The sequence below is a fragment of the Mesorhizobium sp. M0938 genome (assembly GCF_040319125.1).
GTDB classification, from domain to species: domain Bacteria; phylum Pseudomonadota; class Alphaproteobacteria; order Rhizobiales; family Rhizobiaceae; genus Mesorhizobium; species Mesorhizobium robiniae.
This window is the reverse complement of record NZ_JAMYNS010000010.1, coordinates 166,511-254,939: the sequence shown is the minus strand read 5'-3', so window position 1 is coordinate 254,939 and position 88,429 is coordinate 166,511. Positions and strand designations below refer to the sequence as shown.

The window sequence follows — 88,429 nt, the reverse complement described above, 5'->3', positions numbered from 1 at the left end:
AATATATTTGTGCGCGCCCCCCGCGTTTTCCGACATCCGGGGGGGGGGGGGCCGGTTCGGCGGGGGCCAAACCCCCCTCCCCTGTCTCAACGGCCCAGGGAGGGGTTCTTTTGGGTCATCAATCGAGGAAAATCCGGCAATGACCATAATTTCAGCTGTCATCGCCTGCGGTCTGCTTTCAGTCCTTTACGCCATATGGGCGACACGTTCGGTCCTCGCGGCCGATCAGGGCAATGCACGCATGCAGGAAATTTCCGCGGCCATCCGCGAAGGTGCGCAAGCCTATCTGGCGCGTCAGTACACCACCATCGCTATCGTCGGCGTCGTGGTCCTGCTGCTCGCCTGGTGGCTGCTTTCGATCACCGCCGCCATCGGCTTCCTGATCGGCGCCATTCTGTCGGGCGCCGCCGGCTTCATCGGCATGCACGTCTCGGTGCGCGCCAATGTACGCACCGCGCAGGCGGCTTCCAACAGCCTCGCTGCCGGCCTCGAGATCGCCTTCAAGTCGGGCGCCATCACCGGCATGCTGGTCGCTGGACTGGCCCTGCTCGGCGTCTCGATCTATTACCTGATCCTCACCCACTTCATGGGTCTTCAGCCGAATGACCGCGTCGTCATCGATTCGCTGGTTTCGCTCGGCTTCGGCGCCTCGCTGATCTCGATCTTCGCTCGTCTCGGCGGCGGCATCTTCACCAAGGGCGCCGACGTCGGCGGCGATCTCGTCGGCAAGGTCGAAGCCGGCATTCCCGAAGACGATCCACGCAATCCGGCCACCATCGCCGACAATGTCGGCGACAATGTCGGCGACTGCGCCGGTATGGCCGCCGACCTGTTCGAGACCTATGCGGTGACGGTGGTCGCCACCATGGTCCTCGCCGCCATCTTCTTCGGCGGCACCGCCGTTCTCGGCGCCACGATGCTCTATCCGCTGGCCATCTGTGGCGCCTGCATCCTGACTTCGATCGTCGGCACTTTCTTCGTCAAGCTCGGCTCCAACGGCTCGATCATGGGCGCGCTCTACAAGGGCCTGATCGTCACCGGCCTGCTGTCGATCATCGGTCTCGGCGTCGCCACCTCGGTCACGCTGGGCTGGGGCGAGATCGGCACCGTCGCCGGCATGGCGATCACCGGCAGGAACCTGTTCATCTGCGGCCTGGTCGGCCTGCTGGTGACCGGCCTCATCGTGGTGATCACCGAATACTACACCGGCACCGACAAGCGCCCGGTGAACTCCATCGCCCAGGCATCGGTCACCGGTCACGGCACCAACGTCATCCAGGGCCTTGCGGTCTCGCTGGAATCGACGGCACTTCCGGCGATCGTCATCGTCGGCGGCATCATATCGACCTATCAGCTCGCCGGCCTCTACGGCACGGCGATCGCGGTCACCACGATGCTTGGCCTTGCCGGCATGATCGTTGCGCTCGACGCCTTCGGCCCGGTCACCGACAATGCCGGTGGCATTGCCGAAATGGCCGGCTTGCCCAAGGAAGTACGTCAATCCACCGATGCGCTCGACGCCGTCGGCAACACCACCAAGGCGGTCACCAAAGGTTACGCCATCGGTTCGGCTGGTCTCGGCGCGCTGGTGCTGTTCGCGGCCTACTCCAACGACTTGCAGTTCTTTGCCGCCAATGGCGACAAATATCCTTACTTCCAGGGCATGGGCGAGGTCTCCTTCGACCTCTCCAACCCTTATGTCGTCGCGGGTCTGATCTTTGGCGGCCTGATCCCGTATCTGTTCGGCGGCATCGCCATGACGGCCGTCGGACGCGCGGCGGGCGCTATAGTCGAGGAGGTGCGCAAGCAGTTCCGCGAGGATCCGGGCATCATGGCCGGCACGTCGAAGCCGAACTATGCGCGTGCGGTCGATCTTTTGACCAAGGCCGCTATACGGGAAATGATCATTCCGTCGCTGCTGCCGGTGCTGGCGCCGCTGGTCGTCTACTTCGGCGTGCTGCTGATCTCGGGCTCGAAGGCGTCCGCCTTTGCAGCGCTCGGCGCCTCGCTACTCGGCGTCATCGTCAACGGCCTGTTCGTCGCCATCTCGATGACCTCTGGCGGCGGCGCCTGGGACAATGCGAAAAAGTCGTTCGAGGACGGCTTCACCGACAAGGACGGCGTCAAGCATCTCAAGGGTTCCGAAGCGCATAAGGCCTCGGTGACCGGCGACACGGTCGGCGATCCCTACAAGGACACCGCCGGCCCGGCCGTCAACCCGGCGATCAAGATCACCAATATCGTCGCCCTGCTGCTGCTGGCCGTACTCGCGCACGGCTGACCAAACAGGACTATCGGTTCAAACAAAAACCCGCCGGAGCGATCCGGCGGGTTTTTTGTTGCCTGATTTCTTGATGCGGGCGGCGACTGGGTAGGGATCACATGCCGGGCGACGATCCACCGGGGAGGCCGGGCGCCAGCTTGCTGGCGCCGTTGATGATCTGGCTGAGGAAGTTCTGATCCTTGCCGCCGGTCGGCGTGGTCCGCGAGATGAAGTCGAACACTTTGCCGTCCTTCAAGCCGTAATTGGCGATCTGCGTCACGCGCCCGTCCTCGCCGAAATAGACGGCCAGCACCTTCTGGTCTACCAGCCTCGGCTTGTCGAAGGCGACGTAACGCTTGCGCGTCTGTGAGATGTAATAGAAGGCTTCGTTGTCGAAAGTCGCCTTCGTCGATGGGGTGCCAAGCGCCAGAAGCACCTGTTCGCGGCTCGAGCCGACCGGCACCAGGTCGATCGCCTGCTGGTCGATGACATAGCCCTGCGTCAGCGTTTCACTTGGATTGAGATCACCGATCATCTTCGACGAGTTGCAGGCTGAAAGCGCCGAAGCAACCACCAGCAGCGAGACCGCGCCAGCGGACCTGGACAAAGCGAATCTGGGCAGAAAAGTCGACTTGAATTTCAGCGCGCGCAACTACAACTCCATTAGCTGGCCGCAACTTGCGCTGGGCCGCAAAACCGGTAAACCAGCTTGCTCGCCGATGCAACAAGGCCAATTCAACAATCGGTCCCCGGGAGACCACCCTCAATGTTCCAGCGCCTTTTTGGTCGCGAACGTCACGCCAACCGCGCTATCACCGAGGCGCTTTACGCACAAATCGTGGCAGCGGCGCGGCAAACTGTGTTTTATTCCGACTGGAATGTACCGGACACACCGCTTGGCCGCTTCGAGATGCTGTCGCTGCACATGTTCCTGTTTCAGCACCGGCTGCGCGGCGAGGGCGGTGTTGGAGGCGAGGTCGCGCAAGTGCTGATCGACGAGTTCTTCATGGATGTCGAGCATTCGCTGCGGGAACTGGGCGTCGGCGACGTCGGTGTGCCGAAGCGCATGAAGAAACTGGCGAAGATGTACTACGGCCGCACCGCCGCCTATGACGATGCGCTCGAACGAAATGACCGTGATGCGCTCGCCGCGGCCCTTGCCCGCAATGTAACGCCCGATGCCGGCGCCTGGCCGCAAGCGACACATCTTGCCGACTACGTCGCCGATGTCTCTAAGCGGCTGACGGAACAGCCGACCGAATCGATTGTTTCCGGCACGGTGGCATTCCCCGTGGCCAAGACTATCTAAGAGAATAAGACTATCTAAGGAAAAGATGAAACACGCCGATTCCCAGAGCCCTGTGTCCTTTGTGGCCAATGTCGCCCGGCTGCCACAGAAGGGATTGCCTGTGGTTATCGAGGCTGACGCCGCGCAGCGCGCCGCACTGGCCGGCGAACACGAGTTGCTCTCGGTCGAGAACTACCGAGCCGAACTTCTGGTGACGCCATGGAAGCGCAACGGCGTCAAGGTCAGCGGCCGTGTCGAGGCCGATATCACCCAGGCCTGCATCGTCACCCTCGAGCCGGTCGCGGCGCATATCGACGAGGCGGTCGACGGATTGTTCCTGCCGGAGCAGTCCAAGCTCGGGCGGCAGGGTTTCGAGGGCGGCGGCGAGATCCTGCTCGATGCCGAAGGGCCGGACAGCCCGGAAACATTCTCCGGCAATACGATTGATGTCGGGGCGCTCGCCGAACAATTCTTTGGACTGGCGATCGATCCCTATCCGCGCAAGCAGGGCGTTTCGATGGAGGCTGCCGACGATGCCGGAACTGCGGAAAGCGAATTCCAGCAAAAGCTGCGTTCTCTGCTGGGAAAATCCTGAAAAGCCGACCCAATCGGAGAAAGCCGGTTGTGCGGCAGCCCAAAAACGCTATTTTCGCCGAACCTTCGCGAGCCCCAATTGCCAGCGCCAGGCGCTCGCTCAAGCAAACTGTGAGATGATTACCGCGTGATCAGGATTTCCATCGATGCCATGGGCGGCGATCACGGACCAAGCGTGGTCATCCCGGCGCTCATGACGGTCGCGACCCGGCGTCCCGACATCCGTTTCGTCATCTATGGTCGCGAGGAGGCGGTGCGCCCCGAGCTCGCAAAACTCCCCAAGCTGGCGGAAGTGAGCGAGTTCATCCACTGCGAGATAGCTGTCAGGATGGACGACAAGCCGAGCCAGGCGCTGCGTCATGGCCGCTGGAAGTCGTCGATGTGGAAAGCCGTCGAGGCGGTCAAGACAGGCACTGCCGACGCATGCATCTCGGCCGGCAACACCGGCGCGCTGATGGCGATGTCGAGGTTCTGCCTTCGCACCATGGCGACCATCGACCGCCCGGCGATCGCGGCGCTCTGGCCGACATTGCGCGGCGAAAGCGTGGTGCTGGACGTCGGCGCCACCATCGGCGCGGATGCGCATCAACTGGTTGATTTTGCCATTCTGGGCACCGGCATGGCGCGCTCGGTTTTCGGCATCGAACGGCCGAGCGTCGGTCTGCTCAATGTCGGCGTCGAGGAGATCAAGGGCCAGGAAGAGGTCAAGGAGGCGGGCCGCATGTTGCGCGAGGCCAACATGGCCTCGATGAACTACCACGGTTTCGTCGAGGGCGACGACATCGGCAAGGGCGCCGTCGACGTGGTCGTCACCGAAGGATTTGCCGGCAACATCGCGCTGAAGACAGCGGAAGGCACGGTACGGCAGATCGCCGGTTACCTGCGCGCCGCGATGGACCGCACGCTGATGGCCAGGATCGGCTATATATTCGCCAAGGGCGCCTTCGATCGCCTGCGCGAAAAGATGGATGTCGGCCGCTCCAATGGCGGTGTTTTCCTGGGGCTGAACGGCATCGTGGTGAAAAGCCATGGCGGGGCTGATTCGGACGGCTTCGCGGCGGCGATCGAGCTTGGCTACGACATGGTGCGCAACAATTTGCTCGATCGCATCGAAGCCGATCTCGACCTGTTCCACGCGCGCAATCCGCAGGCCCAGACATCTAGGAAATCCGACGTCGTTGCCGACGCAAAGGAATAGGAAAGAACCTTGATCAGATCAGTCGTGCGCGGCACGGGCGCCGCGCTGCCCCGCCGCATTATGAAGAATGCCGATTTCGAAGGCATGGTCGAGACGTCAGACGAATGGATCGCCCAGCGCACCGGAATCCGCCAGCGCCATATTGCGTCCGACGACGAGACGACGGCTTCGCTTGGCGAGGCGGCGGCGCGCGCGGCTCTCGACGATGCCGGCCTGACGCCTGATGATATCGACCTGATTGTGCTGGCGACCTCGACGCCCAACAACACCTTTCCGGCGACCGCTGTCGAGATCCAGAACCGGCTCGGCATGCATCACGGCTTCGCCTTCGACATGCAAGCGGTATGCTCGGGCTTCGTCTACGCCGTGACCACCGCCGACCTCTATATCCGCGGCGGCCTGGCAAAACGCGTGCTGGTGATCGGCTCGGAAACCTTCTCGCGCATCCTCGACTGGAGCGACCGCTCGACCTGCGTCCTGTTTGGCGACGGCGCCGGCGCCATCGTGCTGGAAGCAGGAGAGGGGATAGGCAGTATTGCCGACCATGGCGTGCTGGCGGCCAGCCTGCGCTCCGATGGTGCCCACAAGGACAAGCTGTTCGTCGACGGTGGGCCGTCGACCACCGGAACGGTCGGCTATCTCAGGATGGAAGGCCGCGAAGTGTTCAAGCACGCGGTCGGCATGATCACCGACGTCATCGAAGCCACATTCGCACAGGCCGGCATTACCGCTGAGGATCTCGACTGGTTCGTGCCGCATCAGGCCAATAAGCGAATTATCGACGCTTCCGCCAAAAAGCTCGGCATAGCAGAGCAAAAGGTCGTGGTTACGGTCGATTTGCACGGTAACACCTCGGCTGCTTCCGTGCCGCTGGCCTTGTCGGTGGCCGTCGCCGACGGCCGCATCAAGAAGGGTGACCTGGTGCTGCTCGAGGCGATGGGCGGGGGCTTCACCTGGGGCGCGGTTTTGGTTCGCTGGTAAGTGCCGAACTGACAGGTTCGGTCCTTGACCTTGCCGGATCAATTACTTAGGCTCTATCTTTGCTTGTATCGATTTATGTTTTTGAGCTGATGGGACGGTTCGCATGGGGGGAAAGACACTTACGCGCGCCGATCTTGCTGAAGCCGTTTACCGCAAGGTTGGCTTGTCGCGTACTGAATCGGCCGAGCTTGTCGAAGCGGTTCTGGACGAGATTTGCGAAGCGATCGTTCGCGGTGAGACGGTGAAATTGTCGTCGTTCGCGACGTTCCATGTCCGCTCCAAGAACGAGCGCATCGGGCGCAACCCCAAAACCGGCGAAGAAGTGCCGATCCTGCCGCGCCGTGTGATGACCTTCAAATCGTCGAATGTGCTGAAGAACCGCATCCTGCGCGCCCACCAGAACAGCAAGGCCAAGGGCGGAAAATAGCGCCTGCGCCTCAAAGCCCGGTTGAAAACGGCCGCTCCCTTTGACGCCGGGCTTGAATATTGTTTCATAAACCGCTGAAATAAGGCCCGATTCGGCAGAACAAGCTGGATCGGAATGGTTCTTTGTTGAGTGTGATCCTGCCCGAAAACCGATTCCCACTTCGGGATCATGCTCCAGCGTGAGGATTTCGCCCATGGACAAGAGCCCCGACGCTTTCCGCACTATCAGCGAGGTCGCAGAAGATCTCGACCTGCCGCAGCATGTGCTGCGATTCTGGGAAACGCGTTTCAACCAGATCAAGCCGATGAAGCGCGGCGGCGGCCGCCGCTACTACCGGCCGCAGGATGTCGAACTGATCAAGGGCATCCGCCACATGCTCTACGACCAGGGCTATACGATCAAGGGCGTGCAGAAGCTGCTGCGCGAGAACGGCAACCATTTCCTGGTCGCCATCGGCAATGGCGACATGGCCGCCGTCGAGGCGATATCGCAACGCCGGCAGGCCGATGCGGTGCCGCTGACGCCGGCTGCCCAGCCGCGCGGCGCCGATGACGAGATGCTGGTCGGCGAGCCCAAGGTGAAACCCAGCCGCCGCTTTTTCGGCCTGGGCAAGACCGACGACGAAGGGCCGGTGCAGCCGGGCACGTCGAAACTGTCACGCGACAATCGCGCTTTGCTGCAGGAGGCGCTGTTCGACCTTCTGGAATGCAAGCGCCTGCTCGATCAGGTGCGCTAGGAGCCGATCAATCGCCGGCAGACACCGGAACTGCTTCCGAAATCATGCGTTCCTCCCGGAAAGGAAGGACGCATATCATGGTATCATTTTCGACCCTCTCCGACATCGACCTTGAAAAGCAGGTCGCGGCCCTCTCCAGAGAACTGGCGGCGCTGAGGAAAGCCGTGTCCAGGCGGGGCGGCGCTTATTACGAGGACGGGCGTGACACAGCGTCGGACTATTACTCGGATCTTGCCGAGCGCTTCAGTGAGGCTCTGCCTGCGATCAGGAGGCATAGCAGGGTGATAGAAAAGACAGCCCGCGAGCACCCGGCGACAGCAGCCGCCGTCGGGCTGGTTGTGGTCGGGCTCGTCGCCAGTCTGCTCCTCAGCCGACAGCAAAAAACGTCACGAACGACATCGAGATCGGCACGCTGAGACAAAAGAACATGGCGGCCGTCTCCGGACGGCCGCCATGTTCGTTGATGACAGGCGATCAGCGGTGCCCTTGCAGTCGAGCTGCAGCACCATACACCTTGGCGTCCTTCCGGTTGGGGAGCGCCTTTTTAGCGTCCATATCGTCTTGGCGGCTCTAAAAGGTTCACGCGTCGGCTCAAAAATTGCGGCCCCTGACGCGTTCTGCGCCTGGGCCCCCGCGGTTTCGATCCTTTCAAAGCGGCTGGCGCGCCAGCGACAGTCGCCTGACAAGCGAGCGGCTCAAAAGGGTCGACGATCGCCGGTCAAAGGACCTGATCGGGATGGCGTTTCCGCGCCGAAGCGAAGGCCGAGCCGGTCCGGAATCACGATGCTGTGACGGTTCCTTTGGTGCTTGGCAAATCGTCAATGAGCGGGCATTCTCCCGGCCGTCTCAGGCAACATCATTATTTGATCAAACTCTTTCAGACCACGGAGTTGCCAATGTCCCACATAGCCAAAAAAGAACCCTTCTCCGAACTGGCGGCAATCGAAGCTGCGCCTGACCACAGCGCCCTGAGAGCTATCCGGGAAGCCAGGGGATACAGCATGGAAGAACTGTCTCTGACATGCGGCCTGGCGGTCGATGAGATTGCGGATATCGAGAACGGCAAGAATGCCGATCCCTCGAAGCTCCGGCGAATAGCGACCGCGCTTCGGCTTCCGGAAAACGCGCTGGTCAATACAGCCGCGCTGACACATCCTGTGGAAAGTCGGCCCGTCCCATAGCGGCGACGCCGGAGCATCAAACCGTACGAGTAAGCGAGTATGATTCTGGATTTGAAGTTCCTGAGTGCTGACGACATACAACAGAGCAGGAACTTCAAATCCATCGCGCCGGGCATCCGCGGGATGGCCGCCGAATTCGGTTGACCCGAACCGGGTTATCACGATACATCGCGACCGGTCCGGAGTGTAGCGCAGCCCGGTAGCGCACTTGACTGGGGGTCAAGGGGTCGTCGGTTCGAATCCGGCCACTCCGACCATTTCCAACCTTAGACTTGCCCCCAGAAATCCATCATGCCCCAGCCGCCGGTGCAGGCGCCGCCAGCTGCCGCTGGTGGCGGTATTCCAGCGCGATGGCGCCCCAGATCAGTCCGAGCAGCAGATAGACATGGCGCCAGTGGTCGATGTCGATGAAGGTGCCCAGGCCGATATTGCCGATGAAGGCGACATAGGCGCACAGAAGGTAAGGCTGCCAGGGCCTGTCGCGCAGGAGAATGCGGAAGCCCGCCGCGATCGTCCACAAGGTCAGCGCGAGGAACGACGCGAAGCCGAGCCAGCCATAGTCCATCAGCATCTTCAGCCAGATGTCGTGCGTGTCCTCGCCGAACATCGTGCCGAAGACGAGCGGGCCGATGCCGAGCGGATGCTCCAGCGCCATCTGGAAACCGATCGTGTAGCGGGCGAAACGGCCGAGGCGGGCGGTGTCGTAGCTCTGTTCCAGCTGGGCGCGGCTGGAAAACATTTCCGAAACGCCTGGCAGTTGCAGGATGACGAGTATCGCGATCACCAGCAGCGCAATCGCGGCGATGGTCATGACGACGACGCGAAGCCGGAACTTGCCACTGGCGCTCTGCAGGAACAGGGTGCCGGTGAGCAGGATCGCCGCGACGCCGAACATGCCCCAGGCGCCGCGTGAGAAGGAGAAGAAAATGCCTGCCGTGATGATCAGCAGCGGCACCGCCAGCAGCGGCATGCGTGAGACGGGCCCCGTCAGCAGGAGATAGAGCAGGTAGGTGCCAGGCAGCACCAGGAACGGCCCGAACACGTTCGGATCCTGGAAGGCGCCGGTGGCGCGGTCGTATTTGGTGAAGATCTCCGCGCCGGGGAAGGCATGGAAATAGCCTGCTATGCCAAGCAGCGAGGTCAGCACCGCCGACATCACATAGGCCAGGAAGATTACCCGGTAGAGACTGGGCTGGACTGCTGTCACCGAGGCGAAGAACACCGCGGTAAAGGCAAGGAACAACGACACCGAGATATAGAGCGGGGTGCCGGCAATGTCCGACATCTGGGTCATCGAGATCATGCCGCCGATGTTCATGATCACCAGCAGCACCAGCAGCGGCGCCGCCGCGCGCGATATGCGCAGGCCGAACAAAGCCCACACCACGATCAGCCCGGCCATATAGACGTCGTATGGGGCAGGCTCGGCAATGACGAAACCGGACAGGAAGACGCCGAGGAAAACCGCGCCCGACGCAATCAGCGCGATCAGCTTGGCGTTGATTGCGGCCGGCGGCAGGTCATGCGCGACGGCGCTCAATAGGCATTTTCCGTGTTGAGCAGCCGGATCGGTGTCAGAAACAAGATCCTCAGGTCGAACAGCAGGGACCAGTTCTCGATATAATAGAGGTCGTACTCCGTACGCATGCGGATCTTTTCGTTGGTGTCCATCTCGCCGCGCCAGCCATTGATCTGCGCCCAGCCGGTAACGCCGGGTTTGACTTTGTGGCGCGCGAAATAACCGTCGACCACCTCATTGTAGAGAAGGTTGTGCGACTGGGCGGCAATGGCATGCGGGCGCGGCCCGACCAGCGACAGCGACCCGAAAAGCGAATTGAAGAACTGCGGCAACTCGTCGATCGAGGTCTTGCGGATGAAGCGGCCGACGCGGGTAACGCGCGGGTCGTTCTTGGTCACCGTCTGCTTGGCCGTCGGGTCCGCCTTGTCCGTGTACATCGAACGGAATTTGTAGACATCGATGATCTCGTTGTTGAAGCCATGCCGCTTCTGGTGGAACAGCACTGGTCCCTTGCTGTCGAGCTTGATGGCGATCGCTGTCACCAGCATCACCGGCGAGAACACGATGATGCCGATGATCGAGAAGACGATGTCGAAGGCGCGCTTGGCGACCGAATCCCAGTCATTGATCGGCTTGTCGAAAATATCGAGCATCGGCACGGAGCCGATGTAGGAATAGGCGCGCGGCCGGAACTGCAGCGCGTTCGAATGCGCCGAGAGCCGGATGTCGACCGGCAGCACCCACAGCTTCTTCAAAAGCTGCAGGACGCGCGATTCGGCGGTCAGCGGCAGCGACACGATCAGCATGTCGATGCGGGCGATGCGGGCGAACTCGATGAGCTCGGAAACCGTGCCGAGCTTCGGGTAGCCGGCGACGATGGGCGGCGAGCGCTTGTCGCCGCGGTCATCGAAGATGCCGCAGATGCGGATGTCGTTGTAGGGCTGCTTTTCGACGGAACGGATCAGGACTTCCGCCGCCGGGCCGCCGCCGACGATGACGGCGCGGCGTTCCATGCGCCCGTCGCGCGCCCAGCGCCGGATCAGCTTCGACATCATTAGCCTGAGACCGAAGATCACGATGAAGCCGACGACGAACCATGTGCCGAAAAACAGGCGCGAATAGTCTTCCGACGTCTTCATGGCGAATGCCGTCAGCGCCATCAAGGCGAAGGTGCCGGCCCAGACCATCAGGAGACGGCCGAAATTGGCGAGCGGCCGCATCAGTGAGACGATCTGGTAGCAGTCGGTGACGTCGAACAGGACCACGGCGAGGAACGAGGCGGCGGCGATCGTCAGCGGATATTGCCAGGCGAGATGGTTGAAGAAGCCGACATAGTAGAAATAGACGCAGAGACCCGACAGGAACAGCAGCGCGAATTCGACCATGCGCAAGACGCCGCTGACCATGATCGGCGACATGGTATCGCGCCGGTATTGTGACGCGACCTGACGGGCGACGTCGTTCATCCCGCCAAGGCTATCGCCATTCGCCGGGCCGTCGAATTTGCGCACCGCGTCTATCGAAAAGCGGCGTGCGGGATCGATCTCGTTCATGGTGTATCCGCCAAGCTTCCCCCGGGTGAATAGCAAAAGAGAGCTAAGAAACCCTTGAAACAACAGGTGGCTTTGGAGAAGCTTTTGGGGCTTAACGCTTGAGCGCGGCGAAATAGGCCGTCTCGATCGCGGCGGCCATCACGTCGGCACCGAATCGTGACTTGAGGTCGGCGGTGTTAGGCATCAGGCTGCTATAGGCCTTGAGGTCGGCCAGTGCCGTGCTCATCTTGTCGCCGAGTTCGCGCGGGTCGGGCCGGATCAGAGCAGGGGAACCGGCGCCGAGGATTTCCGGGATGCCGCCGACGGCGGTGGCGATCATCGACTTGCCGGCGGCAAGCGTCTCCAGCACGATATAGGGCATGGCTTCCGCGCGCGAGGGAACGACAACCAGTTCGGCCAGCGCGAAGGCTTTGCGCGCCGGCATCGGCGGCAGGAAGCGGATATGGCCTTCGAGCCCAAGCTCCTTCACTTGCGCATGGTAGCGCGGCAGGTCGTCGCCGGCGCCGACCATCACCGCTTTCAACGGGCGGCCAAGCCGGGTTGCTGCAAGGACCAGCGCATCGATGAAGATGTCCGGTCCCTTGAGGTCGCGCATCATGCCGATATAGAGGACATCGGCCGCATCCTGCTCGGCCCGCACCGGCTCGAACTCGGCGGCGCGCAAGCCGTTGTGGACAAGGTTGTTCGGTGTGGGCGGCTCGCCGACTTTCCTGCGATAAGTCTGTCTTTCATAGTCGGAGACAAACAGAAGATAGTCGGTGAAGCGCGCCATGAACCGTTCGAGCGCGAAGAACAGCTTCCCCGCGGCGGTGGTCTCGTCATAGTGCAGAGAGCCGCCATGGGGCGAATAAAGGCGGGCTACGCGAGACCTTGATACCCGCAACAATGAGCCGAACAGGCGGGCATAGACGCCACCCTTGGCGCCGTGCCCGTGGAGCACGTCCGGCCGCAATTCCTTGATAATCTTGAAGGTGCGCCAGGCCGAGGCGAGGTCGCCTGGCCCGACATGCCGCTGCATCGGGGTGCGGTGGATGCCGAGCGCCATTCTGCCTTTCATCTGTTCGAACAGGTGTTCCTCGAAATCGCCGCCCGTCGTCGAATCGCAGACGATGCCGACCAAATGCCCGGCGGCAACCTGCGCCTCGGTCAGGTCGCGCACGTGACGAAAAATCCCTCCGACAGGTGAGCGAAAGCAGTGGACGATCCTGAGTGTGTCGGCCACGTGGTCTAGAACAGGCGTTCGCGAACGTAGACCGTGTCACCGGGCAGGAGCGGGTCGGAGGTGGCCACGCGACCGGTCATAACCTTGCCGTTGATGTCGCGGGTGATGTCGACGCTTTCCTGGTTGGCGCGGGGGCTGAAACCGCCGGCGATGGCAATCGCCTTTTGCACGGTCAGGCCGGGAACATAGGAATACTGGCCCGCGGCACCGACTTCGCCCATGACGAAGATCGGCCGGTACCGGTCTATCTCGACCGAAACGTCCGGATCGCGCAGATAGCCCTGGCGCAACTTGTCGGCGATTTCGCCTTCGAGTTGCTGCGCGGTGTGACCGCGCGCCGGTACGGCGCCGACGAGCGGGATGGACAGATAGCCCGATTGGTCGACGCTATAAACGTTGGTCAGCCCTTCCTGCTCGAACACGGTGACGCGGACCCGGTCGCCGGCGCCGAGGCGATAGGGCTGGTCGAGCATTTTATGAAAGGCGGCCGGTGCCGGCCGGTAGCTGGAGCAGCCGGCAAGCAACGACACGGCGAGCAGCGCGTGGAAGAGGGAAGCAGTGCTTTTCATGACCGGACACGTACCTTCGACTGGCCGCTGTTACGCCGCGGCAAACTTTGGGGGTCGAGGTCCGTTATCATCCCGTTAGGGTTAATGGCCGGTAAAGGTGCGCGGCGGAAGCGGCGGCTTCGGACAAAGGACGGCCGGTTTCGATGCTTTTATTGCCGCTTGCGAGTAGAACCTAACAGATGCTTACCGCGATATTAACGGCTGAGTTACCATAGTTGTTTACCGTCCATCCTGACTGATGCATGTCGCCCAAAAGTGCGCAGCGGTTTTGGGGCAACGACACGCATGAAACCAAGAGCTTAAAGCGCGTCGCATGGTTCTGTTCAAACGCGACGGCCTTTAAGTACCGGAGCAGGATGCATGTCCGTTCAATCAGCGGCCGCAGATGTCGACGTCGATCTCAGGCAGCTTTTCGCAAGCCTAGCGAGGAACTGGCTGCGCATTCTTGTCATCGCGCTTGTCATAACCGGCCTGGCGCTCGCGCTCACCTGGCTCGCCACGCCGCATTACATGGCCGAAACACGGCTTCTGATCGAAACGCGCGAATCCGTCTACACGCGCCCCGACGGCACCAATAACGACGACAGGCCAATTCTCGACGAGGAAGGCGTGACCAGCCAGGTCGAGGTCATTTCCTCTACCGACATCCTCAAGCAGGTGGCGCAGAAGCTTAATTTGTCACGGCTTCCCGAGTTCGACGAGGCGGCTGACATGCCGGTGTTGAGCCGCCTGCTCGTCGTCGCCGGCCTGAAAAGCGATCCCAGCGAGATTCCGCCGGAAGAACGCGTGCTGAAGACCATGCGCGAGAAGCTCAACGTCTATCGCGTTGAAAAGTCCCGTGTCATCGTCATTGAGTTCTCTTCGGAAAATCCCAGGCTCGCCGCCGAAATTCCGAACGCCATCGCCGACGCCTACATCTCCGTCCAGGGCAACGCCAAGACCGAATCGAATTCCGCCGCAACCGACTGGCTGGCGCCTGAGATCGCCGACCTGACGAAGCGGGTGAAGGATGCCGAGGCCAAGGTAGCAAGCTACCGTGCCCAGTCCGATCTTTTGATGGGCGGCAACAATTCGGTGCTCGCCACGCAGCAGCTTTCCGAACTGTCCAGCGAACTGTCCCGAGTGCGCGCCAATCGCGCGTCGGCAGAAGCGACCGCCGACAGCGTGCGCAGGGCGCTGCAGAATGGCGGCTCGCTGGATGCGGTGCCGGAGGTGCTGTCTTCCGAACTCATCCAGCGCCTGCGCGAGCGGCAGGTGGAGCTCAAGACCAACATCGCCGACCTCTCCACCTCCTTGCTCGACAATCATCCGCGCATCCGGGCGCTGAGGTCGCAGCTTGCCGATCTCGATCGGCAGATCCGCAACGAGGCGGAAAAGATCATGAAAGGGCTGATGACGCAGGCGCAGACCGCCCAGGCCCGTGAAAACCAGCTTGTCGCCGACGTCAACACGCTGAAGGCCGCATCGGCGCGCGCCGGCGACCAGCAGGTCGAACTGGACGCGCTGCAGCGCGAAGCGACCGCCCAGCGGCAGCTGCTCGAATCCTACCTGACCCGCTACCGGGAGGCATCCTCGCGCAAGGACAGCAATTACCTGCCGGTCGACGCCCGTGTCTTTTCGCGCGCGGTGGCGCCATCCGAGCCCTATTTCCCAAAAACCCTGCCGATCATCGGTGCGGCCTTCGTTGGTTCATTGTTGCTCATGGCGATCGTGACGCTTCTGCAAGAGCTGTTCTCGGGTCGAGCCATGCGGCCGGCCGCCGGCGCTCGATTCGAGCGGATCGAACAAGTCGCGATGCCTGTTGCCAGGCACGAACCGGCCGACATCGAAGAAGCCGACGTGGAAGGCGCCGGTATCGGAGAGGCCGGTCTCGAAGAGTTCGAGGATCGGGCGGAAACGGAGGTCGAGCCGGAAGCGGCTGCCGCGGCGCAAGCAACTGCCCCGGCAATTGGCGAGGACGTCGAGCCGGCGCGCGCCACCCTTGGCGAGGTCGACATCGACAAGGCGGTGGAGAAACTGATCTCAAGCGGTACGGCACGCGCCATATTCGTGTCGCCGGAAGGCGACGAGGCCGCCGCCTCAGCGGTGCTGGTGGCGCGTGAAATCTCCGACGCCGGCCTGCGTGTGCTCCTGCTCGACCTCACAGCGTCTGGCGCTGCCTCGCGGCCGATGCTCGACAGCGGGCTTTTCCCTGGTATCACCAATCTGCTCGCCTCCGAAGCGCAGTTCAGCGACGTGATTCATCCCGATCTCTATTCGGACTGCCACGTCATTCCCGTCGGCACTGCCGATCCGGTCCGTGCCATGCGCGCCGCCGACCGGCTGCCGATCATCATGCAGTCGCTGACCACCGCCTACGATCTGGTCGTGGTCGAATGCGGGCCCGCCGACCCACAAAGCATCAGCCGCCTTGTGGGCGAGGGCACGGAGGTCTTCCTGTCCATGTTGGAGCCGGACGATGAGGTGGCGCAGGCTGCGGTCGAGCTGATCGAGAGCGGATATCCCGACCTGACGTTGGTGACGCCCATCGGCCATGAGACGCCGGGGACGCCGGTGCCCGGACGGCGATCCGCCGCCTGAGACGGTTTGATAATTCAGGTCGAAGGTCACGGAAATTCGGCAGCGGTCAGCTGTCGTCTTCGCCCGCGGCAGGTGCTGCCTGTTTGGCCGTCTTGCGGCGCAGCGACTTGGTCAGCTTCCAGGTCGTCGGGTTGTTCTTGATGAAGGCTTTCAGGCGCGCGCCTTGCTGCAGGACAAGCGCCAGCGCGCGGCCCTTCAGCGTCAGCGGAATCAGCACCTCGAAATGCTGGCTCTCGATATCGCACCACAGCCGCTTATAGGGTTCATCGCCGACCGAGAAATCATAGACGTCGAACCCGCTCTCGCAGGCCTCCTGGATGTTGTCGAAGAACAGGAAGTCTCCGGGGCTGGTATGGGCGAGGTCGTCGTCGGCGATCGCCCCGAATTCGCAGATGAGGCGTTTTCCCGAGCGGCTCGATCCGGTGACCGCGCGAAGCTTGCCGGCAACCTCGAGCCCGTGCAGCACAAAGGACGGCTTGTCATCGGTAAGCGCTTCGACGAACAACGCGCGGAAGAAAGCACGAACCTCCGGCTCGCCGAAAACGTTGGCGATGCCCATCTTGCGGAAGCGGAACTCCTTCATCTCGAAAAACGCATCGAGCAGTCTGTTCACTTCGTTCGCTGTCCGGGCCTCGATGCGGCGATGACTGCCGACGGCCTCGAACTTGCGCATCTGCGAGCGGTGCTTCTTGCGCTTGCGCTTGCCGCTCGCGTGCGACAGCAGTGCATCGAAACCTCCCACCAAATCGACGGCCAGCGACAGGTTGGGGCTCGGATAATGTGGAAGCAAGGCAAGCGGATTGGCAATGCCGTCGAGATCGGGCAGCAGCCGTTCCAGTGCGACGACGTCGATGTCCGGTCGCGCCCTGGCGACAGCCGCCAGCATCGAGCGGATAGCCGCACCATCCGCCTTGGCCAGCCAAGACGAGTCGGCGGCAGCGAAATTGCCATTGGCATGGCGGCCGCCCATGAAACGGGCGACGCGGAACGGACCGCTGCGTGTGACTTCCAGCGCCACCGAAAAAACCGGCCGGCCGTCAGCGCTCAGCGTCGCCAAAACGCTGTCCGCTTCGGCATGTTTAGCCCAGTTCACGATCCAGGCCGGGCTCTGCGCCGGTGCGAATAGCGCCGAACGGCAGAATTCGGCATAAGCCGCAAATGCTACGCTATCGGCGACCGAAACCGACAGGCCGGCATGATCCACCGGCAACGCGCGCGGCGCCGCCTCCATTGCTTCGAGCCGATTGCCATCAAATGACGCGGTGGCGTCAATCATACCTCAATCCTTTAAGGCGTATTCACCGCGATGGGGGGCTCGCGTAGGCGCATTCCCTGCTTGGATGAACCTAGGCGCAAAAGGTGAACGAATGATCGACGGGAGCGAGGCAATCCGGAAACTGGCGCTCAACGTCGTCCGCTATACCGGTCTTGCCCCGCTGGCCAAGCCGTTTGTCGGCGGCATCGGCGCGATCCTGATGCTGCACCGGGTCACCGCCACGCCGGAAAAGCCTGATAGCGTCAACCGGCACCTCAACATCGCGCCTGAATTCCTGGATGCCGTGATCGCCGACATGAAGGCGGACGGCTATGAATTCGTCACGCTGGACGAGGCGATCGAGCGCATCAAGGCGGGCGGCAAGGGCGACCAGTTCGCGGCGATCACCGCCGACGACGCCTACCGCGACAACATGACCGAAGCGCTGCCGGTGCTGGAAAAGCACGGCGTGCCGGTCACCATCTATGTTGCGCCGGGGCTGATAAACGGCGCCGCCGATCTATGGTGGGAGGTGGTCGAGGACATCGTCAATGCGCGGGACCGGTTGATCCTGACGACACCCAACGGTGCGGTGACGATCGACTGCTCGACCCCAGCCAAGAAACTCCAGGCCTTTGCACGGCTGCAGGATTATCTGACGCTGGAGGTCCGCGAAGAGGACCAGCGCGCGGTGCTGCGCGAATTGGCGCGGTCGAACGGTATCGAATTGGACGCGCGCCAGGCCATGTTGATGAACTGGGACGAGATCCGTGCCATGGCGGGGCATCCGCTGGTGACGATCGGCGCGCATACGGTCAATCATCGCAATCTGAAGCGGCTCTCCGAAGCCGATGCGCGCCATGAGGTCGACGACGTCAGGCGCATCCTAAAGGCCGAGCTGGGCGAGGTACCGCGCCATTTCGCCTATCCCTACGGCTATGCCAGCGCCGTTGGCGACCGCGAAGTCGGTTTCGCCCGTGACTCCGGCTATGCCTCGGCAGTGACCACACGCCACGGCGTGTTGCGCGCCGAGCATTCAGGCTTCCTGCACGCGCTGCCGCGCATTTCGGTCAACGGTCGCTATCAGAGCGTTGCCCATATCCGCACGATGCTGTCGGGTGTGACGACGCCGCTGGCCAATGCCGGCAAGATGTTCGTCACCATCTAACGGTGAAAGTCTGACACTTGGTACCGGTGGACGGCCGGCTGTTCACAACTACTCTACGCGCTCAGTCCTCGGACAAGCCGGCCAGAGAACTATCCTTCCAGAAGCGACGATCACTCCGGCACGCCGGCAATACCCAGCGCCTCGACGTAGCCCTCGGCGAACTCCTTGTCCCGCCACGGGTTGATCTGCCTCTGCAGGCCGAGCGTGTAGGTCGGGAACGCCTCCATCAGCCGCCGCGCCGCCACCTGCGCTTCGTCCAGCCGATTGAGTTTGACCAGCGCCATGATCACCACCCGGTGCGAGGAGCCGTAATTCGGCATCTCGCGCAGCGCTCGTTCTCCCCAAGCCAGCGCTTCCTCGTAGCGTTCGAGCATCAGGTAGCTCATCCCGATGCCGGAGAGCGCGATACCCTTCTCAGGGTCGACCGGGCTCAGCCGCATTGCCCTGTGGAAGTGCTCGATCGCGACGAGGGGGCGGCCGGAATGGGCGTTCACCCAGCCGCTGCCCGTATAGCCCTGCGCCGAATTGGGGTTGAGGAGCAGGGACCGTTCGATTGTGTCCAGCGCCGTCTCGTAATCCCTGGCGCTATAGGCGATCACCTGCGCGGCGAAACGCAAGCTTGTCGGGTCGTCTCGCGCGTCCGCCAGCACCTCGCGGGCCATGCGCACGGCGACGCGGATATCGTCGGGCTCGTGCCAGCACTGACTCACGGACAGGCTGCGGATATAGGCACCGAGTGCCTTCGCCAGGATGAAGCCTGGATCGATGCTGAGCGCCTCGTTGGTGAGCCGGCGCACGTCGGCGAAGCCTTCGCGCGTCATGCTGTAGAAGCGCGGCAGCGCACGAAGATAGAGGTCGTAGGCGCCGACGTAGTCGGTCGGCTTCATGCGCGCTTGCTTGATCTCCTCCAGCCGGATGCTCGGCTCGACCGCACCGACGACGCTCTCGGTCACCTTGTCCTGCAGGTCGAAGATGTCGCTCACGTCGCCCTCGAAGCGGTCGGTCCAAACATGGTGCCCACTGATCGCGTCCACCAGCTGCCCGCTGATGCGCACCCGCGATCCTGCTCTGCGGATGCTGCCTTCGAGCACGTAGCGGACGCCCAACTCACGCCCGACCTGGCGCAGGTCCACCGCTCGGCCCTTGTAGGTGAAGGACGAGTTGCGGGCGATCACGAAGAAAGAGTTCACCCGGCTCAATCCCGTGATGATGTCCTCCACCAGTCCGTCGGCGAAGTATTCCTGGTCGGGGTCGCCGCTCATGTTGGTGAAAGGCAGAACCGCGATCGAGGGTTTCGCGGGCAGGGGAGGCGGTGCAGCCACCGAGGCGCTGGCGTCGGTCTCGACGCGATAGGCGCGCACAGGCCGCTCGATGTTCTTGAGGCGCAGGTCGCCGAGCGGCGTGAAGCCGCCGTCGAGCTTGCCCTGAAGGTGGTCGTAGGCGGTGCCCGAGACGATCACGGCGCCGGGATCGGCGATGCCTTCGAGACGGACGGCGATGTTGACACCGTCGCCGTAGAGGTCGCCGTCCTCCTCGCAGACCACGTCGCCGAGATTAACGCCGATGCGGAAGCGAATCCGCTCTTCCTCCGGCGTCTCCGCCTCGTGTTCTGCCAAAGCCTGCTGGATCGCCATCGCCGAGGTCACCGCGTTTACGACGCTCGCGAACTCGCACAGAATGCCGTCGCCGGTGAGCTTGACGATCCGGCCCTGATGCTCGGAGACCAGCGGTTCGAGGAGGTCCTTGCGGTATGTCTTGAGCCGCTCGAGCGTGCCGCGCTCGTCGCGCTCCATCAGGCGCGAATAGCCGACCACGTCGCAAGCCAGGATCGCTGCGAGGCGGCGCTGCGCGGTCATTGCACCGCCCGGCCAGGCGCGTGCACGCGGGCTGCCTCGCGCCCATGCCCCACCAACTTCCAGACGCCCAACGTGCATCCATTTCTCCCAGCCGCCGCCCGTCGCCGATTCAGAACGAAGAACGCAGCTTGACCTTGCCTTCACGAGATTTCGCTATCCCGCTTGCGAGGCGTGGAGCGATCCAGTCACCGCGCTAACAGCCAACCGGCGACACGCCCACGCAGCCTCTGGGGAAGCTGACATGCCGCTCCCAGAAGGCCGGAGATATTTGCTGCCCTTGGTAACCGTTTGACGCCACCGTGGCGGTGCTTTTGTCACCGCGGTGTAACAGCGAGATGCCCTACGAACGCGCGCATCGGGCATCACACCAGACGTTCGTGCTTAGAGGTGCTGAGGCGGAAAGTGGCGCCGCCGGCGCGTTCCGATCGGCGACACGGAAGGCAGAAAACCACCCTGAGCTGCCTACACGTCGGATAGCAAGCGTCAGGCTTTCACCATCTAGCAGCGGCGAGCGAGCCTCAGTTCTTCGGCCGCGGGGGCTCCAGGATCAGCCATTTGATGATGCCCATAGCCGGGAGCACCCAGAGCATGCCGCTGAGCAGGAAGAACAGGAAATGCGCCCACGGTCCTGATTCCGCCAGTTGGGCAACCGCCACGATCGATGCGACGAGCGCATAGACGATGACTAGCGCCACCAGCAGGATTGTTCCGATCAGCTTCTTCAGGCGAATGGGCATTCCGCGATCCCGTTGATCCCTATCGCTTAGGCCCAACAAAAGAGACGCGCAACCCGCAAGAAGCGGCGCGACGGCGTGCCGCGTTATCCGGTCTTGCCAGTTGGATTGCGATGGTTCACCTATCCGCGACTGCAACCAGCCGGGACAAGCCTATGGCTGCCATATCAGCTGCCGCGCCTTTCGTGGCCCGCGACCGCGACCTGCGCAACCGGGCGCTGGTGCGCGGCTGGCTCTACGTCGTGCTTCTGGTGCTGTTTGTACTGGTGCTGGTCGGCGGCGCCACTAGGCTCACCGAATCCGGCCTGTCGATCACCGAATGGAAGCCGATCCACGGCATTGTCCCGCCGCTCAATGACGCCGAATGGCAGGAGGAGTTTCAGCGCTACCAGCAGATTCCGCAATATGCCGAGCTCAACAAGGGCATGAGCATCGAAGCGTTCAAGTCGATCTTCTGGTGGGAATGGGTGCACCGGACCCTGGCGCGCGGTGTCGGCCTGGTGTTTGCCGTGCCGCTGGTGTTTTTCTGGGCGACACGCCGCATCGAGCGCGGCCTGGGGCCGAAACTATTAGGCATTCTTCTTCTCGGCGGCCTGCAGGGCGCGATCGGCTGGTGGATGGTGGCATCCGGGCTGGTTGACCGGGTCTCCGTCAGCCAGTACCGGCTGGCAACGCATCTGACGCTCGCCGCGCTGATCTTCACCGCGACCATGGTGGTGGCGCGAGGACTCGCGCCGCATTCCGGGCCCGCCGCCGATCGTTCGACGCGACGTCTGGCCGGCTTCCTGGTGCTACTGGCGCTGATCCAGATCTATCTAGGCGGGCTTGTCGCCGGGCTCGACGCCGGCCTGAGCTACAACACCTGGCCGCTGATGGACGGCAAGCTCATCCCCGGCGATCTGCTGATCTTGGAGCCGGCCTGGCGCAACTTCTTCGAGAGTCCGAAGACGGTTCAGTTCGTCCATCGGCTCGGCGCCTACGCGATGTCAGTCGCAGCACTTTGGCACTTGATCGCGACGCATCGCCGCCAGCCTGAAACGACGCATGCGCGCCGCGCAACGCTGCTGTTTCTGCTGGTGCTGGCACAGGCCTCGATCGGCATCGGCACGCTGCTGATGCACGTGCCGCTGCACATGGCACTGACGCATCAGGCATTCGCGCTTGTCCTGCTGGGTTTTGCCGCAGCGCACTGGCGCGGCACCAAGGGCGCCTATCCGCTGCCCAACCAGATCGCCGTCAGAGGCTGAGCCGCACCGTCCTGATCGCCGTAACAATGGATAATTCGCGGCCTTCCTCGATCGCGTTGCGGTCTTCATGATGCCATGACGCCGACAGGCAGCCATAGGCGATGGCGTGATCCAGAATGGCGGGCGGCGCTTGGCCGAGCGTTCTGGCGAAGATCTCGGCCATATGGGCGATCCGCAGGGGATCGCGGCAAAGATCGTCGCGGTCGAGCGGGTTGTAGAACATGTTGGCCGCATCGAAGCCGGGGTCGCCGAGAACGCCCTTGGGGTCGATCGCCAGCCAGCCGCGCGGTCCCTGCATGATGTTGTCGTGATGCAGGTCACCATGCAGCGGCAGCACGTCGGCAGGATCGGCCAACAGCCGTTCCGCGGTCGCAGCCGCTTCGACGTAGAGACTCCTTTCGCCGGCGTCGCGATCGATCTTCGCCTTCTTGAACAGGCTGGAAAACCGTGCCCGCAGCGGCTGAAGATCGGGCGGGGCAGGATGGTCGGATGGCGAGAACAGTCTTGCCATCAGTTCGGCCGCGATTGCGGTGGCGGCATTGTCTCCCTGCTCGGCGAGAACCTGTGACAGCAAGGTTTCGCCGGCATATTCGAGCAGCATGCAGTGGCCGTCGCGGCCGAGCAGCCGCACCGCGCCTTCGCCGCGCCGCCAGGCAAGGAAATGCTCGCCGCGCAGCTCGTCCTCGACGTCGTCGAAAGGTTTCAGCGCCTTGACAATCGCCAGCGATCCGTCGGCGCGAAAAACCTTCCAGATGCGGCTGCTGAAGGTTTCGGCGATCAGTTCTGGCGCCTCGACCTTCCAGTGCGTTGGAAATACCGGAGCGTCCATTCAGTGTTTGAGGCCGAGCATCAGATCCATGTTCTGCACGGCGGCACCCGAGGCGCCCTTGCCGAGATTGTCGTAGACGGCGAGCAGCAGCGCCTGGGCCCGATCGTCATTGGCGAAGACGTAGACCTTCATCCGGTTGGTGCCGTTGTAGATTTCGGGATCGATCTCCGGCATGCGCTCCAGATGCGCATAGGGCGCCACCTCGACCACGCCGCCTTCGATGGCGGCAAAATGGTCGGCAATCGCCGCATGAAGCTCGGCGCCGGTCGGCACATAGTCGAGGCCGCCGAGCTGCAGCGGCACCACCGTGATCATGCCTTGCGCGAAATTGCCGACCGCCGGCTGCATGATCGGATCATGCGACAGCTTCGCATAGGTCCTGAGCTCCGGCACATGCTTGTGCTGCAGGGTCAGCCCATAGGGCAGGAATTCCGACGCATCCTCGCCCTTGGCGACATAGTCCTCGATCATCGGCCGCCCGCCGCCCGAATAGCCCGAAATGCCATTGACGGTGATTGGAAAATCCGGCGGCAGCAGCCCGACTGCCACCAGCGGCCTGAGCGTCGCGATCGGGCCTTGCGGCCAGCAGCCCGGATTTGCGACGCGCTTTGCCCCGGCGATTGTCTTCGCCTGATCCTTATCCATTTCGGCGAAACCATATTCCCAGCCTTCGGCCACGCGATGCGCAGTCGAGGCGTCGATGACCCTGGTGGTATCGTTGGTGATCAGCGAAACGCTTTCTTTTGCGGCTGCATCCGGCAGGCACAGGATTGCGACATCTGCGGCATTGAGGAACTCGGCTCTGGCTGCCGCTTCCTTGCGGCGCGCGGCCGGAATGGAGATGATCTCCAGATCGCCGCGCTCGGCAAGCAGCGCCCTGATCTGAAGACCAGTGGTGCCGTGTTCGCCGTCGATGAAGATTTTCGGTTTCATTGCCTGCCTGAATTCCCTGTTATTTCAAACCTATATGCCGCTTGCCTGATTCAATCCGGCAGCGGCGTGATTGCCGCTGTTCAGCTCCTCGAGCCGGGCCTTTCGTTCCGCGAGGAGCCCGAGATAGTGCATGGCCACGGTCGAGCCGGCAATTGCCGTTATATCGGCGTGATCATAGGCCGGCGCAACCTCCACGATATCGGCGCCGACGATATCGACCTGATTGATCTGGCGCAGCACCGACAGGATTTTTGCCGAGGAGGGCCCGCCGGCGACCGGCGTGCCGGTGCCGGGTGCGAAGGCCGGGTCCAGGCAATCGATGTCGAAGGTGACATAGGCCTTCTTGCCGCCGGTGCGGTCGACGATGGCATAGGCGATATCGGACGCGCGCATTTCCTCGACTTCGTGGCCATACAGGATCTTGATGCCGAAGGTATCAGGCGCATGGGTGCGGATGCCGATCTGGATCGAACGGTCGGGGTCGATGATTCCCTCCTTGACCGCGCGGCCGACGAAGGAACCGTGATCGATGCGCTTGCCGTCGTCCGGCCAGGTGTCCTGGTGAGCGTCGAATTGCACCAGGGCCAGTGGGCCGTGAATGGCGGCATGCGCCTTGAGCAGCGGCCAGGTGACGAAATGGTCGCCGCCGAGCGATAGCAGGAAGGCGCCGGATTTCAGGATCTTTGCCGCCTCGCGCTCGATCGTGCCTGGCGTCTTCTGGTGATTGCCGCTGTCGAGCAGGCAATCGCCATAGTCGACCACGGCGAGATGTTCGAACAGATCGCGCGAATACGGATATTGCGGATCGTTGTCGAGGATGGTCGAGGCGCGGCGGATCGCCTGCGGCCCGAAGCGCGCACCCGGCCGGTTGGTGACGGCGGCGTCGAAGGGGATGCCCCATACCACGGCTTCCGCGCCTTTCACGTCCTTCGTGTATTTGCGTCGCATGAACGACAGCGCGCCGGCATAGGTCGGCTCGAAGGACGCGCCCGTCTTGGCCCGGGCGGTGAAGGCGTGGTCGATGTTGCTGTTCGGCATGAAGCGATCTCCTGTGCGTCGACGCGCAACCTTATTGGACATAATTCTCAGAAATGCGACCCCTTCCGGGGCCAGGGCCACTCGAGCTTGGTCACAAGTTTTTGCTTGCCAGGCAAATCCGCATGGCAGGCCCAAAAATTGTGCAGTTGAGCATTCGAGATATCGAAGAACGGCCGCTTCAACCGGTATTGACCTGACCTTCCGGCATTTGCGAAGCCGGCTTCGTTCACTGGGCTGTCACGTGCGTCGCTTAACCGGGTCTCCATCCGGCACGGAGCGATTCTCATGCGAACGACCTGGCTGAACCTTCTGCTTTCCGCCGTCTTGGCGCTCTTTACGGGCTCGGCATCGGCAGACGAAACACGCGCCAGACAGATTCTCGACCGTTTTGAACACGCCAACCAGTGGCGCGACCACGTCATGGTGGCGGCACACCGCGCCGGCAGCATGCAGGCCCGCAAGACGCTCTATGCGGAGAACTCGATTGCCGCGGTCGAGGGTTCGATCGCGCTTGGTGCCGAAATCGTCGAAGTCGACGTCAGGCGCTCGAAGGACGGCCAGTTCGTCGTCATGCATGACAGCTGGCTCGACCGCACGACGAATTGCAAGGGCGAGGTGGTCAAGCGCACGCTGGCCGAGCTCAAAACCTGCAGGCTGGTGATCGAAGGCACCGGCGCCGTCACCGATGAGCCGGTTTCGACGCTGCGCGAGATGCTGATGGCGACCAAGGACAGGATCCTCATCAACATCGACAACAAGCTCGATGTCGACAGCCTGGCAGGCATGATCGCGGTTGCGCGCGACCTGGGCATGGCCGAGCAGGTGATCGTCAAGGAAAACCTGTGGAACCCGGCCAGGATCACCACGGTCAAGGCCGCCATGGGTGCGATCGGCAGCGGTTTCCAGTTCATGCCGATTATTGCCGACGACGCGGTTCGTGACGCCGGCTTCGCTGAGAAGGTCAGCGGGATCTTTTCGCCGCGCGCGGTCGAGATGATCAACTGGCGCGCGGGGTCGGAGACGCTGACCGATACCGGCGGGCCGTTGTTCAGCCCCCGCATGCGGGCGGCGGCGATAAGGGGCGACTGGCACATCTGGGCCAACACTTACGCCATCGTCAACAAGCCGGGCGGCTTCCTTGCCGGTGGTCGCGGCGACGAGTTGGCGGTGCTCGCCAGCCTGCCGCGCGAGACCTACGGTTTCTGGGCCGAGCGCGGCGCCACCATCATCCAGACCGACGAGCCGAAAGCGGCGATCGACTGGCTGGCGGCAAACGGCTACCGCGTGCCTTACCCCGATGAGGCGCGGCCGGCGGCGGAGCCGGCCAACACGGCAAGCATCAACTAAACTGGATCGAAGCGGGCAAGAGCTGCTTGGAGTCGCCAGCCGCCGTCAGGCAGCCATTGCCACCGCGTCCAGTTCCCTCACGGCCTCTTCGGACAGATCGAGTTCGGCTGCGGCAAGGTTCTCCCTGAGATGCGCGACGGACGAGGTGCCGGGAATCAGCAGGATATTGGGCGCGCGACGGAGCAGCCAGGCGAGCGCGACCTGCATGGGCGTGGCGCCCAGGCGCTCCGCGACGCCGGATAGCGTAGACGACTGCAGCGGGTTGAAGCCGCCGAGCGGAAAGAACGGCACGTAGGCGATGCCGTCGCGGGCAAGTTCGTCGATCAAGGCATCGTCGCTTCTGTGCGCCAGATTGTATTGGTTCTGCACGCAAACGATCTCGACCATCCGCCGTGCTTCTTTTATCTGTGCAGAGGTGGCGTTGCTCAACCCGATGTGACGCACCAGACCTTTTTGCTGCAGCCCGGCTAGCGCGGCGACCTGTTGCTCGATCGACCCTTCGGCGGGTCCATGCACATCGAATATGATCCTGAGATTGACAACGTCCAGCACGTCGAGCCCGAGATTGCGCAGATTGTCGTGCACGGCCTGGGTCAGCTCCTCTGGAGAGAAGGCCGGGAGCCACGCGGCATTGGCATCGCGGCGGGCGCCGATCTTGGTGACGATGGTGAGATCGTCGGGATATGGCGCCAGCGCTTCACGGATGAGCTGATTGGTGACGTGCGGGCCGTAAAAGTCGCTGGTGTCGATGTGATTCACGCCAAGCGCAACGGCTTCGCGCAGCACGGCCAGTGCTGCGTCGTGATCTTTGGGCGGGCCGAATACGCCGGGTCCTGCGAGCTGCATGGCGCCGTAGCCGAGCCGCTTCACGGTGCGGTCGCCGAGAGTGAATGCGCCTGATTTGTCGATGCTGGACATGGTCTATCTCCGTTCAAGATAAGGCTGAGATAGGCGCTATCCGATCTCACGATAATTGGGCACACTCCGCACGGGCTGTACGGAATATCGAACAATGAAGATGGATCTCGGAGATCTGAACGCTTTCGTGGCCGTCGCGCGGGCCAAGGGTTTTCGCGATGGTGCCCGCGCCAGCGGCGGCAGTGCGTCGGGCTTGAGCGAGGCGGTGCGCCGCCTCGAGACGCAACTCGGTGTCCGGCTGCTCAACCGGACGACGCGTAGCGTCGTTCTGACCGAAGCCGGCGAAGGCTTGCTGGCGCGGCTCGGTCCGGCCTTGACGGAGGTAGAGGCGGCGCTGGATGTGGTGAACGGCTTTCGCGATAGACCGGCGGGTTCGTTGCGTCTCAACGTGCCGGTTAGCGCAGCGCGGCTGGTGTTGCCCAGCATTGTTCCGCGCTTCCTTGCCGCCTATCCCGGTATTCGGCTGGAGGTGATCGCCGAGGAGAGCTTTGTCGACGTGGTGGCAGCAGGATGCGACGCCGGCATCCGCTATGACGAGCGGCTGGAGCAGGACATGATCGCTGTGCCGATCGGACCGCGCGTACAGCGCTTCGCCGCCGCCGCCAGCCCTGCCTACCTAGATCGCCATGGCCGTCCTGAACACCCGCGCGATCTGCTCCGCCATGCTTGCCTGCGCGGCCGCTTCGCCGGCCGAACGGTACCGCCATGGGAATTCGAACGCGATGGCGAGGTGGTGCTGGTCGACCCAACCGGGCCGCTCCTCGTGACCTTGGGTGGGGCGGCTGATCTCATCGTCGATGCCGCCATCGCCGGCACCGGCATCGTCTGCCTGTTCGAGGATTGGCTTCGCCCCTACTTCGAGAGCGGTGCGCTCGAACCCGTCATCGAACCGTGGTGGCAGAGCTTCTCCGGGCCATTTCTCTACTATCCCGGCCACCGCCTGGTGCCGGCTCCACTGCGCGCGTTCATCGACTTCATCAAGGTATCGGCTGATCGGTCTTGAACTTGGGTCAGGTTAGCCAAAAGAAAAGGCCGCCCGGAGGCGGCCTTTTCGAACGTATGAAGCTGCGTAGCGCTTAGCGCTTCGAGAACTGGAACGAGCGGCGGGCCTTCGCCTTGCCGTACTTCTTGCGCTCGACGACGCGGCTGTCGCGGGTCAGGAAGCCGCCCTTCTTGAGCACGGCGCGCAGCGCCGGCTCGTAGTAGGTCAGCGCCTTGGAGATACCGTGGCGTACGGCACCGGCCTGGCCGGAAAGGCCGCCGCCGATAACCGTGGCGACGATGTCGTACTGGCCGGCGCGATTGGCGGCGATGATCGGCTGGTTGAGGATCATCTGCAGGACCGGTCGCGCGAAATATTCGGCGAACACCTTGTCGTTGACGACGATCTTGCCGGAGCCGGGCTTCACCCAGACGCGCGCAATGGCGTTCTTGCGCTTGCCGGTGGCATAGGCACGGCCCGACTTGTCGAGCTTCTGGACATGGACGGGTGCAGCCGGCTGCGTGTTGGTGTTGCCGGTGGCAGTTCCGAGTTCTGCGAGCGAGGAAAGCTCAGCCATTTTACGAAACCTTCTTGTTCTTGGCGTTCAGCTTGGCCACGTCGAGCGTGACGGGCTGCTGGGCGACATGCGGATGTTCCGTGCCTGCATAGACGCGGAGATTCTTCATCTGGCGACGGCCGAGCGGCCCACGCGGGATCATGCGTTCGACGGCCTTCTCGACGACACGCTCGGGGAAACGGCCCTCGAGCAGCTGGCGCGCGGTGCGCTCCTTGATGCCGCCGGGGTGGCCGGTGTGCCAGTAATAGACCTTGTCGGTGAATTTCTTGCCGGTGAACACCACCTTGTCGGCATTGATGACGATGACATTGTCGCCGTCGTCGACATGCGGGGTAAAGGTGGGCTTGTGTTTGCCGCGAAGATGATTGGCGATGACAGTGGCGAGACGGCCGACGACGAGACCCTCGGCGTCGATCAGCACCCACTTCTTCACCACATCCGCAGGCTTCTGCGAAAAGGTTGTCATGGATTTGTTGCTTTCGGTTCGGACCTCCCCCCATTCACGAACGAAAAGGGAAGGCGTTTCTTGTTGCTTGGATTGACGCAGGGCGCTCGCCCGCCGCCAATAACAAAACGGCGGCCTTTGGTGGGCCGCTGTCCTGCGAGGGCTTATAGGCCAGAGGAATTAGCCAGTCAAGTTGCATTTCTGGCCACTTCAGAAGGATTACATTGCTAAATCAAAAGCTTAGAGGTGAGGTACTATTATACCGCACTTGAATCCGACAATTTGACTAGCGCCGTCCCGGAATAATCGCAGCCAGCAGCAGTTTGATGCCGACAGCGATCATGATCGCACCAGCCAGGCGTTCTTGCCAGACAAGAAAACCGGCGTTGCGTGCCAGCCAGCCGCCGACCGCGCCTGAGGCCAAGGCTACAGCTCCCAGGACCACAAGGCCCGTAGCCTTCATCGTGGCCCCGAGCACGATAAATTGCATCGCCGGCGATCCTGTGGAGGAATGGACGAACTGCGGCAGTACTGCGAGCATGAAAACCAGTGCGGTAGGGTTGGTCAGGTTGCAGATCATGCCTTGCCGAAAGGCACCTGCCAAACCTCCTTCCTTGGCTGTGACGATGCTGGTTGTTTCCGCTCCCTTGCGCATGAGCAAGAACTTCGTCCCGATTGCGATTAAGTACGCCGCTCCGAGCAGTTGCAGCAGGCCATACGCGACAGGCGAGGACGTGACCAGCGATGCAAGTCCCGTCGCCAGCAGTGGAATCTGGATCACGCCTGCGAAAACGCACCCGGTCGCAGTTGCCAGTGCTGCCCGCCAACCCTGCCCGATACCGCGGCTGATCACCAGAAGCATGTCCGGCCCCGGACCGGACAGTTGGTAGCCGAGCACAGCGACCAGGAATGCCAGATAGGTGGGAAGTTCGGGCATGTTTTTGCGGGCCTGATTGGACCTGCGAACGTGTTGTCGGACATTTCGTTCCGTTAGGGTCGTTTGGAACGAGCGGAAACACGTATCCGTCCTGCAAATCAGGCCTGCAATTGAAAGCTCTTCTTCGGCGGGATCGAATAGGTTCCCGTCGCGTGCGCTACCGTGTGTCCGTCCGGTCCGGCGATGATGTCGATATCGAACACCATCAGGCTTTTGCCCAGCTTTAGGATGCGGCAATGGCCGTCGATCGGGCCGGCCTCGGCTTTGCGGACAAAGTTGATATTGAGATTGGTGGTGACCGAAAGCGCGTCCGGCCCGGCATGTGAAAGCACGCAGACATAGCCGCCTATATCGGCCAGTGTGAACAGCGACGGGCCCGACACCGTTCCGCCAGGGCGCAAATGCCGCTCGTCGGCATTCAGGCGAACCGTGCAGCCGCCGGGAAACACGTCGATCGCCTCGTAGAAGGTGAACTGATCGTTGAGCTGCGGGTAGACAGTCTCCATCAGCGCGTTGACTTGCGCTGCGGTCAGCACCGGTTTGAGATTGTTTTGGGCAGGCATAAGCGGTTTCCTGTATGTGCGTCGGCATGGCCGGCGGTTTTCAAGGCGAGGGCGCTTGGCCGAGGCTGCGCCGCCGAGAAAACACGTCCCAAGGCTGTTCTTCAATCGGCAGCGTGCTAGTTCTTTTGTTCCATGGCTGGCGAATCCGATGCCGCTGGCCGATGAAGAGGTTGGAGACCATGGCCGAAATCGTCGCCATCAAGCCGGCTGTTGCCGAAGGCCCTGTTATCGCGAGAGTGGACGGGGGCATCCTGCGCCTGACGCTCGCCAATCCGCCGGCCAATGCCCTGTCGCTGGCGGTCATGGCGGCGCTGACGGCGGAACTCGACCGCGCGAAATCAGACAGATCCGTCCGCGTCATCATTCTGGCCGCGGCCGGAAAGGTGTTCTGCGCTGGGCACGACCTTAAGGAAATGACCGCGCGCCGCGCCGACGCCGATCGTGGCAAGGCATTCTTCGAGGAGACGTTTTCCGCTTGCGCGGCACTGATGCAGGCAATCGTGCGCCATCCCAGGCCTGTGATCGCCGAGGTCGACGGTCTGGCAACGGCGGCCGGGGCGCAACTGGTGGCGAGCTGCGATCTCGCCATCGCCTCGCATGAGGCGACCTTTTGCACGCCGGGCGTCAATATCGGCCTGTTCTGCTCGACGCCGATGGTGGCGCTATCGCGCAACGTCTCGCGCAAGCACGCGATGGAAATGCTTTTGACCGGCGAATCCATCGATGCAGCGACGGCCAAGGAATTCGGTCTCATCAATCGCGTCGTGCCGCGCGAATATCTGAATCAGATTGTCACCAAATATGCGCAAACCATTGCTGCCAAATCGTCTTTGGTGGTCAAGACCGGCAAGGAAGCCTTCTACGCGCAGGCCGAGATGGGACTGGCCGAGGCCTATGCGTACACCGGCCGAGTCATGGTCGACAACATGCTGGCACGCGACGCGGAAGAAGGCATCGGCGCCTTCATCGGCAAGCGCAAGCCCGAATGGACGGACGACTAGATATGGAAGCCCGCATCTCCATCGTCACCATCGCCGTCGACGATCTCGATCGCGCCACGCGCTTCTACGAGGCGATGGGCTTGACCCGCCATGCCGGCATCACCGACGGCGTCGCCTTTTTCCAGATGGGCGGCGTCATTCTGGGCCTGTTCCCGCGCGCAAGCGCCGAAGAGGATTCGGGCATCACCTTCGGCACGGCGCCGTCGGCGATCTACCTCGCCTACAACACCCGCTCGGATGCGGAAGTCGACGACGTGCTTGCCATGGCCGAAAAGGCCGGCGGTCGTATCGTCAAGCCGGCGGGCCGCGCCTTCTGGGGCGGCTGGTATGGCTATTTCGCTGACACGGAAGGGCATGTCTGGGAAGTGGCGCACAATCCGGCTTTTCCGATTGCGGAAGACGGCAGCATCTCGCTGCCGGGCTGACCGCGTTTTCTCCGGTGGCGTATCGCAAGCAACTGACGCGGCTGAAGGCGCCCTATCTCAAGCGCATTCTGATCGAGCCCAGCCGTGTCGCAGATTGGGAAAAATATCCCTGGAATCTGCCGATCTTCCGCAGCCACGATTTCGAACTCGAATTCACCACGCCCATCACCATCATCGTCGGCGAGAACGGCACCGGCAAATCGACGCTGCTCGAGGCGATCGGCGCGCTGGCTGGATACGATGAGGCCGGCGGCGGCAAGGGCTACATGCCCATCGACCACTCCCGCGCCATCGACAAGAGCGGCGCAGCTCTCGCCGCCACGCTGCGCGGCCATTGGCTGCCGAAAGTCACCGCCGGCTGGTTCTTTCGCGCCGAATCTTTTTACTCCGTGGCGCGCTACCTCGACCAGGCGGCGCTGGATGCGGGTGAAGCGCCGCCCGATTTCCTGTCCTGGTCGCACGGCGAGGGCTTCATCCGCTTCTTCGAGGAGCGCTGCCGCAGGCAAGGCATCTACATCCTCGACGAGCCCGAAAGCGCTTTGTCGCCGACGCGTCAGATCGAGCTTCTGAAGGTACTGCGGCGGATGGATCTATCAGGTACGGCGCAAGTGATCATGGCGACGCATTCGCCGCTGCTGATGGCGTGTCCCGGCGCGCGGCTGTTCCGCATCAGCCGGTTCGGCCTCGACCCGACCGATTTCCATGACACCGATCATTTCCGCATGATGCGCAGTTTCTGCAACGATCCGGATGGTTTTCTCGCCGAAGCTCTGTATGAGGACGAGGCATGAACCACGACGCCTACGACAATGCCTATATCGCCGGCATCCTCAATTCGGTGAAGACCATCGCCATGGTCGGCGCGTCGCCAAACGACGTGCGGCCGAGCTATTTCGTACTGAAATATCTTCTCGCCAAGGGTTTTTCAGTGCTCCCGATCAATCCGGGCCATGCCGGCAAGGAAATCCTCGGCCGAACAGTCTATGCTAGGCTTGCCGATCTCCCCGAGCCCGTCGACATGGTCGACATCTTTCGCGCTTCCGCAGCGGTGCCGGGCGTCATCGACGAGGTCTTGCGGCTCGATCCCTTGCCGAGAGTCATCTGGATGCAGCTTGGCGTGCGCCACGACGAGGCGGCCGCGCGCGCCGAGGCCGCCGGCATCAAGGTGGTGATGAACCGCTGCCCCAAGATCGAATATGGCAAGCTGTCGGGCGAGATTGGCTGGACCGGCGTCAACTCCGGGGTCTTGTCGTCGAAGAAGCCGATCATGCGGTCGGGGTTCCAGAGCTTCGGCGTTCGCCCGAAGTAGAAAGGAAATTCCCTGGGCCGGTGAATTTTCTCGCGCCTGGGTCATAGATCGCGAGCCGAAGGGTATTTTCTTCTTTGCATTCACGGCTGGGCTTCGCCAAGAATGCCCGGCGATTTCTGAAAGTTTAAAAAGGGAGGTTTTCGATGACCCGTACGCCCGGTTTCAATACGCTCGCTGTCCATGCCGGCGCCAAGCCCGATCCGGCGACGGGGGCGCGGGCGACGCCAATCTACCAGACCACCTCCTATGTCTTCGACGATGCCGATCATGCCGCCTCGCTGTTCGGGCTAAAAGCCTTCGGCAACATCTATACCCGGATCATGAACCCTACCCAGGCGGTGTTGGAAGAGCGCATCGCGGCACTCGAAGGCGGGACGGCAGCGCTGGCCGTCGCGTCTGGCCATGCCGCGCAGGTGCTGGTGTTCCACAATCTGATGCAGCCCGGCGACAATTTCATCGCCGCGACAAGGCTTTATGGCGGCTCGATCAACCAGTTCGGCCACGCCTTCAAGAATTTCAACTGGCAGGTGCGCTGGGCCGACACCAACGACATCTCGACTTTCGAAAGCCAGATCGACGACAAGACCAAGGCGATCTTCATCGAGAGCCTGGCCAATCCGGGCGGCGTCTTCGTCGACATCGAGAAGATCGGCGACATCGCCCGCAAGCACGGCCTGCCGCTGATCGTCGACAACACGCTGGCCTCGCCCTATCTGGTACGGCCGATCGAGCATGGCGCCGATATTGTCGTGCATTCGCTGACCAAGTTCATCGGCGGCCACGGCAATTCGATCGGTGGCGCTATTATCGATGGCGGCACTTTCGACTGGTCGAAATCAGGCAAATATCCGATGCTGTCGGAGCCGCGCCCCGAATATGGCGGCCTCGTCCTGCATGAGACCTTCGGCAATTTCGCTTTCGCCATTGCCGCGCGCGTGCTTGGCCTGCGCGATATCGGCCCGGCGATCTCGCCCTTCAATGCGTTCCTGATCCTGACCGGGCTGGAAACCCTGCCGCTTCGCATGCAGCGTCACTGTGACAATGCAGTGAAGGTCGCCGGCTGGCTGTCCGATCACCCCAAGGTTGCCTGGGTGAATTATCCTGGCCTACCGAGCGACAAGAACAATGCCCTGCAGAAGAAATACTCGCCGCTTGGCGCCGGTGCCGTGTTCACCTTCGGCCTGAAGGGCGGCTATGCCGCGGGCATCAAATTCGTTGAAGCGCTCGAACTGTTCTCGCACCTCGCCAATGTCGGCGACACCAAGTCGCTGGTCATCCACCCGGCATCGACCACGCACCGCCAGTTGTCCGACGAGCAGAAGGTCGTGGCCGGGGCGGGACCGGACACGGTCAGACTCTCGGTCGGCATCGAGGATGTCGAAGACATCATCGCCGATCTGGAACAAGCCCTGGCCAAGGTCTGAATGGCCATGACTGCGCCGAAATTTCTCTCCGTCGATGTCGAAAGTGTCGAACCGGAACTTGGCGCGCCGGCGCCGGATCGTCTGATCTCGGGCGATCCGAAGTTCCGCACCTGGAACGTCGAGGAACGCGACGGCGGGCTCTATGCCGGCATTTGGGAGGCGACACCGGGCAGGTGGCGCATTGAATACGACGAGTGGGAGTTCTGTCACATCCTGTCCGGCGTCTCGGTGATATCAGAAGAAGGCGGCGAGGCGCGCACCGTCAAAGCCGGCGACAGTTTCGTGCTCAGGCCGGGCTTCAGGGGAAGTTGGGAAGTGCTTGAAACGACTCGCAAGGAGTATGTAATCAAGCTTTGATCACTTGCATGGCGCTTCACAAAAGCCGATCGACATCACTGTCGGAAAATCCGTATTCGGCCATCATGTCCCGGTGCCAGGGAGTTCCCAGCAAATCGCCCAGGCATGAATCGATGCGCTGGCGCAGGATCGCATTGTCTTTGGCGAGAGCGAAAGCGCCGGCGGCTGGCTGTTTTTCGGCTGCCGGAACGTCGATGACCGCAAGAGGCGCGTCGGGACGCTGAGCCAGATAGCCTCGGTGCGCCATGGCGACACTCGCATAGGCATGAACTGCACCGGACGCGACCGCGTCTGCCGCGCCTGCTTGCGTGGCGAATATCCTTATCCGCTCCGGCGGAACGCCGTTTTGCAAGGCTGTTTGATGTTGGATCTGGCCCGATATGACGGCGATCAGCGCTGTCTCATCTCCGGCGATGGATCGATAGCCTTTGAATCCACGCGGATTGCCCTTCGGGACCAGCAACCCGTCCTGCAACACCCAGATCGGTCGCGTGAAGTCGACGGATTTTTTGCGTTCGTCCGAAATGAACAGACCGGTGGTCATGTCCCACTCGCCTTTGGCCAGTCCGGGAAAGCAGTTTGGCGAATTCGGTCTCGATGGGCGAAAAGACCTCTAGCCCCAACGCTTCGCAGACCTTCTGCGCGAGCCTGACGTCGCAGCCGAAGACATCTCCGGAAGCGTCGGTGAAGCAGAAAGGAGGTTCCTGCAAAAAAGCGAATTTCATCTTTTCGGGCATGCGATCCAGCCTCGGGCCTGCTGTTTTCAAAAGTGCACGACGAGCTTTTCCAGCCCGTGGAAATGATAGCTGTCGCGGAAGCGCGGCTGTTCGACAAGATGCAGCCGCGGTAGGCGGTCGAACAGGGTTTTCAGCGACACCTGCAATTCGAGCCGGGCGAGCGGCGCGCCGATGCAGAAATGGAGGCCGGCGCCGAACGAGACGTTCTTTTGATCCGTGCGTCCGGATTTGAAGGCGGGGGGCTCGGCAAAAGCCAGCGGATCGTGATTGGCCATGCCGAGCAACAGGCCGATCGTCTCGCCCGGTCGCACGAGGATATCTGGAGCGACCTCGATCTCCTGATAGGCGTAGCGGGTGAACATGTGCAGCGGCGCGTCGAAGCGCAGGCATTCCTCGACCGTGGCTGCGGTCGCTTCCGGCGAAGTGAAGAAGCGGCGCGGGTCACCGCATCGCGCGAGGATCGAGCGCACCGCGTTGCCTGTCTGGTGAACCGTCGCCTCGTGCCCGGCGTTGAGCAGCAGGATAGCCGAGGATACCAGCTCGTCCTCGGAGAGTTTTTGGCCATCGTCCTGCGCCGAGATCAGCAGCGACAACAGATCGTCGCCAGGAGTTTTGCGGCGCTCGGCGACATAGCCGCGTAGAAAATCCGAAAAATCCCGCGCGGCGCGATTGGCCGTCTCTTCCGTTTCGCGTGTGCGGCCATGCATGTACATGGCGACCATATGATGCGACCAGTCGAGCAGTTGCGGCCCCATCTCAACCGGCACGCCGAGCATTTCGGCGATGATGGTGATCGGCAACGGCGACGCAAAGGCCGGCAGCAAGTCGACCTGGTCCGGTTCGAAACGGTCGATCAACTCGTTGGCGAGCGCCTCGACACGCGGCCTGAGACGCTCGACCTGACGCGAGACGAAGGCGCGGTTGACCAACGTTCTAAGCCTGGTGTGCACGGGCGGTTCCAGCTCCAGCATCGAATTCGCCTCGATGCCGTCGAAGGCGCTGAGATGCGTGCGGTCCTGGTCGGTCCTGCTTCTATCGGGGATGCCGGCCGGGTTCTGACGACCGAAGCGGCGGTCACGCAGCAGCCGGTTGACGTCGTCAAAGCCGCCGAAGCACCAAAAACCGAACTCTTCCCAGAAGAAGGCGTTCGTTTCGCGATGCATGAAGGCATAGGCCTCGTAAGGGTTTTGGAAAAAAGCCGGCTCATGTGGATCGAGCCGCAACTGGCGGGTAGAGGGATCGAAGGCAAGATACGCCGGCATCAATTTGGTCATGGCAGACAATTAACGCGGCTTGCCAGCTTGGTGCCAGTCCGTATGTTGCGCGCGACAGCCCAATGAGTTGAGCCAGCCGGTGCGGCTGCGGAAAGACTGACTTGATGAATGTGATCGTGGTTGGTGCAGGCATTGCGGGGCTTTCGACGGCATGGTCGCTGGTCAAGGCCGGGCACCGGGTTTCGATCGTCGAGCAGGGACCTATTCCCAATCCGCTTGCCGCCTCGGGCGACCATCACCGCATCATCCGCCGCGCTTATGGTGCAGCGGCGGGCTATGGCCGCCTTATCACCGAAGCCTATGAGGCCTGGGACGAGATGTGGGCCGATCTCGGCGAAAACCATCTCGATCCGCGCGGCTTCATCTGCATTTCGCGCGACGAGGGTGACGACGCCGAGCAGATGCGCGACGGGCTGGCGGCCGGCGATTTTCCCTTCGAGATGATCGAGCCGGGCGAGGCCGTTGCGCGCTGGCCGTTCCTCGAGAGCGGAAGTTTTCGCTACGCTTTCTTCTCGCCGGAGGGCGGCGCACTGCATTGCCGCAAGATCGCGGCGGGGCTCGCCAAATGGTTGCGGGCCAACGGCGTCAATGTCTACGAAAACAGCAAGGTGACGAAGATCGACGCCGAGGCCGGTCACATCGTGTTTGAAAGCGGCGAGACGATGCAGGCCGACCGCATCCTCGTCACATCAGGCGCTTGGGTGCTGAAACTGTTTCCGGAACTGGACGGCGAACTGAAAACCTGGCGCAACGCGCTCGCCTATGTCGAACCGCCGGCCGATCTGAAAGCGGCGTGGCAGGCTGCCCCGGTCATCCTCGATGTCGGCGGTACTGTCGACGGCTATGTTATCCCACCGTCAGGCGGCGCCGGCATGAAGTTCGGTTCTGGCCTGCACAAGGTGCCGACCAGCGACGCCGACTGGAACCGTGAGCCGGTGCTGGGCGAGGGCGAAGCGATCCGCAATCTGTTCTCGCCGCCGATCGCCCGCATCGAGGAGTATGGGGTGACCGAGGTGGTGACCTGCGCCTACACCTTCACCGCCGACAAGAAATTCCTGGCGCATGAAAAGGGCAAATGCCTTGTTGTCTCGGCCTGCTCCGGCCATGGTTACAAATTCGGCGCAGCGGTCGGCAGGCGCATAGCGGCCGCCGTCGGCGACGGTGATATCGCGGGCTTGAAGACATGGCTAAGGGCAGAGGTGGCCTGAGCTAATACCTGCAATGCTTTGGGATATGCGCCCGCCGCCAACTGGTCGAGCCTTCCTGCACCATCACGCGGCGCGCCACCCTCTGGTATGATGGCGCGATCTCAGTGATGTGCCGCCGCTCCGGTCGCACCAGCACTTCACGGGCAACGCTCTCATATTCGGCTGGGAGGACAACCCGTCGGGTGCGCTCGGGTTCGACGACGACTGTTTCGGCGACGCGCGCGTAGCGGGCCTTGCGCCAGACCTTGCACAGCACCTTACGGCCGTGGATGATGCGCCATTCCCACGCATAGCCGCCATCATCCATCTTGACCTTATGGTAGACGGTACGGGTGATAGCTGGCACGACCTCGTATGTGACGCGGGGCGGTGCGATCTGCTCGACGCGCTCAACCGTGCCATAAATCGGCGGGTCGTAGTCGACCACCTGGCCGCCGGGGCTGACCAGCACGTTTTCATAGACGGTATCGTAGACGGCCGGCCTGTTGACTTGCTCGTAGCATTCGACCGCGCGCCCACCGGCAGCCGTTTCGGACACCATACCGAAAACGGCAAGGTTGGCGATGGCCAAGGAAGCAGTTTTCCTGATCATGGCACTCCCCTGTTGAACCTTCAGTAAAGCTCAACGTTGAATTGTAGGGGAAGCCGCATCGCGGGAAAGCAGTTTCGAGATATTTCGTTAAGCGACGCGGTTAAGAAACTGCTACGCGGCCGCGCCGCCTCAAGAGCAGCAGAACGCTTCCGGCGTAGCTGCGGGCGAATCCTGTGCAGAAAGCTTGATTCGACTTAACCGGATGGCTAGGAGGGGCGGCCTTGCGCTAGGGTGAGCCGACATCCTATTTACAGGACAACGATCCAGAACCGATTCTGCCCGACTTTCTAATCCCCCGGCGCCGGAATCCCATCCTCAATAAGGGATAGTCCATGAAGAACCCCGTCGAAACCTACATGAACCTCGTTCCGATGGTGGTCGAACAGACCAATCGCGGCGAGCGGGCCTACGACATTTTCTCGCGGCTCCTGAAAGAGCGCATCATTTTCATCACCGGTCCGGTCGAGGACGGCATGGCGACGCTGGTCTGCGCGCAGCTCCTGTTCCTCGAGGCGGAGAATCCGAAGAAGGAAATCAACCTCTACATCAATTCCCCCGGTGGCGTCGTCACCTCGGGTATGGCGATCTACGACACCATGCAGTTCATCAAGCCGGCGGTGGCGACGCTGTGCATCGGCCAGGCGGCCTCGATGGGCTCGCTGCTTCTCACCGCAGGCGAGAAGGGCATGCGCTTCGCCACGCCGAACGCCCGCATCATGGTCCACCAGCCTTCCGGTGGCTTCCAGGGCCAGGCTTCCGACATCGAGCGCCACGCCCAGGACATCATCAAGCTGAAGCGTCGTCTCAACGAGGTCTATGTCAAGCACACCGGCAAGAGCTATGACGAGATTGAAAAGACGCTCGACCGTGACCACTTCATGACCGCCGACGAGGCGAAGGATTTCGGCCTCATCGACAAGGTCATTTCGTCGCGCGAGCCGGTCGAAGGTGTTGCCACATAAGCCGGGTGGCAGTTGGATGGCGGGAAAACACAGTTTTGATGCCGCTTGCGGCATTTCGGCCACAATTGGCTGTTCCCTCGACGGGAGCAATTGCCTACGTTAAGCCTATGTTGATTTTCGACGGCTTAGCTTTGTGCGGGATTGGTGCGAATCATTGCGACGTTTTCTGATATGTGTTTCGTATGGAATGCGTTGCGGGAGCCGGAACACTGGCGGCGGCGAATTCCCGCGATAGATTGAATATGCGCCCTTTCAACCAGACCATCGGCGGGCGGCTATGAAAGGACATGAAAATGAGCAAGGTCGGCAACAACGGCGGTGATTCCAAGAACACGCTCTATTGCTCGTTTTGCGGCAAAAGCCAGCACGAGGTGCGCAAGCTGATCGCCGGCCCGACGGTGTTCATCTGCGACGAATGCGTCGAGCTCTGCATGGACATCATCCGCGAGGAGAACAAGACCTCGATGGTGAAGTCGCGCGAGGGCGTGCCGACCCCGCAGGAGATCCTCAAGGTTCTCGACGATTACGTCATCGGCCAACCCTACGCCAAGCGCGTGCTGTCGGTGGCCGTCCACAACCATTACAAGCGCCTTGCGCATGCCGGCAAGAACAACGACGTCGAACTGGCGAAGTCCAACATCTTGCTGATCGGCCCGACCGGTTGCGGCAAGACGCTGCTTGCGCAGACGCTGGCCCGCATCATCGACGTGCCCTTCACCATGGCCGATGCGACGACGCTGACCGAGGCCGGCTATGTCGGCGAGGATGTCGAGAACATCATCCTGAAGCTGTTGCAGTCGGCCGACTACAATGTCGAGCGCGCCCAGCGCGGCATCGTCTACATCGACGAGATCGACAAGATCTCGCGCAAGTCGGACAATCCTTCGATCACCCGCGACGTGTCGGGCGAGGGCGTTCAGCAGGCGCTGTTGAAGATCATGGAAGGCACGGTCGCCTCCGTGCCGCCGCAGGGCGGCAGGAAGCATCCGCAGCAGGAGTTCTTGCAGGTCGACACCGCCAACATCCTGTTCATCTGCGGCGGCGCCTTCGCCGGCCTGGACAAGATCATCTCGGATCGCGGCCGCAAGACCTCGATCGGCTTCGGCGCCACCGTCGCTTCGCCCGAGGATCGCCGCACCGGCGACGTTTTCCGCCTAGTCGAGCCTGAGGATCTGTTGAAGTTTGGCCTCATTCCCGAATTCGTCGGCCGCCTGCCTGTCCTGGCGACGCTGGAGGACCTCGACGAGCCGGCGCTGATCCAGATTCTGACCGAGCCGAAGAACGCGCTGGTCAAGCAGTATCAGCGGCTGTTCGAGATGGAGAATGTCGACCTGACCTTCCATGAGAATGCGCTGTCGGCGATCGCCAAGCGCGCCATAGAGCGCAAGACCGGCGCGCGCGGCCTGCGCTCGATCATGGAAGCGATCCTGCTCGACACGATGTTCGAGCTGCCGGCGCTGGAAGGCGTGCGCGAAGTGGTTATTTCGGAAGAGGTGGTGTCCGGCAACGCCAGACCGCTCTACATCTATTCCGAGCAGAAGGAAAAGAAGGGCAACGTCAGCGCCTGACGTGAGCCGGCAATGGACTTTATTTTGAAACGGCGCCGCGAGGCGCCGTTTTGCCGTTGCGGATGTGCCAACTTGTGATGAACGGATTGTGACAGATTGGATGAATGGATTGTGACAGACCGGATGAGCGGTTTGGCCCTTGATCTTTGCCCCCCGGGCCTCCAACTAACTGAGGAAGGCCGGGGTGCCGAATTCTGTGCTGTAAAACTCCCGTCACAAACGGTGGTAGGCGGAACGATCCTCGGTCGTTAATATGAGATTCGCGGTTGGCCGATTGGCGGTCGCGACATGAAAGGTTGGACAATGGCCAAAATATCCAAGGCTCCCAGCGACGGCGTCTTCGCAGTCCTCCCACTGCGCGACATCGTGGTGTTCCCGCACATGATCGTTCCGCTCTTTGTCGGGCGTGAAAAGTCGATCAAGGCGCTGGAAGAGGTGATGGGTCAGGAAAAGCAGATCCTGCTTGCGACCCAGATGAATGCCGCCGACGACGATCCCGAGTCCGATGCCATCTTCGACATCGGCACGCTCGCCAATGTGCTGCAGTTGCTGAAGCTGCCGGACGGCACCGTCAAGGTGCTGGTCGAAGGCGCCTCGCGCGCGAAAATCGTCTCCTTCACCGACCGTCCCGACTTCCACGAGGCCCGTGCCGCAGCGCTGGTCGAACCGGAGGAGGAAGAGGTCGAGGTCGAGGCGCTGGCCCGTTCGGTCGTCACCGACTTCGAGAACTACGTCAAGCTGAACAAGAAGATCTCGCCCGAAGTGGTGGGTGCCGCCAGCCAGATCGACGACTATTCCAAGCTCGCCGATACGGTTGCCTCGCACCTTGCCATCAAAATCCCCGAGAAGCAGGAGATGCTGGCCACGCTTTCGGTCAAGGAGCGGCTGGAAAAGGCGATGGGCTTCATGGAAGCCGAAATCTCCGTCCTGCAGGTCGAGAAGCGCATCCGTTCGCGCGTCAAGCGCCAGATGGAGAAGACCCAGCGCGAATACTACCTCAACGAGCAGATGAAGGCGATCCAGAAGGAGCTCGGCGAGGGCGAGGATGGCCGCGACGAGGCCGCCGAGATCGAGGCGCGCATCAAGAAGACTAAGCTCTCCAAGGAGGCCCGCGAAAAGGCGGAAGCCGAACTGAAGAAGCTGCGGACGATGTCGCCGATGTCGGCTGAATCGACCGTCGTGCGCAACTATCTTGACTGGATCCTGTCGATACCGTGGGGCAAGAACTCCAAGGTCAAGCATGATCTGGCCTTCGCGCAGAACGTGCTCGATACCGATCATTTCGGCCTCGACAAGGTCAAGGACCGCATCGTCGAGTATCTCGCCGTACAGAGCCGCCAGAAGAAGCTGAAGGGGCCGATCTTGTGCCTCGTCGGACCTCCCGGCGTCGGCAAGACCTCGCTCGGCAAGTCGATCGCCAAGGCGACCGGCCGCGAGTTCATCCGCATGGCGCTGGGCGGCGTGCGCGACGAGGCCGAAATCCGCGGTCACCGGCGCACCTATATCGGCTCGATGCCCGGCAAGGTTATCCAGTCGATGAAGAAGGCGAAGAAGTCCAACCCGCTCTTCCTGCTCGACGAGATCGACAAGATGGGCCAGGATTTCCGCGGCGATCCGTCGTCGGCTTTGCTCGAGGTGCTCGATCCCGAGCAGAACTCGACGTTCATGGACCATTATCTCGAGGTTGAATACGACCTGTCGAGCGTGATGTTCGTGACGACGGCGAACACGTTGAACATCCCTGCGCCGTTGATGGACCGCATGGAGATCATCCGTATCGCCGGCTACACCGAGGACGAGAAGATCGAGATCGCCAAGCGCCACCTGATGCCCAAGGTGATCCGCGATCATGCGCTGCAGCCGAAGGAGTTCTCCGTCGGCGAGGACGCGATCCGCGGCATCATCCAGACCTACACTCGCGAAGCTGGCGTCCGGAGCCTGGAGCGCGAGCTGATGAAGCTCGGCCGCAAGGCAGTGACCGAGATCTTGAAGACGAAGAAGAAGACGATCACCATCACGGCGGACAATCTCGCCGATTATCTTGGTGTTCCGCGCTTCCGCTTCGGTCAGGTCGAGGCCGACGATCAGGTCGGTGTCGTCACCGGCCTCGCCTGGACGGAAGTCGGCGGCGAGCTGCTGACGATCGAAGGCGTCATGATGCCCGGCAAGGGCCGCATGACGGTGACCGGCAATCTGCGCGACGTGATGAAGGAATCGATCTCGGCGGCGGCCTCCTATGTCCGCTCGCGGGCCATCGATTTCGGCGTCGAGCCGCCGCTGTTTGACAAGCGCGACATCCACGTCCACGTGCCCGAGGGCGCAACGCCCAAGGACGGACCATCGGCGGGTGTGGCGATGGCGACGGCGATCGTCTCGGTGCTGACCGGCATCCCGGTCAGGGCCGATGTGGCGATGACCGGCGAGATCACGCTGCGCGGCAGGGTGCTGCCGATCGGTGGGCTCAAGGAAAAGCTGCTTGCAGCACTTCGCGGCGGCATCAAGAAGGTGCTGATCCCGGAAGACAACGCCAAGGATCTGGCGGAGATTCCGGACAACGTGAAGAACAATATGGAGATCGTTCCGGTCTCACGGGTCGGCGAAGTCTTGCGCCATGCGCTGGTGCGTATGCCGGAGCCGATCGAGTGGGTCGAGCCGGTCAATGCGCCGGCTGCGGTGGATGCCGGAGACGACGCCAGCAAGTCGCTGGCCCATTAGCACTTACTAAAGTTGCAATGCACAAACGGAGAGCCGGGCCTTGAGCCCGGCTTTTTCATGTGAAAAACCCCGGAATTCCGGGCTTTTTTCGATTTTTTTCACGCTTTTCGACTTGGTTGCAGGGACGCTTCTTTCTAAAGTCCGTTTCCTGCCGGATGAGTCGTACGTTTCCGGTTTTCTCATGGAAGGGAATTTTTATGAACAAGAACGAACTGGTGTCCGCTGTCGCCGATGCCGCGAGTATTTCGAAGGGTGACGCGCAGTCGGCGGTGGATGCGGTGTTTTCCGTGATCACCGGCGAGCTGAAGAAGGGCGGCGATGTCCGGCTTGTCGGCTTCGGAAATTTCACCGTGTCAAAACGCGCCGCTTCGACCGGCCGCAACCCGCAGACCGGTGCGGAAGTGAAGATTCCGGCGCGCACCGTGCCGAAGTTTTCGGCCGGCAAGGGCCTCAAGGACGCAGTAAACTAGAGGCGCCCTTTTATCATTTTCAGAAATCAGAAAAGCCGGGCATGCCCGGCTTTTCTTTTACGTGCACTTCGGTGGCTTGTCCCTGTCGCGAGATGACGGCGGACCAGGTCTATGTGGTCGGCGCATCCGCGCGCATCAGCCCTTCCTTCTTGAGATCGGCCCAGAGTGCCGATGGCAGCTTTGCGTCGAGCAGCGCCCGGTTGCTTTCGACCTCGCTCGGCCGCTGGCCGCCGGGGATCACTGAAACGACGGAAGGATGCAGCAGCGGAAATTGCAGTGCCGCCTCGATCAGGCGCACGCCGTGGCGCTTGCAGATGGCCTCGATGCGCGTGACGCGGTCGATAATATCCTGCGGCGCCTCGGAATAGTTGTAGTAGGCGCCGGGCTTCGGCCCGGTTGCCAGGATGCCGGAATTATACGGTCCGCCGAGAACGATGCCGATGCCGCGCTTCTGGCATAGCGGCAGGAAGGATTGCAGCGCCTCCTGCTCCAGCAGCGTATAGCGCCCGGCAAGCAGGAAAAGGTCGAAGTCGCCACGCTCGGCAAGTGTCTGGGCGACCGGCCATTCGTTGATGCCGCCGCCGAACGCCTTGATGATGCCCTGGTCGCGCAGGGCCAGCAGCCCGTAATAGCCCGAGCGCATGAACTCCTCGATGCGTTGGTCCGAGGCTTGCTTGCTGCCATGGGTGAAGATGTCGACGTCATGCACGAAAAGGATGTCGATGCGGTCGACGCCGAGTCGCTCCAGCGAGGCTTCGAAGGAGCGCATGACGCCATCATAGCTGTAATCGTAGACCTCCTGGCGCGACGGTGTGTCGAAGAATTTGCCGATGCCGGTGCGTTGGTCCGGCGGGCAGGCGCGCATGATGCGGCCGACCTTGCTCGACAGCACATAGTCGTCGCGCTTCTTCGAGCGCAGGAACGGATTGAGCCGCGTTTCCGACAGGCCGAGCCCGTAGAGCGGCGCGGTGTCGTAGTAGCGGCAGCCGACCTGCCAGGCGGCCTCCAGCGTGGCGTTGGCATCCTCGTCGGAGACGGCGCGATAGAGATTTCCCAGCGGCGCCGTGCCGAAGCCGAGTTCCGTGAATGCCATGCCGCCATTGCCGATGCGGTCGAAATGCCGTGTCTTCATGTCCCGTTATTTCCTCACCTACGCAATTGCCACGACACTATCACGCCTGCGGCACTTCAAAAGTACTTCGAGCCGTTGGACACGGATTTTCACGGTGATAGCATGAGCAAAAACAAGCTGTTCGGGGGAAACGTGGCCACAACGTTCAGACAGGTTTTTGATGCCGGCCAGCTGGTGGGTCTGCCATGACGAATGCCGGCACAAATCTGTTCGGGATTGCGCTGGACGAGCTTGGCAGCGTGCTGGCACGGGTCGACGAGAGCCGCGTCGACGCTGCTTGCGCCATGCTGGCCGGCGCGAACAAAGTCGTCGTTTATGGCTGCGGCCGCGAGGCGCTGCAGGTCCAGGGCTTTGCCATGCGCCTCTACCATCTCGGCCTGCCTGTGTCGGTGGTCGGCGACATGACGACGCCGCCGCTCGGCGCGGGTGACGTCTTTCTCGTCAGCTCCGGCCCGGGCGAGACCTCGACCGTTCTGACCTTAATGCAGGTCGCCCGCAAAGCCGGTGCGACCGTCCTGCTGCTGACCGCGCAAGGCGAGAGCAGCGCCGCGAGACTTGCCGACTTCGCCTTGCTCATCCCTGCTCAAACCATGGCCGACGACCAGAGACCGGAAAAGACATCCATCCTGCCGATGGGTTCGTTGTTCGAAGGCGTGCTGTTCGTTCTGTTCGAGGTGATGGTGCTGAAGCTCAGGACAATCACCGGCATATCACCCGAAGCGATGCGCGCCCGTCACACCAATATGGAATAGATCATGCGCTACGAACTGATGCTGCCGCACCAGATCCGCAAGGCCATCGCCGAGAACTGGCCGGCCGTGCTCCCTCTCGGCGTGCTCGAATACCATGGCGAGCATATGGCTGTTGGCATGGACACGCTGGCGGTCGTCAAGATGCTGGAGTTGTACGAAAAGGAGGCCGACATCGTCATCCTGCCGCCCTTCTACTATGGCGCGGCGAGCTACGCGGTGGCGCCGCCGGAGGGCAATGGCTCGGTGCAAGTCGGCGGCAATTCGTTGGCGCCATTCGGCGAAGAACTGTTCTACAGCCTGTTGCGCATCGGCTTCCGCAACATCCACGCCATCATCCAGCACCAGACCGAGAATTTTGCCGCCGGGATGCCGACCGACCTCGCCTTCAAGACCGCTGGGCGGCAGGCGATCTTCCGCTTTCTCGAAAAGGAGCGCGGCGAGGGCTGGTGGGGCTCGCAGGCGATGGCCGACTACTATGCCGGGCATGCCGCGGGTGAAAATTTCTTCAACTGGGTGCAGGTGCATCCGCTGATGCCCGCCGCAATGAACGGCCAATATCCGTTCGATCATGCCGGGATCGGCGAGACGTCGCTGATGCTGGCGCTGTGCCCCGAAGCGGTGGACGGCGGCCATTTCGCCGACAATACGGGCTGGTATACGGCGAGCGCGCCGGAAGCCTCGGCGGAACTGGGCCAAAAGGGCGTCGCGATGATCCTTGAGCATCTGCGGGCGATCCTGTCGCGTTAAAGGATGCGCCATTTCGACCGTTGCAGGGTGCAGGATGAAAGCCGTAGCGATCCTTCGCGCCCCGCTCAGTCTACTGCGATGGAGATTGGCGAAAGCGGTTGGGCGCGTAATCTCCCTTCTTGAGGGGGAGATGTCCGGCAGGACAGAGGGGGGTGCTGTCCCTCCAGCGTGGCAACTGATTGTCTACTTCACCGCGCCCGCGGTCATGCCCATGATCAGATAGCGTTCCAGCGCGATGCCGATGACGGCGAGCGGCGTGATGGCGGCGGTGGCAAGGGCTGCCATCGACCACCAGTTGATGCCTTGCGAGCCGGTCTGGCTCGCCACCATGACCGGAATGGTCTTGGCGTCGGTCGAAGTCAGCAGGGCGGCGAAAAAATACTCGTTCCAGCACAGCACCATTGCCAGGATGAAGGCGGCGACCATGCCCGGCAGCGCGATCGGCATGACGATGCGGAAGAAGGCGCCCCAGATCGACAGGCCGTCGACGAGGGCTGCTTCCTCCAGTTCGACCGGGATCGAATTGAATTGGTCGCGCATGATCCAGATGACGATCGGCAGCACCATCAGCGTGTAGAGCAGGATTAGCCCGATGCGCGTGTCGAGCATGCCGACTTCCCGGTACAGCACGAGAAAAGGCAAAGCGAGCACGACCGGCGGCAGGATCAGCTGCGACAGGAAGAAGAAGGATATGTCCTCATTCTTGAACCATGCGAAGTGATAGCGGTAGCGGGTCAGGCCGTAGGCGGCGAGGCTGCCGATGACGATGGCGAGGCTCGACGCGCCGACCGAAGTGATGACCGAATTCATGAAGCGCTTGATGAACTCGTCGCGCACCGTCGATGTCCGGAAGATCGAGTCTGGCGACAGGCCGAGCGAGCGCCAGCCCTTCCAGTCCGGCCGGAAGTCGACGAAGGGGATGAGATGGCCCTGGGTGACGTCGACGGCGGTCTTGAACGAGGTGGTTATCGTCCAGTAGATCGGGAACAGGCAGATGAAGGCCCAGAACACCAGCGCGCCATAGATGAAGACGCGGTTGGCGAAAAAGCTCGCCGGCGAGCGGATTTCGGAAGCGGCATACTCGGTGGTCTGAACGCTCATGTTGCCGCCCAATCAATTGACGTTGCGCACGAAGCGGTTGGCGAATTTCAACAGCCACGTCACGAACACGATGATGATGATGAGGTAGGCCATAGCCAGCATGGTGCCGTAGCCGACATTCGAGCGGTCGCGATACTCGCGATAGATGAAGCTTGAGACGGAATCGGTTGCACCACCCGGGCCGCCCGAGGTGACGGTGATGATGATGTCGGCAAGCTTCAGCTTGAAGATGATGCGCAGGATGATCGCCGTCACCGACACCGGCAGCATTAGCGGGAAGGTGACTTGCCAGAAGGTCTGCCAGGCATTGGCGCCGTCTACCCTGGCCGCCTCGAGCACCTCGCGTGACATCGCCTGAAGGCCGGCGAGCAGCATGATCATCATGAACGGGATGAAGGTCCAGGCATCCAGCACCATGATCGAGATGCGGGCGGTGATCGGGTTTGAGAAGAAGGCGGGATTTTCCCAGCCGAGCTGGCGCGCCAGCGCCGCGGCCGGCCCGAACCGGTACTCCATCAGCGATTTGCCGATCATCCACGATACTGCGACCGGCGACAGCATCAACGGCATGAGGAAAACGACGCGGAAGAATTTGCGCGCCCGGATCTGTGCGTTGAGAAGCAGTGCGAGGCCAAAGGCGATGACATATTCGACCAGCACCGCGAGCACATAGAGCACCATGTTGAACAGCGCGTTGCGATAGTAGGGATCGGCCAGCATCTGCCAGAAATTGTCGAGCCCGTTGAACTTCCGGCCGGAGAAGGAACTGAGGTTCCAGTCGGTCAGTGCGATGTAGAAGCCGAACAGCGTCGGGAAGATCACCATGGCGATGGTGAACAGCAGCGCCGGCAAAAGGAACAGCGCGCGCTGGCCGTCTTCGCCGCGTGTCAGCACCTGGCCGATGCCGAGCGCAGCCCCCCACAGCACATAGGCATAGACGACCGGCCGCCAGGTCTCGAACCCGATGGTGTCGACCTCTGTCTTGTAGAGGATCTGAACTGCGATCACCGCCAGAAGGCCAAGCGTCGCAGCGGCCATCAAGGCCCGGCCGAGCCGCTTGCGGCCCGGCGATATCAGATCGGATGGAGCGGCGTTTGCCGGCCACGCATTCGTGGGCAAGGTCTGGTCAGCCACGCGTCTCGTCCGTTCACTGAATGCTTTAATGACCGGTTGGCCGGTCTAGGTGCGGTCCGGCGGCTTCGCGTCGCCGGCCCACCGGTGACCACACTATAAGCCAAAAAGCCCAGCCCGGCTTTGTAGAGCTTGACCTGATTTTCGCGGCCGATCTGGTCGGTCAGCTTCTCCCATGCGGCTGCGATGGCGTCGGCGCCTTCCTGCGCCTTCATCTTTCCGGCGAACGTGTTGGCCAGAATGTCCTCGGCGGCGCTGTAATATTGGAAGATGCCGGGGATGCGCGGTTCGATCGCGGCGTTCGGATGGTTGTAGCTGTCGGCTTCCGACTTGAGATACGAGGTGATGAATGCCTCGTCGTAACCGGCCGCCACCCATTCCGGAATGTCGAAATGCGAGTTGCGGTAGGGCTGGAAGCCGGACGGATATGCCGCGCACCAGAGCGACAGGTCCTTGCCGCCGAGATGGGCCGCGGCAGACCATGCCGCCTTTTTCTTCTTTTCGTCGCTGTCGACGCGGGCCATGACATAGACGCCCCAGCCGAGATAGGCGCAGTTCGGCGCATAGTTCGGGCCGCTGGCGAGCTTGTCCCACTGGCCGGTCTTGGAATTGTAGACGTCGTCCGAGCCAGGCAGGATCGAGAAGCCGGTGACGTCGCCGACGACCGAGGAGTCGTTGGTCTTGACATTGGAGCCGACGTCGCCCCACCAGGTGACCATCGAACCGGTGCCGGCCAGGAACTGCTGGAAGGCGGTGGTGTTCGGGTCGGCGTTGATCTGATCGGCGGGCTCCGACGGAAGCGCGTCGATCACATCCTGGATCGCCCGCACCCAGGCCGGATTGTTGATGCGCGGCTTCATCGTGTCGGCGTCGAACAGCCAGGCCTTGTCATCGGGATGCTTGGCATAGGCGCTGGCGCGGCTGCCGAGGAAGTAGAAGCCGAAACCGCCCCACGCCTTGGGCGCGTCGAGATAGCCAAAGACGTCCTGGCCCTGGAACTGCTTGCCCTTGAGGAATTTGGTCACGGCCTGCACCTGCTGCCAGGTCTTCGGCACGCCCCATTCACCTTCGCCGCCGCCATCTTTCCACGCCTTGGCGAGGTCGGCATCGGCGAACACGTCGGTGCGGTAGTTGAAATTATGCGCGTCGCCGTCGACGGTCACGCGATACTGCTTGCCGTCCCAGGTGCCGACCGGCGGCTGCAGATAGGCCACGACGTCCTTCATGTCGATCTGATCCTTGACCCAGTCCGGCATTTCGGAGGTCAGGCCCTTGCCGCAGACGTCGCCTTCGAACGGCGCACCCATCTCGATGATGTCAAAATCGACGGTGCCGGTGGCGATCGACTGCTGCAGGCGGGCATTGTAGTCCGCCTGCGCCAGGTCGATCCAGTTGATCTTGGCGCCGGTGTAGGTTTCCCAAGGCTTCAGGAAGCCGCGAAACAGCACATTGTGCAGGTTCTGGTTGTTGAGGCCCATGAAGGTGAGCTCGACGCCGGCGAACTCGCCTTCCTTGACGTTGGCCTTGGTCGCCTCCAGGCAAAGCTCGCCGACCTGCTGGAAGTCGGCATCGGTCGGCTGGCCCTTGCCGACACCCGGGATTTGCAGGATCTGCGCGCGCAGTTCGCTTGCGGCGAAAGCCGGGCGCGTCAGCGCGCCAAGCCCGGCGCCGGATGCCGCGGCGATCGCTGCCATGCTGGCCGCGCCCTTGAGCACATCGCGGCGAGTGGCTCCCGCGCGCATAAACTGGTTGTAAAGGCTGACTTTCATTTCGTTCCTCCCAGAATCTCAAATGATGATTGTTTTCGGATGTCTGGAGCGCTGGACATGTTCCCCAACAACAGCGACTCCCAGGATTAGTGGCCCAAATTCCCTCCCGCGACGCTTCGATTTCCATGGTCCGGATTAGCGTTTCGGCGCGCCCGGAACAGGGGCATAACACGAGCCCTTTCACTATTCTCGCAACCAAGTGCCGTGTCAACGAGAGTAGGGTTTTTTATCGATAAAAGACTGACTTGCCCTCGCCGTTTGCGTTGTTTAGCTTCACCGCAACGAAAGGGGGGCCGATGGCTCAAGTCGCGATCAGCAATGTGGCCAAGGCGTTCGGAACCGTCAAGGTCCTGCACGATGTCAGCGTCGACATAGCTGATGGGCAGTTTGTGGTGCTGGTCGGCCCTTCGGGCTGCGGCAAGTCCACGCTGCTCAGAATGGTGGCGGGGCTGGAGACCGTTTCCGGTGGCACGATCGCCATCGGCGACCGTGTCGTCAATCATCTGCCGCCGGCCAAGCGCGACATCGCCATGGTGTTCCAGAATTATGCGCTCTACCCCCACAAGACGGTGGAGCAGAACATGGCCTTTGCACTGAAGCTGCGGAAGACCGACCCGGCTGATGTCGCCGAGCGGGTCAGGCGCGCCGCCGATATCCTCGACCTCAATCCCTACCTCAAGCGCTATCCGCGCCAGCTCTCGGGCGGGCAGCGCCAGCGCGTCGCCATGGGCCGCGCCATAGTGCGCAACCCGCAGGTGTTCCTGTTCGACGAGCCGCTGTCGAATCTCGACGCGAAGCTGCGCGTGCAGATGCGCACCGAGATCAAGGAATTGCACCAGCGGCTGAAGACCACCACCATCTATGTCACGCACGACCAGATCGAGGCCATGACCATGGCCGACAAGATCGTAGTGATGCGCGACGGCCGCATCGAGCAGGTCGGCGCGCCGCTGGAACTGTTCGATCGGCCGGCCAATCTGTTCGTTGCCGGATTCATCGGCTCGCCGTCGATGAACCTGCTCAAGGGCGTGGTGCGCAAGGGCGACAAAGCTGTCGTAGAGATCGCCGGGACGCCATTCCCGATATCAGCGAAGAGTGCGGTGGAGGACGGCCGCAATGTCGTCTACGGCGTGCGGCCCGAGCATCTTGAAATCCACCCCGACGGCGTGCCGGCGAAGATTTCGGTGGTCGAGCCGACCGGTTCCGAAACGCTGGTGTTCCTGCGTTTCGGCGAGGGCGAGATGGTGGCGCTGTTTCGCGAGCGCCACGACTTCAAGCCAGGCGACACGCTGCACCTGAAACCGCGGCTCGAGCAGGTCCACCTCTTCGACGCAGAGACCGGCCGCCGTATCTGACCTCACACAAAAGCCCGTTCGGGAGGAATGCCATGCTCAAAGGGATCAATCCGCTGCTCAATGCCGACGTGCTCCAGGCGCTGCGGGCAATGGGTCATGGCGACGATTTGATCATCGCCGACACCAATTTCCCCTCCGATTCGGTGGCGCGCCAGACCGTGCTCGGCCGGCTGCTGCGCATCGACGCGCCGGCGGCCGATGTGGTCAAGGCGGTGCTGTCGCTCTATCCGCTGGACAGTTTCGTCGACGATGCCGCCGCCCGCATGGAGATCGTCGGGCAGCCGAACGAGATCCCGCCCGTCCAGAGGCAAGTGCAAAGAGAGATCGACGCGGCGGAGGGCAAGCCATGGCCGATGATTTCGGTCGAGCGTTATGCATTCTACGAGCGCGCCAAGAAGGCCTATTGCGTCATCCAGACCGGCGAGCGCCGCTTCTATGGCTGTTTTGCGTTCCGCAAGGGCGTTGTTCCGCCGGACGTGGAGTAGGCAGATGCCAGGCAAGCCTGTCGTCATATTGGGCGTATTCGTCGCCGACACTGCCTACCGCGCCGCCCGCCAGCCGCGCATGGGCGAGACGATCCTTGGCACATCCTTCACGCTTGGCCCAGGCGGCAAGGGGTCGAACCAGGCGGTTGCGGCTGGCCGTCTCGGCGCCGACGTCACCTTCTTGACCCGCCTCGGCGTCGATCCCTTTGCCGATATGGCCAGGCAGACCTGGACGCAGGCCGGCGTGAAGAGCGCCGTCATCGACACGCCGGAAAGTTACACGGGTGCAGCCTATATCTTCGTCGAGGAGACGACCGGCAACAACGCCATCATCGTCAGCCCCGGCGCGGCCATGCTGATTTCGCCCGACGACATCGAGACCCATGCCGGCCTGATCCGCTCGGCCGGCGTTTTCGTCACCCAGCTCGAGCAGCCGATCGACGCGGCGCTGCGGGCGCTGGAGATCGCGCGCGGGGCAGGGGTGACGACCATCCTCAACCCGGCGCCCGCGGCAAAGCTTCCGGACCGCATCTACACGCTTTGCGACTATGTCACGCCCAACGAGACCGAGGCCGAGGAACTGACCGGCATCAAGGTGTCGTCGATCGACGACGCCCGCCGCGCCGCCGACAGGCTGCTCGAAAAGGGCGTCGGCGCGGTCATTGTGACGCTCGGTGAAAACGGCGCGCTCCTGCATACGGCCGATCGCTCCGACCATGTCGGCGCGGTCAATGCCGGCGCGGTGGTCGAAACTACCGGCGCGGGCGACGCCTTCAATGGCGGCCTGGCCGCAGCACTTGCGAGAGGGGTGGAACCGTTGCAAGCGGTCCGCTTCGCCTGCGCGGTCGCCGGCATTTCGGTGACGCGTCCGGGCACGGCGCCGTCGATGCCGTCACTGCATGAGGTCGAGGCGCTGCTCGCCGGATAATACTGGCTGTATGCGCAATGTCCGCAGGGAAATGCTTGTCCGGCCGCGCTGAGGCGATCTAGCTGCGAATGCCCGACAGTTCCCGGACCTCTGTCCGCAGCGCCTGTATTTCCGCGAGGATGGTGGCCTGATCGCTATGCAGCGTTGCCCTGTCGGCCGATTCTACAGCTTCATGCTCGGCCTCCATCGCCGAAACGATCACGCCGATGAACAGATTGAGCACGGTGAACGAGGTCGCGATGATGAATGGGATGAAGAACAGCCAGGCGGTCGGATAGACTTCCATGACCGGGCGCACCACGCCGTCCGACCAGCCTTCGAGAGTCATCACCTGGAAAAGCGTGAAGAGCGATTCCGGTATGCCGCCGAACAGTTCGGGAAAGGATGCGCCGTAGAGCTTCGTCGCCATCACCGCAAAGACGTAGAACACCAGCCCGAGCAACAGCATGATCGAGCCCATGCCGGGCAGGGCGGTGATGAAGCCGGTGACGACACGGCGCAGCGACGGAACGATGCTGATCAGCCGCAGGACCCGCAAGATGCGCAGCGCCCTCAGCACGGAGAGCGAACCGGTCGCGGGGATAAGCGCGAAACCGACGACGAGGAGGTCGAAGATGCGCCATGGATCGCGGAAGAAATGCGTCCTGTAGACGACCACCCGGATCGCGAGTTCGAGCACGAAGACGCCGAGGATCGTGCGGTCGATGGCCGTCAGAAGCGGCCCAAAGGCAGCAACCGCGCCAGGCGAGGTTTCGAGGCCGAGCGTGACGGCGTTGATCAGGATCAGGACCATGATCACGAGGTCGAAACGGCGCGATTCGATGAGCGATTTCAGAGCGTCCAAGGCTTTTTCTCCGGCAGAGCATCGGACCCAAAAGTGGGAACCGGTTTTGGGAAAATCCGTTGCTCAAACAAAAATAGAGCATCGGACCCAGAAGTGGGAACCAGGTTGGGAATATCCAATGCTCAAACAAAAATAGCGCGGCGGCACTGCGGGCGCTGGAAATCTCGCGCGGGGGAGAAACGACCAGAATCCTCAATTCGGCTCCGTCCCCCGGGCAACGTTTCCCGACCGGATCTACGCGCTTTGCGACTTTGACGATTTTTCCGAACGCAGGCTGGTGGCGATTCTTCGCAAGGGCCTCGTGATGCGCCAGCTTCTGGACTGGTACAAAGCTGCGACTACCGCTCGGCAAGCTTGCAGTTCTTTCTCCATCTTCTCCTTTTCCGCCGTCGCATTAGAAGCCGTATCCTCAAGTTCGATATAGCGTTGGCGAGCCAGATCGAGCTCATTTTGCAACCTCGATACCTCCGGTTGCAGTATGGCTTTTTCTGCTTGGACTTTTGCAAGTGTGGGTCGAGTCTTCTGCACGTCTTCCCAGGCAAGCCGTGCCACGAGATCGCCGACGGCCCGACGCATCTGCTCAACCCACGCCGCGGGTTCCACACGCATGAGGCGTGAATACTCGTACTGTTCATTGCTGCCCGCCGGTACCCAAACTCGTAAGGCGGGGGGCCACCAGCCTGCCCCATCGGCAATCGCAAGAAGCGTAGAGAGTTGCGATACTGCGGAGTGCCGGGATTTCTTCCATGTTGCGCTGAAATGCAAGACAGTTGGGATACGGCAATAGCTGAAGGGATTGTGTGGATTCTCCCGTATGATCCGTTGCCACAATCGCCAGTCGGCGGCCGACGCGACATCCTCCGGCCAGACGTCTCGCGAAGGCAGGCTATCAGCCCGATACAGAAAACAACTGGCTGGTATTGTGTTACCGTTCTCCATGAAAAATCGAAACTCGTCGGCCATGTCCAGATTGGTCAAAAAGGGCGCGGCTATGCCGTCCGTGGAAACCCACAGCGCCTGGCTGTACGAGATGGCAGCCCCGCCTTTGAGCGCATCGGCAAGAATCTCAAAATGATCTGGAAACAACAGATCGTCGTCGGCTGCAAAGCCAATCATTTCGCCCCGTGCCTCGCGCAGCGCGATGTTGCGATTTGCGTAGCCAAAACTCGGCGCCTTGGGGAGATCGAAGAAGCGAATGCGGTTGTCTCGAAAGCCTTCAACAACCTCCGCCGTGCCGGGCGCGCAGCCGTCGCCTACCACCAGCAGTTCGAAATCCTCGAAGGTTTGATCCAATACCGATTGGATGGCCAGGTTGATAACGTCGACGCGCGAATGGGTCGGCATCAGAATGGAAATGCGGGGTGTGTTCACCATCCCTCTACGTTTCCGAAATCATAAGGAATGAGATCGGTATCAATCGGCAAACGGTACTTATCCGGATTTGAATGATCATACTGTATTGTTGGAAAATTAATAACGACTAGTTCGGATTTTCCAATATTGCGGTCGGCATGCCAGACAAATTTCGGAATATTGACAAGGCGGGGACGACTGCCAGAGAGGTAAACCTTCGAAATCTTCCCGTAGGTGCTGGATTCAGGTCGAGGATCGTAAAGGACAAGTTCCAATTCGCCGCTCACCACGAAATAGCGGTCTTCATGCAGCTTGTGCAAACCCCAACCCTTCACCATGCCAGGACGAATCGTGAAAATGTAGGAAAAAACCAGGGGATCGGGATGCCAACCCCAGCGCGGATCATAGATCTCGGTGACGCTGCCGCGATCGTCATTGTGCCGAACGCTGTCAAAAAGAGACATGCCATCCACGAGAGGCGCAATGCTCTGACGCTGTTCGTCCACCGTACGTTGGTCCTGGAGAGCGGCGGCAAGTGTGGATTCAAGAAGATTTAGGTAACCATCGGTTTGATCACGCATGAACAAAGTCCCCCTTATTTGACCGGTCAGATCGAACCTAAATCTCACAATTTTCGATTGATGTCCTCATTTGCAAGGGCCTCTCATCGCCATTAAGATTTTTGCAGCCATGGCACGAGCTTTGGATAGTCTTGGGGACAATGATGTTGACGGGCTACCTTGCTGGCGCGTCTTCTCGCATCTTACACTATCGCGATTTGTAGAGCACCTCACTGGTCGAGGCGATCACCGCTAGGATTCGATCGACGAAAACCAGGCGCTAAAAGGAACCATCTGCCAGCTCAACTTTCAGAAAAAAATGAAAGTCGAGACTTTTCAAGGGACGGTAGCTAACCCCTTGAAAGAAATGGCGCGAGTGACGGGGCTCGAACCCGCGACCTCCGGCGTGACAGGCCGGCACTCTAACCAACTGAGCTACACCCGCGCAAGACGAGCACGTGTCAGCCGTGTTCGTCGTTGGGGCGGTGGATAAGGGGTAAGCCGCCGGGTGTCAAGCGGAGCAGGACAGCATTACAGCAAACAGGAGAAGGTTTTTTTACGGGCAGGATTTTGTTGCCAAAACCTGCTAGCGGCCTACGCGTTGTCTGCTCATTTGGCCTTGCGAAGCGCGCCCTAACTGCTTAAAGGTCCGGCCCGGAGCGGGCGATTAGCTCAGTTGGTAGAGCGCTTCGTTTACACCGAAGATGTCGGCGGTTCGAGCCCGTCATCGCCCACCACAACCGTTTGGTTCTAGCCTGGATCGCTGATCGGCTCACTTGCCGATGTGCAGATGCACCGACGACGCCAGCTCTTGGTATTTTCGACGGGGCACAAAAGAGCAGCGCTCACTGGCTTCGGGGCAACTAAGCGCTTTTAGGTTCCGTACGTTTTGTCAGGTTAGAGCGGGGCGACTCGGGATTGCAAATCCGTCGAACGCACAAGCGATCTGTTATGGCTCCTGCCAGCCATGAGCCGCTACGCGACAGCGCCACCGCAACTCGGACAAGAGTTGCATTTACTTTTAGATGTAATTCTGTATCTGGATTAGATTATCATCATAAAAATTACCAGTTTTGTTTTAATTTACTGTTAACCATGCTCTGTATGACCATATGCGGGTTAACGCTTAAGATCACTATTGAGGTTATATTTCGGATCTCACCGATATATGGGCTGTAGTAATGTGCGGATTCGGAGGCTATTTCGGTTCGGTCCGGGATGCGGAAGCTTTGCTTGCGCGCATGACAGCTGCGATCGCCCATCGCGGGCCGGATGAGCAAGGGACGTTCATAGCGCCGGACGCAGGGCTCGGGCATGCGCGGCTGTCCGTGGTCGGGATCGGTGATGGCCAGCAGCCGATGTCCGACGTGTCAGGCAATTTGACGATTGCGTTCAACGGCGAGATTTTCAACTATTTGGAATTGCGCGATGGGCTGATAGCCAAGGGCCGACGCTTCCGCACGTCGAGCGACACAGAGGTCATCCTGCAGCTGTATGACGAGATGGGCGAAGACTGCCTGTCCCTTCTGAACGGTGATTTCGCCTTCGCGATATGGGATAACAGGCGTCGGCGTATGGTGCTTGCACGAGACCGGATGGGTGTCCGGCCGCTGTTCTACACGAGCAAGGACGGGGTGCTTTACTTCGCGTCGGAGATCAAAGCCCTGCTGAAGGTGCCCGGCGTCTCGGCCGAAATCGATCCGGTTGCACTCGACCAGATATTTACGCTGTGGGCGCCGATCGCTCCCCGCACGGCTTTCCGCAATATCCACGAGCTTGAGCCGGCAAGCGTGATGATCGCGACGCAGGGGCAGGTCACGGTCAAACCCTATTGGCACCTGGACTATCCGCATCGAGACGCGCCGTCGAAAGTCACGAACGAGGACGATGCGGCCGAGGAGTTGCAGGCGCTTTTGACCGATGCGGTGAGGCTTCGCATGCGGGCCGACGTGCCGGTCGGCTCCTATCTCTCAGGCGGCCTCGATTCATCGGTTGTTTCGGCGCTCGCCGCCGGCATGACCCCTCGGAAATTGCAAACATTTTCCGTGACGTTCGACAGCACCGAGCACGACGAAAGTGTCTTCCAGGCCGAGATGGCTTCTGCACTTGGCACCCATCATCGAGCTATTGCCTGCCATGCCGGCGATATCGCTCGTGTCTTTCCCGAAGTCATCCATTTTACCGAACGGCCGATCATCCGCACGGCGCCGGCGCCTCTCTACCAGCTGTCCGGCCTCGTTCGCCAGGCCGGCCTGAAGGTCGTGCTGACCGGCGAGGGCGCCGACGAGGTCTTCGCAGGCTACGATGTCTTCAAGGAAGCGCGTGTTCGCCGGTTCTGCGGACAGCAGCCGGCATCGCGCATCAGGCCACAGCTGTTTCGCAGGCTTTATCCCTATCTGCCGGGTCTGCAACAGCAATCCGTGGAGTATCTGTCTGCATTCTTTGGCACCGGCAACGCTGACCTCGGCGATCCGCTATTCTCACATCGGCCGCGCTTCAAGACCACGGCGGCGGCGAAGATTTTCTTTTCCGGTGACCTGCGTGCGACCTTAAAGGGTTATGACGCGGCCGAGGATCTGGTCAGCCGGTTGCCCCAGGCATTTTCCCTGTGGCACCCGCTTCATCAGGCGCAATATCTCGAAACCCGCTTCCTCCTGCCGGGCTACATCCTCTCCAGCCAGGGCGATCGCATGGCCATGGCGCATGGTATCGAAGGACGGTTCCCTTTCCTCGATCCTCGTTTGGTCGAGTTCGCAGCAAGACTCCCGCCGGAGATGAAGCTGAAGGGATTGGTGGAAAAGCACATACTGCGCAAGGCAACCAAGCACCTGCTCCCGATGGCGATCGGGGAGCGTACCAAACAGCCTTACCGGGCCCCGGACGCCAGCTCCTTCGTGGGAGCCGGTGAGCTGGATTACGTCGGCGACTGCTTGAGCGAAGCAAGCATCGCTGCCGGCGGACTGTTCAACGCCAAGGCGGTGGCAAAGCTTCATGAGAAATGCCGCACGCAGCCAGTATCCGGGTTCCGCGACAACGCGGCCTTTGTCGGCATTTTGTCGACGCAACTGTGGCAGAAAAATTTCACCGGCCAAGAGGTCGGTGCAGCACGAGCAGCTTGAGAAGGGAAGGAAAGAAAATGGTTACAATCAAGGACAAGGTGAGAAGCTTTATCGTCGACAACTTCCTGTTCGGCGACACGTCGTACCAGCTTGCGGATACAGATTCGCTGATCGAAAACGACATCATCGACTCGACCGCCGTGCTGGAACTGGTGGCCTTCATAGAGGACGATTTCGGCATAGCGATGGTCGATTCCGACGTCGTGCCGGCCAATCTGGATTCGATTGAACGCCTCTCATCCTTCATCAGTGCGAGAGCAAAGGCGCTGGCAGCGTAGGTGCGGTCGGCGAGGAGCGTTCATGCGGATTGAATCTTCCCTGGCCGCCAAGGCCGCTGCCCATCCCGCCAAAACGGCCTTGATCACCAAGGACAAAAGGCTGAGCTACGAAGAACTGGACAATCTTTCTAGCCGCCTGGCCGCCGCCCTTTTTGCGAATGGCGTCAGGCGCAAGGATCGAGTCCTGATCTTCATGGACAATTGCTGGGAGGCTGCGGTTTCGATTTTCGCCGTTCTCAAGGCAGGGGCGACGTTCAGTCCAATCAACGCATCCACCAAGGCCGACAAGCTTGCCTACATCATCGGCGATTGCGACGCTGCGGCGATCCTTACCCAGTCAAAACTGATGCCTGTGGTCACTGAGGCGTGCGGCAACAAGACCGGCACCTTTGTGGCTTCTACCGTTGGTGCCGAGGGCCAATGTCCGGTAGGGGCTGCATCCCTGGCGGACTGCCTGACGTTCGAAGCCATGGATGTCGACCACCGCGGCATCGACGTCGATCTTGCGATGCTGATCTACACCTCGGGCTCAACGGGCCGGCCCAAGGGCGTGATGATGACCCACCGCAATTGCGACGCGGCTGCGGACTCCATCACCACCTATCTGCGCAATTCGCCGGACGACATCATCCTGAATGTTCTTCCCCTTGCCTTCGACTATGGCCTTTATCAGTTGCTGATGGCTGTCAGGCTCGGCGCCACGCTCGTGCTCGAAAAGTCCTTCGCTTTTCCTCAAGCGGTCTTTGAGCGTATCCGGGAGGAGGGCGTGACCGGGCTTCCGCTTGTGCCCACGATGGCAGCGATGATCCTGCAGATGCGCGAGTTGACGCCGGGCTTCCTGCCCAGCCTTCGCTATATTTCCAACACGGCGGCTGCCTTGCCACCAGCGCATATAGAGCGCCTGCGCTCACTTTTTCCCGGCGTCAGGCTCTATTCGATGTATGGCCTGACGGAGTGCAAGCGCTGTACCTATCTGCCGCCCGAGGAACTCGACCGCCGGCCGGGGTCGGTCGGAATAGCCATTCCGAACACCGAAGCCTTTGTCGTCGACGAGGACGGGCAACGAGTGCCATCGGGCGTAGCGGGTGAGCTGGTCATTCGCGGACCGCATGTCATGCAGGGTTATTGGCGAAACGAAGCCGCGACGGAACGGACCCTGCGGCCAGGCCCGAACCCTTGGGAGAAGGTTCTCTACACCGGTGACCTGTTCAGGACCGATGAGGATGGTTTTCTCTATTTCGTCGGACGCAAGGACGACATCATAAAGACGCGGGGAGAGAAGGTCGCCCCGAAGGAAGTGGAAGCCGTGCTTCACGCCCATCCGGGCATCGCGGAAGCCGTGGTCGTCGGCGTGCCGGACCCGATGCTTGGGCATGCGATCGGCGCATTCGTGGTGCGCTCGGACCTGACACTCAGCGAAAAGGATGTCATGCGCCACTGCGCACGTCACCTTGAGGACTTCATGGTCCCCAAGGTCGTCGAGTTCCATCGGGAACTGCCGAAGACGCATACGGGCAAGGTCAGCCGTCGGCTTGCGGCAGAGATGATGGAGACCGCGCAATGAGTGTTCGCCCGAATGAGGATGCGCAGGCCTTTCTGGCGCAGGCTCTCGCGATCGACCCCGCCATCGAAACGGACCGTATCGTAACGGCCTTGCGCCAGCAGCTGCGCGGCATTCGCAAGCGCGGCCTCGTGCTCGGTCTTTCCGGCGGGATCGATTCCAGCGTTTCGGTCGCGTTGGCAGCGCGGGCTATCGGCGGCCAGAATGTACTCTGCCTCTTTATGCCGGAAAACGATTCCGATCCGGAAAGTCTGCGGCTCGGCCGTCTTGTCGCCGACACTTTCGGTGTCGAAGCTATTGTAGAGGATATCGGGCCGGCCTTGCGCGCCATGGGCTGCTACCAACGCCGCGACGCCTTCATCCGAGAGTTGGTCCCGGAATACGGCGAAGGCTGGGCCTCGAAGGTCGTGATCGCTAATGCTCTGGAGAGCGAGGGCTACAATATTTCGTCGCTTGTGGTGCAGGACCCCAAGGGCAAGCAGACCAAAGTAAGAATGCCGCTGCCGGTCTATCTCGGTGTCGTCGCTGCCACCAATATGAAACAGCGCACGCGCAAGCAGATCGAATACTATCATGCCGATCGCCTGAATTTCGCCGTTCTTGGAACGCCGAACCGGCTGGAATACGATCAGGGGTTCTTCGTGAAGAACGGTGACGGCGCCGCCGACGTCAAGCCGATCGCACACCTCTATAAAACGCAGGTCTACGCGCTGGCCGCCTATCTCGGCGTCCCGGAGGAAATCCGCAACCGACCACCGACCACCGACACCTACTCGTTGGCGCAGACGCAGGAGGAGTTCTACTTCTCGCTTCCCTATGACCGCATGGATATTTGCCTTTGCGGCATCAACAAAGGCGTGGCGGCCGAAGTGGTGGGGCAGGCGGCCGGCCTAGACGCCTCACAAGTGGAACGCGTCTGGGCGGATATCACCGCGAAGCGAAAGGCCACGCGCTATCTCCACCTGCGCCCGCAGCTCGTTGCCGAGGTCGAGGAAGTCGAGACCTGACCTGCCTCACCAACCAGTCCGCTGCGAGCGCTTCAGCTAACCGATGTTTCGCGCCACATTGCTCTGTCCGTCTTGATCTGTGATCGGCTTTTTGTGGACGAGCAAGCGAGTTTCTCGATGGAAACTACGCCTTGCGGTCTGGCGAGAGGCTGGCGAACCGGAATGCGCTCGGCCAGTCGGACGGAAATCGGCGCTGCTGGACTCATTGTTGTGGACAAGGCTTAATGCTGCGCCGGGATGGTGGGATGGGCGATTATGAGATCACCGCAGCAAATGACTGATGGCGGCGATGTTCTCGATGCTGTCGTCATCGGGGCCGGCTGGGCCGGCCTGGGTGTCAGCTATTGGCTGGCGCGACGGGGCCTGTGCCACAGCGTATTGGAGCGGGGCCGCATAGGAGAGACCTGGCGCACACAGCGCTGGGATTCATTTCGGATGAATACTCCCAACATCCAGACCGTCATGCCAGGCGATTGCTATGACGGTCCGGATCCGGATGGTGCCCTGACGCGCGATCAGTTCGTCACTCTCCTTGAGGATTTCGCCGGGCGCAACGCGCTGCCGATCGAACCGGATACTGCGGTAAGCGAACTCACGCACGAGAATGGCGCCTATCGGCTGACCACCTCACACGGCACGCTTTGGGCACGCAACGTGATCGTCGCAAGCGGCTGCCTGAATTGTCCGGTGCGCCCGGTCTGGGCCGCCGCGTTGTCGCCAGCTCTCCGCCAGATCGACGCTTCCGGCTACCGCAGCGCCGCCGATCTGCCCGATGGAGCGATGCTGGTGGTCGGAGGCGGCCAATCTGGTGTTCAGATCGCAGAGGAATTGGCGGAAGCGGGCCGAACGGTCTTCCTTGCGACCAGTCGTGTCGGACGGCTCCCACGACGCTACCGCGGTCGCGATATCATGGTTTGGCTGCTCGAAAGCGGGTTTCTCGACGTGCGCCGGGAGGAAGTCATTCGACTTGCGGGACGCATCCCGCCGCGTGGCGTGCTCGGGTCGATGCATACGATAAGCCTTCAGGCGCTGAGCGCCAAGGGTGTCGTGCTTCTTGGGCGCCTCGCCGGCATCGAGGATGGCGGCAGCCTCTCGTTCGCCGACGATCTCGAAGCGAATGTCCGCTTTGCGGATGAAGCCTCCGAAAATGTCAAACGCTATGTCGACGACTATATCAGCCGCACCGGGATCGATGCACCCGTTGCGGAGCCCGACCCGGCGGAGACGGTCGCGCTGCGCCAGCCGAAGCCGACGATCGGTTCGCTCGATCTCTCCCGCTCCGGCGTAACGAGCGTGGTGTGGTGCACGGGCTTTAAGGGCGATTTCAGTTGGATGAGGCTTCCCGGAGCGTTAGACAGCGCGGGACAGCCTGTTCACGCGGATGGCGTGGCCGCCCTGTCGGGTCTTTACTTCGCAGGGCTGGACTTCGCCTCCACACGCAAGTCAGGCATCATCTTGGCGATCGCCGAGGAAGCGCCTCGCCTTGTTGAACATATCGCAGGGCATTCGTGACCGCCTTTGGCATGGTTCGCTCCCGCACGGCTGAATGCCTCAGCTGAAGCGGCCGCCGATCAACTGGCTCCACTGCTCGCCCGCCAGCCCGTTCAGGAAAGCTCGCGAGTTCTTCATGGCATCCAAAAGCTCGGGATCGCGTGAATGCACCACGGTCGAGGCAACGGTCAGGAAAGCTATGCGTCGCCCAAGCATTGCTTCCAGAAGTGCAGGTTGAATGCGTCCGCGCAGGCCGCTGACGCCGCGCACGGCGGCATGATCGATCAGGCAGTCGATGACCGAACCGGCCTGGCCGGGGAGGGCGAGGATCTGCAGCACGCGACCGATTTCACCCCTCCGTGCGTGGTAGGCGAATGCGCCGATATTGGTGCCGACCGGGGATGCCACGGACACGAAAACGAGCTCGCCCAGATCAAGCTTTTGTGCCGCATCGGTCAGGATATGATCGAGCAGGTCTTCCTCCCACGCCGGGCGCAGGGCGAAATGGGCGGTCAACGGTTCGACAAGCTTGGCAAATGTGTGGCTGTCGATTTCGGACATCTGAAAGGCACCATGGCCTGCTCCGTCCGCCGCCACACCGGACCAGCGCCGTTCGCCAGACTTCATTCGCCTGCAATAAAATCGGTCGATGGCATGGGCAAACGGAATGAGCATCCGGACAAGCTTCATGCGACTGGCGGAAAGGCCGAGCACAAAGGTCGACGGCCGCATTACGCGTACCCAATCGAGACTGTATTGCGGCAGGACCACGCCGCGCAGCCGGGTCCACAACTTCGTGGAGATATCATTTGCCGTCTCGCTGAACGAGATGTCCTGCGGACCATCCAAATAAGCTTTCAACAAGCGAGCGCCGGCCATCGGGTCGCGCTCATGATCCTCGACCATGAGCGAGCTGCAGATGGCGGCTCGTAGTTGTCGGCCGTTGAACTGCATCGGCAATACGTGAACGCCGACAAACCCGGAGACGCGGCCTGAATCGTTGACGTGGACAAGCGACCGCAGATCGCCTCCGCAACCCGGAGCCTCAAGATAAAACCGTCTCATATATTCGATGAGCGCTGGCGGCGCTTCGGTCCGCTCTTTGCGCAGCACGCGTTGAAACATGCCTGCGACTGCCGGAAGATCGGCACCTTCAAGGGCGCGAATGACGCTCAAGCGCGGCTCCCGGCACCGGAGTCCCGTCCACCGCGTTTCCGGGCCTTGGCAACGCCAGCCTTCGCATTGGCCATCGCGGCGAACGTCAGATGTTCGCGGCGATGCAATCTCGACCAGTTGCAATCGCTCCGGTGGCCGAAAGGAGAGCTGTAAAGCCGTGGCAAGGTAGGCCCTTTGCTTGAAGGATGAAAACCAGCGTCGTTGCTGTTACCAACTTCGGGTAAACCGAAGTTAAAGTATTGGTAGCAAATCGAGTTTTATCGGCGCGGCTCACACCTTGCTGCGTCGGCGCCGGGCACGTTAGCCTGCAACTTCCGGCGCGAAGCCAAGTCGCTTGGCGACATAGATGCAGCGGTTTGGTAATCCGACGTCCTGCAACACCTTAAATCCGACAGTTCTGTAGAAGTTCAGCGCGTGGACATTCTGCGGCATGACCTCGAGGCAAAATCCGGTTGAGCCGCTTGCGGCAAGGCACTCATCGAGAAAGCCCATCGCTCGCCTGCCGATACCTTTCCCGCGCGCCTGCGGCAACAGGTCGATATGGCCATGCGAGGGATAGGCGGCCAGCGCTTGCAGTACGGCGAAATTGGGATGATGAATTTTGTGCCGCAGCCAATCGCTGCCGCGCCAGCGGGAACTGTCGGGTCCCGGGTCGGCCACGCGTACCTGAAGGTCCGGATACCACTCCGTGGCCAACCTGGCATTGAAGGAATTTGTGTCGGCTGCGCCAAGGAGATAACCGCAGGCGCCTGCGGGGCCGTCGACGATGAACGCCAGATCGGGCTCGAGGACCTGGTAGGGAATGGTGTAGACGAGGCCGAGCAGACCCGGGTCGTCTTCGCGGCCGGTCGCGTCCTTGCCCGCGTCGCCGGTCTTGAGGCAGATCATGGCAAGTGCCGGATGATCGGCTGTTGTTGCCTGGCGCAGGAAAAAACCGTCGCCAAAATCGAGGATCATGGCGGAAGCAGCCGAAAATCCTTGCCCTCGGGCAGCAGCTGCCCGCCGTCGACGATTATGGTCGTGCCGGTGATATAGCTGGCCTCGTCCGAGGCCAGGAACAGGAAAGCATTGGCCACGTCGCGCGGGCTGCCGAGGCGGCCGAGCGGGATGGCGTCTTCCATGTTCTTGATGAAGGCCGCGCCGCGATGCAGCTGGATTGCTTCGGTGAGGATATTGCCGGGCTCGACGCCGTTGACGGTGATGCCATAGCCCGAGAATTCGAGGGCGGCCGAACGGATCAGGCCGTTGATACCAGCCTTGGTCGCCGAATAGTGGCCATGACCCGGGCTGGTGACGTGCGGGCCGGTGATGGAGGAGGTGAACAGCATGCGGCCAAAGTGCTGCGCCTTCATCGGAACGAGCGCGGCACGGGCGGCATTGAAGCTGCCGCGTAAATTGACCGCCATGACACGGTCCCAGTCGTCCGGACTGGTGTTTTCCAGCAGCTGCCAGGGATAGATGCCGGCATTCTGGACCATAATGTCGAGACGGCCGTGATGTTCGAGCGCCAGCGCAACGGCGGCCTCCGCATCGGCCATCTGCGAGATGTCGGTGCGAATGAAGGCAGCGTCGAGCTCGTCCGCGGCCGCTTGCCCGGCCTCGACCTCGGTATCGCCCAGGACGAGCTTCGCGCCCTCTTCGGCAAAGCGTTGTGCAATGCCCTTGCCGATGCCGCGCGCACTGCCGACGATCAGCGCGACCCTATCTTCGAGACGGCCGGTCATGCCAGCCTCTGGCGGATGGTTTGCTTGAATGCGTCGAGCAGCACGGCGGCAAGCACCAGCAGGCCGTGGATCACCTGGGTGAAGTTGGCCGGAAGGCCCATGAGGTTGATCGCAGTGTTGATGGCGGACAGCAAAAGCACGCCGGCATAAACGCCGGGCAGGGTGCCGACGCCGCCCTTCAGGCTGACGCCGCCGATGACGACGGCGGCGAAGGCGTTGAACAGCAGGCCGACGCCGAGATTGGCGGTGGCGCCGGAGGTACGGATCGCCAGCAGCCAGCCGGCAAGGCCAGCTATGGCGCCAGCGAGAACGAAGGCAATGACGAGGTTGCGATTCACACGGATGCCGGCGCGGAAGGTTGCGGTCTCGTTGCCGCCGATCATGACGAGATGCCTGCCGAAGGGTGTCTTGGCCATGATCAGCGAGAACACTACGAAACAGGCAATAGCGATCCAGGCGGTGAGCGGCAGGCCAAGGAGGCGCTGAATGCCGAACCAGCGGATTGCCGGCGCAAGATCCTGTGCGGAGCGGCCGCCGGAAATAACCAGCACAAGGCCGCGCACCCAGATGTAGGACGCAAGCGTGATGATGAAAGCACTCATCTTCACCTTCACGACCAAATAGCCGTTGATGACGCCGATGATGCCGCCGACAGCCAGGGCAAGCAGCAGCGAAACCGGAACCATCAGCCATTCCGGGTGCAATTGAACGCCAAGGCCGATGCCCGCCGAGCAGAACAGGATGCCCACCGCCATGGCACCGAGCGCTGCCACGGATTCGACCGACAGGTCCATGTGTCCGGTGATGATGACCAGCGCCAGGCCGATCGACATGACGCCAAGCACGCTCGACGCCTCTATGATGTTGGCGAAGATGCCGAGCTGGAAATAGTTCGGAATGAAGATGGAGAAGACCACCAGCACGAAGACCAGCATGAACCAGACGAGGTTGTCGAGGGCGAACTCGAGGGCGTGGCGCGTGCGGGGGGACATCTGCTGATCCGGCTGGCGCATGCCCCGAAAATCATTTGGATTCTCGGAAGCGATTATGCGCGGATTGAAGTTGCTGCAGCGTTCCCTGCGCGTCTGTTCGGACGCGCCGAGCTGCAGAGGCAGGGCTTCGGGCCAGCGTGGCCCGAAGCCCTGGGCGACCTTGCTATTCGACCGGCTTCACGGTGTCCGAGGGCGGCTTCATATTGCCCCAGAAGGCCGGGTTATCGACATTTTCCTTGGTAATCGCAGCACCGGGGATCTTGATGTTCGGCCCCCAGGCTTCCTTGGTCACGGTCGACTTCAGGCCGAGCACTTCGTACTCTCCCGGCTTGATCTCCTGCTTGTTGACGACCTTGTCCATGAACATGGCGACGGCGGCGGCCTGAGCGTAGAGCGGCTGCTCGACTTCGACATTGAGCCAACCCTTGCGGATCAGGTCGAGGCCGACCGGAGCACCGTTCGAGCTCATCAGCATAACGTCGCCGGGTTTCTTGCCGGCGGCCTCGAGCGAGGCGACGGCAGCGACAGAGAGATGCGCGGCATGGCTGAAGATCAGGTCGATATCCGGGTTGGCAAGCATCTGGTCGGCAACGATCGTGCCGGCATTGCTGGCCTCCCATTGCATGGCTGGAACCGAGATGATCTTGACGTCCGGGAACGCCTTCATTTTCTCCTCGAAACCCTTCTGGATGTCGAGCGTGTAGGGATCGCCGGGATCGCCGAGTACCTGAAGGATCTTGCCTTTCACCGATCCGTTCTTCGCCTTCAAGAGTTTCTCGGTTTGATCGGCGGCGACGTAGCCGATCTCGACGGTTCCCGCCACCGATGTGAAGTCGGACGGTGTCGAGGTGATCTGGCGGTCGAATTCGACCACCGGGATACCGGCGGCGCGGGCGGCTTCGATGGACGGCTTCAGCGCATTGAAATCGACGGCGGCGAGAATGATCGCCGACGGCTTGAGGGCGATAACGTCGTTCATCTGCGATTGCTGAGCGTCGGTCTTGTTGTCGGCGTTCAGCGTCTTCATCTCGTAGCCGACCTGCTTCAGGAACAATTCCAGAGCGCTCACCGAGCCGGTCTGAAATTCATCGAGTAGCGTCGGCACCATATAGTAGACGGTGCCCTTGGACTGAGCGAATGCCGGCGTGAGCGTGGCAAAGGCCAGTGCCAGGATACCGAAGACAGCAAGAAGTATTTTCTTCATGTCGTTCGCTCCTTTTGCGCCGGACCCCTCATTTGTCCCTCAACTCGCCGGTCCGGCACCGGCAAGCGTCTCACCGGTGATCATGTTGATCACCGCATCGGGACTTGTTTTATTGCGTGCGACATCGCCCGCCACGACGCCTTGCCGGATCACCACGATCCGGTCGGCGACCTGGAAGGCCTGCTGCATGATATGTGTGATGATGACGACGCCGATACCTTGGCTCGCCACCTGGCGGATCATGTCGAGGCCGCGCCGCGTCTGCTCGACGCCAAGTGCTGCGAACGGCTCGTCGAGAAGCACGAGCTTGCCGCCAAAATGCACGAAACGGTTGAGCTCAATGGCCTGCCGCTGGCCGCCAGAAAGGTGCTCGACATTGGTTCTGAGCGAAGGGATGCGCGTGCCGGCGCTGGCCAGCGCCTTCTTGACCACTTGCTCCATGGCGGGTTCGTCGAGCAAGGGAACGCCGAGAAATTTCCTGGTGATCTCGCGGCCCATGAAGAAATTGGCGACCACGTCGACATTGGTGCAAAGCGACAGATCCTGGTAGACGGTCTCGATCCCCGCCGCTTTTGCCTCGGCGGGAGACTTGGCCAGGAATTCCTTTCCCTCGAACAGCATGCGACCGGAGGTCGGCTCCAGCCCGCCGGCGATGATCTTGACCAGCGTGGATTTGCCGGCGCCGTTGTCGCCCAGAAGCGCCACCACCTCGCCCTTGCCGATCGAGAAGCTGATGCCCTTGAGCGCTTCGATCGCGCCGTAATTTTTGGCGACGTTGTCAAGCACCAGCAGGGGTTCGCTCATGCCAGGCTGAGCTCCGCTCATGCCGCGATCCCCTTGCTTTGCAGGATATCTCGCCCGCGTTCACGCTCGGCGGTGAATATCTGGCCGAAGCGCGGCGAAAGCACCCCTGAGACGGCAAGCGCTGCGGCCCCGCGCAACACCGCATGCTGGCCGCCGCGTGCGACGGTGACGCGGGGCGTCGTGCGGTCTCCGCGCGCCGAGACCGAGTTGGGGGGATTTGCGACCGAGCCGGCCAGCCGTTCGAGCAAATCGGTGGACGCCAGTCCGCCGAGGATGATGGTTTCGGGATCGAACAGGTTCTCGATGATGGTGATGGCGTTGCGGAAGATCGGCCCGACTTCATCAACCCAATCGGCGTCGCTGACGTTTCGGCGCCGCAGCGCCTCGAGCGAGAGGTATCTTTCCAGACAGCCGCGATTGCCGCAGGGACAGGGCTCGCCAGCCGGCACGACAGGAATATGACCGATTTCGCCGGCATTTCCCCAGGCGCCGCGCAACGCGCTTCCATCATGCACCATGACGCCGCCAAGACCGACACCGAAATAGAGATAGTAGTATTCGGAATATCCTGCGCCGAGGCCGTACAGGCGCTCCCCCACTGCCGCGGCCGCCATGTCGGTCTCGAAAAACGCGGGCAGCCCGGTCGAGGCCTCCAGCCGTTCCCGAAGCGCCACGTCCTTCCAGCCGGTCATCGTCGTCGGGCCGATAAAGCTCATCGACTCCACACCGAACGGGCCGGGCAGCGCCATGCCGATGCCGAGAACGCGACCTCCAGGCCGCAGTCCGGTCAATTCGAGCACCATCGCGCCGATCAGCTCGAAGGCGAGGTCGGGCGTTGCGCTGGGGGCCTCGCGATAGGTGCTCTCGATCACGTCTCCGCTCAGATTGATCAGCGCCGCATTGATGCCGAGGGGAGTGACGTGGATGCCGACGGCATAACCGCCCTCCGGGTTGATCCGCAGGGTCGCCGGAGGCAGGCCGCGCCCGCGCGGCTCTTCGCGCATGGACAGAACGTAGCCATGTTCTTCCAACTCGCGAACGATGGTCGATACAGTTTGCACGGTGAGGCCGACCCGCCTGGCAATGTCGCCGCGGGCGATGGGGCCGTGAAGGCGGATGGATTCGAGCACGATGCGCCTGTTGTAAGGCCGCCCGAATTCCTGATTGGTCCCCCGCAGTGCCATGTCTTGCGCGCCTCTAGGAGGTATGAGGTTCGCACCAAAGATTTATTCAGTCAAATGGAATTCAAAAATAAAATGACTATTGTGCATGATGTCGGCCGTCATTGCTCATCATCCCAACGCAGGATCAATCGCTTGCAGCATTGGTGGTGAAACGCGGCTTAAGGGGAGGGCTCTCCCGTGGCGACTTCGCAAACACGGCTGAGATCGGCGCGGATGTTGTCGGTATTCAGCATTTCGGCCGCCTCCGGGTAGCCCTCGGCGACCAGCATGGCGACGATTTCAGCCGAACAGTTATGTGCTCCGCTCTCGGCCAGGACATATGCCCGCTGATAGATGTGATCGGTCCTGAGTACTTCAGCCATTCCAGCCCTCCATTGTCGATTGGTCTATCATCAACAACCTTCGAGAGTGGCGTATGTTCCATGCAACTTATTGGCAAGAATGCCGCCTGGCTGAGCGTGGATCGCCAGATCGGCAATCGATTAGAGATACTGCGCGACTTTCTTGCCGACCCTCAGGAAGCGCAGGGGGTCGATCGCTTCGCCATTGTGGCGGATCTCGTAATGCAGGTGCGGGCCGGTCGAGCGGCCGCTGCTACCGGTCTTGCCGATGACGTCGCCGGCGTTGAGCTTCTTACCGACCGTCACGCTGATTTTGCTGAGATGCCCATAGCGGGTCGCAAATCCATTGCCATGGTCGACCTCGACCATGCGGCCATAACCACCGTTCCAGCCCGCCTTGACGACGACGCCGGGCGCCGTGACCTTGGCGGGCATTCCGGTCGGCGCCCTGAAATCCATCCCCGAATGCAGCGCGGCGGTGCCGAGGAGCGGGTCGGTGCGCACGCCGAACGGGCTGGTGACCGAACGGCCGGGGGCGGGATTGGCGAGCGGCAGCCGTCGCGCCTCCGTCTTCAGACGGTCGAGCGCGTCCAGCGCCTCGTCGAGCTCCTTGACCTTGCTGTCGAACACCATCGAACTGTCGAGCGGTATCAGCGGGCCGCCGGCATCGCTCTTGCCGAAATCGTTGTCGACCGGCAGGCCAGCCGACTCGAGCGCCTGGGAAATCGCATCGGCGTTTCTGTAGGCGTTGTCGGCGAGCGTGGTGATGCGGGTGAGTTGCTGGCTCTCTATGGCCTTGAGCGACTCGTTGATCGACACGAACAGTCTGTCAGCACGATCGGCCGCCGTGTCGCTCGGCAGCGGATCGGAGCGGGTCGACCACAAGGAGAACGGCCTGGTGTCTCCGGCGCCAAGACTAGCGCCGACGCTGGCAACCGAATGGACCTGCGGCTGGGCGTCGGTCACGTCGGCACGTTTATCCGGGTTTGCGGAGGCGGCAGGTGGTGTTCCAACGTCATTCCCGGTGCGTTCGAGGATCGGGCCGAGGCGGCCATGGCGCAGGCTGAGCTGGGTCTGCCGTTCCAGCAGTTCGCCAACCTTGGTTTCCATGAGCTGCTGGTCGAGAAGCTGGCGGCTGGTGATCCGGTCGACCTGGGCTCGGAGCGCGGAGATGCGGTCCTCATAGGCCTGCTGCATGCGCGCCTGCCGTGCCGTGGTCGCGCCGATCAGATCGTCGCGCAGCACCAGATAGGAGGTCGCCAGCAGATAGCCGATGGCCATCGCCGCCAGCGCGGAGCCGAAAAATGCGGCAACCCATGGCCGTATGGTGAAATGCCTTATCTCGTTGCCCCGGGCGATAATGACCGTGTGGGGCTCCTTGCGCCTGCCAAAGACCGTTGACTGACTGGCTACGTTCACGGGACCAAGCTTTCGTTACGACACCAACGACAAGCCTGATTACACATCATTAAGGTTAACGGTCGGTTGCTTCAGCGCAACTCCCTTACCGTTGGTTGCGTCGAATTTTGGCGGCTCATGCTTCATCTGGGGCTTTCAAGGTCGCCATCGGCTCACCGTCAAAGCGCGCGCACCGCCTCCAGCACCCCTTCGGCATGGCCTTTGACCCGAACATTTCGCCAGATCCTAGCAATCCGCCCGTCGCTGCCGATCAGGAAGGTCGCACGCTCGACGCCCATATAACGGCGGCCATAAAGCTTCTTCTCGACCCACAGATGATAGGCTTCGATCACCTTGCGGTCCTCGTCGGCGACAAGATCGACGGCGAGGCCGTATTTTGATTTGAATTTGTCGTGCTTTCGGGCGCTGTCCGGCGACAGCCCGATGACCGCGGCGCCGAGCTTTTCGAACTCCGGCTTCAACTGCGAAAAGCCGATCGCCTCATTGGTGCAGCCTGTGGTGTCGTCCTGCGGATAGAAGTAAAGTACGACCGGTTTTCCCAGCAATGCCGCGAGGCTGAGTGATCCGCCGCCGTCTCGAGGAAGTTCGAATTGCGGCGCAAGCTCGCCGACGTCAAGATCAGCCATATCGATGCCCTTGTTTGTGGTTACGCGCCAAGCCGCATCGATATAATGTCAAACTGGGATTCGTCCACCGGTCGAGTTCGTTCAACGGAAAATTGTGTGGATCAGGAGCAGCCGCAGCACGAGAAGATCAGATTCAGGCGTGATGAGATCACCGACCTGGGGACCTTCCCGTCCGCGTGCCGCATACCGCCGCTCGGCCAGGCGCCGATCGGCCGCGGCGTTCGTATTCTTGCGCGGCTATTTGCCGGCCTTGTGGCCCTTGTGCTGCTGGCCGCCGTCGCTGTGTATGCGATCGGCATGTCCGGTTTCGGCGCCGAGCGGCTACGGGCCGAAGCCGAAACGGCCATCGAGAAATTGGCCGGCGTGGACGTTGACGTTACGGTCGGGCCGGCCCGTCTCACGCTCGACGGATCGAGCTTCATCGCGCTGCAGGTCAGCGACGTCAGCCTCAAGACCGCCGACGGCAAACCGATGGCCGATGCCGGGCGGGTCCGTTTCGGCATAAGGCTGATACCGCTTTTTTCGGGCGAGGTGCGGCTCACCAGCGCCAGGATTTCCGATGCGCGCATAATGATGGCGGCGATGCCGTCGGGCGGCGACTGGACGGCGGCGCTGCGCAATGACGATGGCCTCATCGACCCGGAAAAACTGTCCGATGCGGTCTTTGCCAACGTCAACCACGCGCTCGATGCGGTGCGGGAGGATTCGATGCGCCAGATCGACCTCAGCAATGTCGACCTCGTTCTGCCCGAGACCGGCTCGGTCAAGCTGGTCAGGATCACCGACGCGTCAGTTGCGCAGTCCGGGCCGGGCGGCATGGAGTTTTCATCGGACGCGGATGTCGACGGCAGGGCGCTTACCATCGCTGCCTCAGCCACCCGCAATACCGCAACCCGGCGCGTGACGGGGTTGGACGCCAGCATCGAGATAGCGGAGGCCGACAAGGCTGCCGCGACGCCAGGCGGAAAAATCGGCGCCATTGCCTTGAAGCTGGCTGGATCGGAGGGATCCGGCGAGACCCCGTCGCGGCTGACTGCCTCCTTGTCGCTCGCCGGTTCCGTGCTCGATTTCGGTCAGCGTGCCGGGATACTTCCAGCCGACGTCGATCTCGATGCGACGCTCGTCGCCGGCGCCAACAAGGTCCAGGTGGATCGGCTGCAGGTCAGGACCGGTCGCTCGACATTCGATTTCGCCGGTTCGATCGGGCCGAAGCCGGCGACTGGAACGGCGGGCGAGGAGCCATCCTACCGCTACGATCTGACCAGCGATCACTCGACACTGGCGCCTTTGGAATCGTCCGAACCTGCGCTCGATTTCATCGCCCGCGTCGCCGGCGTCTATCAGACCAGGAGCCATAAGCTCGTGGCCGAGCAGATCGGGATCAGATCCGGGGGAGCCAGCGAGGCGCTGGGCACGGCGTCGGTAGAGTTCGTCGAGGGAAAGGTGCCGGGCATATCTGTCGCCTTCAACCTCCACGACATGCCGGTCTCGCATGTCAAGCAGTTGTGGCCTTGGTTTTCCGCGCGAAATGCTCGCCTTTGGGTGCTGAAGAACCTGTTCGGCGGCCACGTCGTCGACGCCAGCCTGCAGTTCCAGGTCGTGCCGGGGCGCCTGGGCAACGGCATTCCGCTATCCGACGACGAGGTATTCGGCCGTTTCCAGATCGAAGGAGCGCGCTTCGATACGGCCGGTCACATTCCGCCGATACGCGATGCCGTCGGCGTTGTCGAATTCCACGGCAACGACGTCGACGTCAGGCTCTCCTCGGGTAACGTCTATATGGTGAGCGGCCGCACGGTGGCGGCGAGCAACGGCACGATGACGGTCAAGGCTGCAAACCGCCCGCCGGTGATCGGCGCGCTCGACATCGACGTCGCCGGCGAGGCGTCCGCAATCGCCGAGCTCGCCTCCTACGAGCCGATCAACGCCATGCGCCATGTTGGCCTGCTGCCGGACGACCTGTCCGGCACCGTGACCGGCCACGTGAGAGCGGACATTCCGCTGCAGTCCGGCGTCGACACTTCGAAACTCGATTGGCTGGTGGCGCTCGATTACAAAGACCTGTCGCTGGCCAAGCCGTTCGAAGGCCAGGCGGTGACGGACGCCGACGGTTCGATCACCGTCGAGCCCAATCGGGCCGTGATATCAGCCAAGGCGCTGCTGAACGGCATTCCAGCCGAGCTCGATCTGATCGAGCCGCTCAACAATGCCGGGCCGCCACGCAGCCGGAAAGTGGCGCTGGTGCTCGACGACAAGATGCGGGCAACCGCCATGCCTGGCCTGTCGGCGCTGCTTTCGGGAACCATCAAGGTTGCAATCGACAAGAGCGGTGGCAGCAACCAGACTGTTTCGGCGGACCTGACCAATGCCAGGCTGAACATTCCCTGGGCAGGCTGGAGCAAGGGACCCGGCGTCCCAGCCAATGTTACATTTGCCATGACCAGGTCCGCCGACACCACGACGCTGTCCGATTTCGGCCTGAATGGAAAAACTTTTTCGATCGACGGCGGCGTGGTGCTGGTCAACGGCGCCCTGTCCTCGGCGCGGTTCAGCAAGGTCACGTTGAACCGGGGGGACGACGTTGCCGTATCGGTGAAGCGATCGGGCAAGGGCTATGCAATCGACATCAGCGGCAACAAGCTGGATGCGCGTTCGCTGATCAAGCAATTCACGTCCGATGTCGACACCGCCACCAAGGCCACGGGTTCCGACGCGATTTCCGTCAGCGCCGATGTCAATTCCCTGATCGGCTTCCACAACGAGACACTGTCGAACCTGAAGCTCGACTACAGCGCCGCCGGTTCCAGGGTGAACGGTCTCAAGGTGAGTGCCACAGCAAGTTCGGGTGCTGCCATAAGGATCAGCAATACGACCGGCGCCGGCAGGCGCAACCTTAACATGACGTCGGCCGATGCCGGCGCCATCCTGCGGTTCCTCAACATTTACGAGCATATGGAGGGCGGTTCGATCACACTGGCGCTTGCCGGGGCAAGCGACGGGCCGATGAAAGGCCAGGTCGACTCAAGCGACTTCTTCGTGGTCAACGAGCCGAAGCTCGCCTCGCTCGTGTCGACGACGCCGGCTGGCGACAGCCGCAGCCTCAACGACGCTGTAAAAGCCAATATCGACACGTCGAGAGTGAAATTCGAGCGCGGCTTTTCCGAGATCGAGAAGGGCGACGGTTATCTCAAGCTGGCCAATGGCGTACTGCGCGGTCCACGCATCGGCACCACCTTCCAGGGCACGCTCTACGACCGGAACAACAACATGGACATGACCGGCACGTTCATGCCGGTCTACGGCCTCAATCGCATCTTCGGCGAACTGCCGCTCTTCGGCGCGCTGCTCGGCAACGGCCGCGACCGCGGGCTGATCGGCGTGACCTACCGGCTCAGGGGCGATGCCAACAAGCCGAAACTCGACGTCAATCCGCTGTCGGTGATCGCGCCTGGAATTTTCAGGTCGATCTTCGAGTATCGGTGAGGCGGCCGACCGCTCAGACCGGCCGCACCAGAACGTGTTTTTTCTTACCGAGCGAAAGTTTTACGACCTCTTCCGGGCCGAGATCCTGAAGTGTCACCAACCGGCGATCGTCGGATACAGGCTGGTCGTTCAGGCGCACGGCGCCGCCCTGGATATGCCGCCGCGCCTCGCCGTTGGACGCGGCAAGCCCGGCAGTGACTAACAGCGACAATATTCCGACGCCGCTTTCCAGATCGGCCTTGCCCACCTCGACGGTCGGCAGCGTTTCGGCCAGCGCGCCTTCTTCGAACGTCTTGCGTGCGGTCTCCTCGGCTTGCTCTGCTGCCTCGCGGCCGTGCACGATGGCTGTCGTTTCGGTGGCCAAGACTTTCTTGGCTTCGTTGATCTCCGAGCCGCCAAGGGCGGCGAGCCGTGCGATTTCGGACAGCGGCAGGCGGGTGAAAATCTTCAGAAAGCGCGCAACGTCGGCGTCCTCGGTGTTGCGCCAGTACTGCCAGAAATCATAGGGCGAGTAGAGATCCCCGTTCAGCCAGACCGCGCCCTTGGCTGATTTGCCCATCTTGGCGCCTGACGAGGTCGTCAGCAGCGGCGTGGTCAGTGCGTAGAGTTGTGGCGTGCCCATCCGGTGCCCAAGATCGACGCCGTTGATGATGTTGCCCCACTGGTCGGATCCTCCCATCTGCAGGCGGCAGCCATAGCGACGGCTGAGCTCGACGAAATCGTAACCCTGTAGGATCATGTAATTGAATTCGAGGAACGACAGCGATTGTTCGCGCTCGAGCCTCAATTTGACGCTGTCGAAGGTCAGCATGCGGTTGACCGAAAAATGCCGGCCGACGTCGCGCAGGAATTCGACATAGTTGAGCTTCATCAGCCAGTCCGCATTGTTGACCATGATCGCGTCGTTCGGCCCGTCGCCGAAACGCAGAATGCGGCCGAAAATGCGCTTGATGCCCTCGATGTTGGCGGCGATTGCCTCGGGCGTCAAAAGCTGGCGCTGGTCGTCGCGGAAGGAGGGGTCTCCGATCATCGAGGTGCCGCCACCCATCAGCGCGATCGGCCGGTGGCCGGTCTCCTGCAGCCAGTAGAGCATGGTGGCCGAAATCAGATTGCCGATATGCAGGCTGGTCGCCGTGGCGTCGTAGCCGACATAGGCGGTCACCGTTTCCTTGGCGAAAAGCTGGTCGAGGCCGGTATCATCCGAAATCTGATGGATGAAACCGCGCTCGCTCATTATGCGCAGGAAATCGGATTTGAAGGCGGACATCTTTACTTTCCCGAAAGCGCCCGACCGAAGCGGATCGGGCGTGGTATGCGTGAACGCGGGCGTTTAGCATCCAAGCGCGCTCAGCAAAAGGGGAATCCGGTTCTGCGGCCCGCACGGATGGCGTGCAGATGCTTGCTTCATCGTTTGGGCTGGCGTAATGAGGCGCCGCGCCAGCGGGTTCTTGCAGCACCCAGTCCGCTGGAACGGCACCGCACGGCATCGAATCGAATGCCATATCCTGTGACAGAGCCCGACGCGACATGCCGGAGATATCCATCGTCATCCCTTGCCGGAACGAGGCGGCGAACCTGCCGCTTCTGCTCGACGAGATCGGGGCGGCGATGGCCGGACGCGATTTCGAGGTGATCGTCGTCAATGATGGTTCGACGGACGAGACCGCTTCGGTGCTTGCCGCCCAGGCGGCACTTCGCCCGTTTCCGCTCCGCCACCTCAGGCATGAGAAATCCGCCGGCCAGTCTCTCTCGGTGCGTTCGGGCGCATGGGCGGCCCGCGGCGATATAGTCGCCACGATCGACGGCGACGGCCAAAACGATCCGAAATACATTCCGGTGCTGGTCGACGCCCTGCGGCAGGCCGGTCCCGATTTCGGTGTTGCGCAAGGAGAGCGCCTGAAGCGCCGTGACAGCAAGATCAAACAACTGGCGTCCCGTTTTGCCAATTGGCTGAGAAAGGCCATCCTCCATGACGAGACCCGCGACACGGGCTGCGGCCTGAAGGCGATCCATACCGATATCCTCAGGAAATTGCCGTTCTTCGACGGCACGCACCGCTTTGTCCCGGCTCTCGTCATCCAGGAGGGGTATCGGGTCGTGCATTGCGACGTCGTCGACCGCTCTCGCCGGCACGGCAAGTCGAATTACGGGATCTTCGATCGCGGCCTGCAGGGAGTGCTCGATCTCGCCGGTGTCTGGTGGCTGCGCCGCAGGCGCCGGAGAATGCCAAAAACAGAGGAAATCAGGCATGGTTAACGTGCTTCAGGAATTGGTGACCTGGCTTCACGAGGTTTTCGTCAGGCAATTCGATACGTGGATTCTGCTCGGCTTCGTCGCTCAGTTCTTTTTTTCGATGCGCTTCCTCGTGCAGTGGATCGCATCGGAAAAAGCCAAGCGCAGCGTGGTGCCGATCGCTTTCTGGTTCTTTTCGCTGTTCGGCGGCAGTCTGCTACTGATCTATGCCATCCAGCGGCAGGATCCGGTGTTCATCGCCGGCCAGGGCATGGGCCTGTTCATCTACATCCGCAATCTTTGGCTGATCGCCAATGAGCGCAAGGCAGCGATGACGAAGGTCGATTGAGCGACCTGCCGGCGGCGAAGATTACGCTCCGTCGAGTCCGCCGTAGGATCGTACCAGCCGGACCATGTCGGGCGAACTCGGGCTCTCGCTCTCAAGCCCCTCGGCGACACCGCTACGGTCGGCAATCGGCCGGTTCTGGCTGACCTTCCACTTGCCTTGCATGTCCGTGATCTCGAGTTCCAGCCCGACGATGCCCTTGATCTGCGACTGGATGAAGGTGGCTGGCGCGTCGGTGACTGCCCACGGTGCTTCGCGAGCACCTTCCTGTGACGCCGTCAAATCGGCAATCTGCTGGGCCAGCCAGTCCTGGTCCTCGATCACCTTGACGATGCCGCGCACCTGGACGATGGCGTAGTTCCAGGTCGGCACGACTTTGCCGGTCTCGCGCTTGGTCTCGTACCAGGACGGTGTCACATAGGCGTCGGTGCCCTGGAAGACGACCAGCACCGGCGATGACGGGCTGTCGGCCAGCAGCCGCCACTGCGGATTGGCTCGCGCCAGATGGGCGCGCAATCTGCCGTTCGGCGGCACATCGGCATCGAGCAGGGAGGGGGCGTCGAGCAGGAACGGGATCGCGTTGGCGACCGGCCCCTCGGCTCCATTTGAAATCAGCAGGCCAAGCGGATGGGCCCGGATCAGCCCGTGCAGCACGTCCTGCCGCGTTTCCTGGAAATGAGGGGGCTGGTACATCGCTGTTTCCGGACTATCTCAGCCGTTTCGGCCGCGGGTCGGACAATTCACCAGCCAGACGGCGGTCGAGATAGTCCGCGCATTCTTGGAGCAGGAGGTCCGCATCGTTGGAGAAGAAATGGTTGGCGCCGGGCAAGGTCTTCTGGGTGATGGTGATGCCCTTTTGCGTGTGTAATTTGTCGACCAGCCCCTGCACGTCCTTCGGCGGCGCGACCTTGTCCGCATCGCCATGGATGATGAGGCCGGACGACGGGCAGGGCGCCAGGAACGAGAAATCATAGGTGTTGGGCTGCGGCGCGATCGAGATAAAGCCTTCGATCTCCGGCCGGCGCATCAGAAGCTGCATGCCAATCCACGAACCGAAGGAATAGCCGGCGACCCAGCAGCTCTTGGAGTCCGGATGCAGCGACTGCACCCAGTCGAGCGCTGCGGCCGCATCCGACAATTCGCCGGTGCCGTGGTCGAATTCGCCTTGGCTGCGGCCAATGCCGCGGAAATTGAAGCGAAGCGTAGTGAAATCCCGCTTCTGGAACATGTAGAAGAGGTCGTAGACGATCTTGTTGTTCATCGTGCCGCCGAACTGGGGGTGCGGATGCAGGATGATGGCAATCGGCGCGCTCTTTTCCTTGGAAGGCTGATAGCGACCCTCCAGGCGACCGGCCGGACCGGTGAAAATGACCTCAGGCATAAAATACTCCACATGGCATATGAATGCGCGGCGCCTGGAACAACTCTTCCTATGGCCTTGACGCAGGGCGAGCGTCTTTCTAGAAGCTAGTTTAGAATTGTTCAAAACTGGATGGCCGAAAAAATCGTGGCTCGGCCACCCGCGCCGCAAGTCGCGTAAATAGGACGGCTTGCCTTGCAATTTCAAGGAAATAACGCGCTATCCCAGTGGAATGGCTATTGAAGGGACCGATCGAAACGAAAATGGCCGGAAGACGCGCCTATCTCGACTAAAATCCCAGCGCGCCGCTGCGGGCCGCGGCGCGCGCGGCAATGGTTGCCGCGCTCGATGCCGCCGCCAACCCGTCGTCGGTCCATGCCGAAGGTCGCGCCGCACGGCGGCTGATCGAGAATGCAAGGCGCGATGTGGCAGCACTGGTCAACGCCAGGGCCGAGCATGTCGTGTTCACCTCCGGTGCGACTGAAGCCGCCTCGACGCTGCTGGCGCCGGATTGGCAGATGGGCCGCGGCACTGTCCGTATGGGCAGGGTCTATGTCTGCGAAGCCGATCATCCTTGTGTGCTGAATGGCGGGCGGTTTCCGGCAGCCCTGGTGACGCGCATCGGCGTCGACGCCGACGGCGTCGTCAGGCTCGACGCGTTGACGGCGGCACTTGGCGGTCACGACAAGGCGGACGGTCTGCCGCTGATGGCGATCCATGCCGCCAATAACGAGACCGGCGTCATCCAGCCCATCGACCGCGTCGCCGAGATCGTCAAGGCGGCGGGCGGCATCCTGGTCGTCGACGCCGTGCAGGCGGCGGGCCGCATTCCGATCGACATGTCGGCGGGTTATGCGGATTATTTGATTCTGTCCTCGCACAAGATCGGCGGCCCCAAGGGCGTCGGCGCCATCGTTGCCGCCGCGGACCTGATGATGCCGAAGCCTTTGATTAATGGCGGCGGCCAGGAAAAGGGCCATCGCGGCGGCACCGAGAACCTGGCAGGCATTGCCGGTTTTGGCGCGGCGGCGCGGGAAGCCGTGACCGGATTGAAGAGCATCGACGCGGTTGGTCGCCGCCGCGACGAGATCGAGGCCATCGTGAAAACGCTGGTCCCGGATGCGGAAATCTTCGGAACCGGCGCGCCGAGGCTTGCCAATACGACATTCTTCGCTATTGCGGGCGTCAAGGCCGAGACGGCGCAGATCGCCTTCGACCTGGCCGGCGTCGCGCTGTCGGCCGGATCGGCCTGTTCGTCTGGCAAGGTCGGCCCGAGCCATGTGCTGAAAGCCATGGGGCACAGCGACAGCCTTGGCGCTTTGCGTGTGTCCATCGGCCACGCAACGGGCGCCGAGGACATCGAACTGTTCCGTGCCGCGCTGACAGGTATCGCCTCGCGCCGCGCAGGCAGGGAAGAAGCTGCCTGGGTGCGGCAGAATGATGCAGGCCTTTCGGCCTGGTAGAGCCGTGCGTTTCATGGTGGCCGGGTGAATTTCCGGCAGGAACGCACTATATGGAACTTACGCCGCCTTGATTGCCCACGGGTACTCGTTTCGCGGTGCCATAGTTTGAAAACTGCCGGGCCTTGACCCCGGCGTGGATGGAGAACGCATATGCCTGCTGTGCAGGACACGATCGATCGGGTCCGAAAGATCGACGTCGACCAGTATAAATACGGATTCCAGACCGAAATCGCGATGGACAAGGCCCCCAAGGGCTTGAGCGAAGACATTATCCGCTTCATCTCCGCGAAGAAGGACGAGCCGTCCTGGATGCTGGAATGGCGTCTGGAGGCCTATCGGCGCTGGGTGACGCTGGACGAGCCGAAGTGGGCACGCGTCCATTATCCGAAGATCGATTTCCAGGACCTCTACTATTACGCGGCGCCCAAGAGCACGCCGGGACCGACATCGCTGAGCGACGTCGATCCCGAACTGTTGAGGGTCTATGAAAAGCTCGGTATCCCGCTGAGGGAACAGGAAATCCTCGCCGGCGTGCAGAAGACCGATGCGTCGGAACTCGAGGAACCCAGCGACAATGTCTATAAGTCCGGCCGCGTTGCGGTCGATGCCGTGTTCGATTCCGTGTCCGTCGTCACCACCTTCAAAAAGGAGCTGGCGCAGGCTGGAGTCATCTTCTGCTCGATCTCGGAAGCCATCCGCGAGCATCCGGAACTGGTGCAGAAATATCTCGGTTCGGTCGTGCCGACCTCCGACAATTTCTACGCCACGCTGAACTCCGCTGTGTTCACCGACGGTTCCTTCGTCTTCGTGCCCAAGGGCGTGCGCTGCCCGATGGAACTGTCGACCTATTTCCGCATGAACGAGAAGAATACCGGCCAGTTCGAGCGCACGCTGATCATCGCCGAGGAGGGGGCTTACGTCTCCTATCTCGAAGGCTGCACGGCGCCGCAGCGCGACGAGAACCAGCTTCACGCCGCCGTTGTCGAACTGATCGCGCTCGACGATGCCGAGATCAAATACTCGACGGTGCAGAACTGGTACCCCGGCGACGCCGAGGGCAAGGGCGGCATCTACAATTTCGTCACCAAGCGCGGCGATTGCCGTGGCCATCGTTCGAAGATTTCGTGGACGCAGGTCGAGACCGGTTCGGCCATCACCTGGAAATATCCGAGCTGCATCCTGCGCGGCGACGATTCCAGCGGCGAGTTCTATTCGATCGCCGTGTCGAACGGCTATCAGCAGGTCGATAGCGGCACCAAGATGATCCATCTCGGCAAGAACACGTCGAGCCGCATCATCTCCAAGGGCATTGCCGCCGGCTTCTCGCAGAACACTTATCGCGGCCAGGTCTCGGCGCATCGCAAGGCGACCAACGCCCGCAACTTCACCAACTGCGACTCGTTGCTGATCGGCGACCAGTGCGGCGCGCACACCGTGCCTTACATGGAAGCCAAGAACGCCACGGCGCAGTTCGAACACGAGGCCACCACCTCGAAGATCTCCGAGGACCAGAAATTCTACGTCATGCAGCGCGGCATTCCGGAAGAAGAGGCGATCGCGCTGATCGTCAACGGCTTCGTCAAGGACGTCATCCAGCAACTGCCGATGGAGTTCGCGGTCGAGGCGCAGAAGCTTATCGGCATCAGCCTCGAGGGCTCGGTCGGCTGACCGGACAAAAATTTTCAGGAAAAAGACAAATGCTTGAGATCAAAAACCTCCATGCACGCATCGTCGATGGCGGCACCGAGATCATCCGCGGCCTGAACCTGACCGTGAAAGCCGGCGAGGTCGCCGCCATCATGGGCCCCAATGGCTCGGGAAAGTCGACGCTGTCCTACATCCTCGCCGGGCGCGAGGACTATGAGGTCACCGAAGGCGACATCCTCTATAACGGCCAGTCGATCCTCGAAATGGACCCGGCCGAGCGTGCCACGGCGGGCATTTTCCTCGCGTTCCAATATCCGATGGAGATACCGGGCGTGGCGACGATGGAATTCCTGAAAGTGGCGATGAACGAGCAGCGCAAGGCGCGCGGCGAGGAGCCGCTGAAGATCCCGGAATTCCTGAAGCGGGTGAAGGAGGCGGCGGCCTCGCTCAACATGGACATGGCGATGCTGAAGCGACCGCTCAATGTCGGCTTCTCCGGCGGCGAGAAGAAGCGCGCCGAGATCCTGCAGATGAAGCTGCTGGAACCGAAGCTCTGCGTGCTCGACGAGACCGATTCCGGCCTCGATATCGATGCGCTCAAGATCGTCTCGGACGGCGTCAACGCGCTGCGCTCGCCGGACCGCGCCATCGTCGTCATCACCCACTACCAGCGCCTGCTCCAACATATCGTGCCTGATAGCGTGCACGTGCTCTACAGGGGCCAGGTGATCAAGTCGGGCGACAAGTCGCTGGCGCTTGATCTCGAGGCCAACGGCTATGCCGGCGTGATCGGCCAAGCCGCGTGAGATGCCAGAAGGCCAAGAAGGCAAGCCAAACAAGGCGATACTGATGAATATGCATACTCAACCCCAGCGAACTCCGGCCGAAACGGCGCTGATCGACGCCTTCAGCGACCGGCTGTCGCTGCTGCCCGGCGACGGCGCGGTGATGCTGAAGCGCGATGACGCCATCGAGGCGATCAAGGGCGGCCTGCCGACGCGGCGCATCGAATCCTGGCACTATACCGACCTGCGCCGCCTGCTGACTTCGGTTCCGGACTTCGATCCCGCAGCCGCCCCGAAAGCCATTGCGCCGATCGTTGAGGGCTCCGCCATTCTGCCGGTGCTGAATGGCGTGTCGAGTGCGAAGGTTTCCGCGGTCGAAGGCGTTACCGTGCAGCGCCTGTCGGAAAAACTGACTGACGGCAGCATCGCGCCCGGGCTCGATACCTATGGCGCCGATGACGCGATCGGCGCGCTGAACACCGCGTTTGTCGCCGACGGCTATTTTGTCGATATCGCCGACGGCACCGAACTGGACAAGCCGATCGAACTGCAGAACCTGCAATCCGGCGGCCAGACGCATGTGCGCCTGACTGTGCGCGTCGGTGCCGGCGCCAAGGCCGTCATCGTCGAGCGCCAGACGGGTGAGGGCGCCGCACTGGTCAGCTCGGTCAGCCAGCTTCTGCTCGGCGAGGGCGCCGAGGTGACGTGGCTGATCGTGCAGGAGCAGCCGGATACGGCGACGCATCTTGCCCAGTTCAAGGCGCATCTCGGCAAGGGTGCGAAGCTGACGCTGTTCGTGATGAATGCCGGCGGCAAACTGGTGCGACAGGAGGTCGTCGTCAAGACGACAGGCGAAGGCGCCGATTTCACGCTGCGCGGCATCAATCTGCTGGCTGGCGACACCCATACCGACGTCACCATGGTCCTCGACCATGCGGTGCCGCATACGACTTCGACGGAAGTGATCCGCAATGTGGTCACCGGCAAGGCGCGCGGCGTCTTCCAGGGCCGCATCAACGTCCACCAATATGCGCAGAAGACCAACGCCAAGATGGCCTGCAACACGCTGCTCCTGTCGGACGATGGCGAGTTCTCGACCAAGCCTGAGCTCGAAATCTTCGCAGACGACGTCGTCTGCGGCCATGGCGCCACTGTCACCGAGATCGACCACAACCACCTATTCTACCTGATGGCACGCGGCATCGACGAGAAGTCGGCCCGTGGCTTGTTGGTGAAGGCGTTCGTCGCCGAGGTGATCGAGGATCTGGACGACGAAACGATCGTCGAGGCGCTGGAAACGAGGCTCGACGGCTGGTTCGTGGCGCACGGGTGAGCGCCTGACCTTCTCCCCTTGTGGGAGAAGGTGGCCGAGCGAAGCTCGGTCGGATGAGGGGTGCTGGACGGAATGAGGCGGTGCTTCGAGAGAGCTTGTGATGGACCAAAAAGTCGAAAACATTCCCTACGACGTCGAGGCGATCCGCCGCGATTTCCCGATCCTGTCGCGGGAAGTCTATGGCAAACCGCTGGTCTATCTCGACAATGGCGCCTCGGCGCAGAAGCCGCAGGTCGTGCTCGACACCATCCAGCACGCTTATTCCCAGGAATACGCCAACGTCCATCGCGGCCTGCATTTCCTGTCGAATGCCGCGACCGATGCCTATGAGAACGCGCGGAAGATAGTACAGAGATTTCTCAACGCGCCGAGCACCGACAACATCGTCTTCACCTCGAACACCACCGCAGCGATCAACACGGTCGCCTACGGCTATGGCATGCCCAACATCGGCGAGGGCGACGAAATCGTCCTTTCGATCATGGAGCACCATTCCAACATCGTGCCGTGGCATTTCATCCGCGAGCGCCAGGGCGCCAGGCTGGTCTGGGTGCCGGTCGACGATCTCGGCGTCTTCCACATCGAGGAGTTCGAGAAGCGGCTAACTGATCGCACCAAGCTCGTCGCCATCACGCACATGTCGAATGCGCTGGGCACGGTGACGCCGATCAAGGAGATCGTCCGTATCGCGCATGCGCGCGGCATTCCGGTGCTGGTCGACGGCAGCCAGAGCGCCGTGCATATGCCGATCGACGTCCAGGATCTCGACTGCGATTTCTTCGTCTTCACCGGCCACAAGGTCTACGGTCCCTCGGGCATCGGCGTGCTCTATGGCAAGAAGGATATGCTGGAGCGCATGCGCCCGTTCATGGGCGGCGGCGAGATGATCGAGGAGGTGACTGAAGACATCGTCACCTACAACGATCCGCCGCACCGCTTCGAGGCCGGCACGCCGCCGATCGTCCAGGCGATCGGGCTCGGCGCTGCGCTGGAATACATGGAAAAGATCGGCCGCGAGCGCATCGCCGCCCACGAGGCCGATTTGAAGGATTATGCCCATCAGCGGCTGCGGGCCATCAATTCGCTGCGCATCTTCGGCGACGCGCCGGATAAGGGCGCCATCATCTCCTTCGAGTTGCAGGGCATTCATGCCCACGACGTGTCGATGGTGATCGATCGGCAGGGCGTTGCCGTCCGCGCCGGCACGCATTGCGCCCAGCCGCTGTTGAAACGCTTCGGCGTAACCTCCACATGCAGGGCATCGTTCGGCATGTATAATACCAGGGCCGAAGTCGACGCTTTGGCAGATGCGCTCGAAAAAGCGCGAAAGTTTTTCGGGTGACGATCATGGATGATGCAGGCCGCGCCGCTGAGACCACTTCGGAAACGGCAACCAATGAGCTGGTTTCCGCCTCGTCCATTCCCGCCGACGAATTGGCGCGGCTGACCGACGACATCGTCTCGGCGTTGAAGACGGTTTATGATCCGGAAATCCCGGCCGACATCTACGAGCTCGGCCTGATCTACAAGATCGACATCGAGGACGACCGCTCGGTCAAGATCGACATGACGCTGACCGCGCCCGGCTGCCCGGTGGCCGGCGAAATGCCGGGCTGGGTCGAAAACGCCGTCGGCGCCGTTGAAGGCGTGTCCGGCGTCGAGGTCAACATGACTTTCGATCCGCCCTGGTCGCCCGATCGCATGTCGGAAGAGGC

At 61.8% G+C, this 88,429-nt stretch carries 83 protein-coding genes and 3 tRNA genes (1 of these 86 only partly in view); 46 read left to right on the top strand and 40 right to left on the bottom strand.

What is annotated here, in order from left to right; all coding sequences use genetic code 11:
* The first annotated feature begins 139 nt into the window (after positions 1 to 139).
* Positions 140 to 2,281 (top strand): sodium-translocating pyrophosphatase, encoded by a 2,142-nt coding sequence (locus tag NKH73_RS19835; protein WP_352935102.1) that lies wholly within the window; start codon positions 140 to 142, stop codon positions 2,279 to 2,281.
* A 97-nt stretch (positions 2,282 to 2,378) separates the two neighbouring features.
* Here the strand turns inward: NKH73_RS19835 and NKH73_RS19830 are convergent, their stop codons facing one another.
* A complete protein-coding gene (locus NKH73_RS19830) occupies positions 2,379 to 2,915 on the bottom strand; it encodes an outer membrane protein assembly factor BamE (RefSeq protein ID WP_352935099.1) in 537 nt (178 codons plus the stop codon).
* A 114-nt stretch (positions 2,916 to 3,029) separates the two neighbouring features.
* Between NKH73_RS19830 and NKH73_RS19825 the strand changes: the two genes are divergently transcribed.
* The 9 genes from NKH73_RS19825 to NKH73_RS19785 all read left to right on the top strand — a co-directional run bounded on the left by NKH73_RS19825 (position 3,030) and on the right by NKH73_RS19785 (position 8,925).
* Complete coding sequence (locus NKH73_RS19825) at positions 3,030 to 3,572, top strand: ubiquinol-cytochrome C chaperone family protein (RefSeq protein WP_352935096.1); 543 nt, start codon at positions 3,030 to 3,032, stop codon at positions 3,570 to 3,572.
* A gap of 25 nt (positions 3,573 to 3,597) precedes the next feature.
* Entirely contained in the window at positions 3,598 to 4,146 is a 549-nt protein-coding gene (locus NKH73_RS19820) for a YceD family protein (protein WP_352935093.1), read from the top strand.
* Positions 4,147 to 4,272: 126 nt separating this feature from the next.
* The gene (plsX, locus tag NKH73_RS19815; protein ID WP_352935090.1) at positions 4,273 to 5,343 is read left to right on the top strand and encodes a phosphate acyltransferase PlsX; all 1,071 of its coding nucleotides are present in this window, start codon (positions 4,273 to 4,275) and stop codon (positions 5,341 to 5,343) included.
* A gap of 9 nt (positions 5,344 to 5,352) precedes the next feature.
* On the top strand, positions 5,353 to 6,324 hold the full coding sequence (locus tag NKH73_RS19810; RefSeq protein WP_352935087.1) for a beta-ketoacyl-ACP synthase III: 972 nt from the start codon (positions 5,353 to 5,355) through the stop codon (positions 6,322 to 6,324).
* A gap of 103 nt (positions 6,325 to 6,427) precedes the next feature.
* Positions 6,428 to 6,751 carry an integration host factor subunit alpha gene (locus tag NKH73_RS19805; RefSeq protein WP_126041188.1) on the top strand — a complete coding sequence of 108 codons (324 nt, stop codon included), beginning with the start codon at positions 6,428 to 6,430 and terminating at the stop codon, positions 6,749 to 6,751.
* Positions 6,752 to 6,944: 193 nt separating this feature from the next.
* Positions 6,945 to 7,487 (top strand): MerR family transcriptional regulator, encoded by a 543-nt coding sequence (locus NKH73_RS19800; RefSeq protein ID WP_095485784.1) that lies wholly within the window; start codon positions 6,945 to 6,947, stop codon positions 7,485 to 7,487.
* Positions 7,488 to 7,564: 77 nt separating this feature from the next.
* Positions 7,565 to 7,903: a hypothetical protein gene (locus NKH73_RS19795; RefSeq protein ID WP_352935082.1), complete on the top strand. Its 339-nt coding sequence runs from the start codon at positions 7,565 to 7,567 to the stop codon at positions 7,901 to 7,903.
* A 480-nt stretch (positions 7,904 to 8,383) separates the two neighbouring features.
* Positions 8,384 to 8,668 carry a helix-turn-helix domain-containing protein gene (locus NKH73_RS19790; RefSeq protein ID WP_473632135.1) on the top strand — a complete coding sequence of 95 codons (285 nt, stop codon included), beginning with the start codon at positions 8,384 to 8,386 and terminating at the stop codon, positions 8,666 to 8,668.
* 180 nt (positions 8,669 to 8,848) lie between these two features.
* A tRNA-Pro gene (locus NKH73_RS19785) sits at positions 8,849 to 8,925 on the top strand.
* Between the two features lie 32 nt (positions 8,926 to 8,957).
* Here the strand turns inward: NKH73_RS19785 and NKH73_RS19780 are convergent.
* From NKH73_RS19780 to NKH73_RS19765, 4 genes are all read right to left on the bottom strand, one after another.
* Positions 8,958 to 10,208, bottom strand: a complete 1,251-nt coding sequence (locus tag NKH73_RS19780) for an O-antigen ligase family protein (RefSeq protein ID WP_352935076.1) — start codon at positions 10,206 to 10,208, stop codon at positions 8,958 to 8,960.
* The gene (locus NKH73_RS19775) at positions 10,205 to 11,740 is read right to left on the bottom strand and encodes an undecaprenyl-phosphate glucose phosphotransferase (RefSeq protein ID WP_352935073.1); all 1,536 of its coding nucleotides are present in this window, start codon (positions 11,738 to 11,740) and stop codon (positions 10,205 to 10,207) included. The genes NKH73_RS19780 and NKH73_RS19775 overlap by 4 nt, the downstream gene beginning before the upstream one ends.
* Positions 11,741 to 11,831: 91 nt before the next feature.
* Complete coding sequence (locus NKH73_RS19770; RefSeq protein WP_352935070.1) at positions 11,832 to 12,962, bottom strand: glycosyltransferase family 4 protein; 1,131 nt, start codon at positions 12,960 to 12,962, stop codon at positions 11,832 to 11,834.
* Between the two features lie 5 nt (positions 12,963 to 12,967).
* Positions 12,968 to 13,531: a polysaccharide biosynthesis/export family protein gene (locus NKH73_RS19765; protein WP_352935067.1), complete on the bottom strand. Its 564-nt coding sequence runs from the start codon at positions 13,529 to 13,531 to the stop codon at positions 12,968 to 12,970.
* Positions 13,532 to 13,891: 360 nt separating this feature from the next.
* Here NKH73_RS19765 and NKH73_RS19760 point away from each other — a divergent pair, with 360 nt between their 5' ends.
* The gene (locus tag NKH73_RS19760) at positions 13,892 to 16,111 is read left to right on the top strand and encodes a GumC family protein (RefSeq protein WP_352935064.1); all 2,220 of its coding nucleotides are present in this window, start codon (positions 13,892 to 13,894) and stop codon (positions 16,109 to 16,111) included.
* Positions 16,112 to 16,157: 46 nt separating this feature from the next.
* Here the strand turns inward: NKH73_RS19760 and NKH73_RS19755 are convergent, their stop codons facing one another.
* Complete coding sequence (locus NKH73_RS19755; protein WP_352935061.1) at positions 16,158 to 17,387, bottom strand: GNAT family N-acetyltransferase; 1,230 nt, start codon at positions 17,385 to 17,387, stop codon at positions 16,158 to 16,160.
* Between the two features lie 91 nt (positions 17,388 to 17,478).
* Between NKH73_RS19755 and NKH73_RS19750 the strand changes: the two genes are divergently transcribed.
* Positions 17,479 to 18,534: a polysaccharide deacetylase family protein gene (locus tag NKH73_RS19750; RefSeq protein WP_352935057.1), complete on the top strand. Its 1,056-nt coding sequence runs from the start codon at positions 17,479 to 17,481 to the stop codon at positions 18,532 to 18,534.
* A gap of 110 nt (positions 18,535 to 18,644) precedes the next feature.
* Here the strand turns inward: NKH73_RS19750 and NKH73_RS19745 are convergent, their stop codons facing one another.
* Together NKH73_RS19745 and NKH73_RS19740 are read right to left on the bottom strand one after the other, a co-directional pair.
* A complete protein-coding gene (locus NKH73_RS19745) occupies positions 18,645 to 20,390 on the bottom strand; it encodes an adenylate/guanylate cyclase domain-containing protein (RefSeq protein ID WP_352935054.1) in 1,746 nt (581 codons plus the stop codon).
* A 518-nt stretch (positions 20,391 to 20,908) separates the two neighbouring features.
* Entirely contained in the window at positions 20,909 to 21,127 is a 219-nt protein-coding gene (locus NKH73_RS19740; RefSeq protein ID WP_023798362.1) for a DUF2842 domain-containing protein, read from the bottom strand.
* A gap of 152 nt (positions 21,128 to 21,279) precedes the next feature.
* On the opposite strand from NKH73_RS19740, the gene NKH73_RS19735 reads away from it, so the two are divergent.
* On the top strand, positions 21,280 to 22,371 hold the full coding sequence (locus tag NKH73_RS19735) for a COX15/CtaA family protein (RefSeq protein WP_352935048.1): 1,092 nt from the start codon (positions 21,280 to 21,282) through the stop codon (positions 22,369 to 22,371).
* Here NKH73_RS19735 and NKH73_RS19730 read toward each other — a convergent pair.
* Genes NKH73_RS19730 through speB form a run of 3 tightly spaced genes read right to left on the bottom strand, consistent with a single transcriptional unit; the run spans position 22,361 to position 25,171 of the window.
* Positions 22,361 to 23,200, bottom strand: coding sequence for an aminoglycoside phosphotransferase family protein (locus NKH73_RS19730; RefSeq protein ID WP_352935045.1), 840 nt, complete (start codon positions 23,198 to 23,200; stop codon positions 22,361 to 22,363). The genes NKH73_RS19735 and NKH73_RS19730 overlap by 11 nt on opposite strands.
* Positions 23,201 to 24,133 carry an N-acetyl-gamma-glutamyl-phosphate reductase gene (gene argC / locus NKH73_RS19725; RefSeq protein ID WP_352935042.1) on the bottom strand — a complete coding sequence of 311 codons (933 nt, stop codon included), beginning with the start codon at positions 24,131 to 24,133 and terminating at the stop codon, positions 23,201 to 23,203.
* Positions 24,134 to 24,163: 30 nt separating this feature from the next.
* Positions 24,164 to 25,171 (bottom strand): agmatinase, encoded by a 1,008-nt coding sequence (speB, locus tag NKH73_RS19720; RefSeq protein WP_352935039.1) that lies wholly within the window; start codon positions 25,169 to 25,171, stop codon positions 24,164 to 24,166.
* A gap of 285 nt (positions 25,172 to 25,456) precedes the next feature.
* On the opposite strand from speB, the gene NKH73_RS19715 reads away from it, so the two are divergent.
* On the top strand, positions 25,457 to 26,518 hold the full coding sequence (locus NKH73_RS19715) for a glycerophosphodiester phosphodiesterase family protein (RefSeq protein ID WP_352935036.1): 1,062 nt from the start codon (positions 25,457 to 25,459) through the stop codon (positions 26,516 to 26,518).
* 45 nt (positions 26,519 to 26,563) lie between these two features.
* On the opposite strand, the gene NKH73_RS19710 is transcribed toward NKH73_RS19715, so the two are convergent.
* Positions 26,564 to 27,436 carry an aldo/keto reductase family oxidoreductase gene (locus NKH73_RS19710; RefSeq protein ID WP_352935033.1) on the bottom strand — a complete coding sequence of 291 codons (873 nt, stop codon included), beginning with the start codon at positions 27,434 to 27,436 and terminating at the stop codon, positions 26,564 to 26,566.
* Between the two features lie 94 nt (positions 27,437 to 27,530).
* Between NKH73_RS19710 and NKH73_RS19705 the strand changes: the two genes are divergently transcribed.
* Positions 27,531 to 28,439 carry a LysR family transcriptional regulator gene (locus NKH73_RS19705; protein ID WP_352935030.1) on the top strand — a complete coding sequence of 303 codons (909 nt, stop codon included), beginning with the start codon at positions 27,531 to 27,533 and terminating at the stop codon, positions 28,437 to 28,439.
* 73 nt (positions 28,440 to 28,512) lie between these two features.
* Here NKH73_RS19705 and rpsI read toward each other — a convergent pair whose 3' ends face one another.
* The 4 genes from rpsI to NKH73_RS19685 all read right to left on the bottom strand — a co-directional run bounded on the left by rpsI (position 28,513) and on the right by NKH73_RS19685 (position 30,940).
* The gene (gene rpsI / locus NKH73_RS19700; protein WP_023717316.1) at positions 28,513 to 28,995 is read right to left on the bottom strand and encodes a 30S ribosomal protein S9; all 483 of its coding nucleotides are present in this window, start codon (positions 28,993 to 28,995) and stop codon (positions 28,513 to 28,515) included.
* Between the two features lies 1 nt (position 28,996).
* On the bottom strand, positions 28,997 to 29,461 hold the full coding sequence (gene rplM, locus NKH73_RS19695) for a 50S ribosomal protein L13 (protein WP_091591498.1): 465 nt from the start codon (positions 29,459 to 29,461) through the stop codon (positions 28,997 to 28,999).
* Positions 29,462 to 29,726: 265 nt separating this feature from the next.
* Positions 29,727 to 30,377, bottom strand: a complete 651-nt coding sequence (locus NKH73_RS19690; RefSeq protein WP_352935026.1) for a LysE family translocator — start codon at positions 30,375 to 30,377, stop codon at positions 29,727 to 29,729.
* A gap of 98 nt (positions 30,378 to 30,475) precedes the next feature.
* Positions 30,476 to 30,940 (bottom strand): PaaI family thioesterase, encoded by a 465-nt coding sequence (locus NKH73_RS19685; RefSeq protein ID WP_352935023.1) that lies wholly within the window; start codon positions 30,938 to 30,940, stop codon positions 30,476 to 30,478.
* Between the two features lie 179 nt (positions 30,941 to 31,119).
* Here NKH73_RS19685 and NKH73_RS19680 point away from each other — a divergent pair, with 179 nt between their 5' ends.
* The 6 genes from NKH73_RS19680 to NKH73_RS19655 all read left to right on the top strand — a co-directional run bounded on the left by NKH73_RS19680 (position 31,120) and on the right by NKH73_RS19655 (position 35,456).
* The gene (locus tag NKH73_RS19680; protein WP_352935020.1) at positions 31,120 to 31,941 is read left to right on the top strand and encodes an enoyl-CoA hydratase; all 822 of its coding nucleotides are present in this window, start codon (positions 31,120 to 31,122) and stop codon (positions 31,939 to 31,941) included.
* A 2-nt stretch (positions 31,942 to 31,943) separates the two neighbouring features.
* Positions 31,944 to 32,366, top strand: coding sequence for a VOC family protein (locus tag NKH73_RS19675; protein ID WP_352935134.1), 423 nt, complete (start codon positions 31,944 to 31,946; stop codon positions 32,364 to 32,366).
* Positions 32,367 to 32,380: 14 nt separating this feature from the next.
* The gene (locus NKH73_RS19670; protein ID WP_352935017.1) at positions 32,381 to 33,157 is read left to right on the top strand and encodes an AAA family ATPase; all 777 of its coding nucleotides are present in this window, start codon (positions 32,381 to 32,383) and stop codon (positions 33,155 to 33,157) included.
* Positions 33,154 to 33,675, top strand: coding sequence for a CoA-binding protein (locus NKH73_RS19665; RefSeq protein WP_352935014.1), 522 nt, complete (start codon positions 33,154 to 33,156; stop codon positions 33,673 to 33,675). Before NKH73_RS19670 ends, NKH73_RS19665 begins: the two co-directional genes overlap by 4 nt.
* A 143-nt stretch (positions 33,676 to 33,818) precedes the next feature.
* On the top strand, positions 33,819 to 35,099 hold the full coding sequence (locus tag NKH73_RS19660; protein ID WP_352935011.1) for an O-acetylhomoserine aminocarboxypropyltransferase: 1,281 nt from the start codon (positions 33,819 to 33,821) through the stop codon (positions 35,097 to 35,099).
* A 6-nt stretch (positions 35,100 to 35,105) separates the two neighbouring features.
* The gene (locus tag NKH73_RS19655; protein WP_502893995.1) at positions 35,106 to 35,456 is read left to right on the top strand and encodes a cupin domain-containing protein; all 351 of its coding nucleotides are present in this window, start codon (positions 35,106 to 35,108) and stop codon (positions 35,454 to 35,456) included.
* A 16-nt stretch (positions 35,457 to 35,472) separates the two neighbouring features.
* Here the strand turns inward: NKH73_RS19655 and NKH73_RS19650 are convergent, their stop codons facing one another.
* Both NKH73_RS19650 and NKH73_RS19645 read right to left on the bottom strand, forming a co-directional pair.
* A complete protein-coding gene (locus NKH73_RS19650; RefSeq protein WP_352935005.1) occupies positions 35,473 to 36,000 on the bottom strand; it encodes a transporter substrate-binding domain-containing protein in 528 nt (175 codons plus the stop codon).
* Between the two features lie 219 nt (positions 36,001 to 36,219).
* Positions 36,220 to 37,467 (bottom strand): cytochrome P450, encoded by a 1,248-nt coding sequence (locus tag NKH73_RS19645; RefSeq protein ID WP_352935002.1) that lies wholly within the window; start codon positions 37,465 to 37,467, stop codon positions 36,220 to 36,222.
* Between the two features lie 104 nt (positions 37,468 to 37,571).
* Between NKH73_RS19645 and NKH73_RS19640 the strand changes: the two genes are divergently transcribed.
* Positions 37,572 to 38,675 carry an NAD(P)/FAD-dependent oxidoreductase gene (locus NKH73_RS19640; protein ID WP_352935131.1) on the top strand — a complete coding sequence of 368 codons (1,104 nt, stop codon included), beginning with the start codon at positions 37,572 to 37,574 and terminating at the stop codon, positions 38,673 to 38,675.
* 1 nt (position 38,676) lies between these two features.
* Here NKH73_RS19640 and NKH73_RS19635 read toward each other — a convergent pair whose 3' ends face one another.
* Positions 38,677 to 39,267: a hypothetical protein gene (locus NKH73_RS19635; protein ID WP_352934999.1), complete on the bottom strand. Its 591-nt coding sequence runs from the start codon at positions 39,265 to 39,267 to the stop codon at positions 38,677 to 38,679.
* A 332-nt stretch (positions 39,268 to 39,599) separates the two neighbouring features.
* On the opposite strand from NKH73_RS19635, the gene clpP reads away from it, so the two are divergent.
* The 4 genes from clpP to NKH73_RS19615 all read left to right on the top strand — a co-directional run bounded on the left by clpP (position 39,600) and on the right by NKH73_RS19615 (position 44,982).
* On the top strand, positions 39,600 to 40,229 hold the full coding sequence (gene clpP, locus NKH73_RS19630) for an ATP-dependent Clp endopeptidase proteolytic subunit ClpP (RefSeq protein WP_337125698.1): 630 nt from the start codon (positions 39,600 to 39,602) through the stop codon (positions 40,227 to 40,229).
* A gap of 293 nt (positions 40,230 to 40,522) precedes the next feature.
* Positions 40,523 to 41,797: an ATP-dependent Clp protease ATP-binding subunit ClpX gene (gene clpX, locus NKH73_RS19625; protein WP_029353486.1), complete on the top strand. Its 1,275-nt coding sequence runs from the start codon at positions 40,523 to 40,525 to the stop codon at positions 41,795 to 41,797.
* A 303-nt stretch (positions 41,798 to 42,100) separates the two neighbouring features.
* Positions 42,101 to 44,512, top strand: a complete 2,412-nt coding sequence (gene lon, locus NKH73_RS19620) for an endopeptidase La (RefSeq protein ID WP_352934995.1) — start codon at positions 42,101 to 42,103, stop codon at positions 44,510 to 44,512.
* Positions 44,513 to 44,709: 197 nt separating this feature from the next.
* The gene (locus NKH73_RS19615; protein ID WP_006201846.1) at positions 44,710 to 44,982 is read left to right on the top strand and encodes an HU family DNA-binding protein; all 273 of its coding nucleotides are present in this window, start codon (positions 44,710 to 44,712) and stop codon (positions 44,980 to 44,982) included.
* Between the two features lie 109 nt (positions 44,983 to 45,091).
* Here NKH73_RS19615 and NKH73_RS19610 read toward each other — a convergent pair whose 3' ends face one another.
* Complete coding sequence (locus tag NKH73_RS19610; protein ID WP_352934992.1) at positions 45,092 to 46,114, bottom strand: aldo/keto reductase; 1,023 nt, start codon at positions 46,112 to 46,114, stop codon at positions 45,092 to 45,094.
* A 185-nt stretch (positions 46,115 to 46,299) separates the two neighbouring features.
* On the opposite strand from NKH73_RS19610, the gene hxlB reads away from it, so the two are divergent.
* Both hxlB and NKH73_RS19600 read left to right on the top strand, forming a co-directional pair.
* Entirely contained in the window at positions 46,300 to 46,866 is a 567-nt protein-coding gene (gene hxlB, locus NKH73_RS19605; protein WP_352934989.1) for a 6-phospho-3-hexuloisomerase, read from the top strand.
* Positions 46,867 to 46,869: 3 nt separating this feature from the next.
* On the top strand, positions 46,870 to 47,613 hold the full coding sequence (locus NKH73_RS19600; protein ID WP_352934986.1) for a creatininase family protein: 744 nt from the start codon (positions 46,870 to 46,872) through the stop codon (positions 47,611 to 47,613).
* A gap of 183 nt (positions 47,614 to 47,796) precedes the next feature.
* Here NKH73_RS19600 and NKH73_RS19595 read toward each other — a convergent pair whose 3' ends face one another.
* From NKH73_RS19595 to NKH73_RS19585, 3 genes are read right to left on the bottom strand one after another with little or no spacing between them, the layout of a single operon-like run.
* A complete protein-coding gene (locus NKH73_RS19595) occupies positions 47,797 to 48,714 on the bottom strand; it encodes a carbohydrate ABC transporter permease (RefSeq protein ID WP_029353494.1) in 918 nt (305 codons plus the stop codon).
* Between the two features lie 12 nt (positions 48,715 to 48,726).
* On the bottom strand, positions 48,727 to 49,848 hold the full coding sequence (locus NKH73_RS19590; protein ID WP_352934982.1) for a carbohydrate ABC transporter permease: 1,122 nt from the start codon (positions 49,846 to 49,848) through the stop codon (positions 48,727 to 48,729).
* On the bottom strand, positions 49,788 to 51,614 hold the full coding sequence (locus tag NKH73_RS19585) for an ABC transporter substrate-binding protein (protein WP_352934979.1): 1,827 nt from the start codon (positions 51,612 to 51,614) through the stop codon (positions 49,788 to 49,790). The genes NKH73_RS19590 and NKH73_RS19585 overlap by 61 nt, the downstream gene beginning before the upstream one ends.
* A gap of 296 nt (positions 51,615 to 51,910) precedes the next feature.
* On the opposite strand from NKH73_RS19585, the gene NKH73_RS19580 reads away from it, so the two are divergent.
* From NKH73_RS19580 to rbsK, 3 genes are read left to right on the top strand one after another with little or no spacing between them, the layout of a single operon-like run.
* On the top strand, positions 51,911 to 52,969 hold the full coding sequence (locus NKH73_RS19580) for an ABC transporter ATP-binding protein (RefSeq protein ID WP_352934976.1): 1,059 nt from the start codon (positions 51,911 to 51,913) through the stop codon (positions 52,967 to 52,969).
* A 32-nt stretch (positions 52,970 to 53,001) separates the two neighbouring features.
* Positions 53,002 to 53,454 (top strand): RbsD/FucU family protein, encoded by a 453-nt coding sequence (locus tag NKH73_RS19575; RefSeq protein ID WP_352934973.1) that lies wholly within the window; start codon positions 53,002 to 53,004, stop codon positions 53,452 to 53,454.
* A gap of 4 nt (positions 53,455 to 53,458) precedes the next feature.
* Positions 53,459 to 54,382 carry a ribokinase gene (gene rbsK / locus NKH73_RS19570; protein WP_352934970.1) on the top strand — a complete coding sequence of 308 codons (924 nt, stop codon included), beginning with the start codon at positions 53,459 to 53,461 and terminating at the stop codon, positions 54,380 to 54,382.
* A gap of 58 nt (positions 54,383 to 54,440) precedes the next feature.
* Here the strand turns inward: rbsK and NKH73_RS19565 are convergent, their stop codons facing one another.
* The 4 genes from NKH73_RS19565 to NKH73_RS19550 form a co-directional block, all read right to left on the bottom strand.
* Complete coding sequence (locus tag NKH73_RS19565) at positions 54,441 to 55,226, bottom strand: ion transporter (RefSeq protein WP_352934967.1); 786 nt, start codon at positions 55,224 to 55,226, stop codon at positions 54,441 to 54,443.
* A 234-nt stretch (positions 55,227 to 55,460) separates the two neighbouring features.
* Entirely contained in the window at positions 55,461 to 56,600 is a 1,140-nt protein-coding gene (locus tag NKH73_RS19560; protein WP_352934964.1) for a glycosyltransferase, read from the bottom strand.
* A complete protein-coding gene (locus NKH73_RS19555) occupies positions 56,594 to 57,160 on the bottom strand; it encodes a polysaccharide biosynthesis C-terminal domain-containing protein (RefSeq protein ID WP_352934961.1) in 567 nt (188 codons plus the stop codon). The genes NKH73_RS19560 and NKH73_RS19555 overlap by 7 nt, the downstream gene beginning before the upstream one ends.
* Before the next feature lie 347 nt (positions 57,161 to 57,507).
* Positions 57,508 to 57,584 (bottom strand) — tRNA-Asp (locus NKH73_RS19550).
* Between the two features lie 216 nt (positions 57,585 to 57,800).
* On the opposite strand from NKH73_RS19550, the gene NKH73_RS19545 reads away from it, so the two are divergent.
* The 6 genes from NKH73_RS19545 to NKH73_RS19520 all read left to right on the top strand — a co-directional run bounded on the left by NKH73_RS19545 (position 57,801) and on the right by NKH73_RS19520 (position 64,616).
* Positions 57,801 to 57,876 (top strand) — tRNA-Val (locus tag NKH73_RS19545).
* Between the two features lie 444 nt (positions 57,877 to 58,320).
* Positions 58,321 to 60,258, top strand: a complete 1,938-nt coding sequence (asnB, locus tag NKH73_RS19540) for an asparagine synthase (glutamine-hydrolyzing) (RefSeq protein WP_352934957.1) — start codon at positions 58,321 to 58,323, stop codon at positions 60,256 to 60,258.
* Positions 60,259 to 60,275: 17 nt separating this feature from the next.
* Complete coding sequence (locus NKH73_RS19535) at positions 60,276 to 60,536, top strand: acyl carrier protein (RefSeq protein ID WP_352934954.1); 261 nt, start codon at positions 60,276 to 60,278, stop codon at positions 60,534 to 60,536.
* A gap of 22 nt (positions 60,537 to 60,558) precedes the next feature.
* Positions 60,559 to 62,100, top strand: a complete 1,542-nt coding sequence (locus tag NKH73_RS19530) for a class I adenylate-forming enzyme family protein (protein ID WP_352934951.1) — start codon at positions 60,559 to 60,561, stop codon at positions 62,098 to 62,100.
* Positions 62,097 to 63,104: an NAD(+) synthase gene (gene nadE, locus NKH73_RS19525; protein ID WP_352934948.1), complete on the top strand. Its 1,008-nt coding sequence runs from the start codon at positions 62,097 to 62,099 to the stop codon at positions 63,102 to 63,104. Before NKH73_RS19530 ends, nadE begins: the two co-directional genes overlap by 4 nt.
* Before the next feature lie 255 nt (positions 63,105 to 63,359).
* Positions 63,360 to 64,616 (top strand): flavin-containing monooxygenase, encoded by a 1,257-nt coding sequence (locus tag NKH73_RS19520; RefSeq protein WP_352934945.1) that lies wholly within the window; start codon positions 63,360 to 63,362, stop codon positions 64,614 to 64,616.
* A 39-nt stretch (positions 64,617 to 64,655) separates the two neighbouring features.
* On the opposite strand, the gene NKH73_RS19515 is transcribed toward NKH73_RS19520, so the two are convergent.
* The 10 genes from NKH73_RS19515 to NKH73_RS19470 form a co-directional block, all read right to left on the bottom strand.
* Positions 64,656 to 65,771: a hypothetical protein gene (locus NKH73_RS19515; protein ID WP_352935128.1), complete on the bottom strand. Its 1,116-nt coding sequence runs from the start codon at positions 65,769 to 65,771 to the stop codon at positions 64,656 to 64,658.
* A gap of 300 nt (positions 65,772 to 66,071) precedes the next feature.
* Entirely contained in the window at positions 66,072 to 66,728 is a 657-nt protein-coding gene (locus NKH73_RS19510) for a GNAT family N-acetyltransferase (protein ID WP_352934942.1), read from the bottom strand.
* A complete protein-coding gene (locus NKH73_RS19505) occupies positions 66,725 to 67,495 on the bottom strand; it encodes an SDR family oxidoreductase (RefSeq protein ID WP_352934938.1) in 771 nt (256 codons plus the stop codon). Before NKH73_RS19505 ends, NKH73_RS19510 begins: the two co-directional genes overlap by 4 nt.
* Positions 67,492 to 68,487 (bottom strand): ABC transporter permease, encoded by a 996-nt coding sequence (locus NKH73_RS19500; RefSeq protein ID WP_352934935.1) that lies wholly within the window; start codon positions 68,485 to 68,487, stop codon positions 67,492 to 67,494. Before NKH73_RS19500 ends, NKH73_RS19505 begins: the two co-directional genes overlap by 4 nt.
* A gap of 163 nt (positions 68,488 to 68,650) precedes the next feature.
* Complete coding sequence (locus tag NKH73_RS19495; RefSeq protein ID WP_352934932.1) at positions 68,651 to 69,691, bottom strand: sugar ABC transporter substrate-binding protein; 1,041 nt, start codon at positions 69,689 to 69,691, stop codon at positions 68,651 to 68,653.
* Positions 69,692 to 69,730: 39 nt separating this feature from the next.
* Positions 69,731 to 70,495: an ATP-binding cassette domain-containing protein gene (locus tag NKH73_RS19490; protein ID WP_352934929.1), complete on the bottom strand. Its 765-nt coding sequence runs from the start codon at positions 70,493 to 70,495 to the stop codon at positions 69,731 to 69,733.
* A 17-nt stretch (positions 70,496 to 70,512) separates the two neighbouring features.
* Positions 70,513 to 71,679 (bottom strand): ROK family transcriptional regulator, encoded by a 1,167-nt coding sequence (locus NKH73_RS19485; protein ID WP_352934926.1) that lies wholly within the window; start codon positions 71,677 to 71,679, stop codon positions 70,513 to 70,515.
* A 158-nt stretch (positions 71,680 to 71,837) separates the two neighbouring features.
* Positions 71,838 to 72,041, bottom strand: coding sequence for a hypothetical protein (locus NKH73_RS19480; protein ID WP_352934923.1), 204 nt, complete (start codon positions 72,039 to 72,041; stop codon positions 71,838 to 71,840).
* A 120-nt stretch (positions 72,042 to 72,161) separates the two neighbouring features.
* Positions 72,162 to 73,439 carry a M23 family metallopeptidase gene (locus NKH73_RS19475; RefSeq protein ID WP_352934920.1) on the bottom strand — a complete coding sequence of 426 codons (1,278 nt, stop codon included), beginning with the start codon at positions 73,437 to 73,439 and terminating at the stop codon, positions 72,162 to 72,164.
* Between the two features lie 158 nt (positions 73,440 to 73,597).
* Complete coding sequence (locus tag NKH73_RS19470; protein ID WP_352934917.1) at positions 73,598 to 74,065, bottom strand: peroxiredoxin; 468 nt, start codon at positions 74,063 to 74,065, stop codon at positions 73,598 to 73,600.
* 96 nt (positions 74,066 to 74,161) lie between these two features.
* Here NKH73_RS19470 and NKH73_RS19465 point away from each other — a divergent pair, with 96 nt between their 5' ends.
* Positions 74,162 to 77,548 carry a YhdP family protein gene (locus NKH73_RS19465; protein WP_352934914.1) on the top strand — a complete coding sequence of 1,129 codons (3,387 nt, stop codon included), beginning with the start codon at positions 74,162 to 74,164 and terminating at the stop codon, positions 77,546 to 77,548.
* Positions 77,549 to 77,561: 13 nt separating this feature from the next.
* Here NKH73_RS19465 and tyrS read toward each other — a convergent pair whose 3' ends face one another.
* Positions 77,562 to 78,815: a tyrosine--tRNA ligase gene (gene tyrS / locus NKH73_RS19460; RefSeq protein WP_352934911.1), complete on the bottom strand. Its 1,254-nt coding sequence runs from the start codon at positions 78,813 to 78,815 to the stop codon at positions 77,562 to 77,564.
* A gap of 260 nt (positions 78,816 to 79,075) precedes the next feature.
* Between tyrS and NKH73_RS19455 the strand changes: the two genes are divergently transcribed.
* Positions 79,076 to 79,804, top strand: coding sequence for a glycosyltransferase family 2 protein (locus NKH73_RS19455; protein WP_352934908.1), 729 nt, complete (start codon positions 79,076 to 79,078; stop codon positions 79,802 to 79,804).
* Positions 79,797 to 80,129, top strand: a complete 333-nt coding sequence (locus tag NKH73_RS19450; RefSeq protein ID WP_352934905.1) for a lipid-A-disaccharide synthase N-terminal domain-containing protein — start codon at positions 79,797 to 79,799, stop codon at positions 80,127 to 80,129. Before NKH73_RS19455 ends, NKH73_RS19450 begins: the two co-directional genes overlap by 8 nt.
* A gap of 21 nt (positions 80,130 to 80,150) precedes the next feature.
* On the opposite strand, the gene NKH73_RS19445 is transcribed toward NKH73_RS19450, so the two are convergent.
* Together NKH73_RS19445 and NKH73_RS19440 are read right to left on the bottom strand one after the other, a co-directional pair.
* Positions 80,151 to 80,819 (bottom strand): FMN-binding negative transcriptional regulator, encoded by a 669-nt coding sequence (locus NKH73_RS19445; RefSeq protein ID WP_352934902.1) that lies wholly within the window; start codon positions 80,817 to 80,819, stop codon positions 80,151 to 80,153.
* Positions 80,820 to 80,832: 13 nt separating this feature from the next.
* Entirely contained in the window at positions 80,833 to 81,507 is a 675-nt protein-coding gene (locus NKH73_RS19440) for an alpha/beta hydrolase (RefSeq protein ID WP_027154148.1), read from the bottom strand.
* Between the two features lie 287 nt (positions 81,508 to 81,794).
* On the opposite strand from NKH73_RS19440, the gene NKH73_RS19435 reads away from it, so the two are divergent.
* From NKH73_RS19435 to NKH73_RS19410, 6 genes are all read left to right on the top strand, one after another.
* Entirely contained in the window at positions 81,795 to 82,949 is a 1,155-nt protein-coding gene (locus NKH73_RS19435) for a cysteine desulfurase family protein (RefSeq protein ID WP_352935125.1), read from the top strand.
* A 150-nt stretch (positions 82,950 to 83,099) separates the two neighbouring features.
* Positions 83,100 to 84,617 carry a Fe-S cluster assembly protein SufB gene (gene sufB, locus NKH73_RS19430; RefSeq protein ID WP_352934898.1) on the top strand — a complete coding sequence of 506 codons (1,518 nt, stop codon included), beginning with the start codon at positions 83,100 to 83,102 and terminating at the stop codon, positions 84,615 to 84,617.
* 29 nt (positions 84,618 to 84,646) lie between these two features.
* Complete coding sequence (sufC, locus tag NKH73_RS19425) at positions 84,647 to 85,402, top strand: Fe-S cluster assembly ATPase SufC (protein ID WP_352934895.1); 756 nt, start codon at positions 84,647 to 84,649, stop codon at positions 85,400 to 85,402.
* 43 nt (positions 85,403 to 85,445) lie between these two features.
* A complete protein-coding gene (sufD, locus tag NKH73_RS19420; protein WP_352934892.1) occupies positions 85,446 to 86,714 on the top strand; it encodes a Fe-S cluster assembly protein SufD in 1,269 nt (422 codons plus the stop codon).
* A 100-nt stretch (positions 86,715 to 86,814) separates the two neighbouring features.
* Positions 86,815 to 88,056 (top strand): cysteine desulfurase, encoded by a 1,242-nt coding sequence (locus NKH73_RS19415; protein WP_352934889.1) that lies wholly within the window; start codon positions 86,815 to 86,817, stop codon positions 88,054 to 88,056.
* A gap of 5 nt (positions 88,057 to 88,061) precedes the next feature.
* Positions 88,062 to 88,429, top strand: the 5' portion of a protein-coding gene (locus NKH73_RS19410; protein WP_352934886.1) for an SUF system Fe-S cluster assembly protein. Its footprint extends 25 nt past the window's final position; the window shows 368 of its 393 coding nt (coding positions 1-368); it begins with the start codon at positions 88,062 to 88,064; the stop codon falls past the right edge of the window.

Coding starts and splice junctions, on each gene's coding strand:
- NKH73_RS19835 (WP_352935102.1), top strand. CDS start 140: ATGACCATAATTTCAGCTGTCATCGCCTGCGGTCTGCTTTCAGTCCTT.
- NKH73_RS19825 (WP_352935096.1), top strand. CDS start 3,030: ATGTTCCAGCGCCTTTTTGGTCGCGAACGTCACGCCAACCGCGCTATC.
- NKH73_RS19820 (WP_352935093.1), top strand. CDS start 3,598: ATGAAACACGCCGATTCCCAGAGCCCTGTGTCCTTTGTGGCCAATGTC.
- NKH73_RS19805 (WP_126041188.1), top strand. CDS start 6,428: ATGGGGGGAAAGACACTTACGCGCGCCGATCTTGCTGAAGCCGTTTAC.
- NKH73_RS19800 (WP_095485784.1), top strand. CDS start 6,945: ATGGACAAGAGCCCCGACGCTTTCCGCACTATCAGCGAGGTCGCAGAA.
- NKH73_RS19795 (WP_352935082.1), top strand. CDS start 7,565: ATGGTATCATTTTCGACCCTCTCCGACATCGACCTTGAAAAGCAGGTC.
- NKH73_RS19790 (WP_473632135.1), top strand. CDS start 8,384: ATGTCCCACATAGCCAAAAAAGAACCCTTCTCCGAACTGGCGGCAATC.
- NKH73_RS19775 (WP_352935073.1), bottom strand. CDS start 11,740: ATGAACGAGATCGATCCCGCACGCCGCTTTTCGATAGACGCGGTGCGC.
- NKH73_RS19765 (WP_352935067.1), bottom strand. CDS start 13,531: ATGAAAAGCACTGCTTCCCTCTTCCACGCGCTGCTCGCCGTGTCGTTG.
- NKH73_RS19760 (WP_352935064.1), top strand. CDS start 13,892: ATGTCCGTTCAATCAGCGGCCGCAGATGTCGACGTCGATCTCAGGCAG.
- NKH73_RS19755 (WP_352935061.1), bottom strand. CDS start 17,387: ATGATTGACGCCACCGCGTCATTTGATGGCAATCGGCTCGAAGCAATG.
- NKH73_RS19750 (WP_352935057.1), top strand. CDS start 17,479: ATGATCGACGGGAGCGAGGCAATCCGGAAACTGGCGCTCAACGTCGTC.
- NKH73_RS19745 (WP_352935054.1), bottom strand. CDS start 20,390: ATGACCGCGCAGCGCCGCCTCGCAGCGATCCTGGCTTGCGACGTGGTC.
- NKH73_RS19740 (WP_023798362.1), bottom strand. CDS start 21,127: ATGCCCATTCGCCTGAAGAAGCTGATCGGAACAATCCTGCTGGTGGCG.
- NKH73_RS19735 (WP_352935048.1), top strand. CDS start 21,280: ATGGCTGCCATATCAGCTGCCGCGCCTTTCGTGGCCCGCGACCGCGAC.
- NKH73_RS19730 (WP_352935045.1), bottom strand. CDS start 23,200: ATGGACGCTCCGGTATTTCCAACGCACTGGAAGGTCGAGGCGCCAGAA.
- argC (WP_352935042.1), bottom strand. CDS start 24,133: ATGAAACCGAAAATCTTCATCGACGGCGAACACGGCACCACTGGTCTT.
- speB (WP_352935039.1), bottom strand. CDS start 25,171: ATGCCGAACAGCAACATCGACCACGCCTTCACCGCCCGGGCCAAGACG.
- NKH73_RS19715 (WP_352935036.1), top strand. CDS start 25,457: ATGCGAACGACCTGGCTGAACCTTCTGCTTTCCGCCGTCTTGGCGCTC.
- NKH73_RS19710 (WP_352935033.1), bottom strand. CDS start 27,436: ATGTCCAGCATCGACAAATCAGGCGCATTCACTCTCGGCGACCGCACC.
- NKH73_RS19705 (WP_352935030.1), top strand. CDS start 27,531: ATGAAGATGGATCTCGGAGATCTGAACGCTTTCGTGGCCGTCGCGCGG.
- rpsI (WP_023717316.1), bottom strand. CDS start 28,995: ATGGCTGAGCTTTCCTCGCTCGCAGAACTCGGAACTGCCACCGGCAAC.
- rplM (WP_091591498.1), bottom strand. CDS start 29,461: ATGACAACCTTTTCGCAGAAGCCTGCGGATGTGGTGAAGAAGTGGGTG.
- NKH73_RS19690 (WP_352935026.1), bottom strand. CDS start 30,377: ATGCCCGAACTTCCCACCTATCTGGCATTCCTGGTCGCTGTGCTCGGC.
- NKH73_RS19685 (WP_352935023.1), bottom strand. CDS start 30,940: ATGCCTGCCCAAAACAATCTCAAACCGGTGCTGACCGCAGCGCAAGTC.
- NKH73_RS19680 (WP_352935020.1), top strand. CDS start 31,120: ATGGCCGAAATCGTCGCCATCAAGCCGGCTGTTGCCGAAGGCCCTGTT.
- NKH73_RS19675 (WP_352935134.1), top strand. CDS start 31,944: ATGGAAGCCCGCATCTCCATCGTCACCATCGCCGTCGACGATCTCGAT.
- NKH73_RS19665 (WP_352935014.1), top strand. CDS start 33,154: ATGAACCACGACGCCTACGACAATGCCTATATCGCCGGCATCCTCAAT.
- NKH73_RS19660 (WP_352935011.1), top strand. CDS start 33,819: ATGACCCGTACGCCCGGTTTCAATACGCTCGCTGTCCATGCCGGCGCC.
- NKH73_RS19655 (WP_502893995.1), top strand. CDS start 35,106: ATGACTGCGCCGAAATTTCTCTCCGTCGATGTCGAAAGTGTCGAACCG.
- NKH73_RS19650 (WP_352935005.1), bottom strand. CDS start 36,000: ATGACCACCGGTCTGTTCATTTCGGACGAACGCAAAAAATCCGTCGAC.
- NKH73_RS19645 (WP_352935002.1), bottom strand. CDS start 37,467: ATGACCAAATTGATGCCGGCGTATCTTGCCTTCGATCCCTCTACCCGC.
- NKH73_RS19640 (WP_352935131.1), top strand. CDS start 37,572: ATGAATGTGATCGTGGTTGGTGCAGGCATTGCGGGGCTTTCGACGGCA.
- NKH73_RS19635 (WP_352934999.1), bottom strand. CDS start 39,267: ATGATCAGGAAAACTGCTTCCTTGGCCATCGCCAACCTTGCCGTTTTC.
- clpP (WP_337125698.1), top strand. CDS start 39,600: ATGAAGAACCCCGTCGAAACCTACATGAACCTCGTTCCGATGGTGGTC.
- clpX (WP_029353486.1), top strand. CDS start 40,523: ATGAGCAAGGTCGGCAACAACGGCGGTGATTCCAAGAACACGCTCTAT.
- lon (WP_352934995.1), top strand. CDS start 42,101: ATGGCCAAAATATCCAAGGCTCCCAGCGACGGCGTCTTCGCAGTCCTC.
- NKH73_RS19615 (WP_006201846.1), top strand. CDS start 44,710: ATGAACAAGAACGAACTGGTGTCCGCTGTCGCCGATGCCGCGAGTATT.
- NKH73_RS19610 (WP_352934992.1), bottom strand. CDS start 46,114: ATGAAGACACGGCATTTCGACCGCATCGGCAATGGCGGCATGGCATTC.
- hxlB (WP_352934989.1), top strand. CDS start 46,300: ATGACGAATGCCGGCACAAATCTGTTCGGGATTGCGCTGGACGAGCTT.
- NKH73_RS19600 (WP_352934986.1), top strand. CDS start 46,870: ATGCGCTACGAACTGATGCTGCCGCACCAGATCCGCAAGGCCATCGCC.
- NKH73_RS19595 (WP_029353494.1), bottom strand. CDS start 48,714: ATGAGCGTTCAGACCACCGAGTATGCCGCTTCCGAAATCCGCTCGCCG.
- NKH73_RS19585 (WP_352934979.1), bottom strand. CDS start 51,614: ATGAAAGTCAGCCTTTACAACCAGTTTATGCGCGCGGGAGCCACTCGC.
- NKH73_RS19580 (WP_352934976.1), top strand. CDS start 51,911: ATGGCTCAAGTCGCGATCAGCAATGTGGCCAAGGCGTTCGGAACCGTC.
- NKH73_RS19575 (WP_352934973.1), top strand. CDS start 53,002: ATGCTCAAAGGGATCAATCCGCTGCTCAATGCCGACGTGCTCCAGGCG.
- rbsK (WP_352934970.1), top strand. CDS start 53,459: ATGCCAGGCAAGCCTGTCGTCATATTGGGCGTATTCGTCGCCGACACT.
- NKH73_RS19560 (WP_352934964.1), bottom strand. CDS start 56,600: ATGGTGAACACACCCCGCATTTCCATTCTGATGCCGACCCATTCGCGC.
- NKH73_RS19555 (WP_352934961.1), bottom strand. CDS start 57,160: ATGCGTGATCAAACCGATGGTTACCTAAATCTTCTTGAATCCACACTT.
- asnB (WP_352934957.1), top strand. CDS start 58,321: ATGTGCGGATTCGGAGGCTATTTCGGTTCGGTCCGGGATGCGGAAGCT.
- NKH73_RS19535 (WP_352934954.1), top strand. CDS start 60,276: ATGGTTACAATCAAGGACAAGGTGAGAAGCTTTATCGTCGACAACTTC.
- NKH73_RS19530 (WP_352934951.1), top strand. CDS start 60,559: ATGCGGATTGAATCTTCCCTGGCCGCCAAGGCCGCTGCCCATCCCGCC.
- nadE (WP_352934948.1), top strand. CDS start 62,097: ATGAGTGTTCGCCCGAATGAGGATGCGCAGGCCTTTCTGGCGCAGGCT.
- NKH73_RS19520 (WP_352934945.1), top strand. CDS start 63,360: ATGAGATCACCGCAGCAAATGACTGATGGCGGCGATGTTCTCGATGCT.
- NKH73_RS19510 (WP_352934942.1), bottom strand. CDS start 66,728: ATGATCCTCGATTTTGGCGACGGTTTTTTCCTGCGCCAGGCAACAACA.
- NKH73_RS19505 (WP_352934938.1), bottom strand. CDS start 67,495: ATGACCGGCCGTCTCGAAGATAGGGTCGCGCTGATCGTCGGCAGTGCG.
- NKH73_RS19500 (WP_352934935.1), bottom strand. CDS start 68,487: ATGTCCCCCCGCACGCGCCACGCCCTCGAGTTCGCCCTCGACAACCTC.
- NKH73_RS19495 (WP_352934932.1), bottom strand. CDS start 69,691: ATGAAGAAAATACTTCTTGCTGTCTTCGGTATCCTGGCACTGGCCTTT.
- NKH73_RS19490 (WP_352934929.1), bottom strand. CDS start 70,495: ATGAGCGAACCCCTGCTGGTGCTTGACAACGTCGCCAAAAATTACGGC.
- NKH73_RS19485 (WP_352934926.1), bottom strand. CDS start 71,679: ATGGCACTGCGGGGGACCAATCAGGAATTCGGGCGGCCTTACAACAGG.
- NKH73_RS19480 (WP_352934923.1), bottom strand. CDS start 72,041: ATGGCTGAAGTACTCAGGACCGATCACATCTATCAGCGGGCATATGTC.
- NKH73_RS19470 (WP_352934917.1), bottom strand. CDS start 74,065: ATGGCTGATCTTGACGTCGGCGAGCTTGCGCCGCAATTCGAACTTCCT.
- tyrS (WP_352934911.1), bottom strand. CDS start 78,815: ATGTCCGCCTTCAAATCCGATTTCCTGCGCATAATGAGCGAGCGCGGT.
- NKH73_RS19455 (WP_352934908.1), top strand. CDS start 79,076: ATGCCGGAGATATCCATCGTCATCCCTTGCCGGAACGAGGCGGCGAAC.
- NKH73_RS19450 (WP_352934905.1), top strand. CDS start 79,797: ATGGTTAACGTGCTTCAGGAATTGGTGACCTGGCTTCACGAGGTTTTC.
- NKH73_RS19445 (WP_352934902.1), bottom strand. CDS start 80,819: ATGTACCAGCCCCCTCATTTCCAGGAAACGCGGCAGGACGTGCTGCAC.
- NKH73_RS19440 (WP_027154148.1), bottom strand. CDS start 81,507: ATGCCTGAGGTCATTTTCACCGGTCCGGCCGGTCGCCTGGAGGGTCGC.
- sufB (WP_352934898.1), top strand. CDS start 83,100: ATGCCTGCTGTGCAGGACACGATCGATCGGGTCCGAAAGATCGACGTC.
- sufC (WP_352934895.1), top strand. CDS start 84,647: ATGCTTGAGATCAAAAACCTCCATGCACGCATCGTCGATGGCGGCACC.
- sufD (WP_352934892.1), top strand. CDS start 85,446: ATGAATATGCATACTCAACCCCAGCGAACTCCGGCCGAAACGGCGCTG.
- NKH73_RS19415 (WP_352934889.1), top strand. CDS start 86,815: ATGGACCAAAAAGTCGAAAACATTCCCTACGACGTCGAGGCGATCCGC.